Genomic DNA, 115,343 nt, shown 5'->3' on the forward strand with positions numbered 1-115,343 from the left:
GGGTTCATGGGGCGGATACGTTTGAGTTGTAACTTACTGCTTTATTGAAATTCTTCAGGGGAAAACTTTTCGTCGAAGCATCATGATTTGTGTACCCGAAAGCCAATCTATTTCGGTCATTTATTGTCATTGTTATAGGCTATTGAAATGTAGACCAAAAGACGAAGCTGCCGTATAAGCAGCATACGCAAAACAAACGAATGAACCTAAGACAACAACTATTGTAACTGCGTTAATAGCATGACCAATTTTGTCCTTATGATGTCCATAACACAACTGAGATAGATATGTTGTTGCAGTAGCAAAAGCAGCTGTAAGCAGACCTGCACAAAAGATCAATATAGATAAACTTAAAGCCGAAGTGACATTAACGGAAGAACCTTCAGTCCATATCTTTCCTGTGAATGCTAAAAGCGCAGCAGCGGCACCGCCATTTATAACCATACTGGCTTTTAATGCAGCCTGCCCCGCGGTAATAACGGATTTAAATAACTCAACAGAGTGAGCAGAGACATTTTGAGAATGAGCTATATTTCTTGAATTTTCAGCTTGAAACTCGGCTAAATTTTGATCATGTTTGAGCTTATCAATTTCGTATGATGTTTCTGTACGTTTAGACAACTGGGCCATGTAATTGTCCATAGCATCAATTGATATATTTTCTTGTTCTTTATTTCGGAGTTGCTGAAGTGCATTACGAACTTCATCTATGACTTCAATTGCTTTCATTCTTATTAATCACTCATAATTTAAGTAAAGTCTATAACGAATGACATGGATTCCCCCTACAGAGGATCTGCCACACTTATGTGGTGCTTAAATACATCGGAGGCACCATGTCTGATTATTCTTATTTCTGCGTTATCGACCTAGCTAAAAACCACTTCAGTGTTCATGCCGTAGACCAAAATGGTAAGGTCATACTTCATAAGTCAGTAACTCGCTCTAAGTTACTGACTACAATAGCAAATATACCACTCATGCGTATAGGCGTTGAAGCGTGTGGTGGTGCACATTCTCGGGCAAGAACACTTGCGGAGAGCCTGTTAATGCGGCGGACACACTAGATGGCATCTCACGAATAAGGCACCGCTGTCGCGGAAAGTCATCAGAGCCACGGCGTATGCGAACCGTCGATAAGTAGGCCGAATGTAGAACGGCAGTCCAAAACTCATCAACATAAGTTTAGCGGGTGTTTGACAACCGGGGGAGTCCAAGCCCATGTGGCCCTGTTAAGGTTTAAATGTAAATCAAAAAATAGCATCTAAATCAATAACATATTAAATATTATTTGATTTTTTATTATCTATGTAGCAAATGTGTAGCTAGATAATTGTTACTAATTTTAGGCCGTTCAGTTGAGATTCTCTATGATGTTAAAGATAGCGACAGGCCAATCTCTAGACCAAAAGAGACATTAACAGGAGTGAGGATTAATCAAATTTTAAGGTGAAACTTCAAAGCATCTACTAGGAATCGATAAGATTATCGTTGATAGGTTAGTTTAAAATAAGACTATATAAGTATGATCCTTTCCTCCTTTAGCATATAGAGAAGAACGAAGCTAAGCCCATCACGAGTGGGTTCGGCTTCATATCTCTTTCACATTTCAAGTTACCGCTTATCAGAATTGAACCAAAACAAAGCTTTAATCCACTAATTGTTTCCAGTATTCACGTAACAAAGTGAAATCTTGTATACCTTCACAGCCAGCGTATTCGTTGGCAAGAGTTATTATATCAGAGTCATCAAGAGCAATAATGAAACCTCTCTGGTCTTTCGCAGTATCAACACAGCGTTTATAGAGAAGCTCTTTATTCTCAATAGAGCGACATATCAAAATCCCAACTTTGCCCCTACTAGGTGAGAACCTACCTGATAGCTGATCGACCTCAGGGTTTGCAACTTCTTTCCCGTAGTTTTTACACTCTATAAAGATGTGTGGTGCTGGGTAATGCATCGACAACCAATAAAAAAAGCCCCCTTTAGCTTCATTTACGTATGTAATATCTATCCTTTTTCGACCATCGTGTATTCTGTGTTGCTTAGTTGGATTACATAAAGATGGGTATAATATGACTGACAAAATCCTTTCAACAATGTCTTCATACTGTTCTGCAGTCTCACGACCTACAGGCAGAGCCTTTAATTGTTCCAGTAATTGACTAACATCTGGTTTTTCAACTTGTTCAAGCTCGGAAAACTGCTCATGAGATATAGGGCTAGATGGATTATCAATTTTTGCTTCTCGATAATCATCCAATACATGTGGCCTCAAAATCGTTTGCTCAACTACAGCCAGTTTGTCCTTTCCATATTTTTCCATTAAGTCCTTTTTAGTGACTATCTGGGAGCCATTTTTTAGGTTTTGAACTAGGGGACTTTGAATTTTAATATGTTCATGCTGCATTTGAGGCAACAAATAGTGTCTATAATACTCTTCATAATGAAAACTTAGTCGACTACGGACCAATACTTTAGGGACCAATATTACTTTACCGTAACTAGTAGTTGGTAAATCAACAAACGTATTTTCCCAAACCTCTTTTATTGGATTCCAAAGAGGTCCAGAAACAACATTTTGAGTGAGTGGAATCCCATAATAGCGGCACATATCTTGAGTGTACTTTATCAGCGGACTGCGAAGGATATTGCATACCGCGTCAGAAATCATATCAGTCCCTATTCCATTGATAAGTAGAGCTGTATCCTCTAAGTCTTGCAATAAACCGGACTTTGCAGCCTTACTTTTAGTTAGAGCATCCCAAACTGAATCTGCTGACTCATCTCCAAAGCCGTGCCCTCTTGACTTCCCAACAGAGTACCCCAAATGAAACTCATTACCTTCACTTAAAGACGCAAGCAATGTTTTTGCTCGACCATCATCTCCATTTTTTATCATTTTTAAAACGGACTCAAAAAAAGACTGCAGGAATGAAGACAACTCATTTCCCCATGATGAATCAAGTGACTTTATAGCATTTGGGTCTAAAAATACTGCTAAATCAGTATCTAAAGGGATATCTACAAAATCTAAATATGCTTGTGTGCGTTTTAAACCAAAATACTCTGATACTCTCATAGCGGCTCCCAAAATGTCATCTACAAACAAGATGTTGGGGCTAAGTCCACAATATTAAAGTGGTTGATGTGAGTTTATTTTTATATCTTATGTGTAACCAGCAACATTGATGCGCTTGGTCTGATGTTATGCAAAGATAGAAACGTACGTGTGAGGTCTCGGACTAGGTAGTTAACTCAAAGTCGAATTACCCCGTGATAAAGGGGTAAATTGAATTCATAAGATGTCTTCACCGACAGGTAAAACCCAAAAAGTAGATAAAAACCAGATATGCGAAACCTAGCTATAGACTATTCATTCATCGGGAGGTAACTTCCCTTTATATTAATAAACATACTTTTAAATGAACTACTTAACTGGGCTTTCGACAATGCCAAAAACTTGGACAATTATACTAAAAAACGATGATATAACTGAAAGGAACCTTAAAATCGCCCTTGAGAACTTCACTTGGGGAACAAGGACTAGTGGTTTACATTCAGAAATAAAAGCTGGAGATAATGTAATGTTTTTAGTGGGGGTTAGGACCCAAAACAAACAATACATGAAAAAGCATCTACCTTTTATCGAACATAGGTACCCGATGTATCCAGATGAAACGTTAACTGAAGATTTTGTCAGTGATTTTGTATTCGAAATAGACCGAGTAATTCTTGGTAAAATCACTAGTGATTTCTATATAGATGATTATAAATTATGGCCATCACCAAATGAAGACGACCCAACTAAACAATCTGTTAGCTTCAAACATAGATTTAAGTGGGTTCAAACTCATGAAGCTGGCAAGATGAACTGGTCTATAAACGACAGCAATTATAACTTTCACTTAAGTATAATAGCGGCAGGTAAAAAGCGCGCTCCGTTCCCGAGTGTTCTTTTGTTGCATGATATGGAAAACATAGAATCTAAATTAACAGTAAGTGAACTTCCTTCAACAGATGAAGAAACTTACCAAAACACCGTAGAAACTGCACAGTCAATAATTTTAGAGGCAGGGCCAATAAAGCCGCCCCAAAAACGTGGTGACAATGGTAATGCCAAAGGTAAATGGCCAAGAAGCTTCCGTATTGCTAAAAGCGCGTTAGAAAATGCTAATTTTCAGTGTGAAAACAACCCTCAACACATTACATTTAGGTCTCGTGTAACTAAGAAAAACTTCGTCGAAGCACATCATTTAATACCAATGGAAAAACAAGGCGAGTTTAACGTTAGTCTAGATGTTCCAGAAAACATTCTTTCGCTCTGCCCTAATTGCCACAGCATGTTCCATCATTCTGATATAGATATTACCTCACCTCTAGTGGAAACATTCTTAAATCGTAGAAAGAAGTCTCTTAAGGAGAGAGGTGTCAAAATTACCCTTCGAAAACTTATGGATTATTATGTCAAAAAGTAACAGTTGTGTGGAACACAATGAACTGTATACCAAGCTACGTTCTTTTGCATCGGAAAGAGACTGGAGTAAGTTCCATAGTCCAAAAAACTTAACCATGGCGTTATCTGTTGAGGTGAGTGAACTAATGGAAATATTTCAGTGGTTAACAGAAGAGCAAAGCAACAAATTAACCGATGAACAAACAACAAAAGTTCAAGAAGAGTTAGCAGACGTATTTTTATATCTCTTACAGTTAGCCGATGCAACAAACATTGATTTGATACAGGCAGCTCATATAAAAATCCAAAAAAATGCTCAAAAGTATCCTATCTCGTCATCTTATGGTAACGCAACGAAGTACTCAGACAAATAACATTGTATAAGCCTTACCTCACAAGTAAGGCTTACGGTTGACGTTCTATAATTATTCTTTACGTATCAAAAAGATCGTACTTAAGAATGTAGTAACTGAAATGACAATTAAGGTAAGATCAATTAACTCAACTAGTGATGCAAAAGCAAACAGCAACATTCCCATAGGGATTGCTGTATTCATCCAAAGTTGTTCCTTAGCAGCAAAAATCGATAGTTGATTAGGGGATAGCTCATTTTGAACTTTAGTATCCCATTTCACACCACTCATAGTTGTAAATAGAGCTCCAGTAAGGCCAAACATCGCGATTATGTAAATGTTCATTTGGCTATTGAAAGCCAACAATTGAATAGTAAGGAACAATAAACATAGGAAGTGGACACCTTTCCATTTTACGTTGGTAAGCTTTCCTGTCATAACGGAGGCCGACCCTAACAGAGAACCCACTGAAACTATAGTCGCAACAAGTGCCCATGAATATTCTGAATGATTTTGTATAATTAAGAATGGCCCCGCACTACCCATAAACCCAATACAAACTGAGGCAAAGAACCAACTTCTTATACCATTCTCAGACCAAACTGGAATTATAGACATCTTATTTGAGTTTGTATCAGGTTTGGGTGTTTCTGATTCGCCAACTGAATTGACTTGCTTTTCAAGATCCATTAAGGAAAACATAAGTAAGGCGAAGCCAAAAGTAATAACATCAACCAATAGAACTAGTTCGAAGCCAAGAAATATAACTATCGTAGCGCCAACCAATGGCCCAAGGATCCCAAAAACATCACCCATAGCAGATAGAATTGAGTTACATCTCTCCCTTTCCTTTTCTAAAGTAATTACTGGTATCAACCTGTATGAGGAAGGGGCGAAAAAAGATGAAGCTATACCGTATATAAAGGAAGATGCTGCCATTGCTACAATATCATTACTATAAACGTAGATATAAAGAAGTAAGCCAAGCTGCGTCGATAGCTTAAAAAAATCCGAGACAAGGATTACTCTCTTAAGGTTAACAAAACTTGTTCTTCGATATTGTAAAGTCCCTAAGTATCTCCCTAACCATAAGGATATAAGAACTATGCTAAGACCTACGCCTGACGGAGAGATCTTTACAGATTCGATGGCAAAGGCGATTGGTATTATAGAATTTCCTATAGAAGAAACAAACGAGGCGATACAAAAAAGGAAAAAGTTTCTACTAATATTGCCCAATAGTTTTAATCTAATAGCTTTCATCTCTACATCCTTTGATTATTAAGCCTTCTTTCAACCCGAATAATAGGAAGTCCATAACTTGACTCTCAGGAAGCCCTAATTCATTAGATATATCCCTTGCGTTAAGGAAAAACTCAGTTTGAATTAATTTAAGTATCGAAGAATAAATAGGCTTCAATTTTATTCGCTTTTTCGGTGTAATTAACACATCATAAGAGCCCATCGATTTTAACGGAGGAAAGTGATTATAATAAGCCCTTAGATTGGTTGTTTTTTTCAATAATTCAGGTGCAATAGAATACGGCAAACTACTACCTACTCTAGGTTTCAAAACCTTCAACTTCTCTTCCAAGTTCAACTGATCATATGTCGTATCATTATACCCCTCAAATGCCACTGTTAGATGCATTGTGAGTTCACCTAAACCGTGAACATTATGTTTCTTACCTCTAGGGTAAAACGCCATATCGCCTACGCTATAAGTGATATTTGGCGTATTGTTATCGTGATTCCATTGTTTCTTTCCCATAATTTGGAAAATAATAAAAGGGTGGTCATCAGCATGCATAAAAAACGCTGTTCCTTTTGAGCATGTTACATAACACTGTACCCAGCACTTAACACCATACTTTGATTCAATATACTCCTGTACTAACCTTGCTTGGGGTATATAGTCATTCATATGATCGAAGACAAACGTCCCTCCTTTTTTCAAAAATTGCACCACATTATCGCCATCAACTACTGAATGTTCGATAAGACCATCACCTATTCTCGACTCAATGAACATAGCTGGGTGGAGATCCTTCCCTTCCAATATCAATCTCAAGTTGAACCTAGAACTTCCAACATTTAGTATTGAGTCATATATTGAAGCAGCCAAACTCCTAAATTTTTCAGGTGTTACATGCGATGTCGAAAATGAATCTGAAGGTTTAATTCCTATATTTAACTCATCTATAGAGTTAAATATTTCTTGATAAAATTTAAAACACATACACAGCGCCTATCTTGATCATTTTCTCGACTAAATTGGAATCGATTTTTGACGAAATTAGTTCTCTTAAGACTTCAGGTTTGGAGAATTTGAATTTCTTACTCAATAATCTTTTTTTTTCTTCATCTGTTAATTTTATTCTCCCATATCGAGTCTCGATGTAATCACCTTCAAGCTTAAAACTACTAAGCGCTACTTTCGCGCGACATAGAATTTTGATATTAGCTTTAAGGTTAGGATCGTAAATCGGAGGAATAAACACATTGCCGTCGCGCGACTCCACACAACTCAATCCTATAAACAGACCTGGGCCATTACTTTTGAAAATGTGTAAAACTTTAGACTTAACGTTATGATACTCTCCATTTTTTAGACGAACACATTGAGCGAAAGGCAATTTATCTACATAATCAAAAGTAATACCCATGAAGCTTCTTGCGTCTATTATAGGAAAGTCGAACTCTACATCATTTTCATTAGGCCATTCATAAATACACCGTCCTAAACCATCAATATCTAAAATGATCGAATCTTCGAAATCTCGATGAACTCCAAACGGCGTCCAATTTTCTGAAGTAGATATAAAAACATACACGTCTTTTAAGTCTGGATTTTTGTATCTCGCTAATATTTTACTTTCCAATAGTAGTGCATTAATTTCTCTAGTCAGCAATAAGCTCCATTTAGAAAGCTCATTGATTGCCAAGCAGTAGCCCTCGCCGACAATTCCTCTTAAATGTTCGTGAGGAGGTTGAGCACAATTACCCCATAATTTTGGTATTGAAGCACATGCTCTATAATCTAAGTTTTGTCCTTTAAAAACCCTGTAAGTAGGTTCAATCATTGTTGAGTTAAAAGCACTATTAAGAGAGCTATTTATTACTGAAATAGATATCATTTGTATTTAAAAAGCCCTCATTCTAGAGGGCTTCTCCATAACGTCTTATAAACTAGTGCCCAACATCTTGACGTGGACTATCATTATCGCAGCAAATGCTTTCACTAGCCTCAACCTCAAATTCTTTTGAGAATTCATCGTTATTTTGTTCAATATCCTGATGTAACTTGTTCTTATCTTCCATAAGTTAGCTCCTTGGTAAGTTGTCGTTAACTAGTGCGTAATGAATGCCTAAATGACTCACGATCGCACCCAACCAACCTTGATGCATCTCACTGTAAAACCAAAATTAATTATTTGTAATTTATAGAACATATAAGCTATAAATATAAGCTCACGTTGAAATGTTACGCTATCGATATACCCTGTCCTTACCAACTAGTTTCCCTGAGTAAAATATGGGGAGTTCTCTTTCCGAAGTTTTTTAAGTGAGAAACTTACTTCCCTACAAATAATGAGCGTTATGCTCATACTTGTCGCTTCACTACCCATCAGAAAAACTAACAATTTAGTCATGGCTTTATTCCAAGGTGCCTTCATCCTCGATATTATTTTTGGTTACTTTTTAAAAAAGCACACGAACCTTATAAGGAAGATAGTCTCTTGTTTACTCGCTACCCTTGGTATTTTAACTTTGGTTTCATAACGTACACTTATTCACAGAACTCCAAGTTAAAAAGCATAACGGGGAGTTGATTCCAATCGCCACTGAAATGTTCGCGTGATGATTTCACGCCCCGCAATCATGACTCCTTTCAACACTCTCACCATTTCATTTTCGTCATATAAACTACTTTTGATAACTCCAGTAGTTAAATCAAAAGAAAGAGCGTAGTAAGGCTTACAGACCTGCTCCTTGCGTAGACTGAACACACCACCCATCATCTCAGTAAACCGTTTCCAATCACCTTTGTCCGCGGCTTTTAAAATCCCTTGAGCAAGTAACGGTAAACCTTGTCTTTCTTTTAGGCGTCTCAACTCACGCCACACTGTCACAGAACAGCCTCCCAGTTGTTGAAATTGACGTATGCCCCAACAGGCCGCCCACGCATCAACTCTGGCAGCCGCATCTTGAGGGTCTTCTTCGTAAACACCTTTATCAAGATCAGTTCCATCAATGTTCTTTGAAATGTACTTAGCGATATAACCCGTAGCAGAGCCCTTTGATGGATCTATCTTGATTTCAGTAAATCGGTGCTCAGTCGCGCCTTTTTCTTTACTATCTTCTCGTAACGCATAGTCCTGTATAACCTCTATCATTTGACGATAAGATTCCGGCTCCACAAACAACAATAAATGCCAATGTGGTGTGCCGTCATGTTGTGGCTCTGCTACACGGAAACCGTAAAAACGGACCCCTAAACGATTCAGTTTTGAACGTATTAATTGCCAGACCTTATTTAAGTAAGAGTGACCGTCTAGCGGGGTAAAGCCTCCCCATTTTGGATTGGCATGACCCGAAGCTGAGTAGCTTCTGTGATACTTCGAAGGACAAGTAAGAGTGAGAAAAGTTGCTACATGGTTAAGTTCTTGAGCAAGGTCTTCAAATCCCCTTGCTCTAACCATTAATTCAGCTTTGCGTATCTTCGGATCAGAGACACCCTTTTGTGCTAATTCAAGCAATGAAAAGCGTTGCCCTAGCTCATTAACAGCAAAGGTATTTTCTAAATAAGCGTTCTGATAGGCTCTTTGGTTCCTTCTAGCGATTAATGTCGGATAGGAGCAATACAGGCTTGTTTTCTTATTGATTTGGTTAAGATGGTGCAGAACAATTTCTATATTACGTCTTAACGCCTTTCTGAGCTTTCTAAGCCACCATTTAGGGTCACTATAACGGGCTAGCTCACCGGAATATGAGTACAAACCTGCGTTAGCAGGAAGTCCTTGTTGTTTGACTAGCTGACGAATATAAACAAGGGAAACGGATTCACTCAAATGTTGGCGTCGTAATGCAAGCGTCGAAGCCGCTAAGCGTTTCGCTTTGTCCCTTAAGTCCTCTTCAGTAAGGTTGAGTCCCACTTTATCCAACGGGACAGATAAATGATTCGAGAGTGTGTCCGACGTTACTCGCAAATAAGTATTTCGTTCAAACTTGGTTGGCTGACGACAATACTCATTAAGTAAGATCCGCTGAATTTCAAATGAAAACAAAGCTAACCTCTTGGTCACAAAACCTCTGTCATCAGGGTCAACACTCGATAAATCTAACACATTCATACTCGTTCACTCCCTGTCTGAGTCAAGGAGAAAACATCCCAACGAAGGCCGTAAGATTTGTTACTCACATACGTTATTAAACCGGCTTGAAAAAGCTTATCTATAGTCTCTTTAAAGAGGCGAATAGGTAGTCGCTCTTTTGGGAGCACCTCTCCATTCCTCGGGCAATAGTCTGAGCACACTTCAAACGTATGCCCTCTTTTCATCCAAGCCAAAAGGGTCAATTGTTCTTTACTCAAATTAATCATGATAGCCCCCTCTGTGAGAGAGTTGTTCGCATTTACTGTGGCTCTCTAGCCACTGGTCTAAATCTTCTTTTAGATAGCGTATCGCTCGCCCTATTTTAATAAAAGGTGGGGCGTCTGTTCGATTCTTTCGATGTCCTTCCATTCTTGATTGGCGTAAAAACGAACGACTCATACCAATGTAAGTCGCAGTCTCTTGTTCGGTGTAGGCACGTTTTTGGGTTAATTCTGAATTCATCTCTTTATTCCTCTTAGTCGATTCGAGTTCATCTAAGCAGAAATAAATTCGCAGTGTTAGAGGGTTGTACCTATTAGGTTTAGAGTTATACCTATTAGGTTAAACGATGAAAAAACGCCCTCTCAAGGGGAGTAATTTCTCGGTTAAGTACGATATAAATAAAATCAATGGGTTAATACAATCTTAACCGAAAGTAACCGTTACCAAATAACGCGGTACAAAAACCGTCAAAGCCCCGTGTTTATTGGTTTCATTCGGTTACCTAACCGAAAATAACAACATGTGAAAATATCCAGATAGAAACAAGACGAATATACGGCTGTTAGCCAATCAAATTGACCGCATTGGCTTGGTGCTCAGGAGCTAAATGCGCATACCTAAGGGTCATCTTTAAATCAGCATGGCCAAGTAGCTCACGAACGATGTTTAAATCCACTGCCGCCATAACAAGTTTACTGGCAAAATGGTGGCGCAAATCATGAAAGCGAAAATGTTGTATACCTGCTTCTTTTAATAATTGCTCCCACTGATATTGATAGGTTTCCAAAGGCCTATTATTGACAACAAAAACAAATTCCGTAGTTGGATTCTGCTCTCGCCAAACGTTGAGCATGTCAAAAACTGTATTATTCAGAGGGATCGTTCGTTTGTTTTTGGACTTCGCATTTTCAGAACGTACCGTTAGATAACGATCCTCCATATTGACGTGCTCCCAACATAAAGAAAGTAATTCACCTTTCCTCATACCAGTATTCATCGCCATTAAAACCAGTGGCTCTAGGTAATCGATATAACGTACAGAAAACTGTGTCGACGCCCTTTCTCCGAAGCGCTTTTTGATATCATTTTTCAGACGCTCACTACGATGATGTAGAGTGTCCAATAGTGACTTTTCTTCTTGATAGGAAAGGTAACGAACTCTCTTATTATCTTCCCTAGTAATTTTTACATTATTCAGATTATGTGAATCAATAAAATTCCATTCAACTGCACGGTTGAAAACCGCTCTCAGGCGATTATAGGCATACGAAACCGTTGCTGGAGCACGACCTAAGTTCCTGCGTTCAGTAACCCATTGTTGAATATCCCATGCAGTGATCTCTGCTAAGGGTTTATTCGCCAGATGTTTAAAATTGTTTGTTATACACATGAACGACTGCTTAGCCGTCTTAGGGTTCATAGCTATTAGGTAGGACTCATAATGTTCATCGAGAAATTTTTTTAGTGTTAGGCTACTTCTTTGCTCTTGCCTTTTAGCTTCATATCGGGCCTCTTGCACATCTTCACCACTTGCAACTAAACCCGCTTTCTCTTTAGCTAAGTCTCTTGCTTGCGCAGGAGTTAAAGCATTAGCAGAACCAAGGAGATAATTTCGCTGCTTCCCGTTGAGACGGAAGTACAGATAATACTTAATCGTACCTAAAGGAGAGATCCGAGCATGAAAGCCACTGATTTCAGTATCATTCAATCGCTTCTGTTCAACCTTGAGGTTCTTAATTGAATTAGCTGTGATTTTCTGCTTAATCGCCATAACACTCTTCCTTTGTGTAGCGGATATGTAGCAGAATAATTGTATATCGATAGACTAAAGCGAACGAGTATGAACAAACATAATTAATCTAAATTATTGTTATATATGGCATTACCATTCATTGTTGTATACCGCTGTCTACAGAGGAATATTAGTCAATTCCACTGTTAAGGTGTGAGCAAAGCAATACCGATGCCACCGCAACCACCAAACGCAAGGCATAGTAAAAACGCCACGCGTTGAGAATCACTCTAAACAGATTGTTATACCTAAAATTTGGGTGCAAATTTCAGTGCGTAATTTACCATTTGAACATATTCTTCAATGCCTTCCATTAATGGAAGTTTATCGCGACTTCTACTAGCTAGCTCTTCAAGGAGCAACGCATTGAGTTTTACAGAATCTCGCTCCAGATCGACATATTCAATTTCGGGAACGACGCTAGCATAGCCATAAATAACTTGATCGAAAAACGTACCAACCCATTTATCATAAAATGGATCATTCTTCTTTTCGTTAGCAACATATACAGATACTGCCGAAACGACATCGGCGACCTGAACTCCATGATAAACCTTTGAATCAACAAGATTTACCGGTTCACTCAAATTGAATGTAATTGGTACTGTTTTACCACCAATTGATTGAAAATGTTTGTCAGTTCTATTGATCATTGCGTCGAAAACAGACATATCTTCTTTCAACGGTTTTGCGTCATCACAAACTGCTGTTAATTGTTGATGATTCTGTCCCCAATATGCGAGCAAATTGAAAAGTGATGTATCAGTAAGGTCAAGTATCCATTTGTCGAGTCCTGTACCTTCTAATGCGTCAAGTTCATCAGCGACTGACTGTCGGTTAGCTTGCGTAAAAGCAAGGATACTTTGAAAGGGCATGGTTGCTTCTTGCGGAGTACTTATTGTAAAAAAGTCATCCGAAGTGGTCTTGTTGCGCATGAAGTTTTCAAAATCCAGAAACAACTCTTCTGCGACTTTTTCTTTTACAATAAACTCTATATACAAGTAATTAGCTACAAACTTATGGAAATTAAGGTTATAGAACAGCCCATTTTTTTGAGCTAAAGCAGGCTCAAAAATATACTCAAAAAACTTTCCTGCTAATGCCAACTTTTTATTCTGAACAACTGATTTCATCCTACCATCGTAGATTTCAAGCAATTCAGATATTGCTTTCTTACCACGGTTATTTCCCAGTAGCGTCCCGCCTTTCAGTTCACCATTTTGAATTTTGTACTTTTTAATTATGTACTCAACTACTTCTTTTGCTTCTTCATCACTCGATGCTACAGAGCCATACGAGAAGACTTCCTGACGAGCAGACAACAAGTTATTGCCTGTAAATCCAGACTCATCAAAATATATTTTTTGTGCCATAAAGCCTCTTTTAGTTATAACACCTTGTTATGCAACTATTCCACCGCGATCTCTTTACCAAACAGTACTTTTAGGAATTCAACTCCATCTTCATTCAAATAATAATCAGGCACAGAAGAACCATAGGCTGTTGGTATGACAATATTAACGAAACCATATGAAGCTAGTATATGACCAACTTCTTTGGATGTAAGAGCATTTTCTTGCTGTTTAAGTAACTTAAACTGATTTGCATTTAAGCCATTTATTGAGGTCGAAAATTGCATAAACTGCTCATAGTCCAAACATCCGATGACATATTTAGAAAAAACCTTCCCTAACATTTCTGGTTTATCAATATCATCAGAAGCATTGATAAGCAGAACCAAATTGTCATTTACTTTAGATTTGTACGTATAGTCACTTTCTAATTTAATGAAAAACATGTCTCTTTCATCTTCAGGAACTTGATTCAAAGCGAATACAAACTTTTGCAGTTTTTTAACCAACATGTAGTCACTAATACTTAGTCCAAAATCTTTCAGCTTAATCAAAGTTCCTAAAATGGGAATATCCTTTAGTAGCCCATCATCGAATTGAGAATCTAGAAGTGTTTCTCCTAGATCTACAAGCGCATCTGAAGCATCCTGCCGATTCAGCGTATTTACTAAGCCATTTTTCATAATTTACTCCAGTTGCGTAACGCTTATTAGACTGAATTTTTCCGTGTTTACATTCCATTTATGATGCTGGCATACATTATTAAACTCAATTAGCATCAAACTGTTATGTGAATCGAAAGAGGGTTTCGGGATAGAACTACGGAAAGTTTCCGCATTAGCGCCCAAAGTACGGATTAGATTAATTAGGTCTACTGCAATGCTCGCCAGACGGTAAGTTTATTAGGGCTAACAAAGTTTGGGGCAGAAGCGTTTTAGAGTAGTCGCACTAAGGCGCTCTTGTTCCATTTAGATTTGCTTATGCTCTTATTTCCCAACAGGTCAGTAGTATTGCAATAACAAATTACTACAAGATATTTCAGGCTTAACTCAAACAAATCTTATTATGTTAGGCTTTCAACTAAGCCTCTTAGAAGAATCATTGCCAGAAGTACATTATTGTTAAAAAACTCTTTTTAATCAGTGCACTAACCTTATTCTCAGCCTCATCTCAAACAGAGAAAATCCCTTACCTAGAGTGCGGAATAGAAAAGTCAACTTACATGACGCATGATGATAAAGTTATTGAAGTCCCGCCATTAGTATTCAGAGTTAAGCACGGTAATGATGAACCAACCGTTATGCTGCAAACTTAGTGGTTAGCTAAACTCCAGCATGCATGGGTTCATACTGTAGCCATAGATGGTAAAAGGCTAGAAAATGAGCACATGGGATTGACGTCGACGGTTACTCTTCCATGGAGGTACGAAATGAAGCCAGACCGTATTGTCCTGTATAGTGAATACGGTTACGAGTACACGGGAAACTACTTTACTAAAGCTATCAGACAAATGGTGATCGAACGTACGAGCGGTAATATTGTAATTTTTGACGATAAGGGTGGTGTAAATACTGAAGGCAGATGTGAAACAGTAAAAGTGAAGTTCTAAATCTGTGCCCACGTTTTGTAAGTGACCTTCCACATTTGAAGCAGGAAAGCTGTTAGCTATGGACATCTCGCTTCTGTCCCAAACAGTGGCATAAGTCTAGACTGTGGGGCGATACAAATAACCTCACCCTATAAGTACTAAAGAGTTGTCGTCGACTTTCCCGTATACCCATTAAAAAACCAGCTCAACATCCTACCGTCATCCTGACTCTCTGGGGTTTTACCATTGGGTTTTCCAAACGTTGACTCTAGCACTCCACTCGCAGCAGTGTTAATTCGGCAACGAATGACATCTAGACTGTGATGTATGAATACCGAGTCTCCTCGAATGGATGTAGAATAACGGACGTACATTTTCCTTTCCGATGAAATGTACCCGGATTTTTCCAATCTACTTGCTAGCAAATCTGCCTGTAATTTTGTTAAAGATAAAGAATTCATGATTATTGATTCGGTTAAAAACTCATGGGACAGTGTATCCATATGGAGACATTTAGCCTAATAGCTTATGTGATTATAAATGACGGTCTATAGAGGAAACTAATAAATGTTTGAGAGAATTGAAGATCTGACGTTTGTTAACTGGAAAGATTTTGGTGTGATTGTCGAAGAAAGTGCCAATGACACTGCTTTCACAACGATCAAAGATTACGCACAAACGATAGGTTTTATACTAGGCACCCGCGCTACTCGAGCCTCACAAGAATTGATGTCTTTAACGAAAATGTTCCCGTTTTCGGTTGTTAAAGGCAATCCCAATCAATATCCATATAGAGTCCTCGAAGCGATTTTTTTCACTGTTATCGTTACAGCAGAAGAACGAGATATCATCCTAGCGGCAACAGCTGAAAACGCGACCCAAAAAGCCAAAGAGAGAGCCTATAACGTTTTAGAACCTCTCTTAATTGAGCCACCTAAGTTTCTTTTAAACTAAGACGCTTTTGTCCCAGATCGATTCGTGTAACCAGATGAAAATAATTACAAAAATGATCACTATTGCCCCGTAGAAGTTACTAGCTTTTTTCAAATGTCCTCTTGCAAATGATTGCGAGAAAGATGGAGATATTTGAATGAGCGATGCACCAGAAGATAGTGATAATTTAAGTCTGCGGAAAGTGAGATAGAATGATTAGCGCGTGCCAATCCATTCAATTCTACATATGAGATTATTATGAAAAACTCTAAAATCAAAGCTATTATTGCTCTTTTGTTCTGCGTTGGTGCCACAAAGATCTATGCTAGTGAAGAATGGGGATATATAGCAAATGACCATTATGAATGTGAAAATGATCACATGGCGATTAATACATCAAAGGGTTGGTTATTAGCTGAGGCCTACCCTCCATACTCTGGCTTGAATTCAGGCTCTTACATCAAAGGCAATCTGCGTCAATATGGATTTCAAGACGTTTTAGTGTTTAAAAATGAACATGACTCGTCTCCTTCAAGCGCAAGGATCTATATTGATAATTACTGGATGAGTGATGAAGATGCTGGGCGATATTGCTACTCCGGTGAGGACCTGTAGGTTACTTCAAAACTATCTTGACTACTTCTATCCGGCTTGAATCGTATGCTTGGAAAGCCTTCACTCTGCTGTTCTCAAACTTGCTTTTGTCCCGAAGCGAATCATCACGGGCGCACCACCTTGAGGCTTGCCTTGAAATTAACGATACAGAGACTTGGTCGACTCTCTGACGATTAAATCAATGGGTGGCAATCGAGCTTCATGCCGTTCGCCAGATAACAAGTTCAAGATCGACTGAGCACACACTTCGCCAATCTCTTCAATCGGCTGCCTTAAGGTGGTTAACGCTGGCGTAAAATACTTCGACGTTGGCAAGTCATCAAACCCAATCACAGACACATCTTCTGGCACTTTATAACCGTGGTCAGACAGCGCCTTAATCGCACCGTAAGCCGTTTGGTCATTAGCAGCAAACAAGGCGGAGAAGTGAACCTTAGATTCAATCAACTCTACCGTTTTCTCGTAGCCTGACTCACTACTGAAATCACCCTGTTTAACGAGTTTTGGCATCACTTTAATACCCGCCTCTTGAAGTGCTTTCTTATAGCCTTCAAAGCGATTTCCCGAATCAGGTTGAGTTGAAAGCCCCTTAATATGAGCAATATTCACATGCCCTTGTTGCAGTAAATGTAAGGTTGCCATGTAGCCGCCCAACACGTTATCAATGTTGATGGAGCGGACATTATTCTCAACAAAATCGTAGCCAACCATCACGATAGGAATGTCTTGTGCATACTTGGCAATCTCTTCCTGAGTAATGCTTCCTGTCACGATGATCATGCCATCCACGTTACTTTTTGCGAGATACTCCAACGCGTGCATTTCTAACTTTTTCTGCCAATGCCCTGTCGCGATCACTAACGAATAGCCTTGAGCGATCAGTGTTTTCTCCATGTCATTGAGAATACGACTGGTATAAGGGCTGTCAGGGTGTTGCACCAAGACACCAATGGTGAGTGAACGTCGGTTGGTGTTTTCTTGCATTTGAAAATTAGGTTTGTAGCCAGTGTCTTTAATCGCTTGCTCAATATTTTGGCTTTTATCGTCAGACACATAAGTGGTTCGATTAAGGAAGCGAGACACAGTGCTGGGAGAAACACCAGCCAGTCTTGCTACATCGTATACTGTTGTTTTTTTTGTTTTAGTGCGCATCTCGAATCCCTAATCAAGTGACATTCGGGGAGCTTTAAGCTCCCCATCAGTTTCTACCTGCATACCACTGCTTTCGTTAAAACTCGTGTCATTAAGTTAATACATGTAAGCGAAGATCATCCCCGGTCTGAAGTAACGACCAGCCGTATATTTCAAGCCAGTACTCAGTAACCATTTGTGTAAGCCTGCCAGCTTTTCTAACGGAATTTCACCGCTCACCATTTTAACAAAATTATCAGTATCTTTCGTCAAGGTTGGATTAATCCGACCGTCAGACAGCACACAGTTTTGACATTTAAGTACACTTAGCCAGTTTTTCGCATCATTTTGCGTCAATTTAAATGCTTCTATAAGATCTGCCTCATTGACAGACACAGAGCAATTGAACCCTTCTGGCGCTGCAAATGGAATTTTTGAATAGTCATAGAGTGCGGTATACACGGTATCCATCAATGTTTCTGCTTGCTGGTTTTTACCTGCCAGACTCAACGCCGTTGCGACACTAAACTGCACACCAATCCACACATCTTGAGCCTGAAATGCCTCATGCGGCGAACCATCGGCCAACGTCATATTCGCAACCCCAAGCTTAGGGCTGTTAATTTCGAAGTTATGCTTATAAACATAGTCTAGTGCGCGTTGGATGTTCTCTTGCGGGAAAATACCTTCTAAACCGATGAGCTTTAGGTAGCTGTCAGCCAACAAGGCATCGCCAAAGCTGTTGTCGGAATCTGGCACTAAATCTAAGTATTCTTGAGTAAAGGCTTGTGGCGCCGTCTCACTCAGCAAGCGTTTCTTAGAGACTCTTTGAGATACCTTACTGATGCTGATGGAAGTATCCGTTTCATTGAGATAGGTATTGAGCGTGTTCTTGTCAGCAATCGCATCACCAGTCAATGAAAGTCCTAAGGTTTCCAGAGCTTGATAGCCTTCACCTGTTAAATGCTTGGCTTGAACTGGCGTCACGAAGAAGTGGTAGTAACCCTCTTTGTCATCCCACAAGCTTTGCTCAACGGTTGCCAACGCCTTTTTAGAACGCGTTAAGTAACCGCTAGCTCGCTCGCTTTCACCCATCAATTGAGCAAGTTCGCTCGCGGCTTGCAAGCCAGCAACCCACAGGCTCGCACAATAAATAGAGATGCCGTGAGAAGCTAGGTTATCAAAGGTATCGTCTGTTCCACGGGTTAGCGGCAAATCATCGCCTTCAGCGATCAAGTTCGATAAGAAATCGATGCTCTCTGTTACGGCCTGCCAGCACTCTTTAACCACAGAAATATCTTGTGTGTTTTGATAGTGGCGGTACACCATCAGAATGTATTTCGGTGCTAAGTCCTTCCACTCTTTCACGTTGTGCCAGCTGTACGCGTCAGGCTGGATGTCGAATGGGCTGCCCAAGTCGTGGATTACCGCGCCTCGAATGGCACGTACGCCTTGGTACTTGTCATCAATCAATTCTGCATTAGGCGTCGCTTCGTATTCCCAGTATCGGCGCTCGGTAAAGTCTTCCGCCAAAATGGCTTTCGAGAACGCTTTCATCACGCAGCCATCAAGCTCAGGCAGCAAATAAAGCAGCGAAAATGAGCCGTAGAAGTACACATCCAGAGAGTTAAAGAATGGGTAGTCGACACACTCTTTTACTAAGAACTTATCTTCTTTGTCCCATACCGTTGATTCCGCTAAGAACGACAATGAGTTCATCGCCATCGTCGCATAGCGAAGTGCCGATTCAGGCTGCGAGATCTTGTTTTGAGCTTGCTCTAAGAAAGTTGTTTGTTGTGCGACGATCTGCTGCTCAATGGCTTCGAGCTTTGGCAACATGTCTTCTAACATAGGTAATGCAGGCTTTACTTGCGGGTAAAATTGCGTGTAAGCCTTATCTGAGTGCCAACCATTAAGCATGACTTTGCTGTGAGCCATCACCTGTGCAAAACGCAGGTCAACAGACTCACCCGCTTCTAATTCAACCTGAACAACAACCAATGCGCTCAATGCTTCACGCCCCGTATAAATTCCTGTTTGGAATTCAGCGTTGGTACGGCCTGTTTTCAGTGCGAACTCTGTTTGCTGAGCAGTCTTAGAGGTATAAAGCGTTGGTTTGACAGAAATCGAAACCTTACCAGATTCAGTCAAATGGTTATCCGCTTGAACACCAAACACCACTTCGCCTTCAATATCGCTTTGATAAGGCGATTGGCTAGACAATTGAACACCCGTAAAACTGTGACTTTCGCCTTTTAAGTTAACCACTTCATGCTGCTGAGCAATCGGATTTTGAGACAAGGTACATGCCGAATCCTGAATGCCATCACGGCCTTTTTGGTAGGTAGAGCCAATCAAGTTTTGTAGCGGCTGAGCAAGCGTAATCACGCGTGGTTGCGATGAATTATTGGTTAATTCGAAGTGATTCCAATGCATCGGTAAAGAGCAAAGGCGTTTGTTCTCTTTAACGATCGGAGAGACTACCTTACGCTTTATATTAATATCTTCGAAGCTACTGTATTTATATTCAGCCAGTGGATATAAAGCTTGGCATTCTATATCCCTGCCATTAACACTATCTATATCACTGCCATTGATACTATCCATATCATTATTATTACCCGCAGTGAGTGATAATAATCTCGTTGTATCATTTATTAATAAACCATTAAAGAAATCTAAGGCTACATATAATTGACAAATAGTTGAAGATGAATCTTCTTCAATCAACAATTGAGTCTTATTTGAAAATTCAACGTTCCATTTTGTAAAGTTAGTTTTATTTTCTTGGTAGAAGCGACCATTTTTTAATGCTGTTTGAATGAGACTAATCGCATTCGACATTTCTCTACTTTCAATCTTTTTTCCATCGAACAAAGCAGGATAGAAGTTCAGGTGAACGCTTAGCTCTTGTTCATTAAAAACTTGCAGCGTGTCGATGGTTGGCACATTCATCACTGACGCATAAAAATCATTAAAATTAATAACTTGCTCTGAACAATCGACAAATATTCCCGGAATAAAGCTGAAATTTGGTGTTTTTCCGTTTGGCGTCAGTGTAAATGTGTTACCAATTCCGCCCACCGCCATACCGGTATTTTCTGGTGTGGTAGAAATTGGCGTGTACCAAGGTTGAATAAATTCAACTGCATCACCTTTTTTACATAAGTGTTCCGAATTTCCTGAGTAGCTCGTATATGGAATTTTATTATTCATTTTAAAACCGCCATTGAATATTTTTTTCTTCTTGTTAATATCTTTTTAAAATGGAGACATCAACATGTTTAAAATTATAAATGAAAAATTTGGAAATATTGACTCTGTCACATTAATAAACCACCAACATGGTATAGAACTTCAAATAATCAATGGATTTGGTGCTGTTATTAATAAGTATATCGTAAATAACAGTCCATTCTCTTTTATTTGTGGTTATCAGAATTATGATGAACTGATCAACCAACATCCGTTCTTTTCCCGCAGTGCTAAATTATTCCCTTTTCCAAACCGTTTAAACTTAGGTCGTTACAGTTTCGATAACCAAAACCATCAACTCCCAGCTAACTTTCCATGGTCTGATCACGCCGTACACGGCCTGCTCTACAACCAACCTTTTTCAATCACAAACAGCGTAACCACTGAAGAATCCGCCAGTGTGACGTTGCAGTATCAAACGTCATCTTTGCATCCTGCTTTCCCGTTTGCGTTCAACCTTGAAGTCACCTTCACTATCGATACCACGGGTAAACTCACTTCCTCAACGACCGTCTCTAATTTGGGTGATTCCGCCTTCCCATTCGGAGATGCTTGGCACCCTTATTTTTCACTCGGTACTGAGCTAGCACAATGTGGACTCGCTATGTCGCCTTGCTCTGAGGTCATACACGAAAACGACCTACCCAATGGTGAAAAACACGCTTTTGACCGTTTGTCTTTGGACGATTCACTCACCAATCAAAGCTTAAATCACTGCTTTGAATTTGATTCCAAGACAACCAACCAACTTGCGTTTACGCGCTCAGATTCGTCTGCCGCAATTCGCTACCAACAAGATGAAAGCTACCCATTCGTTCAGCTTTACACGCCAACGAGCGAGCAAAGTATTGCAATAGAACCAATGACTTGCCCAGCCGACGCATTCAATAACCAGATTGGCTTATTGACGCTTAGCCCGAACCAATCTCAAACCTTTACTTGGCAATGCCAAGCCACCTATCAGCCAACATAAAGAAAGCAAAGTAAAGCAACTGCTGTATGCGAAATCAGCCCCCAGAGAACGCATTGCTAACGAAACAACTGCAACGAAAGAAGCAATAAAGGGCGCATAAAGCGCCCTTCTCTTTGTTAACCTAAAATCACCTCGATGGTGTGCTCACCAGAGGTAAACACTGGCGCTTTATTACCTGAAATCAGGTCACCATTTACCTTCATTTCAACCACCCCCTTACACACGTTATTCGGGTTAGTGACATGAATATGATATGTCGCACCACGGAACTGACGGCGGACTTTGAATTCTGGCCATTCTGCCGGAATACAAGGGTCCACCAGCAAGCCATCCACTTCAGGGCGAACACCCAGAATCCACTGCGTACCCGCCACGTAAGTCCAAGATGAAGTACCAGAAAGCCACGCATTACGTCCTAAACCGAACTGTTTGTGCTCGTCACCCAGAATGTTTTGTGGGTAGCAGTAAGGTTCAGATTCAAAGGTATCGATGTCATCATTTTTGGAAGCTGGGTTGATTTGACGGTAGTACTCGTAAGCACGCTCACCGTTGCCCATTTTCGCTTCTGCGATCATCACCCATGGGTTTGAATGCAAGAAGATACCGCCGTTCTCTTTCGCACCTGGTGGGTAAGTCGATACACCACCTAGCTGAGGATCAAAGCCGTTGTAACCCGGTGTTGAAAGCTTGATGCCATTGGTAGTGTTTAGTTTGTTGTAAACCGAATCTAGCGCTTGCGTTGCACGTTCTTGAGTCGCGAAGCCAGAAATTACGGGCCAGCTTTGACCATTGGTGTAGATCTGCCCTTGCTCATTTTTATGAGAACCGATCGGCAAGCCTTGCTCATCAAAATAACGAACAAACCATTCGCCATCCCAGCCGCATTCATTGACGGTGCTCTGCATCTGTTGATACTGATCTTTAAACTTAGCCGTCAGTTGCGCTTCACCACGCAACTCACACAAGTCCAACATGTCGAGCAGTGCTTTGCCGTACATGTTAGCCACCATCATCGACTCAGCACCCGTTGGTAGGTTCACCGTGTCATTCCAGTCAGCAAAACCTAATAGCGGTAGACCGTGCTCACCGGTATTGGTGTAAGTAAACTCAATCGCGCGGCACAGGTGGTTCCAAACCGTTCCCGTTTCGACTGGGTTGCCCGCTTTGTCTTTTTGATAGAACGGAATATCTTTATTCAAGAAGTCTGCATTGCCCGTTTCTTTCACATATTGCGTCACCGCGTAGATGATCCACAGGTGATCATCACCGTAGTAATCAGGGCGATCTTCTTCTTCTCGCGAGTCACCCGCGTTCGCTTCCATGGTTGATGGGAAGAACTGGTGCATCGCAGAACCGTTGGTGTTTTGCACAGATAACAGACGCTCAATGAACTCACGCGCTTCTTCTGGCATGTGAGTAATTACGCCTAACGTATCTTGCGAAGAATCACGGAAACCGATGCCACGAGCCCCATAACCAAGCTGGTACAGAGACAAGTAACGAGACCAGTTTTTGGTTGTGTGGCACTGACGTGGGTTATGTACGTTCAACATTGAGTTCATTGCAGGATCTGGCGTTTCAACCTGAACCGCTTGTAGGTAACCATCCCAATGTTCAGCCAGTTCAGCGAAAGCAGAATCGACCACTTGATGGTCACGATATTTAGCCAGCAGAGGAAGTGCGGCTTCTAGGCTCTGTTCTTGCGCGATTTGTACAATCGTACGTTCTGTCTGCTCTGGAGATAGCCAACCCAGACGCAGGTTCAGTGCGCCAATGTTGTCGCCACGCAAACACTCGGTGTTGCCTAATTCATCATTGTTTAGTGCTTGTGGTGCTGCCCATGTACCGTAGCCCAAATTCCCTAGGAACGATTGGCGATCACCATCAAAAGACGTCGCAGGGCGATCCGCTGTCATCAGGTTCACCGCGTAGTCACGCTTCATAAAAGCATACTGCTCAAGCACGGTGTGACCCGATTCTTGTTGGTGTGCTTTTAGCGTCATGGTTTGTGGAACCCAATCGGCATTCAGTAGTTGCTTAAGTGCATCGAAGTGCGTGAATTCGTAAACAGGCACCACATCAACGTGCAGTGCTTTGTCTGAAATGTTGGTGACCTTGATGTCTTGCAACAAGACTTGGTCAGCTTTTGGTACAAAGAAAGTCGCTTCACAACGTACACCAAAGGCTTCTGCAATGATGGTGGTGTATGACAAACCGGTGTGGTTTTCAAACTTATCTAATGGCTTTAAAGTTGGGGTGTAGAAAGGTGAGAATATTTCTACGTTGCCCGCTTCATCACGTACCTTGAGGTACATGGTCGAGCCTTTGAAATCTGAGTTTGGCAGTTGAGCAATGTACTTAGTAATGCGGTTGAGTGCCGGATCGCCCTTACACAGCAATACGCCGCCGTTGCTATCTACAATGCCACCGAAATCTAATGTGCCCACGTAGTTACACCATTTGATCGGCGTACACGGTGTGGTTGCTACGTATTCTTTGCTTTTATCGTCAAAATATCCGAATTTCATCATCACTATCCCTAGCCCCTCCCAAATCAGGAGGAGCCAAAACAATTTGTCGTAAGTTGGTTGGTGTCAGCTCAATGACTGATTTAAATTGATTGGCTAGCTCGCTAGCGAGTTCTCACTCAGAGCATCGAACAAGTGGAAAGCATCCAAATCCAAATAAAGCGTCAGATCTTTTACATCGACTTCAGCCGCTTGGGTTTCAACCATCAACGGTTGACCGCCAATTTCTGTTTTCAGAAGAATGCTTGCGCCCAGTAATTCCTTGTCTTTGATTTTCACAGGGAATGGCAGCACGCGGTCGTGGTCAACTTGCTCGGCACGTAGGTGAATGTCTGTTGGACGAACACCAAAATGCAGCGCTAGGTTCTTAGACGCCAGAGACTTAAAGCGCTCAGGCAGTGGGATCTGAACATCGCCGATTTCAACGAAGTACTCGCCTTCTTTTTCAATCAGTTTTGCTTCCAACATGTTCATTGACGGGTTACCAATGAATTGCGCGACAAACTTGTTAGCAGGACGCTGGAACACCTCGGTTGGTGTACCAACTTGAGCAACATAACCGTCTTTCAAAATCACGATGCGATCCGCCAATGTCATCGCCTCGATCTGATCGTGGGTTACGTAGATCGTTGTGGTTTTTAGTTCACGGTGTAGGTGTTTGATCTCTTCACGCATCACGCCACGCAGTTTGGCATCTAGGTTAGATAACGGCTCATCAAACAAGAAAACTTTCGGTGTGCGAACCATCGCGCGGCCCATTGCTACACGCTGACGCTGACCACCAGAAAGCTCTTTTGGCTTACGGTTCAGTAGCGGGTCAAGCTCTAGCATTTTCGCCGCTTTTAGAACTTCTACGTCGATTTCTGCTTTCGGCATACCTTTCAGTTTTAGTGCAAAGGCGATGTTCTCGTACACCGTCATATGTGGGTACAGAGCGTAGCTTTGGAATACCATCGCTAAGTCACGGTCTTTCGCGTCGACTTTATTCATCAACTTGCCGCCAACCACGATGTCACCAGAACTGATACTTTCAAGGCCAGCAAGCATGCGTAGCGTTGTCGATTTACCACAGCCAGATGGGCCAAGGAAAACCACGAACTCACCGTCTTCAACCGTAAAATCAAACTCTTTGACGACTTCAACATCACCGAATGATTTTTTGATATTCTTAAATTCTACTTTAGCCATTATCTATTCTCCTCAGCGCGCTCTTGAAGCATGTTTCGGTACGCAATTGCGCTCTGTTTCAATGTTCTTTCTTGGGTGGTGTAGTCAACATGGACAATGCCAAAACGCTGGCAGTAGCCGAATGCCCACTCAAAGTTATCCATCAGACTCCAAGCGAAGTAACCGTCGACTTTCACACCCGCTTCAACGGCGTTGTGAACCGCTTCGATATGACCTTGGAAATAACGAACACGTTGCTCATCCATCACTTGTCCATTTACTCGTTCATCGTTGCCCGCTGCACCATTTTCTGTGATGTAGATAGGTGGCATATTTTCGTAACGAGCATCCAGTCTTACCAATAAGTCGGTTAGACCTTGTGGGTTGATCTCCCAGCCGATGTAAGTGTGTTCAGCATCTGTTTGCTTCACCGATTCAATATCGCCGTTCTCATTGAAGCGAGCGACATTGCGTGTGTAGTAGTTGATGCCAATGTAATCGACAGGTGCGCTGATGATGTCTAAATCACCTTCAAGGATCATAGGCATGTTCATCGCTTGGCGTTCAACCACCAACTGTGGGTATTCGCCCTTCAATACTGGGTCGATAAACCAGTGGTAGTTTTCCGCTTCACAGTAGTCGGCTGCACCTTGGTCTTGTGGCGTCAGCGGGTAAGCTGGCGTCGCGTTGAATACCACACCATGCTTAGCATGAGGTGCATTCTTGCGAAGGATCGGCATTGCCAAACCGTGTGCCAACATTAGGTGGTGAGATGCTAGGTAGCCTTCTTTCTCACCTTTGATACCTGGCGCGTGTTCGCCCCAACGGTAACCTAGGAATGCAGAAACAAACGGTTCATTGAGCGTGGTGTACACATCGATGTTGTCACCAAAGTATTTGCTCACCACTTCTGCGTATTCTGCGAATTTATAAGACGTTTCGCGGTTTAGCCAGCCGCCTTTATCTTCAAGGTATTGCGGAAGATCCCAGTGATACAGCGTCACATATACCTTCATGCCACGAGCATGACACTCATCGATGATCTGACCGTAAAACTCTAGACCTTGCTGGTTGACGACACCGTCTTGCGGAAGGATGCGCGGCCATGCAATAGAGAGACGGTAAGCATCAACGCCTAAACCTTGAATCATCTCAATATCTTGTTGCCATAAGTGGTAGTGGTCACACGCCACATCACCATTGTCGCCGTTATCGACCTTGCCCGGCTTCTTGCAAAAAGTGTCCCAGATAGACGGTGTACGACCGCCCTCTTCAACGCCGCCTTCAATTTGGTATGAAGATGTCGCGACACCGAATACAAATTCCTTACTGCGTAACTTTGAATCACTTGGAAGTTGATATTTATTCATTGTTATAACCCTTAAACCTAACCTTTGACTGCGCCGGACGTTAAACCACTGATCATCTGTTTCGATGCGAACAAGTAAGTAATCACGAGCGGTAAAATAGAAATTGTGGTACCTAGCATTACCGCGCCCCATGGCGTATTCGGAATACCTTGAACACTTCGAAGTGCTTGCGTAATGACATAGTTATCTGGGTTGTTTAGCACCACGAGAGGCTGCATAAACATGTTCCAGAAGAAAACGAACTGAACGATAGCCAATGTTGCGAGTGCAGGCTTCATTAGTGGCAGTACCACGCTCCAGTACGTTCTGAACTCACCAGCGCCATCCAGTTTCGCCGCTTCAAGTAGCTCTTTTGGAATCGATGCAATCACGTGCTGACGCATCAAAAAGATGCCAAATGGTGTCGTAGTGAACGGTAGCCATACCGCCATGTGGTTATCCAACAAGCCTAAGAATTTCACGATCATGAAGTAAGGGATCAAGCTAAGCACAGGCGGAATCGCCATTGAGCCAACCAGCATGCCGAACAACACGTTCTTACCGCGGAACTTAAACACAGCAAACGCGTAGCCACCCATGCTACAAAACAGCAGCGAGATGGTGGTACCTAAGAAAGCCACGTAAATCGAGTTAAACATCGCTTTCCAAAACGGCATGATTTCAAGCAATTTGGCGTAGTTAATCGCCAGGCTATCGCCAATCGCAAAGCTAATGCCCGTGCCGAAAATTTCAGAACGGTCACGCGTTGATAGCAGTGCCGACCATACAAATGGAAAGACTGTAATTAGCGCTGAAACAACCAGTAAGATACCTAGCATGACCATCAAGATCTTAGTCAGAATGAACATGCTGCGCTCGCTTGGTATCAGTCCACTTAGTGGTGAGGTATTTGTCTTAATTGATGTCGACATCTTAATGTTCCCCTAAGCCTTTCTTACCGAAGAGTAAAAATTGAACCAATGTACAAGTCGCGATGAGTGCAAACAGTAACCACGAGATAGCAGATGCTGTACCCATTTCTAGCCATTCCCAACCCACTTTGTAGAGGTACATCGAGATAGTTAAACCAGATTGGCCAGTACCACCTGTACCACGCGTTAGGACGAACGGTTCTTCAAACATTTGCAGGTTACCGATGATGGTCATCGTGATAGCAAAGAAGATGAATGGACGAATCATTGGTAGTGAAATGTTCCAGAAGCGGCGGAAGGCATTGGCACCATCCATACGCGCAGCTTCTAAGATGTCTTTAGGAATCGTCATTAAACCCGTGGTGTAAAGGACGATGTTAAAACCGGTGTATTTCCAGAAAACCATGATTGCGATAGACGGCTTCACCATAGTGGCATCGTCTAACCAACGGATTGGTTGGAAATCGTTAACCCAAGCGAATGCCCAACCAAACAGCGTGCTATCGGCCAGAGCCATTAGCGTTTGGTTAATAATTCCTGAGTTAGGAGAGTACATATTGAAGAAAATCAGTGACGCTGCGACCGTTGATGTAATGAACGGTAGAAAGTACGCCGATGTTAGCCAGTGACGCATACGGTCACCCATTGAAACCAACATGTAAGCCACTGGAATAGCGACTAAGTGCTGAGCCACGCCTGAAGTGATCGCTAGCCAAAGCGTGTTCTTCAATGAACGCCATAGCCATGGGTCCGTTAAAGCAATGTGATAGTTCTCAAAACCAACGAACTCCATCGCATCCATGCCTCTTACCGGGTTCCACTCGTGGAACGACAGGTAAACAGAGAACAACAGCGGGAAGATCCCAAATACAGAAAAAATGATCAGAAACGGCAGAAGAAATCCATACGGTGTAAGCGCTTTCAAATTTAGACGAGAAAAAAAGCTTTGCTCCGAAGGTTCTATCGTTGTGCTCGCTGTATGATTCATAGTAACGACCTCTTAAAAAAGGAAGCGCGCTATCCGCGCCTCCTCACTTACTCAAAGTAATAACAAATTAAAGATTACGCGTGCGACGCTTGATTAGACGCTCAGCCTCTTTAAGCGCTGTCTCGATGTCTTTACCTTCATCAAGTACTTCCATCAATGCGTTCTCTAAGATGATAGAACGTGCAACGTGGTCGCCTTGTGCTGGAGATACTGGTTTGATGTTTTGTGCCACTTCAGCAAACAGTAGACGGGCTTTTTGTCCGCCTAGGAATTCCATCTCTTCTTGGAAAAGCTCATCGTCATACGTGGTGATGTTCGCTGGGAAAGCAGCAATCGTTTCGAAGTGTTTAAGCTGTACTTCACGATCCGTCGTCATGTATTCAATAAGCGCCCAAGCTTCATCTGGGTTTTCTGATTGAGTTGGAATAGAAAGGAATGAACCACCCCAGCTTCCGTAGATGCCATCAGGTAGGTTTTCTACTGCCCATTTACCTTTAGTTTCAGGAGCAATCCAGTTGTTTAGGTGACCAAGAAGCCAAGCGCCAGAAAGTTGAGTTGCAAATGTGCCGTTGCGGAAGCCTTCGTACCATTCGTTAGACCAAGCCAGAATACGGCCGTCTAAGCCTTTGTCGCGAATCTCTTTTGCTACTTCAAAAGCGTGAACAAAACGCTCTGATGTCACGACTGGGTTGCCATCTTTATCGAAGTACAGACCTTCACCTTCAGGAACCGTCGTAAAGATAATCGCTTGTGCCACGTCGGCTGCCGAAGCGATAAGTTGTACGTTTTGCTCTTTCAGTTTTTCACCAGCAGCGATGTATGAGTCCCAATCTTTGATTGCGTCTTCTACATTAATACCTGCTTTTTCGAACACGTCAGTGCGGTAGTACATAACGCCAGGGCCAAGGTCGACAGGGATGCCGTACATATCGCCATCAGCGCCTTTGCCCTGTGCCCATGCGTATGGTGCGAATCGTTCTTCGTACTTATCTGCACCGTAGTTTTCAGACAAGTTAACTAGGCCGCCAGAACCCACGAATGGACCAATTTTCTCAACGTCCACAACAATCACATCACCCGCACCAGAACCCGTTGCAAGGTTCGTTGTCAGTTTCGTGTGGTGGTCACCGTGGTTGTTCATAAGGTAATCAACTTTGATACCCGTTTCCTTTTCGAAATCAGGCAGTAATACCTTCAGGCTGCTATCGAAATCAGGGAAACCGTCGAAACGAATTTCTTTGTCTGCTGCATTTGCAGCTGTTGTACCTAATCCTAAAGCAACCGCGCATGAAAGCGCTAAGGTCTTAAATTTCATGTTCTATCCTTAATATTTTTATAGGGTAACTGGTAAATCCGATACCGAGTTTCTAGTGACCAACGTCGGCAGCAATTTAAAGTTCACGTCATGTTTTATTTTCTTTAGCTTTTGCAGAGTGAGCTGCACAGCTTCAATGCTCATCTCTTCAATTGGGAAATTAATGGTGGTCAAACTAGGGGTCAGATAGCGCGCGAAGATGGTGTTATCGAAGCCCACCAGTGATACATCTTTCGGAACTGACAGCCCCTCTTGATGCAGCACCTCAAAGGCGCCAAATGCCATGTGATCATTCGAAGCAAATACTGCGGTGAAATGACACTTACGATTCATCAGCTTTTTCATAGCGCTGATGCCCGTCTCTTCAGTAAAGCCCGCTTCCGAGACTAAGGCTTCATCGTATGGCACACCCGCTTCTTCCAAGGCCTTTCGATACCCCTGCAAACGCCCCCTAGCGTCTGCTTTATCTAAAGGCCCGGTAATACACGCGATATCTGTATGTCCCTTTTGCAAAAGATATTGAGTAGCGAGTAGCCCCCCGACTTCGTTATCAATATCAATGCAACTCATCGCCATTTCTGGGATGAAGCGGTTAATTAAAACCACAGGGGTCCCCTGTTCTTCCAATTCAATTAAATAATCATCACTGAGCAATTGAGTATGAAGAATCAAAGCATCAACACGACGCCCCAGCAGAAACTCCACAGACTCGCGCTGCCCTTGTTCGGTGTTCGAACCCGCTGTAACCACAGCGTGGTAACCAAAGCGGCGTAGGTTTTCTTCTATGCAATGCAAAATGCCTGAATAGAAAGAACCGCCAAGTTCTGGAACAACAACGCCAACACTACCGGTACGACTTGACGCCAAAGCTTGAGCGATAGAGTTCGGGCGATAACCCAATTCTTTGATCGCTTTTTCAACCTTTAGCTTTTTGTCATGACTGACTCTGCTAGTGCCATTAATAACTCTAGACACTGTCGCCTGAGACACACCTGCATGTTCTGATACGTGTTTAATTGTCGCCACTCGAACCTCGATACTTCATTAGCTTGTAACCGCTTACAAAACGATTATTAAAGAAAGGCGTCTTGGTTGAAGTGAGTGTCATCACACTAAAGTTGGAGGTGAAAAGGCCAGTTGTGGAAATCATGAAAGCGCTTACAGATTCACTTCACACCATGAAACTGTTTCATGAAATCATGAATCCATCGTGAGTCAGTTTTGTTAAAAGCCTTAGTTCCGTGAAGGGGTTTCAACACACCTATTGGCGTATCAAATACGATGGGTATCGAGTATTTTCCACCATCTAGGCTATTGATATGCAAAGGCTACGACGTGAGTTAGCCATTACAATTACTAGGGATAAAGCAGGGTACGCGAGATAGATTAAAATAATATGAAACGAGGTATTGAAGATGTCATGGAGAGCAGAGGGAGAGGCAATCCAAAATGATACAACAGATATTCAAGACGAAAAAAAGGGCACAAAGAATGTGCCCAAGAATGGAGTTAATTGAAACGTGCCCTAATTAATCTGCCTTTAGGGCTAAAATGGACAGTATTTACTACTTTTAAACACAGGCTCTTTGAAAATATGCCTAATTCAAAGAGCTGCTGTCGCTAGCTTGTGATTACCACCAAGCTTCAAACATCGCACCGAATGACAATGTATCTACATTACCATTGTCTTTTGGAGCGCCTTTTGTCTCTACATCACCCACAGTTGTGTAAAAGCGAAGCATTGGACGACTCCAAGGTAAGCCACCTAGAGAAACGTTTTGAGATAGAGTTACCTTCCACGCGTTCTCTTCGCCGTCGTCATCGTAATCAACCATGCCGTAACCCGCTTCTAACCATGTAGAATGAACGTCATCCCATTGGTACTGTGGACGAACGATACCTGCATACTCAGTGTTATCGCGAGCTAAGTCTGCACCAGAGTTATCTTTATACGACACTAGGTAATCAATGATGAATTTATCCGATGCTGCGTAGTTACCTTCAATGCTTGCGTAAAAAGTTTTATAGTCGCCTTTCAACTCAAATACCGATGAATCTGCACCATCACCGTATTTCACTATTAATCGGTTAGAATCGCCTAAGCCTAACGTCGCACCTACCAAGTAAGCCGTTTCATCACTGACTTTAGTACCTGCAGTCACCACTTTTTCCGTTAAACCTGTATCTTGATCGATTACGTACTCAGTAGAGCTTGCTGTATCCGCTTCATCTGAAGCAAAACCGTAGTTCGCATACAAGTCTAGTTGACCGATACCCGCGTTAATTGAATGAAGTTTAGAAGTAATTGCGTATCGACCATTGTCATTTACGAGGCCGCCTTTCACTTGGCCAACAAAGCCCATATCTAGCTTAGCGCCACCGAAATCTAGGTTGTTAAAGCCAGCGCCTTGACCATCGTGTGTCATCCAGAAGTAATCATTCAAACCTTGTTGGGGACGTTGGTGGAAGTCGCGACCAGCCCACATGTAAAGTTCTGGTTGGCTTTCAAATACATTAGTTACACCAGCGTACATTTTTTTCATACTTAGGCCGCCATCGTCAGCCCAAGCGTCTGCTTCCCAGTGGTCTGCCATGAATACGACGTCCCAAATCGCACCATTGTCAGCTTCGAAAAGCTTAGCTAGCTGAACCTCACCACCATTAGCTTCGTTACCTAAACGACCGACAGAACGACCTGTTGTACCGATGTCTACGTAACGCTCATCACCGCTCTTGTAGTGAGCGCCGTAACGAGCATAACCAGAGAAGACGATGCCATCTGGCACCTTAGTTTCTGCAGTTAAAACCGCGGGTTGTTGATCGTTAACATAATCAATATCAACAACCTTAGATTCTAACTCTTGAATTCGTTTTTCTAGTGCTTCGATATTAGTATCAGCAGCAAAAGAAGAGAGTGAAGCAAGCGAAGCCGCCACTGCGACCGTTATTGGCAAAAGCTTAAATTTTTGCATTGTATTTCCCTATTATTTTTTTGAGTTTTCATCGAACAGGGAAATATTAAGCAATGAAAGCGTTGAAAAGTTGGTCGCTGTTCACACTGATAAATCAGCTTAAATGCCATGAAACTTTTAGAAAATCCATGACTAAAACTACTGACTTTAGATCAACAGGTTATAGTGAAAAATGCGTAAAATATCAGCTTGAAATCGCTTTCATTTCATCAGTAATGGTGGCGGCTATCACGGAAAAGGGTGTCGAAAAGCAAAGAAAACGAGGTGTGAATTTGATTGGTTTTCATATATATGAAAAGCCTCAAAATCTAAGGCAGATTTTGAGGCTTTTTGGTCTGAGTTAAATACCCAGTTATCTAAAATCAAGTATTCGCTAAAGTGAATCTAGGGACTCAATTCCCATATTGAACAGGGTAAATGCGTAGATATCAGCAGTGAGGTCGATAGCTTTACTCAGCGGCATACCTGCCCCATGCCCTGCATTGACGTCAATACGGATCATCACGGGCGCTCCGCCTTCATGCTTATCTTGCAGCTCTGAGATGAATTTATAAGAGTGAGCCGGTACCACACGATCATCGTGATCAGCTGTAGTAACCAATGTTGCTGGGTAATCGACGCCTCGTACAACGTTATGAACCGGGGAGTAACCCAGCAGGTATTCAAACATCTCTCTATTCTGCGCTGACGTGCCGTAGTCGTACGCCCAGCCTTCGCCAGACGTGAAGGTGTGGTAACGCAACATGTCCAACACCCCAACCGCAGGCAAAGCCACTTGGAACAGCTCAGGCCTTTGTGTCATGCAAGCGCCAACCAACAAGCCTCCGTTAGAACCGCCGCGGATCGCTAACTTATCATTGCAGGTATAGTTTTCTTCAATTAAGAACTCGGCAGCAGCAATGAAGTCATCAAATACATTCTGTTTTTGTTGTTGTGTACCCGCTTTGTGCCACGCCTTACCGTATTCGCCACCACCACGTAAGTTCGGCACTGCATACACACCACCCAGTTCCAGCCAACTGCCCACCGTTCCCGAGAAGGAAGGGGTTAGGCTAACGTTAAAGCCACCATAGGCGTACAACATGGTTGGAGTATTACCATCTAACACTAATCCCTTCTTATAAGAGATAAGCATCGGAACCTGAGTGCCATCTTTTGAGGTATAGAAAATCTGTTTAGATTCGAACTTGTCCGACTCAAACGGAGACTCAGAGCGTTGGTAGATTTCAGAGCTTCCAGATTCAACATCAAAAGAGAAAATCGTTGGCGGCGTTACATAGTTGGTAAAGGTGTAATAAAGCTGAGTTTGCTCGTTTTTTCCACCTAAGCCACTGGCCGTTCCCAGCCCAGGCAAATGAATGTCACGAACTCGATTACCTTGGTAATCCAACTGCTCAATCTTAGACACCACATCGACCATGTAGTGGGCAAACAAGTAGCCACCGCCCGTGCTGATATCCAATGGCTGTGGCTTTTCAGGGATGATTTCGAGCCATTTCCCATCGCGAGTATCAAAGCTCACCACCTTGCCGTTTGGCGCATCGAGGTTGGTGTATAAGATGAAGACTTCGTCTTGGTTATCAATGAGGTAAGTATCGCTATCCACATGATCAATCAACGTATTCAGCTGTTGTACTGGTGAATTTAAATCGATATAGAACAGTCTGTTACCCGATGTCGACTCTCGCCCTAGAATAATCAAGTAACGGTCGTCTTCGGTGGTGTAACCCGACACATAGCGGTGCTGCTCGGTGTTGTTCTCACCAAAAATCACTTTGTCGCTAGCTTGCTCGGTACCCAACTCATGGAAGTAAAGTTTGTGCTGTTCGGTACGTGCAGAAAGCTGGCTACCGTCTGGCTTATCGTAACTAGAGTAATAAAAGCCACGATTATCCAACCAAGAAATGCCGGTAAATTTAGCGTCGGTGATTTCGGCTTCAAGCTGCTGTTTAGTCTCAGTATCAATCACAAAGATCTTACGCCAGTCGCTTCCGCCCTCGGAAATACTGTACGCTACTAAACTGTAGTCTTTAGAAAACGACACCGAACCCAGTGATGTGGTGCCATCTTCCGAGAAGGTATTCGGATCTAGGAACACTTCAACCTGCAGACCTTCTTTTTGACGATAAAGAATGCTGTGATTCTGCAGTCCATCATTCTTATAGAAATAGGTGTAATCACCTCGCACAAACGGCTGTGAGCTCTTTTTGTAGTCTTGCGCTTTCGCTAATCGCTCTCGCAGTTCTGCGCGATACGGGATTTGAGCAAGGTAATCGAATGTGACTTCATTTTGGCTCGCCACCCACTGCGCGGTTTCGTCACTTCTGTCGTCTTCTAACCAGCGATATGGGTCTTCGATTATTTGACCAAAATAGTCATCGCTGACGATCTGTTTATTGGTGATTGGATATTGATACTCTTTTAAATAGCTCATCGTGATCCTTATTAAAAATAATGTGAAATCGTCAGGTAACGCGTTCTGATGTGTTCAATCAATAACTTAATCTTGTTCGGTGGCTGGCGAGTAAACGGGTACACCGCATAAATACCCAGCTTTTTACCGACTAAGTCAGGGAAGATGTCCACCAGCTGGCCGTTTCGAATATCGTGATACACCAGACAACGTGGCACGTACGCCACACCATGACCGCCCAAAGCGGCTTTTCTTAATGCCGTCGCATTATCGGTAGAGAAAGAGCCAGAGACGCGCACTATGTATTTATCGTTATCGGTAAAGCCATCTTTGCTATGCAGAAATTGCCATTCACTGGCACCCGTTGTTTGATAAGCGTATTGCAGACAATTGTGCTCAACCAAATCCTTGGGCTGCATCGGCTTACCATTCTTGGCGATATAAGACGGAGAAGCACATACCACCCATTGAGAGTCCAAGATATGACGGGCAATTAAGCTGGAGTCTTCCAAGTAACCGGTTCGAATGACCAAGTCGAGACCATCCTCAACCAAATCAACAAATCGATTGTTAAGAGACATATCGACCGTTAAACCTGGGTGCATATTACAAAACTCGGCAACAGCGTCTGCGAGAATCAAATCTCCGGAGATAGTAGGCACTGACATTTTGATATGACCACTGACATTTTCACCAAAGCCTGAAACTGCGTCCATAGCCTCTTGAGCCGCCTGCTTCACATTTTTGGCTCCGTGTAACATTGCCTTACCCGCCTCGGTCAGCGTCAATTTACGCGTGGTTCGATATAATAGCTGCACGCCAATCTCTTCTTCCAAACGCGCAATCCTCTTACTAACTACCGAATTTGTAAGGTTATTTTGTTCTGCCACCTTACTAAAACTACCCAACTCTACTACCTGTGAAAACAGGATCAAATCGTCTGCTCGCATTTGATTATGCCAATTTTGGAATTAATTATTTTCATTATTTCCCTATATCAATAAAAAATAAAGGGGTAAATTCACGCCAAATTAACAAAACAATTACAAAAACAGCTTTTGCAATCACATCGGTTACAAATAAAGCGACTCTAATTACAACAATTGAATCCTCGAGATTCAGATTAAACCTACAAAACTAATGACGTGTTATTCACTTCAAACATGAACGTTTGAAAACAAGTACGAGGAAGTACCCATGAGTGAAACTCTACTAGCATTATTGGCCTTTTCGCCAATAGTTGTTGCAGCGATTCTGCTGGTTGGCCTTAACTGGCCTGCAAAAAAAGCGATGCCAGTGGCATTTGCATTAACCGTTGCTATCGCCCTATTCGCATGGGATATGTCTAGCACTCGCGTGCTGGCTTCAGTATTCCAAGGCTTCGGCATTACCGTGTCGGTTCTCTGGATTGTGTTTGGCGCCATCTTCTTATTAAACACTTTGAAACACACCGGAGCTATCACCACCATCCGCAACGGATTTACTGACATATCAGCAGACCGTCGTGTACAAGCGATCATCATTGCTTGGTGTTTTGGTTCATTCATTGAAGGGGCATCAGGCTTCGGCACACCCGCCGCAATCGCCGCTCCATTGTTGGTGGCAATTGGCTTCCCAGCGTTAGCTGCGGTACTGATGGGCATGATGATTCAATCTACGCCGGTATCGTTCGGCGCAGTTGGTACACCTATCATTGTTGGCGTAAACAAAGGTTTGGATACGCACAACATCGGTGAAAGCCTGATTGCCAATGGTTCAACATGGGATGCTTACCTACAACAGATCACATCAAGTGTTGCAATCATCCACGCCTGCGTTGGTGTGATGATTCCTGTATTGATGGCGATGATGCTGACTCGCTTCTTCGGTAAGAACAAAAGCTGGACTGAAGGTCTTGATATCCTGCCGTTCGCACTGTTCGCCGGTGCTGCTTTCACCATTCCTTACGCACTAACGGGTGTTTTCCTCGGTGCTGAGTTCCCATCACTGATTGGTGGTTTGGTTGGCCTTGCGATTGTTGTAACAGCAGCAAAACGCGGCTTCCTAGTACCTAAATCAAAATGGGACTTTGAAAGCGAGGACAAGTGGCCAGCAGAATGGCTAGGTTCTTTGAAAATCGACCTTGATGACAACAACCAAAGCCATAAAAAAATGAGCATGGCGATGGCATGGGCACCTTACGTGCTGCTCGCTGTCACTCTAGTTGCTAGCCGTGTGAGCCCTGAGTTCAAAGGCCTGCTTAAGAGCGTTAGCCTTTCTTTCAGCAACATCCTTGGCGAGACCGGCGTAAGCACAGCGATTCAACCTCTGTATCTACCTGGCGGTATCTTGGTCTTCGTCGCACTGGTTGCTGTTCTAATGCAATCACGCAGCGCAACACCACTGGCTAAAGCTTTTGGTGAGTCGAGCAAGACTCTGATTGGTGCAGGCTTTGTGTTGGTGTTCACCATCCCAATGGTTCGTATCTTCATTAACTCTGGCGTGAACGGTGCTGATTTAGCAAGTATGCCAGTAACCACTGCCAACTTTGCAGCTGACCTAGTCGGCGGCGCATTCCCAGCGTTAAGTGCCACGGTTGGTGCGTTAGGTGCCTTCATTGCAGGTTCGAACACCGTTTCAAACATGATGTTCAGCCAGTTCCAATTCGAAGTAGCACAAACTCTGTCGATCTCTAGTGCTGTGGTTGTTGCTCTGCAAGCCGTTGGTGCTGCAGCAGGTAACATGATTGCAATTCACAACGTGGTAGCCGCATCGGCGACCGTAGGCTTGCTAGGACGCGAAGGCGCAACACTACGTAAGACTATCATCCCAACGTTCTACTACTTGGTGATGACAGGAATCATCGGCCTAGTGGTTATCTACGGCTTCAAAATGACAGACGCACTTATGTAAACCATAAGTCGTTACAAAAGCACTTGGCGTTAATACTCAATTCCCCGACTGCAACACCGTCTAATAAGACAGTTGATGAGTTTCGGAATGGATACTAAAACACATCAACACCCTCGGGTATTAACGCCATTTTATTGCTTCTCTGTTTCACCGTTAGAGAACAAACGAACACTGACTTTCAAGAATTAAAGCAGCCCAAGCCAAGCTCTCATAGAAGGGCAACATCCCAAGAATTTAGGACTGAAATTATGATCATATCCGCATCGACTGATTACCGCGCCGCAGCAAAAGCGAAATTACCACCGTTTCTTTTCCACTATATTGACGGCGGTTCTTACGGTGAACATACCCTACGCCGCAACACGGCCGATCTTGCAGAGATCGCGCTCAAACAGCGTGTCCTCAATGACATGTCGGACCTAAATTTAGAAACCGAGTTGTTTGGTGAAAAGCTCGCGATGCCGATTGCCTTAGCACCCGTTGGTCTAACAGGCATGTACGCACGACGTGGCGAAGTACAAGCTGCAAAAGCCGCAGACAATAAAGGCATCCCTTTTACGATGTCGACCGTATCTGTATGCCCGATTGAAGAAGTCGCACCTAAGATTGAGCGCCCAATGTGGTTCCAACTTTACGTGCTAAAAGATCGCGGCTTCATGAAGAACGTATTGGAACGTGCCAAAGCGGCAGGCGTGACAACACTGGTCTTCACGGTGGATATGCCTGTACCTGGCGCTCGCTACCGTGACATGCACTCAGGAATGAGCGGCCCAAATGCAGCAATTCGTCGTGTATTCCAATCGATGCGTCATCCTAGTTGGGCGGTTGATGTTGGTCTGTTGGGTAAACCACACGATCTTGGCAATATCTCTACTTACCGAGGTTCTCCAACCAAACTGGAAGACTACATCGGTTGGTTGGGTGACAACTTCGACCCGTCCATTTCATGGAAAGACCTAGAGTGGATCCGTGATTTCTGGGACGGCCCGATGGTCATCAAAGGCATTCTTGATGAAGAAGATGCAAAAGACGCCGTAAGATTTGGTGCAGACGGTATCGTAGTTTCAAACCACGGCGGTCGTCAGCTTGATGGCGTTCTATCAAGTGCTAAAGCACTGCCTGCAATTGCAGACGCAGTAAAAGGCGACACTAAGATTCTGGTCGACTCTGGTATTCGTACTGGCTTAGATGTAGTTCGCATGATGGCGATGGGCGCAGACTGTACCTTGCTTGGTCGCTCTTTCGTCTACGCGTTAGCAGCGCAAGGACAAGCAGGTGTTGAGAACCTACTCGACCTTTACGACAAAGAGATGCGCGTTGCGATGACTCTAACTGGCGCTAAGACAATCAAAGACTTAACTCGTGATTCTCTGGTGGGGCTAGATTAAACCTCAACGACTTAGGTTCGGATTCGGACTAATGCTTTGGTCTACTTAGACTGAAGTTCAATCGGTGTCACAGCAATTACACTGCCGTTGTGACACCGTTTAAGCACTGGAAAATAAAATAAAAAGCTAGGGCGTGTTGATCTTTCGAGCTGATTTTTGCAGCGAGTTGCTGGGTATTTATACAAGGCAGAGGCGTCGATGTGTAGCTAGCCTACATGAGAAGCCGATAACGTAGTAGAAATGGCCAGCAAACGCTGCCCGAAGGGTTCAGCTAAAAGCGTTTTACTCTTTGTTGAGGGGGATTTGCTTAGAGTGACTAGGCTACTTCCCCCTCGCCGCGATTAAAACGCTTTTATCTCGAACAAAATTTAACCACGAAAGGTCAACACGCCCTGAACAGTGCCAAATAAGAAGCACAAGGAAGCAAAGATGGAGACAACCACATCCCATGAGCGAGTACTAGACGCACAAGCTTATCAGCAGCTTGAAGCGATACTGGCTCAAAAAATAGAAACAGAACGCATTGTCACTCAAGAGGCAAAGCGCTTGGCTTACGGCACCGATGCGAGTTTTTATCGCTTGGTGCCGAAAATGGTTCTAAGGCTCAAGAACTTAGACGAAGTGATATTCACCATTCAAAGCTGTCGTGAACTCGGTATTCATTTTACCTTTCGCGCCGCGGGCACCAGCCTTTCAGGACAAGCCGTTTCAGACTCGGTCCTCATCACACTGACCGATGACTGGCGTGGCCATGAAATCGTAGATAACGGCAATCAGATCATCCTTCAACCGGGTGTGATTGGCGCTGATGCAAACAAATACCTTGCTCCTTTCCAACGTAAAATCGGCCCAGATCCAGCTTCAATCAATACCTGTAAAATCGGTGGTATTGCAGCAAATAACGCCAGTGGTATGTGTTGTGGTACTGCGCAAAACTCGTATCGCACCGTCGAGAGCATGAAAATCGTATTGAGTGATGGCTCCCTGCTTGATACGGCAGATAACGCAAGTGTTGAAGCATTCAAGCTATCACATAAAGAGCTGTTTAAAGGCATTGTCGAATTACATCAACAGACAGCTTCAAACCAAGAACTCGCAGACAGAATTCGCCACAAGTACCGCCTCAAAAACACCACTGGCTACGCTCTGAATGCCTTGGTCGATTACCACGACCCAATTGAGATCATCAAACACTTGATGATTGGCTCAGAAGGTACACTAGGTTTCATTGCTGAGATTACCTACAACACGGTTATCGAACATCCAAACAAAGCTTCGGCTCTGTTGGTGTTTGCCGACATCGAACAAGCCAGTAAAGCGGTTACTACGCTATCAAAAACACCCGTTGCTGCGGTTGAATTGATGGATGGTAGAGCGCTGCGTTCAGTGGCTGATAAACCGGGTATGCCTGCATTTATGCCAAGCTTGGACTTAGAAGCCGCGGCTATTTTGGTTGAATCACACGCCAGCTCCCAGCCGGACTTAGATTTACAATGTAAATCAATTTTGGACGCATTGACTGAATACACGATTGTTGAATCGGTGCCTTTCACTTCCGATCCAAAGACAGTCACAACTCTGTGGGGCATTCGAAAAGGCATGTTCCCTGCGGTTGGAGCCGTTCGTGAAGTCGGTACAACCGTTATCATCGAAGACGTGGCTTTCCCTGTCGAAAACCTCGCTAACGGCATTCGAGAGCTGCAAGAGCTGTTCGATAAATACGACTACAGCGAAGCGATCATTTTCGGCCATGCCCTCGAAGGCAACCTGCATTTTGTGTTTACTCAAGGCTTCGACAGCCAAACAGAAATCGATCGCTACGGCGGTTTCATGGATGACGTTGCCGAACTGGTCGCGGTGAAATACCAAGGTTCTCTGAAAGCAGAACATGGCACTGGCCGTAATATGGCACCTTATGTCGAATTGGAATGGGGTAAAGATGGCTACGCCTTGATGCAACAGATCAAAGCCTTGTTTGATCCAGAAAGACTGCTCAACCCCGGCGTTATTATTAACGACAATCCAAATTCACACATCACGAATTTGAAGCCAATGCCTGCTGCCGACGACCTTGTCGACCGCTGTATCGAGTGTGGCTTCTGTGAGCCTGTTTGTCCGTCTCGTACCTTAACTCTATCGCCACGCCAACGTATCGTGCTGTACCGCGAGTTACAACGCCGACGTGCCGCAGGTGAAGAGATGGAAGCAAGCGAACTAGAGAAAACCTTCGAATACCAAGGCATTGATACCTGCGCCGCAACAGGCCTGTGTGCCGAGCGTTGCCCAGTGGGAATCAACACCGGCGATTTGATCAAGAAGCTTCGTATTGCCAAGTACGAGAAATTTACGCCAATCGCTAAGTGGACAGCGGATCATTTCTCGACCACCACCAAGCTGACCAAAGCCGGCCTCAAAACCAACCAAGTGGCGAGTAAAGTATTAGGCGCAAACACAGTCGGCAAGCTAACCAACGGCCTGCGCTCAATAACTAAAGGCGCGACACCTGTTTGGATGCCTGAGATGCCGCAATCCAATAGTCACTCGCTAGTCTCATCACCCGTGACGGCAGAATCCTCAAGCAATCATAAGAAGGTGGTTTACCTCCCTTCGTGTGCCAGTCGAACCATGGGACAGCAAAGCGATGCGGGCGATCAACGCCCTCTAACTGAAGTGACCATGTCTTTGCTTAACAAAGCCGGATTTGAGGTTATTCTTCCGAAGAAGCTAGACGACCAATGTTGTGGCATGCCTTACGACAGCAAAGGGATGACCGATTTAGCCCAATCTAAAGCGCAACAGCTCGAAGAAGTGTTGTGGCAAGCCAGTCGTCAGGGTGAATACCCAGTATTAATGGACACCAGCCCATGTGCTAAACGCAGTATTGAACAGTTCACCAAGCCACTAGAAGTGCTAGAGCCGACAGGGTTTGTGAATCAATACTTGCTTGAGCACCTGACACTTGAGCCGCTGCAAGAAACCGTGATGCTGCATGTGACGTGTAGTTCTCGTCGAATGGGTTTGGAAGGCGCGATGTTGAGCCTTGCTAAAGCCTGTACCGAAGAGGTCATCGTTCCTGAGCATATTCAATGCTGTGGTTGGGCGGGTGATAAAGGTTTTACCACGCCAGAGCTGAATGAGGCGGCAGTGCATCCACTCAAAGAACAAGTGCCGAGCAACTGTACTCGTGGATTCAGCAACAGCCGAACCTGTGAGATCGGTTTGTCACATCACAGTGGCATTCCGTATCAATCCATCTTGTACTTAGTGGACGAAGTGGCGCAGTAGCTTCACTCTTAGTACAGAGCAATTTGCTCTAACTTAAAACAAAAATGGCAGCCCAATCAGGCTGCCATTTCTTTATTCGTTTATTCGAAAGATGCTACTTAACTGGGTGATGATGAGTTAACCGTTATTAAACTAGATATTACAAAGCTAAGCGCATCAGCTCTTCTGGCGAGTAGTGTTCTGCTTCTGCGCCTTTGGCGATTAAGTCGATCACTTGGAACTCGCTCATGTCACCAAACTCTTTGGTTAAGTAATCACGAAACGCTTTCTCATTCGGCCACTTACCTCGCACGATATAGCCCTCTTCTTTGTCAAAATCTTCTGTTTCAAAGAATGAAAAATCGGTCATACCAATATTGTGGCAATACAAAACGAGATACATAATTATTCCTCAAAAATGGGGTTACTAATAAAAACTCACAGGGAGATAGAAATCAAGCTCAAACACTTCATCACTGTTGAGAAAATGATTCTGATGATAATGCACATACGCAGGAGTAGAGCGCTGTTTAAAGCCAGACGTAGGTAGCCACTTTTCTAACACCATACTGATCTGTGGTAGCAGCTCACCATAACGGCCATTCAGTCGGAATACCGCGTGTAAACCACCCGGAATCACCATCTGGTTCACGACACTGCGATACTTAATCGGCTCATCAATCGCGATACACGCCACATAGCGACACTGATCCATTTCAACCCAAGCAGGGTTTGAGTGATGCAAACCAAATTGGCTCGAAAAGTCGCGCTGTTCTGAGTTCGCCCACGCTTTCAATATCAGCCACGCGTTGCGAATGGAACGGTTATAACCCGTATGTCGAACATAAGCCGCCATGCGCTCTGGTGTTTCAACGATCTTAGGTTCGGGTAACACTCTCTGCGCCACGTTCAAATAACCCGCCGCTACTTCGGGATCTTTCAAATAGGGTTTTTCTGCTATCTGTAAGTCGTGTTTACGCCATTCTCCGGGCGACATGTTAAAGGTCGCTTTGAATGCTCGGCTGAAAGATGACACCGAACTAAAGCCACATTTGCTAGCAATCTCTACCACTGACGACGTGGTATCGAACATCAATTGATTGGCCGCATACTCCATTCGAGTGCGTCGAATGTACTGATGTAGCGACTCCCCAACCACGCTTTTAAAGGTGCGGTGGAAGTGTTGTTCTGAATAAGCCGCAATCTCGGAGAGCGCTTTTGCCGACAAAGGCTGACTGATGTCTTGATGAATATGGAACAGAACATCATTGATTCGGGATAAGTGTTGTCGTGACATCGTTTAAATAGCATAAATGGACATGTTTAAGAGCATAAACGGACACGCTAGTTTTTACAATTGCCGTGTAATATCAAGCGATAGAATAAAAACGAAAAACGACGAGACACAACACATGGAAATCGCACAGTCATTACAACAGATTCAATCTTCATACATTCGAGAGATCCTCGCAGCCGCAAGCGATCCAAATGTCATCTCATTGGCCGGTGGTTTACCGGACGAGAAAACATTCCCTATCGATTTAATGAAGCCAACGCTAGAAAACTTAGCGAACATGCCTGAAGTTTTCCAATACGGTTCTACTGCGGGTTACGGCCCGTTGCTTGATCACCTTACGCAAAGCTACCAATTGCCAGAGACTCACACAGCAATGATCTGTACCGGTTCTCAGCAAGGTTTGGATTTGATTGCACGAGCGTATGTTGATCCGAATGATGTGGTTGTGATGGAAGCGCCAAGCTACTTGGGTGCGATGCAAGTGTTTGGCTTAGTTCAAGCAAACATTGCGACCGTGTCTCAAACTGAATTTGGCCCGAACCTAGACGAACTGGAAACGTGCTTTGCAGAGCAATCACCGAAAATGTTCTACGCCGTGCCAGATTTTCACAACCCAACAGGTGTATGTTGGGCAACAGAAACTCGTCAAAAAGTGGCTGAACTGTGTATTAAATACAACGTGGCATTCATTGAAGATGCGCCTTACCGCGAGCTACGCTTTACAGGCACTGAGCTGCCAATGGTTTCTTCGTTCTGCCCTGATAACTCTATCGTTCTTCGTTCATTCTCTAAGATTGCATCGCCAGGTCTACGTATTGGCGCGGTAACAGGTAAACGCAGCTACCTTGAGCCACTAATCAAAGTGAAGCAAGGCGCGGACTTACACTCAAGTGTACCAATGCAAGCGCTGCTTGTTGGTCTTCTAAAACATGAAGATTTCAACCTGCACATGGAAAATATTCGTACCCTTTACAAGTCTCGTTATGAAGTGCTGTTTTCAGAGCTAGAAAAACAGCTGCCTACTGACTGTGTATTAAAATCCGTTGATGGCGGAATGTTCATTTGGGTTGAAATCCCAGAGTGCGATACCTTCGAATTAGCTAAGACTCTGCTATCGAATGGCGTAGCGGTAGTACCAAGCCCAGTATTCTATCCAAAGGCTGATGAAGCTAAAGCTGCACTGCGCTTAAACTTCACCAACGCCAACCCAGAAGAATTAACAGAAGCGGTAAAACGCTTAGCGGAAGTACTTAACCAAGCGTAATCGCTGATTAAGTCAGACAGATTCAATACCAAGGCCCTGCTGTTTTTACAGCAGGGCCTTTTGGTTTGGGAATACGTTGTTGTAATTCGAACCTGATAAAACAGTTTCATTGAACTTCCTAGCCCATAAACCACACAAATAGAAATGATAAATAGCCCTATTTTTGGTTGGTTTTTGTCCATCCTTGGCTTGGTTATACTGCGGCGGATTTTAATAAGCCAATATGGGCAAACCTGAGTGAATTAAACTCAGTCTGTATCATAAAAGGCAACGCTCTGGATTTACGTTCCAGCTCGCAGAAAGGAAAAACCATGTCTCAATATGTTGTATGTGCTCTGTATAAATTCGTAGCACTTGATGATTACCAAGAAATTCGCCAGCCACTCACTGACGTGTTAGAAGCCAACCAAATCCGCGGTACTTTGCTACTTGCGAGTGAAGGTATCAACGGCACCGTTGCAGGTAAGCGCGAATCTATCGACGCTCTTCTTAAATGGTTCAAACAAGATTCTCGTTTGGCTGATGTTGTTTACAAGGAGTCGTTCAACGAAGAACAACCATTCAACCGCACCAAGGTTAAGCTCAAGAAAGAGATCGTAACCATGGGCGTTGAGGGTATCGACCCACGCCACGTTGTCGGCACTTACGTGAAACCAAACGAATGGAACGCATTGATCTCTGATCCTGATGTGATTCTGGTTGATACTCGTAACGATTACGAAGTCGATATCGGTACATTCAAAAATGCTGTAAACCCAAACACAGAAACCTTCCGTGAATTCCCTCAATACGTTGAAGAAAATCTCGATCCTAAGAAACACAAAAAAGTCGCGATGTTCTGTACTGGCGGTATTCGTTGCGAAAAATCAACAGCCTACATGAAAGAACAAGGCTTTGATGAGGTTTACCACCTTGAAGGCGGCATTCTTAAGTACCTAGAAGAAGTACCAGAAGAAGAGAGCATGTGGGAAGGCGACTGCTACGTATTTGACGGTCGTGTTGCAGTAAACCACCAGCTAGAAAAGAGCGGTTACGATGTGTGTAACGCGTGTCGTTTGCCAATCACTGACGAAGACAAAGCCTCTGAACACTTCGAGAAAGGCGTAAGCTGCCCTAAGTGTATTGATAAGCACAGCGACGAGCAGAAAGCCCGTTTCCGCGAACGTGAAAAGCAAGTTCAACTGTCGAATGCCCGTGGCGAAACCCACGTAGGCGGCGATGCTGCTCACCTTATCGAGCAACGCAAAAAAGAGAAGCTTGCACACAAAGAGCAGCAACGCTCTGGTAAGAAAGCGAAGTAATCCTTCTGCTTTCAACACGCATAGTTCCAAACATATAACTATAAATAGTTAGCTATATACATACAAAAGGGCGCAAGTTCGAAGATGATTCCTCGAGTTTGTGCCCTTTTTTGATCGCTTTACGGCTTTGTGTTTTGAACCACATTTCTTTCGATAAATTGCTTCTATACTGTCAGGGCGTGTTGACCTTCCGCGGTTGGATTTTGTTCGAGATAAAAGCGTTTTAATCGCGGCGAGGGAGAAGTAGCCTAGTCATTCTAAGCAAATCTCCCTTAACAAAGAGTAAAACGCTTTTAGCCGAACCCTTCGGGCAGCGTTTGCTGGTTATTTCTACTACGTTATCGGCCTCTCATGTAGGCTAGCTACACATCAAAGCCTCTGCCTTGTAGAAATACCCAGCAATTCGCCGCAAAAACAAGCTCGAAAGATCAACACGCCCTAAAAATCCGACTAGAGAGGAAGTGCCAATGCTCAATGAAAACCATGCCTTTATCTTAGATTTCCCAGATCTTAAATTAGACATTGTTCAGCTCAACCACGACGACGAAAAATTCAAAGCAGACATGCAGAAATACCACCAACTCGACTACGACATCCGTCAGCTAGAAATCTCTGGCAGCCCTATCGATGACGACAGCATGCACAACCTCAAAGTAGAACGCATGGCGCTAAAAGACTCGCTACACAAACAGCTCACGCGCCACCACGCACTTAAGATCGTTTAACAGAATACACTTGTCCTCAAAAACGTTTTTATAAACAGCCCGTTGACGGGCTGTTTACCACAAATTTACGCAGCTAATTTAGTGAAAATCTGAATGATAGCGGTCGGTAATTCAAAATCTTCAGATACTAAGAAGTGGATAATTGCTAATACTCTCTCAGCTACGTCTAACAAAATACTAATTTTGTTCATCATGAACTGTACTCTCTATTTTATATAAATGGAGCACATTGTTTTTTGCGTGGACTTTGATATGATTCGCCTTGAAACAAGTCATCATAATTGTTGTCCAGAAGTTTTAAGACTTTGTAGGAGAAGACTCTAAACTTTGCTTATTACAACGTGCATGATACAGATAAAAAAGCCTACCTTGTGTAGGCTTTTTTACATCTCAAACATTGTCATTTTCACCTCCTACTTAAATATCAAAAAAAACACTATATGTTGTGCGTTCACCTTAGCGATAGCACAATATGATGCACTGCATAACCTCTTCATTTTCCCGTATTTAACGAGAACCACCAACTTTGAGTATTGATTTGGATCAATGAAACTCTCACGCTGATAAAGATCAATCCAATATTCTTACGTTAGTTCTCCATTTAGAAAAAAACCAAGAAAACTAATAACATACCCATTAATTGGTTGAATTTATTGGAAGCGTTGTAGGGTAAGGGCTAGGTCAATACCTAAGCATAAATAAAGAAGAAACTAAAAAAACACACCTCACCTACATTCTTCAAGCACAAAAAAACCTCAACCTAACGGGTTGAGGTTTTTTTGTCGTTTAAAACACGAAACTACAGTGCCTTCGTATCAACAAATCAAAAGTGAACTACCCGAATACAGCTACTTCGCTAATTAAACGCCCTAGCCACTCGGCCGTTGCTGCTCAATTCGTAGTGACCAATATAGGCTGGGATAAATACCGATTGCCCTTTGGTGAGGGTTAAGTGCTCGCCTTTCTGACTCATTAGCACTAGGTCATCATCTATTGCCATTAAAATTTCAGCGCCACTTGTGATAACTTCTTCTTGATGAGGACGATGAAAGATATTGAAATTGAAGTCACTGACCGGGATATCATAACAATCACATTTACCCAGTTTTGATGGCTCTAACAACAAGCCTTCGAACGGAATTGGCGTGAATTTTGTGCAGGCGACTAACTCAGCGACATCAATGTGTTTTGGCGTTAAACCTGCTCGTAGCACGTTGTCTGAATTTGCCATAATCTCAAGCCCGGTACCTTTAATGTAAGCGTGCGGAGTGTTCGCATTCAAATACATCGCTTCACCTGGCTTTAGTGTGATCAAGTTAAGCAGCAGAACACAAAACAGACCGATATCGTTCGGGTACTGATGGCTAAGTTCAATGATCAATGCAAATTCTGTTTGATCTTGGTGAGCCTCTGCGTAAGTCAGAAGTTGCTCTAGCGCTTGATGTTTACATTGGTCATTAAGCGTTAATAGATCACGGAAAAACGCTTCTAAACCTAGAGAGTCAAGGTGGGTCCCAAACTCTTCAATCAAGCCAGCGAGCACGCTAGAGTCTAATCTTCTGAACAAACCTAATATTTCATTAAATTCTCGAAAGCCATTCATCGCTTGGTACTCAGTGATCGCGTAAACCAATTCAGGTTTATGGTTAGAGTCTTTATAATTACGATGCCCTGCAGTCAGAGGGATTCCTGCTTGCTCCTCTCTCGCAAAGCCTAACTCGGCTTGGTGCTTGTTTGGGTGGACCTGGACCGATAGCGCTTTTTCTGCTGCCAAGATCTTAAACAAGAACGGCAGTTCACCGAACTCCTGCGCAATATCAGTAGATAAATAAGCGGGTTTATTCTTGTTAATCAGCTCAGAGAGAGGCACCAAATGTTGGTCAAGCTTAACCATTGAGCAACCTTTTGGATGCGCTCCCATCCAAACTTCCGCTTGCGGCTCTTGTGACTCATTCTTAAAGCCAAACAGTTCACGTATCGAAGAAATACTCCCCCATGCATAATTTTGGATGGTGTTTTCCATTGGGAAAAATGAGTGTTCTGAGAAGTGGCTGAGTGACATGGCGTTTTCCGTAGTGAGCCCTTTGAACACAATTCAGAGAGCTGATTTCTAATAACGTAAATAATTAGAAAGACTACAGAGAGCAGCTAGAACCCACATGAGATGAGGTCTTAGACGCAATAGGAAAAATTCTTAGAAACAGGTGAGAACCATGAAAAGCGTGAAAAGAGTCACATTTGAATGCTACGTAAAAAAAAGCTGAAGATAGGGTAGCTGCATAATAACCAGAGGACCATTAGCAGCTATCTTATTTACGAAGAAATCCCTTAAAAGCCAGAGCGAACCTCTGCACTTTTCTGAGGCGATTGAGCTTGTAAGAAAGGCAGTAGCAGCAAGCCAATAACGGCCGCACAAGTCGAGATGGTAATGAAGAACCCACTCCAGCCATAAGTTTCTAGAACGAGCGCTAATGGGTAGCCAGAAAGTGCAGCACCCATATAGGCAAATAAGCCAACAAAGCCTGTCGCAGCTCCTGCGGAGTCTTTATGTGAGCATTCCGCGGCAGCCATACCTATTAGCATTTGAGGGCCAAACACAAAAAAGCCTACACAAAACAGCCCAGCCGCTTGAAACACAAAGTTGGTTAGAGGCATAAGCCATAAAGCGGATACTGAGAGGAAGATACCAATCGCGAACAGGATATTCATGGGACCACGGTTACCACCAAACAGCCTATCCGATCCCCATCCAGCAACAAGTGAACCAACGAAACCGCCAATCTCAAACAGAGACAACGCAGCGTTGGCGTTTATCAAACTATAATCGTGCTCTTCGGTGAGATATAAATTGCCCCAGTCGTTAACTGCCGTTCTTACGATGTAAACCAACACATAGCTAAAGGCGAGCAGCCAAATGTACTTATTGCTGAACACATAGGTTTTCAGGATCTCTCGATAGCTTAACCCTTGCCCATGGCTCTCTTGCGCCAATTCTAGATGGTCATTGCGCCACTTCCCTACCGTCGGAAGCCCCATGGTCGTGGGCTTATCACGTAAGCGCCAACAGACGATAAGACCAATAAAAACACCAATCACACCCGGCCATATAAACCCAGATCGCCAACTGTATTGGAGAGTTAGATAGCCGACGAGAATAGGAATCAATGCCCCACCAACGTTGTGTGCTGTATTCCATATAGCCCAGCGAAAGCCTCTTTCGGAGCGAGAATACCAGGTCGTCAATAACTTGGAACACGATGGCCAGCCCCAACCTTGGAACCATGCATTAAGCACCCAAAGCGATATAAAAGCAGCCAACGAACTAGAAAAACCAAACGCGATATTGATCAAGCCTGTCGCGATTAGGCCGAGCCCCATGAAGTAACGCGGGTTCGACCGATCCGATATGGTGCCTGAAATAAACTTAGATAAGCCGTAAGAAAGATAAAAGAGCGTGCCAATCAAGCCGATATCGCCTTTGTCTAAGCCAAGATCGGTGATCATGGCTGGCGCGGCATAATTAAAGGTTTTACGAGTGAAGTAAAAACCTGCATAGCCGACATACATTCCTATCATGATGTGAAGACGCCAATAACGATAACGCTGATTGACCTCATCATCGCTTAGAGTATGACTTTTTGACGTTGTTGAGCGCAGAAATCCAAACATATTCGTTCTCACACTTTAGGTAATGTAACGCTGATATTAGTACCCGAAGAAGAGTCATTAGCGTTGATTGCCATCTTGCCACCGAGCGCCTGAACACGCTCTTGCATACCACGAACACCCATTCCTTTGAGAAGATCCTGCGCTGTAAAACCAACACCATTGTCTGTAATTCGAAGATAAGCTTGATCATCTAGAATCAGTTCTATTCTAATTTCACTTGCTTCAGCATATTTGTGGGCATTGTTTAAAGACTCTTGGCACAGTCGGAAGAGAGTAACCTTGAGCGTGTCACTCAAACATGAGTAGTCACCGTGCCAATTTAGCTGGATATCAACGCCGTGATCTGAAAACTCCATTTCCCGTATGAGCTGTTCAACGGAGTCCTTCAGGTCAAGGTCGTCCAACATTTTTGGTCTTAGCTTTGTTAGCAAACGCTTGGTGGTGTCATAAACATTCAACGACAATGATTCAATCGTACCAGCACAGCGAACGCTCATTTCAGCCGCATCGACACGTTTGATAATGCTCGCTTGAGTCCGAATTGCCGTGATGTTCTGGCCTATCTCATCATGTAACTCACGGGCAATATCACGACGAACCGATTCTTCAGCCGTGATTAGCTGACGGGAAAGGTTTTGATTCCTAGAGAGCTCACTGCGTAATTTCGAGTTGAGATCTTTTTGTTTTTGAACAGCTAAACCAAGCAAAATACCTGTGATGGTCTGAGCGGAAAGAGACAAGAGTAAATCAGTAATTTCGAGTTTGGACGTGCCACTGTGGGCTGCAATCAACGCGACGCTATTTAGCAGGGTAGCGAGCAAGGCGCCTTGCCATCCATAACGAACGGCGAGCAAGATAATAGGGATAGCCATACAGAACGGGGCGAAGCGCCTTAGCTCATCTGGCAAACTGGTTTGTATCAAAATACTGACGACCAACAAGAGGCTGTATAAAGCGATGTGACGGATTTTGAACTCAATGACATTGTTGATTAAGTAAGAGCTCAGTGGCGCCCACTTGTTTTGGAATAGGTAATTCCATACCAGATAACACATCGGCACTAACATCAAACCACCTGTGGTGCTCACCAACCACACCATGTAAACAGCCGGAACATGAGAACTGACCGCGGCAACATTGATGAGTGCTGTGACCATGATTAAGCTCGCCATCACCAACAAGTGACGATTCAGGTCACCAGAATAATAACGTTTGGCAATTAGAGTGGCTGGAATACTTAGTCCACTGGCGATTAGTATCGTCAGCCATTGAGGTTCATCAAGTAGGAGAGCTAGGGCAATCGCGAGCCCCCACTCTGCAATATAGATAGCAGGCCAATAGTGAGTGCGAGTGTGCAGCGTCATTCCTAACCGGAGTGAGAATGGGAAAAGCAGAATGGCTAACTCAGGGTCATTAATGAAATAGAAGGCAATAACCCATAAACAGAACCATGCACAGCCAGCCATAAAAACCCCGCATAAGGAGGTGGCTAGATAAGAACGCATTAGTACTGGTCTTGAGCGAACAATTTAGCTAACTCAACGTTGTTCTTAACATTGAGTTTGTCCATGGCATTGGCACGGTGCACATGTACCGTTTTATGGCTAACCCCTAACTCGACAGCAATAGATTTCACGTCGAGCCCTGTCGCCAATAACTGGCACACTTCGCTTTCCCTGCGGGTGAGCTGATTTAACGAGGCTTTATTCTTCATTGGTGTCGCAAGTTTTATGGCGATATCTGGCGTAAGGTAGCAGCCGCCATTTGCGCTCGTGTGTACGGCCTGAATTAACTCATCAGGGCTACAGCGTTTACTGAGATAACCTTTAGCTCCTAACTCTAATGACTTTTCAACCATCGCCGGAGAGTCATGTACGCTCAACATAATACTAGCAATGCCAGATGGAATCTCTTCCAATAAGCTCAGGCCACTTTCATCTTGCATTGAAATATCCAAGATAACGACATCAGGGTGACAACTTGGCAGTCCGAGGCGCGCTTCTGCCGCAGAGTTAAACTCCCCCACGACCGTTATATCAGTTTCAAGACTGAGTAATTGAGCGAAGCCAGATCGAACAATGACGTGGTCATCAACAAGCGCAACATTAATCATGATATTAACCAAAATTAAGAGTGAGAAAGAAAAATAGCCCCAACAGGAGCTATCTAAAATTAAGTTTATTGGTAGAGATGATACTGAATCGAACTAACGATTGGTATGATCTCACGTGCTTTAAACCAATAAAGCACGTGAAACTATCTACCCGAAACTCTCTTTGCGAGAACAAGTACTCAGACAAGCTACGCGTTTTGAGCCGCTAGGTGCATCTTCTTCGCGTGACGAATCTTCTTCTCTTCCGCAATAGCAACGAACAACAGTAAAACAATACAAATGGCAGCAGAAGTATCGAGTGCTGCAAATGTCCCTTTCCAACCTGTTAAGCCGAAAATAGGCGTTCCGTCTGCAATCATGCCTAGGCCAAGTTTGGCAAAACTGTCACCAATTAGGTAAGCAAATGTGCCTTTCACGCCATCAGCCACACTGATTGCTTTCTTAGGAACAAAACCTACCGCAGCAACACCAATCAACAGTTGAGGACCGAATACTAGGAAGCCAAGTACGAATAGTGATGCTAGGTACATGAACTCGCTCGTTGCATGCTGATAAAACTCTAGAGATACAATAATCAGTCCAAGCGATACACAAGCAACTAAAGCACGACGTCCGTTAGCAAGGTCTGATAAATAACCCCACATTAATGTACCGACCAGAGCGCCAACTTCAAACAGAGTAAAGCCTGAAATAGCCGTTTCTTTTGATAGACCTAACTCTTGATACGCATAAACGGTAGACCATTGATCGATACCGATACGAACAATGTACAAAAAGATATTCGCGAAGCAGAGTAACCAGATCACTTTGTTTTTAAGGATATATTCAACAAAGATCTCTTTCTTAGTCATTTGATTTTCTTCAGCAATAGTATCTTCTTCGCTGATTTCTTCGTCAAACAACTCTTCAACTGTACCTAAACCGTATGCTTCTGGAGAGTCGTTACCAAAACGCATCCCAATAAAACCAACCACAATCGCGATGATCGATGGGAACACGAACATACCAATTACGTTGCCATCAAAAAAGTAGTTAGCGCCAAACAGCGCTACACCAGCAGCACCTGCACCACCTACGTTGTGTGACATGTTCCAAAGACCTAAATACGACCCACGCTTATTACGAGGCGTCCATTTAGTAATAGTCGAATAACTTGAAGGACCACCGGTACTTTGAAAGAAACCACTCAATGCGTAGAAGGCAACCATCATGAATAAGCTAGCGCTGCCTCCACCCAAGCTGAAGCTAAAGCCCAACATGGCAAGGCCAGATAGGATAAGCATGAATGGCAGGAACTGCTTGGTGTTTTTGCCATCCGCGTAGTAGGAAACAACCGTTTTACCAATACCATAAGTAATTGAAAAGCCAAGACCAATAAGACCTAGATCGGTCATTGATAATCCATAAGTAGAAATCATGTCGTTTTGCGCGACATTGAAGTTCTTACGGATTAAATACATGGTCAAATAGCCAATGAATACGACTAGGTACGATTGTAGGAATGGTTTAAACCACATTTTTCTTCTAGTTTCGACCGGAAGATCCAGCGTCGGTTTTCTAACCTGATCTAGGAACTTTAACATTGTGAACTCTCTTATTATTGATGAGGTCTGCACGGAACATTACTGACCATGCACTCTTTGCAATTCGATGATGAAATAATAAGGAGTCTAAAAAGCGACCGCATGAGAGAGGGTCTTAGAATAACTAGGAAAAATTCTTAGTTCAGAATTGGGAGTCAAGAAAGCGTGAACAGCATCACTTTATTTAAAATGTGTTATGCCGTGAAGAGGTATTGGAAAGGTGTCGTTAGTTAAGATATTTGGTAGGTGCCCCAAGCAAACTAAACATCGATTGTATTGAGCAGTTTATTGAAATCTAAAGTGGCTAATAAAAGCCACATTAGATTCGCTTTACGGTATCGTAACCTAAACGATAGATAATAGAGTTTAATTATTCTTAGACACATCCAACTTATTCAGCAACGACGGAAAACCCCAACCGTTCTCGCCTTCGACCACAGGTTCTCCGGTCAAATACTCAAACAGCGTTGGCGCTAAAGATCCGTTGGCTTCAATTTTTAATGGTAATGAGTTCTCACCAATTGGCGCTCCCCAGAATCCGATAAAGGCATCTTTTTCTAAGTAATCCTCACCAGCATGACGGCCCGGTACCTTGGTGTTGTAGCCAATTCCCGCTTTAGGGAACAAGTTAACCGTGCCAGCCCTATCTTCAAGGTAGATATTAGCCAGTTGATTCACTGAATCTGGTCGAGGTGTTGGTTGCGTCAATGAAGTCCACTCAGCACTGCTACACCACGTTGTCACATCCGCCTTAACCGCTCGGTTAATACACTTTTCTACTAATTGAGAGTACTGTGAAAAATCAGCTTCGCTTGGTGATGCTAGGTATGGATTTAACCTTTGCGTATTGAGTAAAATCGGCGCTCGGTTGTCTTCCAATGACTCATAGAAAAGCTTGTCACCTTCACGTGTGATCAATTCATCGACCCGTTTTAAATCACGGTTGCCAATCACACGAACAGTGCAACGTTGTTGATCACATGTACTTTCTCTTACGACCATATAATCAAGACTTTCAGGCAAGCGTTGCGCTATCTGATTGATGATGTCGATATTCTGACCAACTGTCGCAGCAATCGGAGACCACTGCGTGAGTTCTTGGTAAACCGGCTGAACCTGCCACCCTTGAGCCGAATTAAAGAAATCCATCATGAAGTTACCACCAGCCGTCGAGGCGACCACCACATCCAATTCCTTCGAACTTGGGTAGCTTAGCGCATTGGTGATTTTAGGCCCTTCCCCCTCGTCTGAAGATATCTTCTTAACCACAATTGGATACGCTAGCTCTGCTTGTAAGCCTTCAAATACCTGCTTTTCTGGATTGAGCGCGTAGAACACCGGCGTTAAACCATGATCCCCTGCCATCCCCCATAGCGTTTTATCGTAAACGCCTGCACTACGGTAAGTCGCTTCAATCTGGCGAATCCAATAGTCCAGTCGATTGAGCTCTCCGGTCGGCATCAGAATTTCGTCACTAAAAGGACCGGTAAAGTGCGCGAAGTGATCCGGCCATGGGTTATACACCAAGGTGTAGTCTGGCATCCCTTTTCCATCTAACTCGGCAAACTGAGTGATAGACTGTTTAACCAGAGCTCTCTTTGAAAACTTAGTGAAAAAATCAAAGCCAGATATAGTCTGATACGCTTCAATATCTTCAATCAAGGCTTGACGCTTTTCTTGCAAAACCACTTCGACTTCTGAACGTTCTTGAAGCTCTTTAACGCAGCGTTTCTCACCATAATCACGTAGTGACTCACCCAAACCTAGGTTTACTAACCCATCGTAAGTAGTGTGAGCATTCCAATCATATTGAGCGTTGCAGTTCAGCGTTTTTAGGTAATCAAGGCGATCAAACATGGTTTGTACCTTATTGTCTGCCATCAACACATCTAACTGCAGGGCATCATTACCAAAGAAGTAATACGCTCGGTCGATCTCTCGGTCGACAAAGTGGAAATTAGGGATACCCGTTCCACCGTTACCAGACACTTTTGCACCCGTTTTGATGATAGGTAGGTTACGTACGCTGATTGTGGGAGTTGAAGAGATACCCACTCGGCTAATATTGTCTCGATGCTCTTGATAGAGCTTTTTGAAGAACGGAAGATAATTCGGATCACGATAGGTTTGTTCAGACAGAACTTCCATGAAACTCACTTGTTGTTGATGCTCAGGCTCAATCACCGTTTCTAACTGAGGTTTGTATTGCGCTCGGTTTTTATGGTTCTGATAAGCCACCGAAATGAAAGGTGAATCTTCATCGACCAACCCCTCAATCAACCCTTGCTGTAAACCATCGACCGTCACTTGGACCGCAAAACGTTTTTGCTGTTGGGATTCTAAGAATTGAATGAGCGCATCAGGCTGGTCACTGAACGCTTGTTGCATCCAATCATCGAGCGCTTCTGCACGTTCTTCTTTAAACACAAATTGTCGATAAGCTTTAAGCAAGTTTAAGCGCACAAAATCAATGAGAGTGATGGTAAGAGCTTGTGCTTTGTTATTCGGCTTATCAGCGTTTTCTGGTTTGCCATCTTCTGCAATCGCCAGCATTGCAGACTTCATATCGCCGTCATCCATTCCCAATGCCGCTTTACCGATCAAATCAACGATGATCGGTTGAATCTGAGCGATGATCGCTAGATCTTCAGGGCTATTGGTTAAGTATGTGTAATTCGCAGGGAGCGTGTCCATATCCTGCCAGACACCAATTTCGAATAACGCATCGTAGATAACCACCATGTTGGCAATGAACTGTTCATCGATACGAATACCTTCATGATGTCCCGTTGCTTCAGTCGAGGTATCTGGCTCGTGATGCTCTGAGGTTGGCTTATCTCCAACATGATAGAGGCTATGTTCAAAGCCCTTTAGCGCCTGCTTATCATAAACCGTCGACAAGTAAGATTTGAACACATCTTCACTGCCCAAGCCTGAATAGCGGTCGTAATAACTATAGAGAAAATAACCCAAAGGAATTGAGTACGTCGGGTTAGATAACTGAGCAACGACTCTGGCTTTTGTTTTGACATCTAAAGGGAGAGCGAGAATATACGCATCTAATGTAACGCCACCAATGGTGAAAAGAGCTGCATCACGAGTGAGTTTGGCAGAATAACTTAGGCTTGAAAGCACCTGATTTTTCAACACTTCACTGGAGCTAAACACGCCACCAATGACGGGCGTTGTTGATATATCAGCGGCACTCGGAGCTGATGCAAGCGCCAACGATAAGGCACTGAATAAACTGGCGTAACTGCGAACGTGAGAATAAGAGCTCATCAAATTTCCTTTAGATCAACACACTTCTATAAATGCAGCGTATTGTTTCAGTTTGCATTTATTAGTCAACCTATGAAAACGTTTGTTTTCTGATTCGAAGAGCTCGAATACTCTTACAATCGCTTACCGCTACCGTCTTCCCACATCACTTCGCATTCGTCTTTAATGGCCGCTTTCAATAGTTCAACTAACGGGAAAGCTCGGCTACCGATATTAACAGGCGCTTCAACAACCTCTTCATTATCGTCATCGGTATTTTCTTGTTCTACCTGCTTGCTCTGCTCAGCGGCGATCGCAGCACGCAAATTACTTAACGCTTGAGAAACCTCTGAAGCATCAATTGCTCCTGGAATAGTGCCACTATGCCCAAGCATCTTAATGAACTGAAGACCGACTTCACCAAACATCGTGACGCTAGCATGAGCTTTGCAACTAAAGGTAATTAACATTATGAGCCTCTATCAAATTTAGGTATCTATAAACATTAGCTATCTACAAACTATGTTGAGTAACGTATTGGAAAGCAAGTAGATAATAGCCAAGTAACTTCCTGCAACTAGAACCGTGATTGTTTCACTAACGGATACATCTGCACCGTTAGTGACGCGCATCACTATTTATTATGAGTCACTCATCATTTAAATATGAAACCTTGATAGTAGTCACACTAAAAAGGTCACTAACACTCTGCTATGACTTTTATTTCATCTACTATTAACATCAATCATCAAAATCTTTGGCACAAATCACATGAAAAGGCTCGTCGGCAGACACCTAGAAGAAATGGCGGACATACGATCCACTCGCAAGCAAAAAATTGTCCACTCCTTTTCACTGGCTGCCGCTGCGTTATTCACATTCTACACTTGGGCTTACTTCCAAGGTCAGCATTACACTCTGTCAATTTTCGAACTGTGTTTTGCACTTATCGCTATCTCCAATGCATTTTACGTGAAAAAAGTCACTGCCGCTGAGTATTCAGAATTGATTCTAAGTGGTGTTCTGCTCGTTCAAGGAGTCATCCTATTCTTGTACAGTCACGCCATTCCCGAGCGGACACTCTGGCTCTACCCGATTTTGGCTGCCGTCATTTTCATAAACGATTTCAGAATTGGCATTATATTCAGTACCTCATTTTGTGTATTTATCAGCACCTTGATTACAGCTATGCCTAGCAGCTTTTCTTTACCTTTTAGCAGCTCACACCGGTTTATTCTTAGCTTATTTACAATGAGCTTGGTATGTCACACATCAGCTTATTACTACACAAAAGCCGTCAGTTATATTCAACGCCTATATAAAGAGGGGATTGAAGATCTGGCCTATAGAGACCAACTAACAGGCTTGGCAAACCGTTGGAGCTTTGAACGCTGGGCGACAGAAAAACTTGCGACAGTGGATAGTGAACGCTCACTGACTGCATTAGTTTTTTTGGACATAGATGACTTCAAAGGCATTAATGATAGCTACGGGCACGACGTCGGAGACAGTGTTTTGCAGCATTTTGCGAATCGTTTAAGCAACAACATCCGAACCAGAGACAGGGTAAGTCATGAATACGATTATTCGATTGCGCGCTTTGCTGGAGATGAGTTTGTTTTGATGCTCTACGATGTACCAACTCGCAAAGATCTAGACGGTATTTTAGATCGGATTTGTGGGCTATTCGAAAGTGGTTGCCAGACAAACGAGAGAATCAAGGAATTGACACTCAGTGTTGGGGTTTCGTTGTACCCGCAAGATGCTCAAGAATTACATGAGCTGACGAGATGTGCTGATAAAGCGATGTATGTTGCCAAACATTCAGGAAAAAATCGATACGCTTATTATCACGATAATCCCGTATCGACCTTGATAGAAGAGCTACCAACGAACCTCCCCTTCTCAGAATCGGAATCATCTGAGCTTGAAGGTTGTCTTGAAGCGAAGGTCGAAGGGAGCAATGTTACGTTATTAAAAACGCGTCCACGCTAGCCTGCCATATACATGGCCCATAAACTCACTAAGCCAATAACAATAATCCAAACGACTTGTCGTACTAAATTTCGATTTTCGTTCTTAGATTTAGCAACGGTTTTAAAAGCGGCTTGCTTAGCCGAGTGTATAAAAGGCCCATCTGCCTGGTGCTTTCTAACACGGCGCTTAACCGCTTTATTCGCAACCTCTGTAAAACGCTGACCTTGCTCCGTTGTAAAATCGTTATCAAAGCCCATCCGACCTTGCCTTTCGCCATGTTTTTGCTGTACTGCCATAGCGGCCTCCTTGGCGGTCTGCTCTCTATTCAAGTATAGACATAATTTCATATTCTTACCTGTTCAAAATTTTCGAATAAGTCACTCAACACTGTGCCATCTTCTTTTTAAATCAAATTACATAAACTACAGCTATTCAAGTTTATGAGGATTTCAAAATGACGAGTGTAAGAGCAGTAGATCATGTGATTGCAGCACACGCTACCTCCGATGGTGACGGCGTAAAAATACAAAGACTCGCTGGTTTCAATAACACGCGTTTCTCTCCATTTTTAATGATTGATGAACTTAAGTCGGATGAAAGCAAAGATTATGTTGGCGGCTTTCCTCCACATCCTCACCGTGGGATAGAAACGCTCACTTACATGCTGCAAGGTCACTTCCAGCACAAAGACCACATGGGGAATGTTGGAGAGCTTCGCAGCGGTGGTGCACAGTGGATGGCCGCGGGTCGTGGTGTGATTCACAGCGAAATGCCAATGATGGAAGAAGGTGCACTGCATGGATTTCAGATTTGGATAAACCAACCTGCAACACACAAGATGCTGCTAGCTCAGTATCACGATTTCCAAAATGAAAGCGTTACAGAGCACCAAAGTGAGCAAAGTGGTTTATTGAGAGTTATTGCGGGTGGATTCGAACTGCATAACCTAGCTGACCATGATGTAGAGGCTTTACGAACGCAAGGCCCACTGCAACAAACTGGTGTGCCGTTAAGCGTAGCGGATTGGCGATCTCATTCTGGGCAAAAAATAACATTAGGGACAAATGTTAATCACAATGCCATGACTTACGTGTACCGAGGCAGTATTAAGATCGGTGATAAAGTCATCAACCAAGGTCAACTTGCGTTACTCACTAAAGCTGACTTGCTGTCTTTGAGTAGTTTAGAAGATTCAGGTGTACTGATTTTTTCTGGTGAGCCGATTAATGAACCTGTTGTGCACTATGGTCCGTTTGTCATGAACTCGATGGAAGAAATTGAACAGACGATTCAGGACTTCAACAATGGCGTTTTTGAGACTTACTAATTGACGACGTCTTTGCGCTTTTAGCTTTGAATTGAAGTTAAAGATTGAAGAGATTTTGCAACGAACAACAATTTGGTCATCCATTTGATGACTGTAAAAACAAGTGACACTATCCACTGCCGGTTATTATCACTTATTTAACCACGCTCCTAGAGCGTGGTTTTTTTCTATTAAGCCATAGATAAACGATACTCTGGTTGAACGAACTCAGGCCTTCCTACAAGTATTCACACAGGTAAGCTGTCGCTTCTTTAACCTGTAAATCGAATGAAGAGTCACCCGCAACGTCAAAAGACTCACCAGATTGGAATGTAGTCCAATCGTCATCGCCAACACGCTTTACAATTAAAGCACCTTTAACAACAGTCATCTTTTCCGGAGCTGCAGTACCGAATGTGTATTCACCAGCGGCCATCACACCAACACTCACATCAGCACCAGACTGGTTAAACGCTAACGACTTAACACCGCCTTCAAAGTATGTATTTTCTTTAATCATTGTACTTCCTTGTTATCTCAAAATTGCATTACTAGGCTCAACGAATAAGCCTATGCGTAAATTTAGGTGCTAATTGTTTTAACCAATTCGAGACTGTCCTACAAGAAATAAATGAATATAGCTTAGGATCTGTTGACCTTTCGAAGTTAAATTTCGTTCGAGATGAAATCATTTTAGGCGTGGCATTGGGTATACAACCTAATCATTCTAAGTAAATATTCCTTAACAAAGCATGAAGACTGAATGTGTGGGTAAAAAATCACTGAGGCAGTTTGATTCAAAAGAACATTCGATCCTGCTTCTAACTCTTATAAGAACCTTTGCAACCTATCGTTTTATTTTATAGAATCATCACCAGTATGAGTAACTAAAATGAAGAGATAATGGCTAAAAATACCACGAAAAGCAGCGATATATTGGCCAATTCGTTACTCTACGCCTTCTTAATGGCTGGCTTTATGATTGCCCTCTCCGTCGGCTATTTTGGCTACCAAGCCTACCAAAAATCTGTAAGCCCAAGTAACGTCCATGGCACATGGATCGAGATTGGTGCTCCACCTTACAAAACAGATATTCTTACACTTTCCGATGATGGTGTGATGATGAACTATCGTTTCATCAGTACCTCGTTTGATTTTGATGGTAACGATGTCACGATCAATACAGGTTCAGGCCCAACGATTTATACCATTAGCGGTACCTACAATTCACCTCGTTTAAAGCGGCTAGTGCCGAACACACCATCCAAACAATTCATAAAAGAAGGGTATGAAGATACTGTAGCGGGTGAGACTCAAGGACTCATGCAGCAACGACGCTCAGTATTAGCTGAACAATTCAAAAAATAATACTTTCAACAGCGCTTTGTTTAGTAACCCCTCTTACATCAATACTACCTGCCCCTTACAAGCACCGGTATGACGAGCTTAAGATTGTGATGCCGCTTCAGTTTGCGATATTTAATAATAGCTTACCGCACTTTTTCATAACTTCATGTCGTGTAATTTCACTTATGAGACTTTCCTTCTGAGTGCGGTTTATTTTATAAAACATGGACTCAGCCTCTCATTCATTAAGCAACAGAATTGTAACAAGATACAATTTTTTAGTTGTCCATCGAAAACGGATTTATTTTCAGTCATGAAATTAAAACTCTCTCGAATACTGACGGGGAAGCTCCTTCAAAACTGACGGGAGCCGATTCTAGGACCACTTGGTTCTAAACCTTCAAGGAATGAGAGAAATAGTATGATTCGTATAAACACCTGTGCTGCGAGTATTGCTCTAGCGCTATCTGGTACAGCATTGGCCGCGCCAACAGCACCTAGCATTGATATGTACGGTTCCAACAACCTACAGTTTTCTAAAATTGAACTCGCGATGGAAACCACCTCTGGCTACAACCAGATGGTTAAATATCACGATAAAGCAAAAGTCGACGTTAAGTTCAACCAATGGAGCGGAACGTCAGGAAACACGTACAACATCTACTTTGATGGCGTTAAAGTAGCCACAGGCCCAATCACTGGCAGCCAAACCACAGCTTCATTCGAATACGGCCAAGGCGGCTTATTCGATATGGAAATCGAAGCGTGTGACGAAACAGGTTGTAGCAAAAGCGCACCCGCTAAAATCACGATTGCCGATACCGATGGATCACACCTAGCACCACTTGCGATGAATGTGGATCCAAACAACAAGTCATACAACACAGACCCAAACACGGTAGTCGGTACTTACTTTGTTGAGTGGGGCATCTATGGCCGTGATTACACAGTCGATAACCTACCTGCTGACAATTTGACCCATATCCTTTATGGCTTCATCCCAATTTGTGGTCCTAACGAATCAGTAAAATCAGTGGGCGGCAACAGTTACAACGCACTCATGACAGCATGTCAGGGCGTTAACGATTACGAAGTGGTGATTCACGACCCTTGGGCGGCTTTCCAAAAGAGCTTCCCGCAAGCGGGTCATGAATACAGCTCCCCTATCAAGGGCAACTACGCAATGTTGATGGCGCTAAAACAGCGTAACCCTGATTTGAAGATCATCCCATCGATTGGTGGTTGGACGCTGTCTGACCCATTCTTCGACTTCACAACTAAAGCTAACCGAGACACCTTCATTGCATCGGTTAAGAAATTCCTTAACACGTGGAAATTCTACGATGGTGTAGATATTGACTGGGAGTTCCCTGGTGGAGGCGGTGCGGCGCCAGACCTTGGTGACCCTGTGAATGATGGCCCAGCTTACATTGCACTGATGGCAGAACTGCGCACTATGCTTGATCAACTAGAAGCGGAAAACGGTCGTACTTACGAGCTAACATCAGCGATCGGTGTTGGTCACGATAAGATTGAAGACGTGAACTACGGCGAGGCTATCCAGTACATGGATTACATCTTTGCAATGACTTACGACTTCTACGGCGGTTGGAACAACGTTTTAGGTCACCAAACAGCACTCAACTGCGGTAACTTCATGCGCCCTGGTCAATGTGATGGCACAGGCCTTGATGAAAATGGCGAACAGTACACTGGCCCTGCTTACACCACAGACAACGGCATCCAATTGCTTCTTGCGCAAGGTGTTCCAGCGAACAAACTTGTGGTTGGTACAGCGATGTACGGTCGTGGTTGGGAGGGTGTATTACCGTCATCACTTTCAGATCCTAGCGATCCAATGACAGGCGTGGGTAATGGCAAACTAACCGGCAGCTCTGCGCAAGGCGTATGGGAAGATGGCGTTATTGACTACAAAGGCATAAAAGCGAACATGCTTGGTGCAAACAACCAAGGCATCAACGGCTTTGAATATGGCTACGACGAAATGGCAGAAGCGCCTTACGTTTGGAACCGTACTTCAGGCAAGTTGATCACATTTGATGATGACCGCTCAGTGAAAGCAAAAGGCGCATACGTTCGTAGCCTTGGCCTTGCGGGTCTATTCTCTTGGGAAATTGATGCGGATAACGGCGATATCCTAAATGCGATGCATGAAGGTCTAGCAGGTGGAACTACTGACCCTGTAAACCGTAAACCAACCGCAGCAGCGGGTGCAGATCAATCGGTTGAAGGCCCTGCTTCTGTTTCTCTAGACGGTAGCACTTCAAAAGACAGTGACGGTACGATTGCGAGCTACGCTTGGTCACAAGTAAGCGGTACGGCGGTAACGCTAGCCAGCGCGAATGCGGCTGTTGCGAGTTTCGATGTTGTGGAAGTCGCACAACAAGAGACTCTGACATTCAGCCTAACCGTAACAGACAACGAAGGCGCAACGTCAACAGACACAGTTGTTGTCACGGTAAACCCTAAGGACACAGGCCCAAGCAACACCGCTCCGGTAGCAGTGGTTGCAGCTCCGGCTGAAGTCAATGCGGGTGACGTTGTTGTGGTTGATGCTTCGGCTTCGAGCGATGCGGATCAAGACACATTAACCTTCACGTGGGATTTACCAGCAGGTATTAACGCAACAGTACAAGGCGCTTCAGTAAGCTTTGTCGCAGCGGAATACACGCAAGACACGGTACTGAACTTCTCTGTGACAGTGAGTGATGGTACAGATACATCAGTCGCGGCTACTTCAGTGAAAGTTCTTAAGAAAACCACAGGCGGCGGTACTTGTACTAACGCTTGGGATTCAAATGCGGTCTACACTGGCGGCGACCAAGTAACTCAAGGCGGTAAGGTTTGGGAAGCGAAATGGTGGACAACTGGTGAAGATCCAACAACGACAGGCCAATGGGGCGTGTGGAAAGAGATCGGCCCAGCAAGCTGTGCTAACTAAAAGTAGGGTTTAGCTAAACATTAACTAAACACCTAAAAGTAAAGGCCAACCAGATAACCTCTGGTTGGCCTTTTTATTATGTTTTCTTAATTGGCGTTCTACTTGCTTGATTCGTTAAACTTAGCCAATCAAGTTATCAAAACTCTCAAACACTTGCGGGCACTTCATCACTCGTCCGTGGCCTTGGCCTTGAGTCGCGATTAAGGTGACAAGATCCATTTCATAGGCTGCACGCTTCGACACATCAAACTTAGTAAACTTATCTTGTTCATCATGAACAATGATAGTTTGAGACTCACGAAGCGCTAGCTTTCCATAAGGATCAACAGATTGAATCGGGTAGTTAAATTGCTCTTCTACTTCTCCGACTACCGCCTCAAACAGTTTCATTGAGTAACCAGAACGAGCAACACTGCCAAATAGGTTTTCTAGATAATCCAGTACAGGTGCAATCAGCAATAACGGCTTGTTTTCCAATTTAACGTGCTTACATTCCAATGCAGACGCGGTACCCATGCTGTGACCGACCAAACCTGCTACCTCTCCCACTGAATCGAGAATGGCTTCAAGACCGTTCACAAACGCTGGGATATGACCATGTACGCCATCACTGCCACCGTGCGCCGGGTGATCATAAGCCAGAGCCGTAAAACCTTTGGCTGCAATATGTTCCATCAGAGGGAAGAACTGACTCGCGGTGCCAGACCAACCATGAGTCAGAACCCAAACTGGACCCGTGCCCAAAGAATACGTTTTTAAGACGCCATCACGACCTTTGATTTCACTCTTGATAAGCCCTTGCGGATCGGCATTTTTCTGCTCAGTACGCATTGGAGTGAGCAGCAGCTTACGTGCCGTTTTCTTTGCGTGGCTCGGTGCTAGGATGTAGTGCAGATTGGTTGTAGCGCCAATCAAGCTACGCTTGAAGCTGAACTTGTTCGATGTATTGAAATAGATTTTGTCACTCATGACCGTTCCTTGTATCGCCATCATTATTGGCGGATCGAGCTCGGCCCTAAAAATCGAACGACCGTGCTATTTGTTAGTATAAAAAATGGCGATAGCGCTGTTTATGACGGCTTGCCGCCACTTCTCTAAAATTTTGTTGTAAACCTTACTTCAGCAAGACTCACATGATTTGCGAGTTAACCTTCTGTATGTATTAAACCGCTTTCCAACTGGCTACCAAGCGCTCGACACCACTCCAAAAATGAGTGTGGCTCGCTTGTTGCCCTCGTAATGAGTAGAACAAGTTCGCACTTAAATAGAGACCGTACAACTCGAAGGTTGCCTGTTTCGGGTCTAAATCAGTTCTGAATTGTTTGCTTTCAACCGCTTTTGCTACCTGAATCGTCAAGTAATCAATCCACACTGAAATGGTTTTTTGCAGTGCCTTCTGAATCACAGAGGTTTCGCTGCCTGCATCTTTCCAAGCATCAATAAACATGCAGCTGCCTTGGAATGAATGATTCCAACCCAACCAATTGTCGAGCAACTGTTTCAATTTCGCTTCGATATCACCATCCCCCAGCTCTCTTGCGGGAATAATGACTCTCTCAGTGAATATGGCGTTGGAGTACTCGAGTACAGAGAGTTGCAGGTTTTCTTTAGAGTTGAAGTGCGCAAACAATCCACTCTTAGACATGCCACACTGCTTGGCTAACTCGCCAATCGTCAAACTCTCAAGCCCATTCTCACTCGCAAGCGCGAATGCATGGCTCAAAATATACTCTTTGGTTATCTTTCCCTTGCTCATTATTCACCAATAATAAATCTCATGTTTCATTTTTAGCACGTTCGTTCTTTTTTTCAAGGTTTTTTACTTAACCCTTGGTATTCATTTTGTCTTATCAAAGAACTGTGGAAAAATGCGACAGTATTCAAAGGAAATTGAAATCGACTAACAAAGGAAAAACAATGAACACACTTTGGGAACAGTTTGCGTTTTCGGCGTCAGTAACAGGCCCTATCTGTTTAATGCTGTTTCTTGGTGTGATGCTCAAGCGAATCGGTTTGATCAATGATAATTTCATTGATGTCGCGTCCAAAGTGGTGTTTCAAGTCACCCTACCCGCGATGCTATTTCTGAGTATTGTTCAATCGAATCACAACTTTTCAGCCAGTAGCGCGTTAGTTGCGTTTGGCGTCATCGCTAACTTTGTCTTTTTCTTGTTCACGATTTTCTCAACCAAGTTGGTATTCAAAAGCTCTAAAGATCAAGGTGTGATCATCCAAGGTGGATTCCGCGCTAATACCGCGATCATCGGCCTCGCCTACGTGGCTAATATTTATGGCAACCAAGGCGTGGCATTGGCTGCTATCTATGTCGCATCTCTGACCGTACTGTATAACATTCAAGCCGTGATAGCACTGACACCCAAAGGCAAAGACACCGGCGCTAAAGCCATTAAAGTGATCGCCAAGTCCATCACCAAAAACCCGTTAATCATCGCTATTTTCTTAGCAGTCGTCTTCTATGCACTTTCAATTCCGATTCCAAAAATGGTGACTGATGCTGGGCAATACTTTGCCAACATGACTTTGCCTTTGGCTCTACTTTGTACTGGTGGTTCTCTAGATATTAGTTCGCTTAAACAAGAAAAGTTGTCTACGTGGTTCGCCTCTAGTTACAAGTTAATCGCGTCACCTTTACTGACTACACTGGCTGGCTGGTACTTAGGGTTTGAAGGGCTCGATCTCGGACTTATCTTCTTGATGAGCGCAGCACCAACGGCAGCGGCAAGCTATGTTATGGCGCGTGCGATGGGAGGAAACTCAACACTCGCGGCTAACATCATCGCTCTTACTACTGTTGTTTCTCTTATCACTTGTACACTAGGTATATTTGCACTCACTGCAATGGATTTAATATAGCTGCGACAGGCTTCAAAAAACCGACACAAGCCTTGAAACAAAGGTCATAAGCCTTGATTTAGGACTAACTGGTTGGGCATAAAGGCTGCTAGATTTCGTAAAAATTTTACTGAGAGATCTGATATGTCTTCCGTTCAACATACGCCTTCACAACACATCGCCAGTATCGAGTTAGGCAGAGTGATTGCTATCTTGGCGATCATTGGTTTGCACGGCCAAATGGCACTCACTTATTGGCAAATAGATGAGGTGCCTTGGATCGGTTATGTGCTCAACCAAACCGCTCGTTTTGCCGTGCCTCTGTTCTTCCTTATTTCAGGCTATCTGATTCAACCTAAGCTCACAGCATCACCTTGGACAGCCTTCATCAACTACTCCAAACCACTACTCAAAGTTTGGTTGGCATGGAGCATCATTTGCTTAGTGATGCCATTCAATCTCGCGAAAGTAGAAGAGTTTGGCTATCTAGGCGAACGTGAAGGCTATTGGGGTTTCTTAATGAATACCCCACTCAACTCTTTCTTAGAGGGTGGGTTGGTACATTTATGGTTCATTCCCGCCCTTGTGTGCGCGGTTTTGATCATCGCCTTAATGGTAGAGATGAAACTCGATAAGCTTTTACTACCGGTGGCCATTCTGCTTTACGTCTATGGTGTATTTGCGGGCAGCTACACAAGCTTAACCGACCTTAGTGCCCCTTTCTTCACGCGTAACGGTCCGTTCTTCAGCACGTTAATGGTGACCTTAGGTTTCCTCATTCGTCAGCATCAATGGAAAGTGTCCTCAGCCAAAGCATTAGGGTTATTGGCGTTAGGCATGGTCATCCACTTTGCCGAAGCGGCATGGCTAACCCAATTTGATATCGCCTTTAATATTCACGATTTCTTGTTTGGTACAGCTTTGTGGGGGATTGGTGTGTTCATGTGGCTTTTAGCTAATCCAAACATCGGCGATTACGCATGGCTTCACGCTATCTCGAATCGTATGCTGGGTATCTACGTTTGCCATCTGTTGATCATTATTTTGCTATTCAATGTCTGCGGAGTATTGGGCATCACTGAACTCGCTAAAGACATTACCGTGTTCTTCGGCACCTTTACCCTGAGCTTTATATTGATCGCTGGTATAGAAAAAACGCCACTGCGCCACTGGTTACTTCGTTAGTGCTCATCTAGCCAACGACGTATTACAGGCCTAGTGACAATCCTCAGTCTGTAATTTGCCTTGATGCAACATTCTTTTCTGCAACGAGGTTCGCCTTGCCAGTGAAAGCACTAACTCGCTTTCACTGGCAACTTTAAACTTCAACATCCCTTTCCCTCTTATGCGTTACTCTCTTTTAACCACTGACGTGGCGACACACCCGATACATGCTGAAATGCGCGTGAGAAACCTGAATAACTGTTGTAACCGACTTCATCGGCAACCCAGTTGATGGGCTTATTTTGCAGTAGCAGAGATTGAGCAACGGAAACACGCCACTTTTGCACGTAATCTCCCGGTGTTTCACCCACCTCACGCTTGAACGCCTCAATAAACTGAGTACGAGACATCAAAGCCAGTGACGCCATTTCTGCAACCGAAAAATGACGAGCAGGCAACCGGTGAATAGCGGTCACCACAGCAGCAAGCCTTGGGTGTGCAAGAGCAGAGAAAACGCCGCTATCGATTTTTTGTTGTTCAATGAGATGACGAAAAATCAACGCCATCAACGCATCACTCAACTTGTCCATTAGGTATTGCTGCCCTGACGATTGTTGTCCTGAAGATGCTTGCCCCGACTCTCGAAACAGCACCTCAATCACAGGCATTAAGTTCGGTGCATCTTCAAACGGAATAACTATCATGTCGGGCAGAGCCGATAATAAAGGATTCATCTGCCCTGAACGATACTCCACGTTCGCACACACAAGCTCTGCACCTTCTCCCACACCTTCAATTACATGTGGTGTGCTATTCGGCAGATAAATAATACAGGGCTGAGAAAGCTGCCTGCATTCCGTATGAGCACCAGATAAGGTCAACTCCCCCGAACTTAATACATGAAGGTGCCCTTCTTTGCCTTGTTGCGCGTTAAATGACGACACCCCACACAGGTTTCCAGAATAGAAAACGCCAGTGCGTATCGAGAAGTGTTCCATTAATTGTGACAGCAGATCCATGCACCCTCCGAACGATTCGCTTAGTTTTTAGTTCTTTTGTCCCTCTATAGACCGGACGAGTGGGCTAAATTATTTCAAACAAGATAACCAACACTGACAAGGAACTTGATATGTCACACATGAAATCGACCAGTCAAAAAATCACTCTATTGGCCGCGTTACTAGGAACCAGCTTTTCGTTAATGGCAGCAGACCTTGATATGAGTGTCGACAACAATGATCTCGCCATTAAAGGTTATGACCCTGTTGCTTACTTTGCCAATGAGGGGCCAGTTAAAGGCACATCTGAATTCACAGCGACTTATAAGAATGCGATTTATAACTTTGTGAGCAGTGAAAACCGAGATGAATTCCGATCTAACCCATCGGCTTATGCACCTCAATATGGTGGCTATTGTGCCTTTGGTGTGGCAATGGGTAAGAAATTTGAAACGGACCCACTAGCTTGGAAAGTAGAAGGTGGGAAGCTGTACTTAAACTTAGATAAGTCAGTTCAAAAGCGTTGGCTGGAGAATACGCAAGAATTCATCCAAGACGCCAACAGCAATTGGACCACGATCAAAACCGTCGAAGCCTATAAGCTCTAGGTTTTAAGTTCTAAGTTCTAAGTTCTAAGTTCTAGCCTTCAACGTTTATCCATTGCCCACGAACAAAACGGAAGAAACCGAACGCTTCCGTTTTTATTTTCACGGCTCAAATACAAATAAGCAGCCAATTATTGATAACACCAAGATAAACAGCGATGTAACGCTCAAACCAGAGAGAAATCAGTGCGATTTCAGCACGAATCAAAACCATTTTTATTCTATACTCCTAAAGATAAGCTTTTCTTTTCATGGAAGAATAATGATATTACCTAGGATTTTAGCAATCGGACTCTATGCTTTATCAACACTGACTTACGCTGCTCCATGGCAGTTCGTAAAAAGTGAAGATGGCATCATCATTGATAAGAGACCTCACACTGAAGGCTTGGTAGAAATACGAGCACAAATGCAAACGCCCACCACTTATTCTGGTTTTTTGCTGTTATTGGAAGACAGCGCGAACGTGCCAAACTGGATAGATAACGTATCGGAAAGTCGTGTTTTGATGCAGATATCTGAGGATGAAAATATCGTCTATACCCAGTTCAAAGCGCCTTGGCCTGCCAGAGATCGCGATATGGTGACCTACTCAAAATATAGCATCGAGGATGGGCAGTTTGTCTTGTCGATCAAGGATGCGTCTGATTATTTGGCGAAAGAGTCGGGGTACATTCGAATTTATGATGTAGATGCCTTATGGACTCTGCAACCGCTCACCAATGGTAATACCTATATCACCTATACCGCTTACGCGAACGCAGGTGGCATCCTGCCAAATTGGTTAATGAACAAATTATCGATTGATAGTGCACTGAGCACGTTTAAAGGGCTAAAAGAACAATTACAGAAGTACCAAGGCCAGCAGCACCCTAACCTGCCAAGTGAGTCTCGCTAGCGATACCAGTCGATGGGTAGATAACTAGGTAGCTAAGTAAGTGGTAGATAAATAGATACTAAGGCCTTCTAGCGAGGTCGCGAGCTAAGATAAGTGCTAAACCAAACACCTGAAGAAACAGGGCAATATTCTTGTAGAAAGCCATTTTTTCATCGAGCCTTTGGATTAATTCAACCAAGGTCAGATTATCCAAATAGTAGTCATCAATTCGTGCTCGTTGGGCTTCTTGAGCACTGTTTATCAGCATCATAAGCTTGGGTAAATTAGCCAACGAGATGGCTGGCACCTCCTCACTCACCCAACTCCGGAGTTGGCCGCGCAGCGCTTCATCGAGGATGGTGGCAGGTTGAGCGGTTTCTGTTGAGGGTTTATCTAGGTGGATCAGAATGGCTTCACGCTTGCGCTCTAAGGTTTCGATCGTATTCCAGGCCAGTTGTATTGAGTACACATTACCGTATTTACGATCGTTGTATTCCGATTTTTCCGCTTCAATTTTGTCGAGCACCAAGCTCGACATGACAATAGCCATGACGTTCAGTATGAGACCTGCAAGGACAATCGCCCAAGCAGGGGGAAGGCGCAATGCCATAATGCTCCCTAGAACATTTTATCAAAAGGTAGGTAAGCTAAGTTTAGGACAATCAAAGAGATCATGCAGATAAGCGTCAACACCATGCCCACTTTTCTACCCTTTAAGTTTTTTGCCAGAATACCTTTTGCATGAATCACACGCCCCAGAATAAATGCAACACCAATGGCATGAATAAGCCACACACTGGCACCATTCATCTCCAAAAAGCCCATCAAAATAACCGTAATTGGGATGTAATCCATTGCATTACTTTGTGCGGAACGTGCTATCTGTAGCGACTCAACACCGCCATCTGCATGAGCAACCAGATTGATTCGTCTTTGCTTAATGACTTCTATCGCCAACCAAATCATTACGACCGTCAGCAAGGCTGCGTAAAGTGCTGTAACCATTATATTTTCCTATTACTTTGAGTTTGTTGAGCGTATTTCGCTCACCTATCGACGGATGAGTTCGACAACGAATGATATTCGCGCCCGAAAATTTGTAAGAGATCTCTCACACCGAACGTAAGAGATCACAGTCAAGCTTCGCAGAAAAAAGTAAAATTACAAACCCAACCCCTTGTTTTATATGAATCCACGCATATTTATTTTAGTTAACGAGGATATTTATTTCCTAAGGCTAATTGCGAATAAAGCCTCCAAAGTGTTTAATACTCATGTCGACAGGGAGTTGGCAAGAACAGGAAAAGCCTAACGGATTAGGTATCTTCAGGATGAAGATTTGATGGCTTAGGATGAGTGATCAGCAAGGAAGTTTTACTCTAGGATAGAGTCACTTGTCAGGATGATGAGTTAGCATGGACACCGCTAGGAAGGCGATGGATTGGATAGGTTAAAGGATTTAGCCAAATCAAGGAACGATGCAAGGAGCATACGTGACCTTATTAAAAAATAAGTAACAACGTCAGTAGCAGGATGGCTACGAAAAAGAATAAACCCCGTTTGGTGAAAGCCAAACGGGGTTTCTTTTTTCAACATCGAAAAGCTATTAGTAACTGATCGTTCAAATAGTAGCTAATCGTTCAAAGCCACGTTACAAAATAATGTTCATCAAAAACATAGCACCAAACGCATTCAATACTGAAATCGCGATCATCACAGGGATATAACGACCTTCAGTACCAATTGGTCCCATGATGCGTCCCATATATTGCACCTGAGAACCCATCAAGTAGATAGCTGGCGCCAAAATAGCAATATGGTTGCCGTTCAAAATGCCTTGGTCAAATAGCGTGATAACCACACCGACTGCACCACCCATCGACATCCACGCGCCAATCAATACTGCTGCCGCTTCGCCCGGTAAACCAAATACCGCCATGATAGGTGCAAACACACTACCCATCAGATCCAGTGCACCAGTAATCTGCAACGCCTTAATAATCACAAACGCCATCAGAACATTAGGTACTGTAGAGGTTGTCGCAATAACCCAGCCTTTCTTAGCACCTTCAACGAAAATATCAGTAACCATTGGTTTCTTTGCTTTAACTTCGCTCATTATGCTACTTCCTCTTCCAGTTTTTGTTCTTTGTCTGATTTTGTTTTGTCTTCTTTACCTTCAGTAATATTGAGGTAAAGGCGGAATAAGTTCGCACCAACAAACTTGAAGATAAACATCACCGCAACAGCAAGACCAATTGACGATGTCACTGCCAAAGAACCATCCATCGCCGTTAGAGTGAACAACACCGCACCTGAAGAGAAAAAGTTAACGATCGCCGCACCCGCAGTAAACTGGAACATGGTGAACACATCGGTTTCACGCTTAGTCAAATGCCCTTCATCTTTGAGCTGACGTGTCATCGCAGCACCCGCATCGGTACTTTGCAGAGAAGCAATCAGTGCCAAGCCTGAGTTGCCCGGAATACCCATTAAAGGACGAAGTAGTGGAGTTAGTAGTTTACGAGCCGCGTCCAGTGCACCGTAGTGCTCAAGTACGTTAATCATGCCCAATGCAAACATCACGGTCGGAATAAGTGTCAATGCAAAAATGAAACCGTCGCGCGCACCACTACCGCCTTTACCACGCAGTGACGTCGTTGCCGCTTGGATACCATCAGCCGACTCACTCACATCGTAAGCGACCTTACCAAATGAACCGTTGAGCGTCGTAAAATCGAGCACTCCATACCATTCATTGGACTGCATTAAGCCTGAAAAGAACACAATCGCGAACGCGAGTGCGATATAGCTGCCGATCGTGACTTTACGATCGGTTTTGGTTGGATTAGTCATAAGGACCTCTATACATCTCGTTTATGTGGAACATAACACGTATAGATAGTGCAAACTAATGAGCAAAAGGTTAATGACCAAAATCAAATAGTGCATCGGTTTAAATAAAAGAACCAAAGCAACATATAAAACTGTGATTCAAATTTTAAAGTAGAGGTATACGCTAAAAAAATTAGAATATTTCTCATACAAAACTAAACAAACCTAGCTTCAACACCGCAATCAAAAACGCACATAATCGCCACAATAATCAGGCTTCGAATAGAAAGTTCAAAAAAATCTTTCATCGTGATCTCACGTTTTCACCCAATCTACTGTTTTCTATATAATCTATTGAATTATTAAGATATCTATCACACTGAACAGGGTTATTTAGGTCTACGCTTTTACCCGTGTTAATAACTTATTAACTTCGGAGCGTAATCCATGTTAGGTATCCAGCTTTCTGCTGTTCTCTCTTTATTATTTTTTTCTACGGTAGCAGGCGCTGCCACTTCTCAGTTGGGAGAGCCGCTCAAACTAACCAGTTCATTTGCTGGCTACCTATCGCTGACCATTTTCGTTGTCGCCTACATCGTGGTGATGATGGAAGAATACCTAAAACTCCGAAAATCCAAGCCAGTTCTACTTGCAGCGGGCCTAATCTGGATAATCATTGGTTTTACCTACCAAGAACACAACCTTGTTGAAGTCGCCAAACAAGCGCTCGAACACAACCTGCTGGAATATGCCGAGCTATTACTCTTTCTACTCGTCGCCATGACATACATTAGCGCCATGGAAGAGAGGAGACTGTTTGATGCGCTGCAAGCGTGGATGGTAGGCAAAGGCTTTAACTTTCGCTCTTTGTTCTGGATAACCGGTATTCTGGCCTTCTTTATCTCACCGATCGCAGACAACCTCACGACAGCTCTATTGATGTGCGCTGTGGTTCTTAAAGTGGCAGGTTCTAATCCTAAATTCGTCAACCTAGCCTGCGTGAATATCGTGATAGCCGCCAATGCTGGCGGTGCATTCAGTCCATTCGGAGACATCACAACACTCATGGTGTGGCAGGCTGGTTATGTGAGCTTTAGTGAGTTCATTCCTTTGTTTATTCCTTCGGTGATGAATTACCTCGTCCCTGCGTTGATCATGTCTTACTTTGTACCCACCACTCAGCCCGACACAGTCCATCAACACGTTGAATTAAAACGTGGTGCGAGGCGCATCGTATTCTTGTTTATTATGACAATAGCGACCGCTGTTGCTTTCCATGCCGTACTCCACTTCCCTCCAGTAATGGGTATGATGATGGGGCTCGCCTATCTGCAGTTCTTTGGCTATTACTTACGCAAGACTTTGCCCAACTCACTCGCCAAGAAAAAGGCAGTGGCGATCGCCAATAACGATGAAGGCGCCCTGAAGCGACTCGGTTCTGTTGTGCCGTTCGATGTATTTCGAAGAGTTTCTCATGCCGAATGGGACACGCTTTTGTTCTTCTACGGCGTGGTAATGTGTGTCGGTGGCTTGAGTCTACTTGGTTACTTGGAATTAGCTTCGGGCGTGATGTATAGCCAGTGGGATCCAATTTGGGCCAACGTCATGGTGGGGATCTTATCGGCTATTGTCGATAACATTCCGGTGATGTTTGCCGTGTTATCCATGGAACCCCAAATGTCGATGGGCAACTGGCTACTGATCACCCTAACCGCAGGCGTTGGCGGCAGCTTATTGTCTATTGGTAGTGCCGCTGGTGTTGCATTGATGGGGGCGGCGCATGGAAAATACACCTTCTTTGGCCACTTAAAATGGATGCCAGTAATCATGATTGGTTATGGGGTCAGTATCGCCGCTCACCTATGGCTGAACGGTGATATGTTCTAGCCTAATGCATATCAACTAAAGGCTTATCAACACGTGTCCAGACGTTGCTTAACTGCACTGCTGGACACTGGTTGCAGGTTAACACCGCTCCTTCTTGTTGAATGCGCATCATCAACCCAGAATCCACTCGGCTATTTCCTGAATTCAACTCGATGTTAATCAAATCATTTTCAATACGATAAGTTCTAGTGACCGTGTTACCGATTGTTTGATAGGTCATTTGTCCTGACTCAAAAAGTAGATAGCTGTTATCGTCCGCGTTCTCATACATCCCTTTGAACAAAACAAGCTGCGGTACTTCAAAGGGGCGACTAGTATCAGTTAAACAACCGGTCAGCAATAACACACTAGTGAAAGCTATTATCAGAAAATGATGGTTATTCATTTGGGCATCCTTGCCTAAAAATCATGGCTAAATAATATGCAACCAAATCATTATTTTCCAGAAAGTAGCGAATTTATTGCAAAGTCACGTTTTTATTGCAGAGTCACGCTGGGATCTCTTAATGTTCCTCCTGAGTCGTACAAACCTTCAACCTTAACCGATAGAACAGCGTTTCAAGTTGCTAGCTCAGTAGCTTTCTAAGCTTACTTACTTTCTTCCCTCAATCACTAACAAACGCTGTTTACGCTCTACCCCCCCCGCATAACCCGTCAGCTTTCCATTTTTACCTATCACACGATGACACGGCACAATCACAGACACCGGATTTTTGCCATTCGCCAAACCCACTGCACGCACCGCTTTTGGGTTACCAATCGCATCAGCTAATTGAGCATAGCTCCATGTTTCTCCATAAGGAATGGTCATCAGCGCTTGCCAAACCGACTGCTGAAACGGAGTGCCCTTGGCTGCGATCGGCACAGAAAACTGGATAGCTTCACCAGCAAAATAGCGATTGAGCTGTTTGATAGCCAACGCAAAGATCGGAAAGCTATCATCTTGAACACCTAACTGTTCGGGCTTGGTAGTGTGAGTTTCAAACCAAAGGCCGAGCAGCCCTTCATCGTTCGCCTGTAACGTCACGGTTCCTAGTGGACTTTGATAATAAGTAAAACGGTTAGTCATAATCTCTCCTAGCTTGGTAATTCCGATGTTTATTCATTGCTTCTATATCAGATAGGTATCTCTATTCCACTTGAAACATCGTTTAAGACTGATTCCAACAATGGAACGTGGCGTAACTTCCCCAAGGCGAAACACTCTCTGTATTAATGGTAGGGCGATGCTCGATGAATTTCTTCACCACCAAATCGCCTACTAGCAAGTGGTTAGGTTCACTGAGCCCGCGCAGCAGCGCATATTGAATCGTCCAAGGACCAATACCTTTGAGATCAATCCACTTAGAAGGATGCTCAGCTTCGTTATCGACCATGTATTGGGCAAAACGCTTTAAGGTTTCCTTACGACTTCCCGGCATCCTTAGAAAGCTCACATCAGCATCAGCTATTTGTTTAGGTGTAGGGAAATACGCTTTCTCTGATGAATCAGCAATTTGTTGTAAGTCAGAGCACTCTTGTGAATTAGCTTGCTCTTGTGAATCAAACACCTGATATGAACCTGAGAGCTTTCGCACCAACAAGTTGAGCTGACCAATGGCCGCTGTTACCGAGACTTGCTGCCCGAGAATCGCTCTTACTCCGGCTTCCCAAGCACTCCACACACCAGGGATACGAATACCACTCTTAGCCACCAAGTTGGGATCAATGGTGCTAAAGAAATCTTCAACTTTGCTGATATCAACATCAAGGTCGAACATACGTCGAATATTGGCGATCAAACTTCTTAATTGGCTCATATCATCCAACTCAAACTCAATATCCAAACTGCTCTCTTTGGCTAAAGTGGCCTTGAACCAGCCCTTCGAGCCGTTCACGTTCACTGTGCGTTGGTAATAACCGTCGCCCACCTCTTCTAAGCCTTCGATCATTCGTCGTCGATAAAAGCCCAGCAAATGATCCCAGTCCAACGGGCCATGGAAACTGAGTTGGATATGATTACTTAGATTGTTACTTGGCTTAGCTCTTCGTATTTGACTTGGCGAAAGCTGAAGCTCTTTTTGAAAGGCATCATTGAAGCGGCGCGTGCTGTTAAAACCACTCGCAAAACCGACATCGGTAATGCTCATGCTGCTGGTATGCAGTAACTGCTTGGCAAACATCAATTGGCTATAAAGGCTATATTGCTTCGGTGACACCCCGATGTAATTGTCGAACAAGGTTCGTAAATAACGATCTGAGATGCCTAGTCGAGTGGCAAGGTCGACAATCGACCCCGAATTCAGCGCACCGTTGTCGATTAATTGCATAGCTCGCAGAAAGGTAGTTTCAACACCTTTCCAAGCCGGAGAAAAAGGCGCGCTGTCTGGTCGGCAACGTAAGCATGGGCGATAACCCGCTTTCAAAGCCTGAGCTTGATGAGAAAAGTATTCGACATTTTCTTCTTTGGGTGGACTTGCAGGGCAAATAGGGCGACAAAAAATCCCGGTGGTTTTCACCGCTGTGAAAAACATCCCATCAAAGCGAACATCTCGCGCATATCGAGCCAAATGGCACTGCTCACTCGTTAACGCGCTGTTGTGATGAATATTCTTAGACATACTCTGTCCTTCTCATTAGCCATACTGTGCTCCAATAACTAAAAGTTTACCGTGAACTGTTATTGTCGCTAGCCATTTTCGGAACTGAAGGTTAGATAAATCACAAAAAAGGGTTTTCTTTTCGCTCAATTCGACTAAATTTAACCTTGAGAAAGGATTATTCTCACAACGTCAACGAACGGTACTCAGCACATTAAGATGCAGAGACCTATCGAATAATAAGGAAAAGGCTATGGTTCTTCACACATGTCGTATTGTTTTATCAAACCAACAGGTTCTCACCAGTCAATCAGTCGAACAGTCTCTAAGCTTTCTTGAAGACGAAGCGGATAAGGGGATTTCTAAGATTGAGATTGACGCAACGGATGGCAATCAAATCCATTCTTACATGTCACACTCTCTTGAAGAGTCTATCGAGAATCTAATGAATCTCTAGAATTTTCGAAGAATAGTGCTTTGAAGTGATAGGGCTTTTAAAAAAGGTTACGCATACCAGGCTTAAACGGTTTTATCCGAGTTAGGGTTATCTCTGATTTGGAAAAGAAAATCATCTCTGGTTTAAAAACAAAAATGGCTCCCAACTATATAACTAGTTAGGAGCCATTTTTATTTAGTCAACAAAGCATATTGGTTACAGAAACAGCTGTTACTCTGGTGTTTGTTCAGCGGCTTGTTGCAACGTGTAGGCAGTCGATGGGTCAATTTCATTAACCAACTTCTCAACCTGAATGATCGCATCAACCGAAGTACTGCTTTTACGGTAGCTCAGGTAAATTGGGCGATACCAGTCTTCAACCCCTTTGACCTTGTGCAATTGACCCGACTCGATAAAAGGTTCAACCATAGAAACAGGTAAATACGCACTGCCACCTTTCTCTAAGATAAAATCTAAAGCGATACGAGCTGTTGAGGTACGTAGATACGGCGCAGGCACTTTGGGGTGACGCTCGGCGTGTTCAGAACCAAAACGCGTTCCCCAGTCGACATAAACGTATTTATGTTGGAATACAGATTCCAGATCATCTTGCTCCGTTGATACCAACACCAAAACCAAGTCAGCGACTTTTTTACAGTTCAGCTCTTCCGCTTTGATCTGATCGAAAGCAAAAGCCATGTCTAAGGTTCGTTCTAGCAAATTACGGTTCAGCTGTTCGCGACCCATCACCTCGGCCATAAAGCCGTAGCCACCGAAAGAGTCGGTCACCACACTTAAGCAGTTTTGTAGATACGCATCCCAGATATTCGGTGTGCCACCCAGTGTTAACTGCAACGCTTTTCCACTCTCTAACGACAGCTCAAATTTGGCTTGTTGTAAGGTGGATACCATCACTTCAGCATAACCAATCAAACGCTCACCAGAAGAGGTCAGCTTGATGTTATTGCGGTCACGAATGAAGAGCTGAGTATCAAAATAGCCTTCAAGCTGTTTAATCCGCGCACTCACCGCTGCTTGTGTTAAATACAAGTTTTCAGCTGCACGCCCAAAGTGGCGCACCCTTGCAACCTCAAGAAAGGTTCTAAATACTTTCACATCCATCAAAAATACATCTCTGTAATAAATCTGCTAACTAGCCGATCTAGGATTGTTTATCGTAAAGGCAAAAACGTTTTGTTTCCTATTTTAGCCTTTTAACAATATTTTCGCGTGAGCAATAAACACTAATTTCTATCTAACCACATTACTGAGGCTGATATGTCTGAGACCGAATTCCGACACGGAAAAAAACGTTTTTATGACACCATTAAATTCCCACGAGGGTTTGCTAAGTCGGGTGATTTTACTCTTTCAGAAGAGGAAATCCTAACCTTGTTTGGTGACACTATGCTTGCACTTGAGACTGGCGAACTTTCGCCAAGCAACTCAGAAGAAAAACATTTCATCAAAGTGTTGTCTCACCCTCATAAGGCGAAGTCCAAGTTAGAGCGTGTTTGGTTGAAGTACATTCAACTGGCTCGTGGACGCCGTCGCTTTCATACCCTAAACGGCTGCAAACGCAGCGAAGTTTCTCGGGAAGAATACGAAAGAGAGTTAGTGTTAGAAGATTAGTAAAACAGCTCAAAGTGATACCTCATCACTTTGAGCTTTTTTTGGGTTCATCTCGGATTAGCGGGAACTTAAAATAAACTCGCATCTTCTTCGTAATTAATAAGTTTAGCCAACCTGTCCAGTTTTACCAATATTTATATAAAATTCATAGTGATACCTTTGAATAATCACTATTCTTAAATATACCCAATGATAATTCACGCCTGTCGGCGAAACTTCCTTATTTTTTGTACGGCAGTGCCACATAGCCACCATACTTTGATCGCATTTTCATTGCCCCCTTACTCTTCATCCAATAAAGTTTGTTGATCCTTCAGCCCCTGAATCAAATCCATCCGACGATATATGACAAACGTATTAATCTTGTTTAACGCCACCAAATATCCATACAATAATTGTGAAATTTTGAGAATTCCAATCACAGATATGATCAAAAAGGCAAAAACTTGACCTAAAACAATAGCGGAATCTGATAACTTATTTTATAATGCGAATTAATGTTTCAGAACACTATAATATTTAATTTCTAGGGGCAAAATCAATGAGACTTATTCCATTAAGCAACAAAGCAAAAGTAGGTAAATGGGCTGCTCGTCATATCGCAGATTCGATCAACAAATTCGCTCCAACTGCTGAGCGTCCATTTGTACTAGGTCTTCCTACTGGTAGCACACCTCTAACTACTTACGCTGAGCTAATTGAACTTTACAAAGCTGGCGAAGTAAGCTTCAAGCACGTTGTAACATTCAACATGGATGAGTACGTTGGTATCGAACCAAACCACCCAGAGTCTTACCGCACATTTATGCACGAAAACTTCTTCAACCACGTTGATATTCAAGCAGAAAACATCAACCTGCTAGACGGCAAAGCTGAAGACATCGATGCTCACTGTGCAGCATACGAAGAAAAAATCCGTTCATACGGAAAAATCAACCTGTTCATGGGCGGCGTAGGCATCGACGGTCACATCGCGTTCAATGAGCCAGGTTCTTCTCTATCTTCACGCACTCGTATCAAAACGTTGACTGAAGACACTCGTATCGCGAACTCTCGTTTCTTCGATGGCGACATCAACCAAGTTCCTAAATACGCACTAACTATCGGTGTTGCTACTCTTCTAGATTCTGAAGAAGTAATGATCCTTTCTCTAGGCCACAACAAAGCGCAAGCGCTTCAAATGGCTATCGAAGGTTCTGTAAACCACATGTGGACTGTTACCGCTCTACAGATGCACCGTAAAGCTATCATCGTTGCTGATGAGCCAGCTCAACAAGAGCTAAAAGTTAAGACTCTTCGCTACTTCCAAGAGCTAGAAGCTGAGAACATTCAAGACCTATAATTTGATGTAGATCTTGATTGTAGAATTAAAACCACTTCTTCTATCGGAAGTGGTTTTTTTTTTATGTCACAATCGCTATCAACTAAAAAATATGGAAATAGACATGTTGTTGAATGAAATTGTCGAGGTCATCGAACTGACTGACAGTGATCACCTCTCAGAGGCATTAGAAGAGTTTAATCTACATAACGTAGTTCACTCTAACCACCTTCCTTTTTTAAATATTGTCTACGATAACGCCAAGCCACACTTGCTAAAAAAACTGTGCAGCATTGGCTTTAAAGGACAAATTCAATGTGAAAAATTGATAAGCGGTGACTATATTATTTTCAATGCAGACACCTATACGCCCGAACAAGCTAGCTCAAAATTCAGGTAAAACAGACTTCAATTTATTAGGAACTGACTTAAATGACAGACACAACTAACCTAAGCAATGAACAACTATCTCTACTTGGAAAAGCTCTGCTTTCAGTACAAAGGTTGGAAAACTCACTCTACCAGTCGATTAGAGCACTTTGTAAACAAAACAGTTCTAGTGATACCCAAGCCATTGAAAACCTGACTTCAGAGCAGTTTCTGAAAGGCACTATCACAGAGCTAAAGCCAGTTATACAACAGTTATATGATGTGTTTGGGGAGACCCTTGCGCTTTCATCAGCAGAGTTAAATGAGTTCCTATACAAAAGAAACCTAGTCTCACTGAGTTTTTGGCAGGTAACGACAACAAGTGTAAAAGGAAATGAGAAACTTGCGAACCCAACACAATTTTTGCAAGAGCTCATCGATCAGTGTGATCTGTGGTTGACAAAAGTAGATCATAAATAGCACCGAGCTTACTTTCACTACCTAGAGATAGCTTAAGAGGTCAGCACATTCTCTTTCGCTAACTGCTGATGTATATCATTAACCGCTAGCACTATCGTAGAGCGCACTTTTTGAAAATGGCGCTCTAAAAACATCCGCTTCATATCATCAGACATGCCTTCGACCAACTCTGGGGCGTAGTCGATTGGCATCATTTTTTGAATAGCATTGATACGATTAAGTTCAAAAACGACATCTTGGTCCCAGAAATTCACCTGACCTTCTTGAATATTTACCCACTCTTTTAGAGTAACGAAAACTTCAATATCGTCATACACCTCTTTACTGATCACGCCTAACCCTAACAATAATTTTGTTCGAACCAGAATTTCCCCTAAAGGGCCATCGGTGGTGAGGAGAGGGTCAACAACAAATTTTACTGCGTAGTCATCTTTATAGAAGATACTTTTCAACAAAGCGTCCAGCATGTCTTCTAAGACATCGTAGGCGCACAACAGGCACTCCGCAGCATTAGCTGATTCGGCTAGTTCTTCAAGTAAATCTGATTCGTGTGTTGTATGTATGGGCATGGTTGCTCTAAAAGAATAAAGTGCCACTGGTGTGGCACTTTGATGGTTTATCATTTCAATGCTAGATAAGCTTCTTCCGCTAGTTTAACAACTTCTGAGTCACTATTCAGCTCAGAATAATGCGCTAATGTCTCAGCAAAGCCTTTTTCTGCGAACATTGCTTGAAGTTCAACCGCTTGAGGGTCGTCTTCGTTCTTGTAATGGAACGCAGCAGCGATTGCTTTTACTAGGTGAGCATTCGGTAGGCCGTACTCTAATGTACCGTTTAGAGGCTTAACTAGGCGGTCTTGCGGGCTCAGTTTACGAATTGGCTGACGACCAACGCGGTCTACTTCATCACGTAGGAACGGGTTAGCAAAACGACCTAGAATCTTTTGGATGTAGGCAGCGTGTGCTTCTGGATCAAAGCCGTAACGCTTAATCAGAACCGCACCACTCTCTTCCATCGTCGCTGTTACTTCAGCGCGGATTACGTCGTCTTCGATAGAATCTTTAATAGTCTCATGACCGGCAAGCACACCAAGGTATGCCGTTACTAAGTGACCTGTGTTTAGCGTGAACAGTTTACGCTCAACGAAAGCCATTAGGTTGTCAGTGCATTCCATACCTGGGATATTTGGAATCTCACCTTTGAATTGTGTTTGGTCTACGATCCACTCGCTGAACGTTTCAACCGTTACCGCTAGAGGGTCTGTTTCGCCCGCTTCTGCCGGTGGAACAATACGGTCAACCGCTGAATCAACAAAGCCAATGTGCTCTTCAGTGAACGCTTTCATTTCATCAGAAAGGTGCTCTAACACGGCTGCTTTTAATTGGCTAGTACCACGAACCATGTTCTCTGCCGCGATGATGTTCATTGGTACAGTGTTGTTTGCAGCTGCACGCTTTTCAATGCCTTGAGCGATAGACTTAGAGATGATTTTAAGAACCGTAGGGCCCACTGCAGTCGTCACAAGATCAGACTCAGCAATGCAATCTACTACTGCGCTTGTCGCTGAGTTTACTGCTGACACGTTCTTAACAACTTCGACAACACACTCTTCGCCAACAATCTTAACTGGGTATTCTTGGCGTTCAATTAACGCATTTACAACCGTTTCATTTACGTCAGCAAACGTAACCTTCATACCAGCATCAGAAAGAAGCTTACCAATGAAACCACGACCGATATTACCTGCACCAAAATGTAACGCTTTCATAATTTTGACCTTATAAATATTTGAATCTAAATAGCTAACCACTCAAACACATGCCGCTTTCAATCACGTCCTAGGCATTAAGCAGTGACCTATTCAGACCGAACCTTTATCTACAGATAAAGATTGAGACCGGAAATGAGGCCAGTAGGGGGATACTGGCCTCCTTCACTCAGGAGCTTGACTAGAGCTTGTTAGTTTCCGTTGAGAATACGTAGAACATCAGCAGGGTTTGTTGTGTTCTGTAGGCATTCCACAGCGTCTTCATCATCGAGTGAATTGGTAATAGCCATCAGCACCATGTTGTGCTCATCGCCTTGTGCGGCAATACCGATAACCATCTTCGCGATATCATCTTCATCTTCGCCCCATTGAATACCTTGAGGGTACTGACAGAAAACAATGCCGGTTTTTTGTACGTACTGTTTCGCTTCGATTGTGCCGTGTGGTACTGCGATAGACTCACCTAGATAAGTAGACACAAGCTCTTCACGAGCAAACATGCCGTCTACATATTCTGGTGATACGTTGCCAAGTTTTACTAATTGTTCGCCAGCAAACTTGATTGCGTCTTCTTTCTGAGTCGCTTTAAGGCCAAGGAAGATGCTGTCATTAGTCAGTGCAAGCTTGTTGCCTTCTTGAGCTGGTGCTACTGAAGGAGCTACTTTCGCTTCACCACTTTGAGCATTCGTAGCCTGAGCTTCTGTTAACTCAGCAACTAGCTGGTCGTAGACACCGCCGTCTAGGAAGTTGCTTAGAGACATGTGCATTGCACCTGGTACGGTGTTACGAGCACGGTCTGTTAAGTCTTTATGCGTGATAACAATTTGCGAATCAGCCGGTAGGTTGTTGATTGCGTAGTTTGTTACCTCAATATCTAGGCCTGCTGCTGCTACCTTTTTGCGAAGTAGACCAGCACCCATTGCACTCGAACCCATACCTGCATCACAAGCCACATAGACAGCCTTAACATCCGCTAGGTTTACACCAGCTTCTGATGCAGCACCTTTAGAAGACGCTTTCATGTCTTTCATTTGTGCAGATGCTTTTTCTAGTGAATCTTCGTCATCACCACCTTGAGCTGAAGTCTTAAGTAGGATTGAAGCTACGATGAAAGACACAGCGGTTGAAGCGATAACTGAAAGTACGACACCTAGGTAAGAGCCTTTTGGCGTCATCAGTAGAACTGCGAAGATAGAACCTGGAGATGCTGGAGATATAAGACCAGAGTCAAACATTACGTTAGTGAATACACCCGTCATACCACCTGCGATAACAGCAAGAATTAGACGTGGGTTCATTAGTACGTACGGGAAGTAAATCTCGTGGATGCCACCTAGGAAGTGAATGATAGATGCACCGGCAGCAGACTGTTTCGCGCTACCTTTACCAAATACCATGTAAGCAAGTAGAAGACCAAAACCAGGACCAGGGTTAGCTTCAATTAGGAAGAAGATTGAACGACCAATCTCTTCAGATTGCTGGATACCTAGTGGAGAGAAGATACCGTGGTTAATTGCGTTGTTTAGGAAAAGAATTTTCGCAGGTTCAACAAAGATAGAAGCCAGAGGAAGAGCACCTGCTTCAACCATTGCGTTAACACCAGCAGCAAGTCCGCCAGATAGAATCTTAACCGCAGGACCAATCACGACAAACGCGATGATCGCGCAGATCATGCCGATGATACCAGCAGAGAAATTGTTCACTAGCATTTCGAAACCGCTCTTCACTTTACCGTGAACAGCTTCATCGAATTTCTTAATTGCGATACCACCTAGAGGGCCAACAATCATTGCACCCATAAACATAGGGATATCTGTACCAACGATGACACCCATCGTTGTAATTGCACCAACAACCGCTCCACGGTCGCCGCCAACCATTTTACCACCGGTGTAACCGATCAATAGCGGTAGTAGGTATGTGATCATAGGACCAACCATTGATGCTAACGTTTCGTTAGGCCACCAACCTGTTGGGATAAATAGTGCAGTAATGAAACCCCACGCAATAAATGCGCCGATGTTTGGCATTACCATATTGGATAAGAAACGACCAAAGTTTTGAACCTTAATCTTAGCTTCTGGTGATAACATAGGTAGAACCCCGTAATGTATTGGTTGGTCAAATGACCGAAAGTGTGTACTCAAAAGTCATTTAAAATGTATCACAACATTTCTAAAATGCACCCCGACCCAATTTTAGTGACGAGTATCACACTCAAAAAACACTTTAGGGTTAACAAGAGTAATTCGGATCACAAAAACACCATGAATTAAAATTACAAAGACAAATTAGCGAGAATAACACTCATTCAATAGCGATGTAGATCACACTTTATTTTGTAATACTTAAAAATAAATAGTGATGTAAATCACACTTAATAAAAGATAGCATCTAGAAACCATATAAACCGTATAAAAGAGCATCGCATCATGGATAGAAAACATGCATCCAGGTGAATCAATCTGCCAATTATGTAATTTAATTACACCTTGACCTACATTTTCCTAAAAATAAAAAAGAGAGCAAACACTCATTAAAAACATAGACCAGTGAACTGCAGTTAGCATCAACAGTTGTGTTATTGTATTTCCCTATTCTATACAACAGCCCCTCAACATTAATCAGCAGTTCTACTGCTAATTGAGAAACAGACTATGCCAGACAAGATTTCCACATCAGCACTAGCCAAACAAAAAGGGATAGAAGCGAAGGCTCTATTCAGTGATTTGAAAACAGCTGGCTATATCGTGCGTTCACAGGAGCGTTGGGTACTCACAGAACGAGGCGAAAGCTTTGGTGGGGAGTATGTCGAACACAAGAAGTTTGGTGTCTTTATTGTCTGGCCAGAAAAACTACTCATCGACCTAGATTCTTTCTCTGGAAAAACGCTAACGGCAACTCAACTAGGCAGTGCCTTTCAACTTAGCGCAAAAAAAATTAACCTGTTGCTCAGCGAGCTTGGTTGGATAACACGTGAAGAAGATGGTTGGCATGTCACCTCAACAGGCTTAAAAGCAGGCGGTGAGCAAAGGGAAGATAAAGCGACTCAAAACCTATTTGTGGTATGGCACGATTCGTTGGTTCGCAATAAACGTTTGAAGCAGTCTGTTGTCGAATTTCTAGGGCATGATGCTGAAAGCCACTCTACCGATGTCTCGTTTTCTAGCTTTCGTCAGAAATTTGAGGCGAAACACCGAACCTTAGACGGACATTATGTACGTTCAAAGGGAGAGCTGATCATCGATAACTGGCTTTATATGGCGGGAGTGGTTCATGCCTATGAACGTCCGCTCCCAATATCAAAAGAAGTAATGAGCGATTTCTACCTGCCAAGCGGCAAGGTATACATTCAATTCTGGGGAACAGATTCAGGCCCTATAGAAGAAGACAAACGAAATGCGACCAAGAAAGTTTACCAAGAGCACGGTTTTAGCTTGATTGAACTTAACCCTGAAGATATCCCAAACCTCGACAGTGTACTTCCCTCTTTATTACGCCAATATGGAATCAAAGCGTACTAACTGGCTGATTTTCGAAAACCAACACACATCCAGATCACACTAATCAGATCATTATGGACATTATTAACCATAGTGATTTGATGTGTTCGCTATTTTTCCCAAGCCAATCTTCTATTATCTTACACCCATCGACTTGAGCTACCGCAGATACTCGATTTATTGGGGCATGCTCGATAGCCATTTAAGCGTTCAGCCTTTTAGAGGCTGACTGTTCTAGAAACGACTTCTATAGAGATATAGCCTAAATGCGTTATCCGTTTATTGTTGACGTTACCGAACATAAAACCCTACAACATTTATATTGATAGATATTAGGATTCAACATGACTCATCCAATCATTTCAGATCTAAACACTCGCTACACAGCTAAAAAATACGATGCAGAAAAGCGCATCTCTGCGGAAGACATGGAAGTAATCAAAGAAGCACTTCGTTTGTCAGCTTCTTCTATCAACTCTCAGCCTTGGAAATTCATCATCATTGAGAGTGACGCAGCAAAACAACGCTTCCACAATACTTTCGAGAACATGTTCCAGTTTAACCAACCGCATGCGAAAGAAGCGTCACATACGATCCTGTTTGCTCACGATCCTAAGTACACTAAAGAGAAATTCGCAAAGCGTGCTGACACAGAAGTAAGCTCTGGTCACCTACCCGCTGAAATGTACGAGCAGTTCTTAGGGGCTTACGCATTCGCAGAAATGAACACAGATGAGACTGGTTTCAACGGTAACTGGACTAAGTCTCAAGTGTACATCGCGCTAGGTAACACAATGCACACACTGGCTCGTCTTGGTATTGCATCAACACCGATGGAAGGCGTAGATGCCGCTATGATCGGCGAAGAGTTTGCTGACGAACTAGACGGTCACGTTGTTGATGTAGCGCTAGCAATCGGCTACCACAAAGACGGCGAAGACTATAACCACGGTAAACCAAAAGCACGCCTAGCTCTTGATGAAATCGTGACGACGCTTTAACGCGCGAATTAAGATGACAAATGAATCAACAGCGATAACACGTTAAACAGTTACAACGCTTAACTGCTATAACGCTTTAATTTTTAAAACGCTTTTTCGTTTTACAAAATATAGTTTCAACAGCACTTCAGACTGTTAAATTACACTGCCTTGTTTTGGCCAGACACTCGTCTGGCCTTTTTCATGTCTGTATTTCGCATCCATCTTTTCTATCTCAGCTTTAGCCATTCCAGCCGCTTTTTAGACCACCAAGACTTAATCAATCCACGTGTTCTAATTCGCGAAGCGCAGGAGTTACGCTATAATCCCCTTTGTTGAAACATGTTCCTCACCCTGCTCTTTCTGAGCAAACATCATTAATTTTCTTGCCAAACCGCTATAAATCCACAAAGTCATAAAGACACCTAAGATTCATTTCAACCACAAAACACAGAACGTCAAAACGACTCACCAAACAACACAAAGACCAAACAAACACATTTAAAACAGACACTTAAAAACATGGCACAACTAGTGCATTGATGACCTTAGATATTTAAATAAGGTATTATCATTATGACTATTCACGTTAAATCAAATGTTCACTGGGTTGGCGTCCACGATTGGGAAACAGAACACTTCCATGGTAAGGAATACCACATGAACAAAGGTACCAGCTATAACTCGTACCTGATTCGTGAAGAGAAAACGGTGCTTGTTGATACCGTTGATCATCGCTTTACTGAACAATTCCTTGCAAACCTAGAGATGGAAATCGATATCAATGAGATCGACTACATCATTTGTCAGCACGCCGAAGAAGACCACTCAGGCGCTCTCTCTGCGCTGCTTGCTAAAATTCCGAACACGCCGGTTTATTGCACTGAAGCAGGTGTAAACTCCATTGTTGGTCACCACCACCAACCAAACTGGAATTTCAGAACCGTCAAAACCGGTGACACTCTTGATGTCGGTAACGGTAAGCAACTCATCTTTGTTGAGATGAAAATGCTGCACTGGCCAGACTCAATGGCAACATACCTCACAGGTGACGAGATCCTGTTCAGTAACGATGCGTTCGGTCAGCACTACTGTGATGAAAACCTATTCAACGATCAGCTAGACCAAGTCGAGCTTCATGATCAATGTCTGCGTTACTTCTCGAACATCCTCACACCTTTCGCGCCTTTGGTGAAAGCGAAGATAGAAGAAGTATTGAGCTTAGGTGTGCCTATCGATGTTATCGCAACCTCTCATGGCTGTATTTGGCGTGACAACGCGACGCAAATTGTTGAGCAATACTACGAGTGGTCTAAAGCCTACAAAGAAGATCGTATCACCATTGTCTACGACACCATGTCGAACAACACTCGCATGATGGCTGACGCAATCGCAAAAGGTATCCGTAAAGGCAGCCCAGAAACAGCAATCAAAGTCTTTAATATCTCTAAGCACGATAAGAATGACATCCTTGCCAATATCTTCCGTTCAAAGGGTGTGCTTGTTGGTTCATCGACCATGAACAATGTGATGATGCCGCAAATCGCTGCACTACTAGAAGAGATCCACGGCTTACGTTTTTCAGGTAAAAGAGCCGCTGCATTTGGCTCTTCAGGTTGGACAGGCGGCGCGGTAAAACGTATCGACGCTCGCTTACATGAAGCCAACTTCGAAGTCAGTGCTCCGCAACACATCCATTGGAAACCAGACACAGACGCTCTTCGCCAATGTATCGATTACGGCATGACACTGGCCGAGGTTTGGCGTGTAGAAGCAGATGAAGTGAGCACACCGAAACAAGTATCACGAAATGTAACACCGCTTGAAGCCACACCAGCACCGGCAAACACCACTGCCGAGCTCAAAGACACAACAGAGCAGAAGCAAGAAGAAGCGCAAGACAAGCCAGTACACAGTGCAGATTGCACTTGCTGGCGTTGCACAGTATGCGAATGGGTGTACGACCCACAGTTGGGCGAACCCTACCAAGGCGTCGAGCCTGGAACTCCTTGGGCGCAAGTACCTGATGATTTCCTTTGCCCTGAATGCCATTTAGGTAAAGAAGTGTTTGTGGAGAAGTAGCATGTCGAACATTGTTATTGTGGGTGGCGGTTTCGCTGCCCTACAAACCATCAAGATGGTACGTAAGCTTGACCAAGATATCGCGATTACTATGATCACCGCCGATGCCGGGGTTGAGTACAGTAAGCCGAATCTTTCGCACGCGTTCAGTCAGGAACAAACGCCGGAAACACTGGCAGTACATAACGCTCAACAATTGGCAGAGCACTACAACGTAGTCATCAAAACCAAAGCACTTGTGAGCGAGATAGATATTGAGCAGCAGTGTGTTCATGTTGATGGCCAATCTATCCACTATTCAAAGTTGGTATTAGCGACGGGCGCGACGCCTTTTATACCACCAGCGGAAGGGCTTAAACGCAGCGCAACCATTACGTTAAATAGTTTGGAAGAGTTCGATAAACACAAAGCTCAGATCGATGGCGCTCAACGCATCACCGTGATGGGTGGAGGCTTGATTGGGGTCGAGCTCGCATTCGACCTTCAAACTGCGGGTAAAGATGTCACGATTATCGAACCCGCAAGTTATCTATTGAATAACCTAGTGCCACCTTTCGTTTCGCTTGAATTGGAAAGGGAACTGACAAAAGCAGGGGTTACCGTCGAAACCGATTCTGCAGTGTGTCGCGCAACGTATCTTTCTGATGGAGTGAGGTTGCAAACCAATTCTTCTCGATTGATACGAACCGATATCGTGATTGCCGCAGCAGGGCTAAGACCAAACACGCAGTTAGCCACACAAGCGGGAATAGAAGTAAACAAAGGGGTTGTGGTCGATACCATCATGAGAACCAGTGTCGAAAATGTGTATGCGATTGGTGATTGCGCTGAAATTGAAGGGCGCGTGATGGCCTATTTGCAGCCAGCAATCTTATCGGCAAACGTGTTGGCCAAGCAGTTAACTAAGGATAAAGGCGAGATCAAAGTGGGCGATGCAAAGCTCAGCTTGCCTCATATGATCACCAAGGTGAAAACACCGAGTTACCCGATTCAGCTGGCAGGGCGCGATATTCACACAGCTCAGAGCTGGGAAACTCGATTCGATCCTAAAGGCATTGTCGCCAAAGGCTTCAATGAAGATAACCAGTTGGTTGGATTCATTGTCACGGGAGAGCACATCAAGGCTGCATTTCCTTTACTAAAGGAGTTGCAAATCAGTTCACCATCATAAGTACAAAGGTGTAAAAGCAGTCGACTCATTACATATGTTCGGCTGTATTCAACGCAAAAATACACATCAAATTCGGGAAAATTTGATGCTTATACTAGAGCAACTCGAGTATAAGCAAGCAATAAAAAAGCCAGTCAACAGACTGGCTTTCTTGTGTTCATCTTAGTGCGATGAGCTCATCGCGTTTAAGCAAAGGCGAACATTAACCGATAAACGAGATGTAACCTTGAAGGATAATCAGGTTAACGATATCGATAAAGAAGGCACCAACAATTGGCACCACCATGAAGGCTTGTGGCGATGGACCAAAACGGTTCACCAAAGAGCCCATGTTCATTACCGCTGTTGGTGTTGCACCTAGGCCGAAACCACAGTGACCACCTGCCATAACCGCTGCGTCGTAGTTAGAACCCATTACTTTAAACGTCACAAAGTAAGAGAAGATACCTAACACCACCGCCTGAACCGCAAGGATAACCAAGAACGGAATCGCAAGGTCAAAGATGTTCCAAAGCTTAAGGCTCATTAGCGCCATTGCTAGGAACAGTGACAATGACACCGTACCAAGAATATCGACCGTTTCGCTGTCAGTCTTATGCAGCTTGGTCACTTCAAACACGTTAGTGATGAACACACCGATAAACAACGCGTAAACGAAGTCAGGAATCATCAACCAAGAAATTTCAAAAGTCGCCACCCACTGCTCTAGGTACTTCGCACCTGTGATACAGATAAGAAGGATGAACAACACCTCAATCACCTTCTTCGCCGTCACTTTGTCTTCTTCATACTCGTTATAAGTAACAAGTTCAGGGAAGCGTTCGTGCGTTTGCGTGCCAGTACCGTACTCAGATTCAAGCTGGTTTTTATCAATCAGCTTTTGCGCCACTGGGCTACCGATAATACCACCGATGATCAAACCAAAGGTCGCTGAAGCCATTGCGATTTCTAACGTATTTGCAATGCCAAACGTGTCTGCAAAAGTTTGAGACCAAGCCGCGCCTGTACCGTGACCACCCGAAAGGGTGATAGAGCCAGCAATCAAACCCATCAAGGGCTCAAGGCCTAGTGTCGTTGCTAAGGTTACGCCTACACCGTTTTGGATAATGATGTAAACCGAAGCCACCCCTAAGAATAGGAATACCTTGGCACCACCTTTCATCAGCTGTGTGTAGTTAGCTGCAAGGCCGACCGTTGCAAAGAACATCAACATAAATGTGTTCTGCAAGGGCAAAGAAAACTCAAGATCAAGGCCGTTAAAGTGCAGGGCTGTAATAGCAAAAGCGACAATCAAGCCGCCGACAATGGGCTCTGGGATATTGTACTTTTTGAGAACAGGAAGCTTTGCATTGACGAAATGACCTAGAAACAAAACACTAATCGCGATTAGGAAGGATTCTAGTGGTCCAATTGAAATTAATTGATTCATATAACCTCTATTTTTTTACGTTCTCATCTTCCTTAACGAGTCTAGTTTTATCTGTAATTATCTGTGCTGCTCTACCTATATTTATACAAACTGGAGAGAAATTGTAGATTCGAAAAGCGAACACATTACTGCGTTCACTTGGTGCCATGTTAGTAGCACGTTAACTTTTATAGGAGATAAAAGGATTTGTGACAACAATCACCTCTAAAAAGTTGAAAACGGCGTGAGTATTATTACCGCTGACTCTGCTTTTTTAATACCTAAAAAAGCAAAAAGGAGCTATTGCTAGCTCCTTTTTCATCACCATCACTGGCAATTAGAATTTTTTCGGTGCGTAACCAGTCATAACCTCAATGCGAAGCTCTTTACCGATCTTGGTCATTGGGTGAACAATTACTAATCCTTTAACAGACTTCTTAAGTTTACCCATATCCGCTTGCTCAGCTTTTGTGATTTCACGGCTAAATGGCATATCAATCAGAGACTTACGCTCTTGATTCACATCAAAGCTTTCTTTGTGTTTAAGCTGTGCAATTTTCTTAGTTAGCTTCTTAATCTCATCTTCAAATTGACGAACAACAGGACGATCATTACGAGTTTTAGCAGCCGCTAACTTGTTGCGACACTTGTCTAGACGGTTGTTAATTTGTTGAAGTTCGTTTTTAACACTCATAATAATTTCCTAAGATTTAACAAGCCAATTCGGATTGGGGCGCGGAGTATAGCACAAGGGTTCACTTGAACCGAAATTTATCTTAAACATCGCTACCTAAACGAATCATTTAAGACCAACACAATAGCTCCAAACACAGAAACGCCCTTATTCTTTCGTGTAAACAATAAGGGCGAATGAGCATTTCCTACGGAGCTGATTGACCCCATATTTTTTCGCGAAATTGAGGAATAAGTTGGCCAGCACCAAATTCATTCAGGTGATCGTCATCAACGTATGTTGGGTGATTGTTGATATCCCCTAGGCACTGCTGATCATCACAAAATATCGGTTCAGGGTCTATAAGAGTAACTCGACAGTTTTGGCTGATTTTTTCATAAGATTTCGTAATCAATGCGGTTCTTTGTCGGTACTCTTCAAGAGGAATAGAAACCGAAATATCAGATTGATTTAAAATCGAATACTTATACATAGTTTTAGGTACATCTTTCTTAAGCTCAGGGATTGGCTTGACCAAATAAACAGGGTTAGATTGACTAAGCTCGCACATGGTCTTTTCAAAACTGGATAAGATTGAGTTCAGGTACTCTTCCGATCTGGTCTGAAACCTTTTATCTCCTGCGATTAAACTGATCTTTTCGTTCTCACTTTGCCACCCATCTTCATTCGAACCATAAAGATAGCCACCCATTCTGTTAATGACAACAACAGGAACATTAGGGTAGTTGGTTTTCGCTTTTATTAGCGATGCTGAGACAAAATCCCCACACTCTTCTGATAACTCACCACTTGAAAGCACTCTTTTGATACCTGAAATCGTCGGACATGCGCTTCTCGTCCAGTCGATGACCGATGTATCGTTAGGTGCTGACGCTTCAACACTTCTCACTATCGATGCGCCATGACTATCGCCTAAAACAATAGCGGATACGGGTCCTGAGCCATAGTGACATTCAGGAGATGGTCCAAATTCGACGTGGCACTCTCCGCTTCGTGGATTCCGTTCATAGACACTTTGTGCAATGACTAGCTGTGTTTTATCCAGGCGCCAAAGTAACCCTTCACTTTCATAAACAACCTGTCCGATCAGGGCAACAGGGATAGCAAAAACTACGGGATAATAAGCCACAAAAAAACTAGCGCCTTTACGTGCTTTTTTAGGTCGGTAACTTTCAATGAACTTAAAAGAAAGGATCCCCATCAATACCGATATCATTACTCCAACTATATTGTGAGTAATAGTGTTGCTCGTAAGGTTCTTAATGAAAACATTAATAGGCCAATGCCAGAGATAAATTGAGTAGGAACACAACCCAACCCATTGTATCAGTCGTGATTTATGAAAGGTAAAATTGAGGTCCAAATTCAAAAGCAGAATTATCGCGGTAGCAATGACCGGAATAAGCGTCACATGACTCGGCCACAGTGTGCTGCTGTCTATCAAGACAGGTGAAATAAACAGTGAGGCAATAGCAACTAACAGCAATAACTGAACATTGGACTTTTTTAATTCAATGGGCGCTCTTTTCAAAGCAACCACCGAACCTGCGAGCAGTTCCCATGCGCGGGACGGTAATGTGTAATAAGAAGCCGAGCTCCCTAAATACGCATAGTTATAAGCTAGACTTCCGATTAGAGTCGTTCCAATAGCAACGGCTGCACCTTTAGCTCCGAATAACTTGTAGGTCGCCATTAAAACAAGAGGATATAATACATAGAATTGCCATTCTACGGATAAAGACCAAGTGTGAAGTAACCACTTGCTTTGCGCGGCCACATCAAAGTATCCCGACTCTTTTAAATAGGTATGGTTAGAAACAAACCCGACACTGGTGAGAATATGCTTACCTAATTTTCTTAACGCCCAAGGGTCTAGGTAAATAATGCCAACGAGTAACACAACAAGGCACATAACCGCTAAGGCAGGAATAATGCGTTTTGCTCTCGCTAAATAAAAGTCCTTTAATGAGAAGGTATTAGTTTCCAAACTCGACATGATAATTTTTGTCATCAGGAAACCTGAAATGACAAAAAACACATCCACACCTAAAAAGCCGCCAGTGATAAAACCCGGAAAAAAATGGAAAATGACGACGATTGAGACAGCTAATGCACGTAATGCATTGATGTCATACCTGAAATTTTTATTCATTATTTGTTCGTTATAACCTTAAATCAATAAACGCACTAAAACTACCCACAATGAAATTAGCGTAATACGCTAGTTTCATTACGCTTCTTTTCTCACTTGCAGTTTTAGTAGTACTCCAATAAACACAAAGTACATGACAGCTAAATCACCATTCCTGAAAGGTGAATCGAATAGACACATCAAAGAAAAATAAACGACCGGTAACAATACAATGGGCGATAGCTTGTAGCTTGAATTAAACAAAGGGTACATCAAGCTAAGCATAAGAAGGGCAATGCCTACCAAACCGGATGAAGCCGCTTTATCAATATAGTTGTTATGAAGATGCGCATTAACGATAAATCTCTTACCCGAATTTGTTGGCGTGAATGAGAGTTTATCTAATTGCGCTTCTTTATCACCTCCAATGCCTAGCAAGGGGCTATCCACAAAGAAATCGAACCCTGCTTGATACATTTGTAATCTTAAGCCTATGGAAGTATCCATGTTGCCTTGCGATATCTCATGGTACTCATGCAAGCTATAGTCAATACGTTTACTTACCACTTCATATTTCGACATCAAAAACACAGAGAAAATGACAATGACACTAACAGCAAACAGCGTCTTGTGCTGACGATGTTGTATCATCATTTTGAATAGAACAACTAAAGCAATACTAATTACGGCTAATAGAGGCCCTCTTGACCCCACCAAAAACATGGATAGAAAACCTATAAATGCCAAGATAGCCATTGTCTTGAGCCTTTTCCCTTCATACGAAACACACCCAAGTGCGAGCAATAAAATGACAGAGAAGCCTTGAATTGAAGCTATAACAAGAGCATTAGACGGCAAGCTCCCCCGATCCCCAGAGAGAAAAAAGATATAGTAAGCAACAAGGACGGTTGTACTGACAACAGAAGTGAAACATAAGTTCTGTATACCTGATAACTTAACAAAGCCATTTCGATAAAAAAGGAAAAATACCAGAGCAATCAACGTTGCCCTCAATTCTTGACTACTGAAACCATGCAACTCGTAAGATATAGTGGAAAAAATAGAGAGCAAGAGCAGTATCCACACCCAGCCATCTTCAAACCAGTCATGCTTCTCCTTGTTTTTTCGGTACAAAAGAGCACAACAGGCCGCAATCAATAAAGTGATACCCGCAAGAGGCTTACTCCCCTGACCTAACCACACCTGAACGGTAACAATCCAAAACAAAGGCAGTGTAATGAGTATCTTTTGAATTAAATTCGTGTTGATTCTAACCATAACTAATCTAAAAATGCTGAGAAGAGTTGCACTCTAAAACAAACTTGCCACTGTCGCAAACGAACTGTAGTGACATACAGCGGAAAACAAAGAAACTAGTCGCTTTAGGGCATTGTCTATGAATCATTTACCTAAAATTCATATGTCCAAACTCAGCCCATCTAACGGCTTTGGCATCAAACTCCAAAACCACGACTAGATAGGTTAGCTTAAGCCTTCTGTCTTACGTATTAGGAGTTAGGAGTTAGGAGTTAGGAGCTTAAACCCTAGACCTTTACTTTATATTTAAGATCTTGGGCTTCATCGCCAGTCATGCCTCGAAAGCCCCAGCAATGCGATGGCTGTTCCTTAATGGTAATCTCGATATCAATGGGAGAGATGGCCAGCTGCTTTTCTATTTCAGAAAATATCTTCTTAATCAGGCGCTTTTTGGTGTTCACCGCTCGCCCTTCCATCATATTAATTTCTATGACGGTATAAGCTTCTGTTCGCCCTTCGGGATAAAAGAAATCATCTCTTTCTAATGGTACAAACCGATGCGCTCGTTTGTCATCAGGTAACCCCATCTCACTGTTCAAACATTGTTGTAAGACATTAGAAAGCTGTAACTTAATCGGATTTAAGCACTCTTTGATACCATAAATAACGATCATGACCATTCCTTTGATGTGATGTCAGGTAAAGAAGAACTAAGAAATAAACAACGTAAGATAAGCGTGTCACTTGTTATCTACCCATTGACTAATTCTTAACCCATATTACCTAATGCCGTAAGTTAAAAAAGGTTAAACCGATTGAATTGCGAATAAACGCGACAAAAAACCATGTCTCCCTCTCTCTAACTTCCTGTTCAATACATCACCCCACATTGATCGAACTTCAACGAGCACGCGTATACATCTCTGAATTACGTACGAATCAAATCCGTACAGACTCAATCATGTATGAACTAAGGAGTGCTATGTGCCGAATTCAGCTGAGAAGATCACACGGATAGAAACCGAATCAGAAACACCCGTAGAGACTTCTCAAGAGCTTGCGGTGTTTCCTCTCCCGTTATTCATTTTGCCAAGGGGCAGACAAAGACTGCGTATTTTCGAACCCAAGTATTTGAAAATGGTCGCTCATGCTGCGCAAGGAGACGGCTTCATCATTGCGACTCAGGACGACACCAACTCCGAACGTCTGAGTTCTTGGGGGACAAAAGTGTCTATTGTCGATTTCAATATGTCCGATGATCAAATCTTGGAAATCGATGTTGAAGGCGAACAGTTGGTGCAGCTTCACTCCTCCTTCCGCGACACTGATGACCTAATCAAAAGTGATTTCCGCCCTTTGCCTCATTGGCCACAACACAGCTATAAGGTGCCGAACGTGGTGACTGCGTTTCTTGTCGAGTTGTTTCGAGAACACGATTCAATCAGAGCACTTTACCCCACTCCTGACTTTGAAAGTCCTCAATGGATCTGTGCTCGACTCCTCGAAATGATGCCTATCCCATTGGAAAAGAAAACCAAATTCACAGAACCCGCTAGTTTTCCGTCTTTAGTTCCCTTTTTGAATCAAATCATTACAGGGCAATAAGCACTTTTATTCACTATAATTTTGTATAGTAGAAATTAATTTAAAATAAAGTGATCCCTACTCTCACTCTCCACGTAGTGTCTATCAAATTCGCATGATGGTTGATTACTATGCAAGTGGAAAGCAGAAGAACAGGGAACGGCAAGGAGCATGTCATTATCCCCGACAACAAACTACCTACCGAAAGTAAGGTACCTACAGAGCTCTCAAGCTGGCTGATTTTGGTTGGTTCAGACAGAGATAAGCAGGCATTTACTTGCTTGTTTAAATTCTTTGCTCCCAAAATCAAGCGTTTTGGCATCAGTAAGTTGGGCGGTGAAGCCGCTGCCAACGAGCTAGTCCAAGACACGATGACCAACGTTTGGAAGAAAGCGCATCTCTACAACGAAGAGAAAGGCGCAGCAACCACTTGGGTTTATACCGTTATGCGGAACGCCGCCTTTGATATGTTAAGAAAGGTAAAAGCGAAAGCAGAGCAAACCATCGCTGACGACATTTGGCCAATTGACGCCATGGTAGCCGAATCACAAAGTGATCAGCTTCAGTTTGGCGATCATCTAATGAGCCGTCATGTAATGACTCAAATCGAAAAGTTGCCTCTCGCTCAAAAAACCATTGTGAAAGGTGTCTACTTCCAAGAGTTATCGCAAGAGCAGCTCGCCCAACAACTCGATGTCCCGCTTGGAACTGTTAAATCACGTCTAAGACTCGCACTCGCCAAACTAAAAGTTCACATGGGGGAACAAGACCATGATTAAACATCACCCAAATGCGGCAATCTTGAAAGATTTTGTCGATGGCAATCTAGCGGATTCGGTTTCTCTGATTGTTTCTAGCCATGTAGAGCTTTGTGCACACTGCCAAAAACAAGTGAGCATGCTGACGGCGCAAGCTGCTGACACTGTCTTTGAAAGCGATACATCTGCCTTTGAAAGCGATACCTCAGGGCTTCAACTTTCTGACAGCGAAATGGACGCGTTCCTATCCGATGATGGAGAGTTTGATTTTGATACGATTGCTCAAATCACTGCTGATTCATCTCAAGCTATCGAAGTGACACCCGAAGTTCAGCAAGTTACGGTTGCAGACACCACGTTCACTATTCCTCGCGCGTTGAACTCAGTGGCGAGAAAAGACTGGATGAACTTAGGCAAAATTTCGCGAGCGCGACTCGATTTTGACGACGAAGCACACCACACCAGCTTGCTGCACATCGACAAAGATGGACAAGTTCCTTGCCACACCCACAAAGGCTTCGAGATCACGCTTCTTTTAGAAGGCAGTTTCGAAGACGAAATGGGCGTCTACAACAAAGGCGATTTCATCTGGTTAGATGGAGAACACACCCACCAACCTGCGACTAAAGAAGGCTGTGTGTGTTTAACTGTTTCAAGTGATGCGCTTTACTTCACAAAAGGTGTGAGCCAGTTATTCAATCCACTCGGTAAATATATCTATTAACCCTGTTGCACGCTATAAATATACAGGATGGCATGAAGTTATCCTGTATATCGTCAAATACATCTGGCTTAAAACATCAACGCTGTTGAGACTTAAAACACACCCGGCTCTGTAAGTACGATTAGCAATGTTGAAATATAATAAATAGCTCAAAGCAAGAGCAAAGGAGTTGGCCAATGGAAAAGAAAATTAAAATAGGCATTAGTGCTTGTGTTGCAGGACATAAGGTACGTTTCGATACAGGTCACAAACGCTCTCGTTTTTGTACAGATGACCTTGCAGATTATGTTGAACTAGAACCAGTATGCCCAGAAATGGCAGTGGGTCTTCCAACACCTCGCCCAACCATTCGCCAAGTTCGTCAGCTAGACAATATCATTCACGTTTCTAGACCTGACGGTTCTGGTGATGTGACCAATGATCTGATCGAGTTTGGACAAAACTATTCAAAGAGCAACCAGCACATCGCAGGATTCATTGTGTGTCAAAAAAGCCCAACCTGCGGTATGGAAAGAGTAAAAGTGTACCACCACCACGGTCGCGGCTCTGAATCGACAGGCGTAGGCATGTTCACCAAACAAGTGATGGAAGGCAACCCATTACTTCCAGTTGAAGAGAATGGTCGCCTCAATGACCCTATTTTGCGCGAAAACTTCATGACACGTGTCTTCACTTATCAGAAGTGGCTCAACCTTGTTGACGAAGGCGTAACTAAACACAAGCTGATTCAATTCCACAGCGCTCACAAGTACCTGGTAATGTGTCACCACATTGAAGGCTATAAGAGCCTAGGCAAACTTTTAGCGAGTAACGATTTAGAGATTGATGAGCTGGCTGAAAAGTACATCGAAGGTCTGATGACGGCGCTAATGCACCATGCAAACCGCGGCAGTCATGCTAATACTCTGCATCACTTACAAGGTTACTTTAAGAAACAACTGAGCAGCGCTCACAAACAAGAGCTCACGAATCAGATTTCATCATTCAGAGAAGGGCTAGTTCCTCTGTTAGTTCCACTAACACTGATCAACCACTACTTGATGGAATACCCAAACGAGTACCTTGAATCACAGGTTTACCTAAACCCGCACCCACAAGAACTTAAACTGAGATACGGATATTGAGCGACATTCTATGGATAAGACGAGACCTGCGGATTCACGATAACCCAGCGCTCCTCTCGGCAGTTGAAAACGGCGTAACGACCGCCGTTTTCATTTCGACACCTCAAACGTGGCAGCAACACCATCTTGCGCCAATCAAAGCTGATTTTATCTATCGTCATCTAAAACAACTCGATTCCCAGCTCGCTGAATTCGGGATAACGTTGCTTCACCTGAAAGCTAGCGACTTTGACGACCAATCCAAACAGCTCATCGATTTGTGCCAGCAGCTTGATGCCAAGTGCGTCTACGCTAACTCTGAACCAGAGGTCGATGAACAAGCTCGCGATAAAGAGCTGATTTCAAGCGGCCTAAACCTCAAGATCAGCGATTGTGACGTTATGCTGCCACTCGGTAGCGTTCTCAACAAACAAGGCGAGATGTTCAAAGTCTTTACGCCCTTTAAGAACGCTTGGTTAAAAGAAGTTCAGGTGAAAGGCATCATCTGCAGTCCAGCTCCTGTCGTGCCGACTGAACGTTCACAAACACAGCTTCCTGACGACTTACAAGCCTTAACCCTCTCCGCTGGCTATGATTTCGACTTTCCTCGTGTTGATTCAAGTCGCTGGCCATTAAGCCAAGATGTATTGGGCAATGTGATCCCCAATTTCTTAGGCAATAAAGTCAACGACTACGCACGTCTGAGAGATATTCCCTCAGTTAAAGGAACATCGGGCCTATCACCTTATTTAGCAATTGGCGCAGTGAGCCCACGTTGGTTAGCGATTCAATTGATTCAGCAACAACCCGATCTGTTATTTGATACGCAATTACCGGCCTTTTGTTGGCTCAACGAATTGATTTGGCGAGATTTTTATAAGCATTTGATGTTCCACCATCCTAAACTGGTTAAAGGCGCTAACTTTCAGCAGAAATACAACGGCTTAGATTGGTATCACGACAACCCGAGCTTTAAAGCGTGGTGCGAAGGAAAAACAGGCTACCCATTAGTTGATGCAGCAATGCGTCAATTGGTTGAGACAGGCTGGATGCACAACAGGCTAAGAATGGTGGTGGCAAGCTTCCTAACCAAGCACCTGCTGATCGATTGGCGTTGGGGTGAGCGTTTCTTTATGTCGCACCTTATCGATGGTGATTTCAGCGCGAATAATGGTGGCTGGCAGTGGGCCTCAAGTACTGGCTGTGATGCTCAACCCTACTTTCGAATTTTCAATCCAATCACTCAGAGTGAAAAGTTTGATCCAAAAGGAATTTTTATTCGTAAGTACATACCAGAGCTGCAAAATATCCCAGATAAGCATGTGCATTTCCCACATGACTTTATCGCTAAAAACGGAATAGACAGCGAATACTGGCAACCCATCGTTGAGCACAAAGAAGCACGATTGAGAGCCTTAGCCTTCTTCAAATAATTAGAGTGAATATTATGGATAACTCTCTATGGCTTGATAACTTTCTCAACATGTATCGAGAACTCGGAACCGACAATTTCGACGTGCTTAAGACAGTTTATCACCCTGATATTGAATTCCAAGACCCGCTGCATCATGTCAGCGGTATTTCGGCGCTTACGCACTACTTCGAGAACCTCTACACCCAGGTAACGAGCTGTTACTTTCATATCGAACACACTTTCGAAGTGAACGACGAAGCTTCGGTGTATTGGACGATGCAGTTTGCTCACAAGCAATTAAATGGGCAAAAGCCAATCGAAGTGCAAGGACACAGTCACCTTAAGATGCTCGACGGTCAAGTGGTCTATCACAGAGACTATCTTGATGTCGGCTCTATGTTGTATGAACACATTCCAGTTCTGGGCTGCGCCATCAAATCCATCAAAAAGAGAGCGAGCCAATAATGCGTATTATGATCACAGGCGCGACCTCAGGCATCGGCCAATCACTCGCTATCGATTATGCTCAACAAGGGCATCAGGTGATTGCTTGTGGCCGTAACCCAGACAAGCTGCAAGCCTTGGTTGATTCTCACGAGACAGACTTATCGCACTCGTCAATTGACCCACTCTGTTTTGATTTGACCGATTACCACAATTTCCCTGCACTCGAACAAGATAAGCAGCTCGACCTACTGATCTTGAACGCGGGTGATTGTGAGTACATCAACGACCCCGTGAATTTTGATGCCGAGCTTTTCGAGCGCGTCATCAACATCAATCTAATTTCAATTGGCTACGCCCTTAAAGCCTGGTTAAAAAACATTAAGCCGGGCGGCCGTTTGGTTTTAGTAAGCTCCAGCGCCAGCTTTTTACCTTTGCCAAGAGCCGAGGCTTATGGCGCTTCAAAGGCAGCCCTCACCTACTTAGGCAGAACACTGTCGGTTGATCTGGCCGAGCACAATATTCATGTCTCAATTGTGCACCCAGGCTTTGTTGAAACGCCATTAACCGAGCGAAATACCTTCTCTATGCCTATGATTATTAGTAGTGAGGCCGCAACTCAGCGAATCGTAAATGGTATTGCTCAAGGAAAGAGTGAAATCGATTTCCCAAGACGATTCATCATGTTGATGAAGCTACTAAGAATGCTTCCAACTCCAGTTTGGCAAAAACTCGCTTCAAGGATGGTATAACAATGAAGAAAATCGCCATTATAGGTTCAGGCATCTCTGGACTGACTTGCGCACACATATTAGATAAGCACCACGACGTGACCGTATTCGAAAAGAACGATTATGTTGGGGGCCACACCGCTACCGTTGATATTGAACATCAAGGCTCGGCGTTTTCGATAGATACAGGTTTCATAGTATTCAACGATCGAACCTACCCGAATTTCAATCAGCTACTCGCACAACTCGGTGTTGAAAGGCAACCGACCGAAATGAGCTTCAGCGTACACAACACCACAACTAAATTCGAATACAACGGCCATAGCATCAATTCGTTATTCGCGCAGAGGAGTAACATCTTCAAACCTCAGTTCTGGTCTTTAGTGTCTGACATCCTCAAGTTCAACAAACTGTGTAAGGCTCAATTCGAAAGTAACGAGTTCACACCGGATGTTACCTTGGGCAACTTCCTACGTGAAAACCAGTTTTCCGACTTTTTCAGCCAGCATTACATCCTACCGATGGGCGCAGCAATTTGGTCGACAAGCTTAGAGGAAATGGAAGAATTTGAGCTTAAATTCTTCATTCAATTCTTCTACAACCACGGGCTACTCGACATCGCGAACCGTCCACAATGGTATGTAATTCCTAAAGGGTCGCGCTCTTACGTTGAAATCATCCTTTCACGCTTGAACAAATCCGTCGCTTTGAACACATCGATCAAACAAGTCACTCGCAATGAAGCGGGCGTCACGATTGAATTTGAAGATGGCGCTACACAAGACTTCGACGAAGTGATATTTGCTTGTCACTCAGACCAAGCGTTACGTTTACTCGGCGATGCGACAGAGCAAGAGCAACAGGTTCTAGGCGAGATCCCATACAGCCGTAATGAAGTGGTTCTACACACCGATACCCGATTGTTACCAGACAGAAAGCTTGCATGGGCAAGTTGGAACTACATGTTGGATGGCGATAGTAAACGACCTGCCTGTGTGACATACAACATGAACATTCTGCAAGGCATCGAAAGCCAGGACACCTTCTGCGTCACCTTGAATCAGAGCGAAGCCATCGACCCAGAAAAAATCATTCGCAGCTTTGTTTATCATCATCCGGTGCTTAACTCGAACACGGTCGAAGCTCAGCACAAGCGTGAGCAGATTTGTGGCAAAAACCAGACGCACTTCGCCGGCGCATACTGGTACAACGGCTTCCATGAAGACGGTGTCCACAGTGCACTCGATGTGACTAAGCGCTTTGGCCTAGATTTGAGCACGAGTTCAGTACGATGAACACTCACACCATCATATCCGACATGGGGATAGCATCCGAAAAGAGTGAAGAGCTCAGCGGCATTTACTGGGGCAACGTACGCCACCGCCGCTTTGGCGATATTACTCATGAATTTAGCTACCAGTTGTACATGATGGGATTAGATCTCGATGAAATCCCTCAAACAACCACTCGCAGTCGCTTATTCGGTACTCAGTGGTACAACCCGATTCGCTTTGTCGAATCGGATTATCTCGCTGAAAAAAAAGAAAATGTCACGACTGATGAACCTAAACCACTCAAGCAACGTATAGCATCCAAAGTACAACATCTTGGTGGGGTTTGGTCTGAATCAAACCGTGTGACGATGCTGGCTCAGTGCCGTTGTTTAGGGATTTATTTCAGCCCAATCAACTGTTTTTTCTGTTACGACGAGACTGGTGATTGTCGCTACATGTTGGCCGAAGTGAGCAACACGCCTTGGCGAGAAAGACACTATTATCTCATCGACATGCACAAAGAGTTGAAAGTAAAAAAAGAGTTTCACGTTTCACCGTTCATGGATTTAGACATGAACTACTTGTGGAAAATAAAGCCACCAACGAAACGGACGTTAGTACACATCGAGAGTCATCGTAGCGACAAGATTTTTGATGCCACACTAGCACTCTCAAAGCAGTCGGTAACAAAAGCAAACATTAGGAAAACGGTACTGCGGATCCCAGCAATGACAATCAAGGTTGTAATGGGTATCTATTTTCAGGCTCTCAAATTATTTCTGAAAAAAGTACCGTTTGTGGCGCATCCAGACTCAGCGTCTAAAACGCCTTAAAGACGTCTAAATTGAAGGCTTGGGTTGGCCTAACGAGACCAGCAGTTCTAACCATCAGCCAGTAAAACTAAATTTAAAACAATTTCTCAGCGAGGTTTCCATGGAACAGCTTGCAAAACAAAACAACAACGTAGAACAACAAGCTAAAGCCGTTGCTGTTTCAAGCAACTGCAAATATCGAGCTCTAATTTTCAAGGTTCTAGAACGTCTGCAATTCGCAAAACTCGAAGTAATAGAACGAGACAAGCATTCGGTGTTCGGAAACAGAGAAGCGACTTTAAGCGCTCAAATCGTTATCCATGATGCGAGCTTTTATCGAGATGTAGTAATGAGCGGCAGTATTGGTGCATCTGAGGCCTACATTGATGGAAAATGGACCAGCCCAGATCTCACCAAAGTCATTCAAATCATGGCTCGAAATCAAGCACAGTTAGACGAGCTTGATGACAAGACGCAATGGATTTCACGAATCAAAAATCTACTGCTACGCCGTAGGAACGCCAACACAGAGCAAGGCTCTAAACGTAACATTCTCGCCCACTACGACATCGGTAACGAGCTATATGAGCGCTTCCTAGACAGCTCAATGCAATACTCTTCTGCTATCTACAGCGAAGATGCGTTAACTCTGTCGAAAGCACAACAGAACAAAATGAAAACCATCTGTGAGCGTTTAGAGCTGTCTGAATCAGATAACGTGGTTGAGATAGGCACTGGCTGGGGCGGATTAGCGATATTTATGGCTCAGCACTACGGCTGTCACGTTACGACCACTACCATTTCAGATGCTCAGCACGAGCTGGCAGAACAGCGAGTCAAAGCACTCGGCTTAACCGACAAAATCACCCTACTGAAAGAGGATTATCGCAACCTCTCTGGTGAGTATGACAAGTTGGTGTCTATCGAGATGATAGAAGCGGTCGGACATGAATATCTGCAAACCTTCTTTGAAAAGTGCTCTTCTCTGTTGAAGCCTTCAGGAAAAATGCTGATTCAAGCGATTACCATTGCCGACAGTCGTTATGATAAATACCGTAAAGGCGTCGACTTTATTCAGAAGTACATCTTCCCCGGAGGTTGTTTACCTTCGGTTGCCGTGATGACTCAACATCTTGCCACCAGCACCGACCTTGTCGTCCAAGAAATTGATGACATTGGCCTTCACTACGCTCGAACACTCAACGACTGGAACGTCGCCTTTGAAAACAGCTGGGAAGAGCTCGAGTCATTAGGCTATTCAGAAGAGTTTAAACGCCTTTGGGTTTTCTACTTCTGTTACTGCGAAGGGGCATTCCTAGAGCGCGTGATCAGTACTCATCACCTTGTCGCAAGAAAACCTCGTTACTTTGGAGCAAAAGATGAAACGGTTTTGGATTATTAATCTCGTTCTGTTTCAAGCGACCTGGGTTTGCAGCGCCTTCTTTACCGCGCAAGCCCCGTTCGTCACGCCATTGATCGTGGTGGTTCACTTCCTTCTCTCTCCAACTCGCAGTAGCGACTTGAAAATACTCGTCTTATTACCATTGGGGCTATTGCTTGATAGCCTCATGCTCCACTTCGGTATTTTTGCCGTCGACTCTGAAATTGCTAATCAATCTTGGTTTCCAGTTTGGCTCATTTGCCTGTGGATCATGTTCTTAATCAGTTTCAATCACAGCCTGAATTGGCTTTTAAAATGCTCAAAAGTGATCTTGTTTGTCATAGGGTTCGTAGCAGGTACTAGTAGTTATTGGGGAGGCATCAAAGCAGGCGCCCTTCTTACTACTTGGCCAGATGCATCGGTGCTAGCTGCCCTTGCATTAAGTTGGGGGATTTTGTTGCCCTTACTGGTGGCCGCTTACTCCAACTTAGTACAACCCAAAATGGCAACAACGAGGTGACTTATGGCTTTTCCACGCAACCCTACGCAAGCGCTCAATTCTAAGAGCGATAATAGTCGCGTTCGCACACAAGCAAGCGAGCAATCAAGAAATCGACTATTTAGCTTAGTCACCTTAACCCTCATTTGCGCGGCACTGCTATTCGCAGGAAGCGCTAAAGCTTCCGCTGTAGATAATCTAAGCAAACGCGGCCAAGGTGAGATGAGCTACCTGTTTTGGACACTCTACTCAGCTGAATTCTACGCGACCCCAACCAATTCTGAACGCGCGTTAAAGCTTGAATATTACCGTGCGATTGACAGCAAAGACCTCGTTGATGCTACCCAAGATCAATGGAGCAAACTTGGTTACTCCAACAACAATATCCAACGTTGGTTGAAGCCTCTATACGAGATGTGGCCCAACGTAGAAGCAGGAAGCACACTCACTATCCGCGTAACCGAAGACAACGTGAGTCGTTTTTACTTCGATGAGCAGCCTATCGGTATCATTCAAGACAAGCAGTTTGGTGACGCTTTCCTAGCCATTTGGTTATCTGAAAACACCTCTGAGCCCGGTCTACGCAAACAACTATTAGGTTTGAACAAATGAATCCAAAAACAACAATAAAATTTGCTTTGGCACTGTTTTCACTCACTTGGCTAACAGGTTGTGGCTCTGCAAGTTTAGAGAATCACGCAGACACCACGCCAGAGCTCAAGCTGGAAACCTTCTTTGACGGTGAATTGATGGCCTACGGCATCGTGCTTGACCGTTCTGGTAACCTACTACGCCGTTTTGACGCTAAGCTCGTCGCGACCTGGGACGGTGACAAAGGAGAAATCAAAGAGTGGTTTTCTTTTGCTGATGGCGAACGCTCAACACGCGTTTGGAACCTGTTAAAAACCGGCGAAAACACCTATTCGGGTACCGCTAATGATGTAGTCGGTACCGCTTATGGCGAGACTCTAGGTTCTGCTCTGTATTGGAAATACGACTTAGAAATCGAAGTCGACGGCAGCACCTATGAAGTGGTGCTAGACGACTGGATGTTCTTGATGGACGACAAACGCTTGTTCAACAAAACTGAGATGTCTAAATTTGGCTTTAAAGTCGGAGAGGTCATCTTATACATCGAGAAGATTTGATGTAACTGCCGTTTCTAATTGTCAGTTTCCAATCGTTAACTTCATCGATAACTACAGTACGTAACAAAACAGCCCACAACGAAAATTGTGGGCTGTTTTGTTTAATCCCTCGAATAGCATACCTGCATGCTCAAGCCACTGTGCTAAGATGCGCCACCAGCATACAAATGGACTAGACTGACACTAAGCAGTCCCCATTTGTTTCGCTAAGCGTAGATTCCCTACCATGAATAATTGAAAAGGCTTTAAAGCATGAGCAAGTTGACCTCAGCGGAGCGTAAAGCTCGCGACAATGAACGTTTCTCACAACGCGTAAACGACCGCAGAGAAAAAGGCGAAGACGTAGTTGCTTACGCACTGACCAACAAGAAAGCTGTAAAATTCCTGACTAAGTCGGAAAAGAAACGCTTCAATGAAGCGAAAGTCATTCGCCAAGAAGAACAGCGAGTGAAAGATCAAGAAGAGCTCAACAGAATCGAAGACTCATTCACGACCAAACAGTTCGACGACGAGTAATCTGATTTTCAAAAGCGCTGGCGCTATGCCGGCGTTTTTACTTTTTAGTACTCCTTCTTTTTTCCGTCCTGGCTTACATCACTTTCTCAAACCTCAATTCTATCGAGCAATCTTAGTCATGAGCCTCAGCATCTTGGTCTTAGATCTCAGAAAACAAGCTTTCAAAGCCTTACTATCTCGATTCAATTCAACAATCCCGAGTCCCCATGATTTTAATCACCGGATCAAGCAGCGGTTTAGGCGCAGCTTTAGCTAAGCAATATGCGAACGCATCAAACAGCCGTCAGCGCTTAATGATCACTGGCCGCAGCTCACAGCGTTTAGCTGAATTAGCGAAAAGCCTGCCAGCAGATACCGTTAGCCAAACCTGTGATCTATGTGACCCGAACTCCGTGAGCGAACTGCTTGATGCATTGCCAGAAACACCAAAACTGGTGGTTCACAGCGCTGGCAGTGGATACTTCGGTAAGATAGAACAGCAAGATCCAGCGGCGATCAGTGACATGCTCAAAAACAATATCGAGTCCTCGATATTTCTGATTCGCGAGCTGGTTCAGCGTTACAAAGATCAACCCGTCACCATTGCAGTCGTGATGTCGACCGCGGCTCAAGGCGCTAAAGCAGAAGAGTCCACCTACTGCGCAGCAAAATGGGCAGTAAAAGGCTTTATCGAATCGGTAAGGTTAGAGCTCAAAGGTCACCCGATGAAAATCGTTGCGGTTTATCCCGGCGGAATGGCGACAGAGTTTTGGGGAACCAGCGGCAAAGCAATGGATACTTCAAGCTTTATGACAGCTCAAGAAGCCGCTCAAATGCTGCAACAGGCGTTAACCAGCACTGAGCATGGATTTGTATCAGATATCACGATAAACCGCGGTTAACGGTCAAAGAGAGCGTCGAACAGGTAAACAGAGCTATTCGAGCTAATTATTTGTGAGGGTGAGCATGAAAGTGTGCGACAATGCTCGGCGTAAATTCATATTCAAGGTTTATTATGAAACTTCTAGTTCGTAACCTATCGCGCTCTACTGCTGAGCAAGACATCCGTGTTCTATTTTCTGAGTTCGGCTCAGTAAAAGAGTGCAGCCTAGTTTTAGACCAAGAAACTGGCGAATCTAAAGGCTTTGCATTTGTTGAAATGCCAGAGCACGAAGAAGCGAAAGCGGCACTAAACAAGCTAAACTTGTCAAAGCTTGGCAAAAACACGATTCGTGTAAAAGTAGCGAACTCTTAATCGAGTAAACGCTTTATAAGCCACATGGCTTAGCTTAAGCAGCATAAGCGCAGATAATAAAGCCCGTAACGATATTGCGCTGAATAAGCATAATATCGTTACGGGCTTTTTGCTGCTCACGATTCGAATACGCCTACAACCCTTCATGTTCATCAATAGCACGCCTTGCTTCTGCCATTGAACATCCTGATTCCATCACTAACTGCGCGACCGTCATCGAGGGCGTAGCGGCTAACAACGATGCCAAACACACCACAGGCTTAGGCAGCACTTTGTCGATTGCAGTTGCTATCCAATCGTCTTTTTCATGGGTTAACTTGGTTTTAAATTCAATGAGTTGATGATCTTGAGCCACCAACAGCCAGTTGCGTGAACGTCGAACTCGCTTCAACTGGCATCCACACTCAGTCGCATTCGCCATCACTTGGCTTTTATCACTCACACGATGTACAAAACTATTCAGTGGGACACTAAACATAACTCTCTGCCAACCAATCTCTACTAATCATCCAAGCGCTCTCTAACTACCACTCAGCAACTCAAAATTCTCTATCAATAAAATCATGCTTAGAATTACACAGACACAAAAAAACCGCCAGTGATGCGCTAAGCAGCCTCGCGGTTTTTCGTACTTTACAGCCTATTGATCAGAATCAGCACCAGCATCAGCATCAGCATCAGCGGCTAAGCATTTTCAATTCAACATGGATAATCAACAGCAGCTTTTTGAATTGCCACTATCGCAGCAGTTTGAACTCTCCTGACTTCCTCGCTCAAAACCCTCAATCGCATCAGCCAACGCAGTAAATGATTGCTCAATATTGTCACGCGAAGTCGCGATGTTCATTCGCATAAAATGATAACTCTCAGCGCCAAACCAGCCGCCCGGTGTTAATCCCATTTTAGCTTGTTCAAACACCACGCTCTTTAAATCTTCTTCCGAGAAACCTAACTCAGAAAAATCAAACCACACTTGGTAAGTGCCTTGCGGTTGGAAGACTTTTAACTGAGGAATTCGCTGCTCTGAAAATTCGGTAATCCACTTAACTGTGCCTTGCAGATACGCCAACATACCATCTAACCACTCTTCACCCTTTTCGAAGGCAGCAATCGTCGCAAACGTCGTCAAGGCATTACCATGGTCAAGATACATCGCCGCGACATTGGTTTTGAACGCTTCAAATAGCTCATTTTTGTTGGTGTACACATAGCCGTTTGAGATGCTGTGCATGCCAAAGGTTTTCGCCGGAGAGCCAATCAAGGTGATGACCTTGTCGTAATCAAAGCTGGTCAAGCTAGTGAAAGCGTGACCTTCAAAGATAATGTCTGAGTGGACTTCATCGCTGATGATCAGCACATCGTGGCGCTTGGCGATCTCGATGACTTGTTCAATTTCTTGCTGTGTCCACACACGACCTGTTGGGTTGTGAGGATTACAGAAAATCATCGTTTTTACTTTGTGTTCGATTATCTGCTGTTCCATACCATCGAAATCAATGCGGTAACCTTGCTCATCATTAATCAGTGGGCTGTTCACCACCTGACGATTAGCCTTGTTCACCAAGTTAGAAAACTGGTGATACGCTGGCGTATGGATTAACACACCATCACCTTCATTGGTGAATTGACGCAGTAACAACGCGATACCAGAAAGCACACCCGGCACCTGAACGAACTTATCAGCAGATAGGTTCAAGCCATGACGCATTGAATACCATTGAGAAAGCGCTTCAAACACCGCCTGCTCATGAAACTCGTAAGAGTACACACCGCGCCCAACCAAACGATTCAGCTCTTGAGTGATCGGTTCTGCTACCTGAAAATCCATATCGGCAACCCAATATGGGAATACATCGGTGGTGTTGTAAATGCTCTCTAGCATCTCTGGTTTGCTTTTGATAAACGCATGTTCACCGTAATTCGATGCACTGTTAAACGCTGTCATGGAGGGTTCCTCAAATAGTGTGTTTGGTTCTTTTGCAATCAACTGGATTGCCTGAATACCCTTAAGACGATGACAAGGCTCAAAAGACGAAGCTTCCAGAGAAATCTTGTGACTAATTTAAATTAATCTCGCATCTCGACCACAATTTCAGTCTTGACCGAGTTCGCGATAAAGCAGTTTTTGTGCGCTAAATGATGCAGTTTGTCGAGCTGTTTGGCAGTTGGCTTCTTAGTGCCTAAGAACACAATATCAGGTCGCAGAGTCACCTTAGTGATAGACGAGCGGCCAGATTCATCTTCTTCCAGCACACCAATCGCATCATCCACATAAGAGTCGATCACGTACTTCTGCTTTGCAGCAATGCCCAAAAACGTCAGCATATGGCAGCTAGAAAGTGCCGCGATAAACGCTTCTTCTGGGTCGACATTCGCTTCCACCGAAAACGGCAGTGGCACAACATGAGGAGAAGATGAAGCTGGCACAGTGATACCACCATCGAACTCCCACGTATGACCGCGACTGTATTGGTTGTCACTAAAGGCTTCATCGTCACCACGAGCCCAACGAATCACCGCACTATATTCAGACATAATCCCTTCCTCTATCCATTAGTTATCAAATAATTGGTTCTCAAACGACGAGTTATTTAGCGATCAGCAGGGTGATTGACACCATCATTAGTCACCAC

Annotated in this window: 104 protein-coding genes and 1 pseudogene (1 of these 105 running past the window's edge); 48 read left to right on the top strand and 57 right to left on the bottom strand. The window is 43.6% G+C overall.

The genetic code is table 11. The features are described 5' to 3' along the window. Window positions 1-132: 132 nt before the first annotated feature. A complete protein-coding gene (locus AB4513_RS19680) occupies window positions 133-729 on the bottom strand; it encodes a hypothetical protein (RefSeq protein ID WP_017084735.1) in 597 nt (198 codons plus the stop codon). Between the two features lie 107 nt (window positions 730-836). Here AB4513_RS19680 and AB4513_RS19685 point away from each other — a divergent pair. Beyond that, window positions 837-1,034: pseudogene (locus AB4513_RS19685) on the top strand (IS110 family transposase); the annotation flags it as partial. Between the two features lie 614 nt (window positions 1,035-1,648). Here the strand turns inward: AB4513_RS19685 and AB4513_RS19690 are convergent. Then, a complete protein-coding gene (locus tag AB4513_RS19690) occupies window positions 1,649-3,082 on the bottom strand; it encodes a hypothetical protein (protein WP_102257640.1) in 1,434 nt (477 codons plus the stop codon). Window positions 3,083-3,452: 370 nt separating this feature from the next. Here AB4513_RS19690 and AB4513_RS19695 point away from each other — a divergent pair, with 370 nt between their 5' ends. Together AB4513_RS19695 and AB4513_RS19700 are read left to right on the top strand one after the other, a co-directional pair. Beyond that, window positions 3,453-4,478, top strand: coding sequence for an HNH endonuclease (locus AB4513_RS19695; RefSeq protein WP_198592092.1), 1,026 nt, complete (start codon window positions 3,453-3,455; stop codon window positions 4,476-4,478). After that, the gene (locus AB4513_RS19700) at window positions 4,465-4,830 is read left to right on the top strand and encodes a nucleotide pyrophosphohydrolase (RefSeq protein ID WP_102257642.1); all 366 of its coding nucleotides are present in this window, start codon (window positions 4,465-4,467) and stop codon (window positions 4,828-4,830) included. Before AB4513_RS19695 ends, AB4513_RS19700 begins: the two co-directional genes overlap by 14 nt. Window positions 4,831-4,881: 51 nt before the next feature. Here the strand turns inward: AB4513_RS19700 and AB4513_RS19705 are convergent, their stop codons facing one another. The 9 genes from AB4513_RS19705 to AB4513_RS19745 form a co-directional block, all read right to left on the bottom strand. Beyond that, the gene (locus AB4513_RS19705) at window positions 4,882-6,072 is read right to left on the bottom strand and encodes an MFS transporter (protein WP_102257643.1); all 1,191 of its coding nucleotides are present in this window, start codon (window positions 6,070-6,072) and stop codon (window positions 4,882-4,884) included. Then, complete coding sequence (locus AB4513_RS19710) at window positions 6,059-7,048, bottom strand: hypothetical protein (RefSeq protein WP_102257644.1); 990 nt, start codon at window positions 7,046-7,048, stop codon at window positions 6,059-6,061. The genes AB4513_RS19705 and AB4513_RS19710 overlap by 14 nt, the downstream gene beginning before the upstream one ends. Further along, a complete protein-coding gene (locus AB4513_RS19715; RefSeq protein WP_133151963.1) occupies window positions 7,038-7,892 on the bottom strand; it encodes a hypothetical protein in 855 nt (284 codons plus the stop codon). The genes AB4513_RS19710 and AB4513_RS19715 overlap by 11 nt, the downstream gene beginning before the upstream one ends. A gap of 106 nt (window positions 7,893-7,998) precedes the next feature. Next, a complete protein-coding gene (locus AB4513_RS19720; protein ID WP_276605431.1) occupies window positions 7,999-8,130 on the bottom strand; it encodes a hypothetical protein in 132 nt (43 codons plus the stop codon). Window positions 8,131-8,618: 488 nt separating this feature from the next. After that, on the bottom strand, window positions 8,619-10,163 hold the full coding sequence (locus tag AB4513_RS19725; RefSeq protein WP_102257647.1) for a replication endonuclease: 1,545 nt from the start codon (window positions 10,161-10,163) through the stop codon (window positions 8,619-8,621). 240 nt (window positions 10,164-10,403) lie between these two features. Then, window positions 10,404-10,646, bottom strand: coding sequence for a helix-turn-helix domain-containing protein (locus tag AB4513_RS19730; RefSeq protein WP_102257649.1), 243 nt, complete (start codon window positions 10,644-10,646; stop codon window positions 10,404-10,406). 322 nt (window positions 10,647-10,968) lie between these two features. After that, on the bottom strand, window positions 10,969-12,177 hold the full coding sequence (locus tag AB4513_RS19735; RefSeq protein WP_102257650.1) for a site-specific integrase: 1,209 nt from the start codon (window positions 12,175-12,177) through the stop codon (window positions 10,969-10,971). A gap of 269 nt (window positions 12,178-12,446) precedes the next feature. Further along, window positions 12,447-13,571, bottom strand: coding sequence for a DUF3800 domain-containing protein (locus AB4513_RS19740; protein WP_017084737.1), 1,125 nt, complete (start codon window positions 13,569-13,571; stop codon window positions 12,447-12,449). 35 nt (window positions 13,572-13,606) lie between these two features. After that, window positions 13,607-14,233, bottom strand: a complete 627-nt coding sequence (locus AB4513_RS19745; RefSeq protein ID WP_017084738.1) for a hypothetical protein — start codon at window positions 14,231-14,233, stop codon at window positions 13,607-13,609. Window positions 14,234-14,979: 746 nt separating this feature from the next. On the opposite strand from AB4513_RS19745, the gene AB4513_RS19750 reads away from it, so the two are divergent. From AB4513_RS19750 to AB4513_RS19760, 3 genes are all read left to right on the top strand, one after another. Further along, a complete protein-coding gene (locus AB4513_RS19750) occupies window positions 14,980-15,159 on the top strand; it encodes a hypothetical protein (protein WP_102257651.1) in 180 nt (59 codons plus the stop codon). Window positions 15,160-15,705: 546 nt separating this feature from the next. After that, window positions 15,706-16,092 (top strand): hypothetical protein, encoded by a 387-nt coding sequence (locus AB4513_RS19755; protein WP_102257652.1) that lies wholly within the window; start codon window positions 15,706-15,708, stop codon window positions 16,090-16,092. A 237-nt stretch (window positions 16,093-16,329) separates the two neighbouring features. Then, a complete protein-coding gene (locus tag AB4513_RS19760) occupies window positions 16,330-16,686 on the top strand; it encodes a hypothetical protein (RefSeq protein WP_102257653.1) in 357 nt (118 codons plus the stop codon). A gap of 138 nt (window positions 16,687-16,824) precedes the next feature. Here the strand turns inward: AB4513_RS19760 and AB4513_RS19765 are convergent, their stop codons facing one another. Both AB4513_RS19765 and AB4513_RS19770 read right to left on the bottom strand, forming a co-directional pair. Continuing rightward, window positions 16,825-17,838 (bottom strand): LacI family DNA-binding transcriptional regulator, encoded by a 1,014-nt coding sequence (locus AB4513_RS19765; RefSeq protein WP_102257654.1) that lies wholly within the window; start codon window positions 17,836-17,838, stop codon window positions 16,825-16,827. 96 nt (window positions 17,839-17,934) lie between these two features. Then, window positions 17,935-21,033 carry a GH116 family glycosyl hydrolase gene (locus tag AB4513_RS19770; RefSeq protein WP_102257655.1) on the bottom strand — a complete coding sequence of 1,033 codons (3,099 nt, stop codon included), beginning with the start codon at window positions 21,031-21,033 and terminating at the stop codon, window positions 17,935-17,937. A 64-nt stretch (window positions 21,034-21,097) separates the two neighbouring features. On the opposite strand from AB4513_RS19770, the gene AB4513_RS19775 reads away from it, so the two are divergent. Further along, window positions 21,098-22,045: an aldose 1-epimerase gene (locus AB4513_RS19775; RefSeq protein ID WP_102257656.1), complete on the top strand. Its 948-nt coding sequence runs from the start codon at window positions 21,098-21,100 to the stop codon at window positions 22,043-22,045. Window positions 22,046-22,161: 116 nt separating this feature from the next. Here AB4513_RS19775 and AB4513_RS19780 read toward each other — a convergent pair whose 3' ends face one another. From AB4513_RS19780 to AB4513_RS19815, 8 genes are all read right to left on the bottom strand, one after another. Further along, window positions 22,162-24,576 (bottom strand): GH36-type glycosyl hydrolase domain-containing protein, encoded by a 2,415-nt coding sequence (locus AB4513_RS19780; RefSeq protein ID WP_102257657.1) that lies wholly within the window; start codon window positions 24,574-24,576, stop codon window positions 22,162-22,164. 93 nt (window positions 24,577-24,669) lie between these two features. Beyond that, window positions 24,670-25,761 carry an ABC transporter ATP-binding protein gene (locus AB4513_RS19785; protein WP_004732790.1) on the bottom strand — a complete coding sequence of 364 codons (1,092 nt, stop codon included), beginning with the start codon at window positions 25,759-25,761 and terminating at the stop codon, window positions 24,670-24,672. Then, the gene (locus AB4513_RS19790) at window positions 25,761-27,110 is read right to left on the bottom strand and encodes a GH1 family beta-glucosidase (protein WP_102257658.1); all 1,350 of its coding nucleotides are present in this window, start codon (window positions 27,108-27,110) and stop codon (window positions 25,761-25,763) included. Before AB4513_RS19790 ends, AB4513_RS19785 begins: the two co-directional genes overlap by 1 nt. Window positions 27,111-27,127: 17 nt before the next feature. Next, a complete protein-coding gene (locus tag AB4513_RS19795) occupies window positions 27,128-28,021 on the bottom strand; it encodes a carbohydrate ABC transporter permease (RefSeq protein ID WP_009846153.1) in 894 nt (297 codons plus the stop codon). Window position 28,022: 1 nt separating this feature from the next. After that, entirely contained in the window at window positions 28,023-29,009 is a 987-nt protein-coding gene (locus tag AB4513_RS19800; RefSeq protein ID WP_102257659.1) for a carbohydrate ABC transporter permease, read from the bottom strand. Window positions 29,010-29,076: 67 nt separating this feature from the next. Then, window positions 29,077-30,324 carry an ABC transporter substrate-binding protein gene (locus AB4513_RS19805; RefSeq protein WP_102257660.1) on the bottom strand — a complete coding sequence of 416 codons (1,248 nt, stop codon included), beginning with the start codon at window positions 30,322-30,324 and terminating at the stop codon, window positions 29,077-29,079. A gap of 18 nt (window positions 30,325-30,342) precedes the next feature. Further along, window positions 30,343-31,350 carry a LacI family DNA-binding transcriptional regulator gene (locus tag AB4513_RS19810; protein ID WP_012601182.1) on the bottom strand — a complete coding sequence of 336 codons (1,008 nt, stop codon included), beginning with the start codon at window positions 31,348-31,350 and terminating at the stop codon, window positions 30,343-30,345. A gap of 605 nt (window positions 31,351-31,955) precedes the next feature. Further along, a complete protein-coding gene (locus AB4513_RS19815) occupies window positions 31,956-33,296 on the bottom strand; it encodes a carbohydrate porin (RefSeq protein WP_102257661.1) in 1,341 nt (446 codons plus the stop codon). Between the two features lie 53 nt (window positions 33,297-33,349). Between AB4513_RS19815 and AB4513_RS19820 the strand changes: the two genes are divergently transcribed. Then, entirely contained in the window at window positions 33,350-33,640 is a 291-nt protein-coding gene (locus AB4513_RS19820) for a hypothetical protein (protein WP_102257662.1), read from the top strand. Between the two features lie 29 nt (window positions 33,641-33,669). On the opposite strand, the gene AB4513_RS19825 is transcribed toward AB4513_RS19820, so the two are convergent. Continuing rightward, window positions 33,670-35,730, bottom strand: a complete 2,061-nt coding sequence (locus AB4513_RS19825) for a prolyl oligopeptidase family protein (protein ID WP_102257663.1) — start codon at window positions 35,728-35,730, stop codon at window positions 33,670-33,672. A gap of 11 nt (window positions 35,731-35,741) precedes the next feature. Further along, window positions 35,742-36,659 (bottom strand): LysR family transcriptional regulator, encoded by a 918-nt coding sequence (locus AB4513_RS19830; RefSeq protein ID WP_017061562.1) that lies wholly within the window; start codon window positions 36,657-36,659, stop codon window positions 35,742-35,744. A gap of 247 nt (window positions 36,660-36,906) precedes the next feature. Between AB4513_RS19830 and AB4513_RS19835 the strand changes: the two genes are divergently transcribed. From AB4513_RS19835 to AB4513_RS19845, 3 genes are all read left to right on the top strand, one after another. Continuing rightward, window positions 36,907-38,601, top strand: a complete 1,695-nt coding sequence (locus AB4513_RS19835) for an L-lactate permease (RefSeq protein ID WP_102257664.1) — start codon at window positions 36,907-36,909, stop codon at window positions 38,599-38,601. 248 nt (window positions 38,602-38,849) lie between these two features. Further along, window positions 38,850-39,989: an FMN-dependent L-lactate dehydrogenase LldD gene (lldD, locus tag AB4513_RS19840; protein ID WP_017083007.1), complete on the top strand. Its 1,140-nt coding sequence runs from the start codon at window positions 38,850-38,852 to the stop codon at window positions 39,987-39,989. A 429-nt stretch (window positions 39,990-40,418) separates the two neighbouring features. After that, window positions 40,419-43,274: an FAD-binding and (Fe-S)-binding domain-containing protein gene (locus AB4513_RS19845; protein ID WP_102257665.1), complete on the top strand. Its 2,856-nt coding sequence runs from the start codon at window positions 40,419-40,421 to the stop codon at window positions 43,272-43,274. Window positions 43,275-43,413: 139 nt separating this feature from the next. Here the strand turns inward: AB4513_RS19845 and AB4513_RS19850 are convergent, their stop codons facing one another. Continuing rightward, on the bottom strand, window positions 43,414-43,656 hold the full coding sequence (locus tag AB4513_RS19850) for a hypothetical protein (RefSeq protein ID WP_012601190.1): 243 nt from the start codon (window positions 43,654-43,656) through the stop codon (window positions 43,414-43,416). 24 nt (window positions 43,657-43,680) lie between these two features. After that, the gene (locus AB4513_RS19855) at window positions 43,681-44,550 is read right to left on the bottom strand and encodes a GyrI-like domain-containing protein (RefSeq protein ID WP_009846140.1); all 870 of its coding nucleotides are present in this window, start codon (window positions 44,548-44,550) and stop codon (window positions 43,681-43,683) included. A gap of 115 nt (window positions 44,551-44,665) precedes the next feature. Here AB4513_RS19855 and AB4513_RS19860 point away from each other — a divergent pair, with 115 nt between their 5' ends. From AB4513_RS19860 to AB4513_RS19870, 3 genes are all read left to right on the top strand, one after another. Continuing rightward, window positions 44,666-45,814 carry a PLP-dependent aminotransferase family protein gene (locus tag AB4513_RS19860; RefSeq protein WP_102257666.1) on the top strand — a complete coding sequence of 383 codons (1,149 nt, stop codon included), beginning with the start codon at window positions 44,666-44,668 and terminating at the stop codon, window positions 45,812-45,814. A 311-nt stretch (window positions 45,815-46,125) separates the two neighbouring features. Further along, window positions 46,126-47,115, top strand: coding sequence for a rhodanese-related sulfurtransferase (locus AB4513_RS19865; RefSeq protein ID WP_102257667.1), 990 nt, complete (start codon window positions 46,126-46,128; stop codon window positions 47,113-47,115). A gap of 467 nt (window positions 47,116-47,582) precedes the next feature. Further along, window positions 47,583-47,840 (top strand): YdcH family protein, encoded by a 258-nt coding sequence (locus AB4513_RS19870; protein WP_010432560.1) that lies wholly within the window; start codon window positions 47,583-47,585, stop codon window positions 47,838-47,840. 856 nt (window positions 47,841-48,696) lie between these two features. On the opposite strand, the gene manA is transcribed toward AB4513_RS19870, so the two are convergent. The 7 genes from manA to AB4513_RS19905 form a co-directional block, all read right to left on the bottom strand. Beyond that, window positions 48,697-49,902 carry a mannose-6-phosphate isomerase, class I gene (gene manA, locus AB4513_RS19875; RefSeq protein WP_102257668.1) on the bottom strand — a complete coding sequence of 402 codons (1,206 nt, stop codon included), beginning with the start codon at window positions 49,900-49,902 and terminating at the stop codon, window positions 48,697-48,699. 266 nt (window positions 49,903-50,168) lie between these two features. Beyond that, window positions 50,169-51,509 (bottom strand): MFS transporter, encoded by a 1,341-nt coding sequence (locus AB4513_RS19880; RefSeq protein ID WP_009846134.1) that lies wholly within the window; start codon window positions 51,507-51,509, stop codon window positions 50,169-50,171. An 8-nt stretch (window positions 51,510-51,517) separates the two neighbouring features. Further along, window positions 51,518-53,014 (bottom strand): signal transduction histidine-protein kinase/phosphatase UhpB, encoded by a 1,497-nt coding sequence (uhpB, locus tag AB4513_RS19885; protein WP_032499231.1) that lies wholly within the window; start codon window positions 53,012-53,014, stop codon window positions 51,518-51,520. Continuing rightward, window positions 53,014-53,622: a transcriptional regulator UhpA gene (uhpA, locus tag AB4513_RS19890; RefSeq protein ID WP_009846132.1), complete on the bottom strand. Its 609-nt coding sequence runs from the start codon at window positions 53,620-53,622 to the stop codon at window positions 53,014-53,016. The genes uhpB and uhpA overlap by 1 nt, the downstream gene beginning before the upstream one ends. Before the next feature lie 188 nt (window positions 53,623-53,810). Next, on the bottom strand, window positions 53,811-55,205 hold the full coding sequence (uhpT, locus tag AB4513_RS19895; RefSeq protein ID WP_009846131.1) for a hexose-6-phosphate:phosphate antiporter: 1,395 nt from the start codon (window positions 55,203-55,205) through the stop codon (window positions 53,811-53,813). Window positions 55,206-55,571: 366 nt separating this feature from the next. Continuing rightward, window positions 55,572-58,487: an alkaline phosphatase family protein gene (locus tag AB4513_RS19900; protein ID WP_102257669.1), complete on the bottom strand. Its 2,916-nt coding sequence runs from the start codon at window positions 58,485-58,487 to the stop codon at window positions 55,572-55,574. 113 nt (window positions 58,488-58,600) lie between these two features. Then, window positions 58,601-58,936, bottom strand: coding sequence for a DUF1840 domain-containing protein (locus AB4513_RS19905; protein WP_017100906.1), 336 nt, complete (start codon window positions 58,934-58,936; stop codon window positions 58,601-58,603). Between the two features lie 334 nt (window positions 58,937-59,270). Between AB4513_RS19905 and AB4513_RS19910 the strand changes: the two genes are divergently transcribed. Next, on the top strand, window positions 59,271-60,461 hold the full coding sequence (locus tag AB4513_RS19910; RefSeq protein WP_102257705.1) for a GGDEF domain-containing protein: 1,191 nt from the start codon (window positions 59,271-59,273) through the stop codon (window positions 60,459-60,461). On the opposite strand, the gene AB4513_RS19915 is transcribed toward AB4513_RS19910, so the two are convergent. Next, on the bottom strand, window positions 60,458-60,739 hold the full coding sequence (locus AB4513_RS19915; RefSeq protein ID WP_009846127.1) for a hypothetical protein: 282 nt from the start codon (window positions 60,737-60,739) through the stop codon (window positions 60,458-60,460). The two genes, AB4513_RS19910 and AB4513_RS19915, sit on opposite strands and share 4 nt — an antisense overlap. A gap of 158 nt (window positions 60,740-60,897) precedes the next feature. Here AB4513_RS19915 and AB4513_RS19920 point away from each other — a divergent pair, with 158 nt between their 5' ends. Then, window positions 60,898-61,770, top strand: a complete 873-nt coding sequence (locus tag AB4513_RS19920) for a pirin family protein (RefSeq protein ID WP_102257670.1) — start codon at window positions 60,898-60,900, stop codon at window positions 61,768-61,770. Between the two features lie 217 nt (window positions 61,771-61,987). Here the strand turns inward: AB4513_RS19920 and AB4513_RS19925 are convergent, their stop codons facing one another. After that, on the bottom strand, window positions 61,988-62,269 hold the full coding sequence (locus AB4513_RS19925; protein ID WP_009846125.1) for a pyrimidine/purine nucleoside phosphorylase: 282 nt from the start codon (window positions 62,267-62,269) through the stop codon (window positions 61,988-61,990). Window positions 62,270-62,652: 383 nt separating this feature from the next. Between AB4513_RS19925 and AB4513_RS19930 the strand changes: the two genes are divergently transcribed. After that, a complete protein-coding gene (locus tag AB4513_RS19930) occupies window positions 62,653-63,117 on the top strand; it encodes a DUF2850 domain-containing protein (RefSeq protein ID WP_065679371.1) in 465 nt (154 codons plus the stop codon). A 400-nt stretch (window positions 63,118-63,517) separates the two neighbouring features. Then, window positions 63,518-66,058, top strand: a complete 2,541-nt coding sequence (locus tag AB4513_RS19935; protein ID WP_102257671.1) for a glycosyl hydrolase family 18 protein — start codon at window positions 63,518-63,520, stop codon at window positions 66,056-66,058. Between the two features lie 120 nt (window positions 66,059-66,178). On the opposite strand, the gene AB4513_RS19940 is transcribed toward AB4513_RS19935, so the two are convergent. Continuing rightward, window positions 66,179-67,027: an alpha/beta hydrolase gene (locus AB4513_RS19940; RefSeq protein ID WP_009846122.1), complete on the bottom strand. Its 849-nt coding sequence runs from the start codon at window positions 67,025-67,027 to the stop codon at window positions 66,179-66,181. Between the two features lie 193 nt (window positions 67,028-67,220). Beyond that, the gene (locus AB4513_RS19945) at window positions 67,221-67,814 is read right to left on the bottom strand and encodes a TetR/AcrR family transcriptional regulator (RefSeq protein ID WP_009846121.1); all 594 of its coding nucleotides are present in this window, start codon (window positions 67,812-67,814) and stop codon (window positions 67,221-67,223) included. A gap of 161 nt (window positions 67,815-67,975) precedes the next feature. Here AB4513_RS19945 and AB4513_RS19950 point away from each other — a divergent pair, with 161 nt between their 5' ends. Further along, entirely contained in the window at window positions 67,976-68,932 is a 957-nt protein-coding gene (locus AB4513_RS19950) for an AEC family transporter (RefSeq protein ID WP_009846120.1), read from the top strand. A gap of 123 nt (window positions 68,933-69,055) precedes the next feature. After that, complete coding sequence (locus AB4513_RS19955) at window positions 69,056-70,096, top strand: acyltransferase (protein ID WP_102257672.1); 1,041 nt, start codon at window positions 69,056-69,058, stop codon at window positions 70,094-70,096. A 158-nt stretch (window positions 70,097-70,254) separates the two neighbouring features. Here the strand turns inward: AB4513_RS19955 and AB4513_RS19960 are convergent, their stop codons facing one another. Next, window positions 70,255-71,094, bottom strand: coding sequence for an AraC family transcriptional regulator (locus AB4513_RS19960; RefSeq protein WP_102257673.1), 840 nt, complete (start codon window positions 71,092-71,094; stop codon window positions 70,255-70,257). A gap of 110 nt (window positions 71,095-71,204) precedes the next feature. Here AB4513_RS19960 and AB4513_RS19965 point away from each other — a divergent pair, with 110 nt between their 5' ends. Beyond that, window positions 71,205-71,681, top strand: coding sequence for a YHS domain-containing (seleno)protein (locus AB4513_RS19965; RefSeq protein ID WP_009846117.1), 477 nt, complete (start codon window positions 71,205-71,207; stop codon window positions 71,679-71,681). Window positions 71,682-71,940: 259 nt separating this feature from the next. Continuing rightward, window positions 71,941-72,576: an START domain-containing protein gene (locus tag AB4513_RS19970; protein ID WP_012601207.1), complete on the top strand. Its 636-nt coding sequence runs from the start codon at window positions 71,941-71,943 to the stop codon at window positions 72,574-72,576. A gap of 58 nt (window positions 72,577-72,634) precedes the next feature. On the opposite strand, the gene AB4513_RS19975 is transcribed toward AB4513_RS19970, so the two are convergent. From AB4513_RS19975 to AB4513_RS19990, 4 genes are all read right to left on the bottom strand, one after another. Continuing rightward, window positions 72,635-73,165, bottom strand: a complete 531-nt coding sequence (locus AB4513_RS19975) for a hypothetical protein (protein WP_009846115.1) — start codon at window positions 73,163-73,165, stop codon at window positions 72,635-72,637. Between the two features lie 8 nt (window positions 73,166-73,173). After that, on the bottom strand, window positions 73,174-73,560 hold the full coding sequence (locus AB4513_RS19980) for an MAPEG family protein (protein WP_009846114.1): 387 nt from the start codon (window positions 73,558-73,560) through the stop codon (window positions 73,174-73,176). Window positions 73,561-74,206: 646 nt separating this feature from the next. Next, window positions 74,207-74,674, bottom strand: a complete 468-nt coding sequence (locus AB4513_RS19985; protein ID WP_004737023.1) for a YjiG family protein — start codon at window positions 74,672-74,674, stop codon at window positions 74,207-74,209. Beyond that, complete coding sequence (locus AB4513_RS19990; protein WP_009846112.1) at window positions 74,674-75,411, bottom strand: nucleoside recognition domain-containing protein; 738 nt, start codon at window positions 75,409-75,411, stop codon at window positions 74,674-74,676. The genes AB4513_RS19985 and AB4513_RS19990 overlap by 1 nt, the downstream gene beginning before the upstream one ends. A gap of 426 nt (window positions 75,412-75,837) precedes the next feature. Here AB4513_RS19990 and nhaD point away from each other — a divergent pair, with 426 nt between their 5' ends. Next, the gene (gene nhaD, locus AB4513_RS19995) at window positions 75,838-77,277 is read left to right on the top strand and encodes a sodium:proton antiporter NhaD (protein ID WP_012601208.1); all 1,440 of its coding nucleotides are present in this window, start codon (window positions 75,838-75,840) and stop codon (window positions 77,275-77,277) included. Between the two features lies 1 nt (window position 77,278). Here nhaD and AB4513_RS20000 read toward each other — a convergent pair whose 3' ends face one another. From AB4513_RS20000 to AB4513_RS20010, 3 genes are all read right to left on the bottom strand, one after another. Further along, window positions 77,279-77,662 (bottom strand): hypothetical protein, encoded by a 384-nt coding sequence (locus tag AB4513_RS20000; protein ID WP_102257674.1) that lies wholly within the window; start codon window positions 77,660-77,662, stop codon window positions 77,279-77,281. A gap of 207 nt (window positions 77,663-77,869) precedes the next feature. Further along, complete coding sequence (locus AB4513_RS20005; RefSeq protein WP_102257675.1) at window positions 77,870-78,346, bottom strand: methylated-DNA--[protein]-cysteine S-methyltransferase; 477 nt, start codon at window positions 78,344-78,346, stop codon at window positions 77,870-77,872. Between the two features lie 82 nt (window positions 78,347-78,428). Continuing rightward, window positions 78,429-79,877: an AlkA N-terminal domain-containing protein gene (locus AB4513_RS20010; RefSeq protein WP_017097793.1), complete on the bottom strand. Its 1,449-nt coding sequence runs from the start codon at window positions 79,875-79,877 to the stop codon at window positions 78,429-78,431. 232 nt (window positions 79,878-80,109) lie between these two features. Here AB4513_RS20010 and AB4513_RS20015 point away from each other — a divergent pair, with 232 nt between their 5' ends. Then, window positions 80,110-80,313 carry a hypothetical protein gene (locus AB4513_RS20015; RefSeq protein WP_012601212.1) on the top strand — a complete coding sequence of 68 codons (204 nt, stop codon included), beginning with the start codon at window positions 80,110-80,112 and terminating at the stop codon, window positions 80,311-80,313. A 210-nt stretch (window positions 80,314-80,523) separates the two neighbouring features. On the opposite strand, the gene AB4513_RS20020 is transcribed toward AB4513_RS20015, so the two are convergent. Further along, window positions 80,524-81,414, bottom strand: a complete 891-nt coding sequence (locus tag AB4513_RS20020; RefSeq protein WP_029222811.1) for a LysR family transcriptional regulator — start codon at window positions 81,412-81,414, stop codon at window positions 80,524-80,526. Between the two features lie 156 nt (window positions 81,415-81,570). Here AB4513_RS20020 and AB4513_RS20025 point away from each other — a divergent pair, with 156 nt between their 5' ends. From AB4513_RS20025 to AB4513_RS20040, 4 genes are all read left to right on the top strand, one after another. Then, window positions 81,571-81,924 (top strand): DUF413 domain-containing protein, encoded by a 354-nt coding sequence (locus tag AB4513_RS20025; protein ID WP_017097795.1) that lies wholly within the window; start codon window positions 81,571-81,573, stop codon window positions 81,922-81,924. A gap of 541 nt (window positions 81,925-82,465) precedes the next feature. Beyond that, complete coding sequence (gene nagB, locus AB4513_RS20030) at window positions 82,466-83,266, top strand: glucosamine-6-phosphate deaminase (RefSeq protein WP_102257676.1); 801 nt, start codon at window positions 82,466-82,468, stop codon at window positions 83,264-83,266. 103 nt (window positions 83,267-83,369) lie between these two features. Continuing rightward, window positions 83,370-83,645: a hypothetical protein gene (locus tag AB4513_RS20035; RefSeq protein WP_009846105.1), complete on the top strand. Its 276-nt coding sequence runs from the start codon at window positions 83,370-83,372 to the stop codon at window positions 83,643-83,645. 32 nt (window positions 83,646-83,677) lie between these two features. Further along, window positions 83,678-84,094, top strand: coding sequence for a hypothetical protein (locus tag AB4513_RS20040; RefSeq protein WP_009846104.1), 417 nt, complete (start codon window positions 83,678-83,680; stop codon window positions 84,092-84,094). A 32-nt stretch (window positions 84,095-84,126) separates the two neighbouring features. Here AB4513_RS20040 and AB4513_RS20045 read toward each other — a convergent pair whose 3' ends face one another. The 3 genes from AB4513_RS20045 to AB4513_RS20055 form a co-directional block, all read right to left on the bottom strand. After that, on the bottom strand, window positions 84,127-84,663 hold the full coding sequence (locus tag AB4513_RS20045; RefSeq protein ID WP_102257677.1) for an MltR family transcriptional regulator: 537 nt from the start codon (window positions 84,661-84,663) through the stop codon (window positions 84,127-84,129). Between the two features lie 50 nt (window positions 84,664-84,713). Further along, window positions 84,714-85,862, bottom strand: a complete 1,149-nt coding sequence (locus AB4513_RS20050; protein ID WP_102257678.1) for a mannitol-1-phosphate 5-dehydrogenase — start codon at window positions 85,860-85,862, stop codon at window positions 84,714-84,716. A 191-nt stretch (window positions 85,863-86,053) separates the two neighbouring features. Next, window positions 86,054-87,955: a PTS mannitol transporter subunit IICBA gene (locus AB4513_RS20055; protein ID WP_102257679.1), complete on the bottom strand. Its 1,902-nt coding sequence runs from the start codon at window positions 87,953-87,955 to the stop codon at window positions 86,054-86,056. Between the two features lie 564 nt (window positions 87,956-88,519). Between AB4513_RS20055 and AB4513_RS20060 the strand changes: the two genes are divergently transcribed. The 4 genes from AB4513_RS20060 to norW all read left to right on the top strand — a co-directional run bounded on the left by AB4513_RS20060 (window position 88,520) and on the right by norW (window position 93,598). After that, window positions 88,520-89,386, top strand: a complete 867-nt coding sequence (locus tag AB4513_RS20060) for a hypothetical protein (protein WP_009846100.1) — start codon at window positions 88,520-88,522, stop codon at window positions 89,384-89,386. 323 nt (window positions 89,387-89,709) lie between these two features. Beyond that, window positions 89,710-90,366 (top strand): NAD(P)H-dependent oxidoreductase, encoded by a 657-nt coding sequence (locus AB4513_RS20065; RefSeq protein WP_009846099.1) that lies wholly within the window; start codon window positions 89,710-89,712, stop codon window positions 90,364-90,366. 555 nt (window positions 90,367-90,921) lie between these two features. After that, complete coding sequence (gene norV / locus AB4513_RS20070; protein WP_102257680.1) at window positions 90,922-92,427, top strand: anaerobic nitric oxide reductase flavorubredoxin; 1,506 nt, start codon at window positions 90,922-90,924, stop codon at window positions 92,425-92,427. A 1-nt stretch (window position 92,428) separates the two neighbouring features. Next, window positions 92,429-93,598, top strand: a complete 1,170-nt coding sequence (gene norW, locus AB4513_RS20075; protein ID WP_102257681.1) for an NADH:flavorubredoxin reductase NorW — start codon at window positions 92,429-92,431, stop codon at window positions 93,596-93,598. 202 nt (window positions 93,599-93,800) lie between these two features. Here norW and gltS read toward each other — a convergent pair whose 3' ends face one another. The 5 genes from gltS to AB4513_RS20100 all read right to left on the bottom strand — a co-directional run bounded on the left by gltS (window position 93,801) and on the right by AB4513_RS20100 (window position 99,762). Continuing rightward, window positions 93,801-95,027 (bottom strand): sodium/glutamate symporter, encoded by a 1,227-nt coding sequence (gene gltS / locus AB4513_RS20080; RefSeq protein WP_012601220.1) that lies wholly within the window; start codon window positions 95,025-95,027, stop codon window positions 93,801-93,803. A gap of 316 nt (window positions 95,028-95,343) precedes the next feature. Further along, window positions 95,344-95,700, bottom strand: a complete 357-nt coding sequence (locus AB4513_RS20085) for a YibL family ribosome-associated protein (protein WP_010432454.1) — start codon at window positions 95,698-95,700, stop codon at window positions 95,344-95,346. A 187-nt stretch (window positions 95,701-95,887) separates the two neighbouring features. Next, window positions 95,888-97,852: an acyltransferase family protein gene (locus AB4513_RS20090; protein ID WP_102257682.1), complete on the bottom strand. Its 1,965-nt coding sequence runs from the start codon at window positions 97,850-97,852 to the stop codon at window positions 95,888-95,890. A 78-nt stretch (window positions 97,853-97,930) separates the two neighbouring features. Further along, window positions 97,931-99,109 carry an O-antigen ligase gene (locus tag AB4513_RS20095; protein WP_102257683.1) on the bottom strand — a complete coding sequence of 393 codons (1,179 nt, stop codon included), beginning with the start codon at window positions 99,107-99,109 and terminating at the stop codon, window positions 97,931-97,933. 266 nt (window positions 99,110-99,375) lie between these two features. Next, window positions 99,376-99,762 (bottom strand): tautomerase family protein, encoded by a 387-nt coding sequence (locus AB4513_RS20100; RefSeq protein ID WP_017070218.1) that lies wholly within the window; start codon window positions 99,760-99,762, stop codon window positions 99,376-99,378. A 310-nt stretch (window positions 99,763-100,072) separates the two neighbouring features. Here AB4513_RS20100 and AB4513_RS20105 point away from each other — a divergent pair, with 310 nt between their 5' ends. The 16 genes from AB4513_RS20105 (at window position 100,073) to AB4513_RS20180 (ending at window position 112,710) form a co-directional block, all read left to right on the top strand. Beyond that, entirely contained in the window at window positions 100,073-100,693 is a 621-nt protein-coding gene (locus AB4513_RS20105; protein ID WP_102248805.1) for an LON peptidase substrate-binding domain-containing protein, read from the top strand. Window positions 100,694-100,803: 110 nt separating this feature from the next. Continuing rightward, the gene (locus AB4513_RS20110) at window positions 100,804-101,451 is read left to right on the top strand and encodes a sigma-70 family RNA polymerase sigma factor (protein WP_009846090.1); all 648 of its coding nucleotides are present in this window, start codon (window positions 100,804-100,806) and stop codon (window positions 101,449-101,451) included. Then, entirely contained in the window at window positions 101,444-102,154 is a 711-nt protein-coding gene (locus tag AB4513_RS20115; protein WP_102248804.1) for a ChrR family anti-sigma-E factor, read from the top strand. Before AB4513_RS20110 ends, AB4513_RS20115 begins: the two co-directional genes overlap by 8 nt. 176 nt (window positions 102,155-102,330) lie before the next feature. Continuing rightward, on the top strand, window positions 102,331-103,278 hold the full coding sequence (locus tag AB4513_RS20120) for a DUF523 and DUF1722 domain-containing protein (RefSeq protein WP_017097810.1): 948 nt from the start codon (window positions 102,331-102,333) through the stop codon (window positions 103,276-103,278). Beyond that, entirely contained in the window at window positions 103,275-104,690 is a 1,416-nt protein-coding gene (gene phrB, locus AB4513_RS20125; RefSeq protein WP_102257684.1) for a deoxyribodipyrimidine photo-lyase, read from the top strand. Before AB4513_RS20120 ends, phrB begins: the two co-directional genes overlap by 4 nt. Window positions 104,691-104,704: 14 nt before the next feature. After that, entirely contained in the window at window positions 104,705-105,136 is a 432-nt protein-coding gene (locus AB4513_RS20130; RefSeq protein ID WP_017090021.1) for a nuclear transport factor 2 family protein, read from the top strand. Continuing rightward, the gene (locus AB4513_RS20135; RefSeq protein WP_102257685.1) at window positions 105,136-105,867 is read left to right on the top strand and encodes an SDR family NAD(P)-dependent oxidoreductase; all 732 of its coding nucleotides are present in this window, start codon (window positions 105,136-105,138) and stop codon (window positions 105,865-105,867) included. The genes AB4513_RS20130 and AB4513_RS20135 overlap by 1 nt, the downstream gene beginning before the upstream one ends. Window positions 105,868-105,869: 2 nt before the next feature. Beyond that, window positions 105,870-107,141: an NAD(P)/FAD-dependent oxidoreductase gene (locus tag AB4513_RS20140; protein WP_102257686.1), complete on the top strand. Its 1,272-nt coding sequence runs from the start codon at window positions 105,870-105,872 to the stop codon at window positions 107,139-107,141. After that, window positions 107,138-107,953: a DUF1365 domain-containing protein gene (locus AB4513_RS20145; RefSeq protein ID WP_102257687.1), complete on the top strand. Its 816-nt coding sequence runs from the start codon at window positions 107,138-107,140 to the stop codon at window positions 107,951-107,953. The genes AB4513_RS20140 and AB4513_RS20145 overlap by 4 nt, the downstream gene beginning before the upstream one ends. Window positions 107,954-108,053: 100 nt before the next feature. Continuing rightward, window positions 108,054-109,334 carry a cyclopropane-fatty-acyl-phospholipid synthase family protein gene (locus tag AB4513_RS20150; protein ID WP_102257688.1) on the top strand — a complete coding sequence of 427 codons (1,281 nt, stop codon included), beginning with the start codon at window positions 108,054-108,056 and terminating at the stop codon, window positions 109,332-109,334. Beyond that, on the top strand, window positions 109,312-109,833 hold the full coding sequence (locus AB4513_RS20155; protein WP_102257689.1) for a DUF2878 domain-containing protein: 522 nt from the start codon (window positions 109,312-109,314) through the stop codon (window positions 109,831-109,833). The genes AB4513_RS20150 and AB4513_RS20155 overlap by 23 nt, the downstream gene beginning before the upstream one ends. 3 nt (window positions 109,834-109,836) lie before the next feature. Beyond that, window positions 109,837-110,424, top strand: coding sequence for a chalcone isomerase family protein (locus tag AB4513_RS20160; protein ID WP_102257690.1), 588 nt, complete (start codon window positions 109,837-109,839; stop codon window positions 110,422-110,424). Next, the gene (locus AB4513_RS20165) at window positions 110,421-110,960 is read left to right on the top strand and encodes a DUF3833 domain-containing protein (RefSeq protein WP_102257691.1); all 540 of its coding nucleotides are present in this window, start codon (window positions 110,421-110,423) and stop codon (window positions 110,958-110,960) included. The genes AB4513_RS20160 and AB4513_RS20165 overlap by 4 nt, the downstream gene beginning before the upstream one ends. A 252-nt stretch (window positions 110,961-111,212) precedes the next feature. Further along, window positions 111,213-111,476 carry a hypothetical protein gene (locus AB4513_RS20170; RefSeq protein ID WP_017098840.1) on the top strand — a complete coding sequence of 88 codons (264 nt, stop codon included), beginning with the start codon at window positions 111,213-111,215 and terminating at the stop codon, window positions 111,474-111,476. A 206-nt stretch (window positions 111,477-111,682) separates the two neighbouring features. Further along, a complete protein-coding gene (locus tag AB4513_RS20175) occupies window positions 111,683-112,357 on the top strand; it encodes an SDR family NAD(P)-dependent oxidoreductase (protein ID WP_102257692.1) in 675 nt (224 codons plus the stop codon). A gap of 113 nt (window positions 112,358-112,470) precedes the next feature. Then, entirely contained in the window at window positions 112,471-112,710 is a 240-nt protein-coding gene (locus tag AB4513_RS20180) for an RNA-binding protein (protein ID WP_004732698.1), read from the top strand. A gap of 133 nt (window positions 112,711-112,843) precedes the next feature. Here the strand turns inward: AB4513_RS20180 and AB4513_RS20185 are convergent, their stop codons facing one another. From AB4513_RS20185 to AB4513_RS20200, 4 genes are all read right to left on the bottom strand, one after another. After that, on the bottom strand, window positions 112,844-113,188 hold the full coding sequence (locus tag AB4513_RS20185; protein WP_012601239.1) for a ribosome recycling factor family protein: 345 nt from the start codon (window positions 113,186-113,188) through the stop codon (window positions 112,844-112,846). Window positions 113,189-113,422: 234 nt separating this feature from the next. Beyond that, window positions 113,423-114,655 (bottom strand): MalY/PatB family protein, encoded by a 1,233-nt coding sequence (locus tag AB4513_RS20190; protein WP_102257693.1) that lies wholly within the window; start codon window positions 114,653-114,655, stop codon window positions 113,423-113,425. Between the two features lie 122 nt (window positions 114,656-114,777). Continuing rightward, window positions 114,778-115,245 carry an OsmC family protein gene (locus tag AB4513_RS20195; protein WP_009846073.1) on the bottom strand — a complete coding sequence of 156 codons (468 nt, stop codon included), beginning with the start codon at window positions 115,243-115,245 and terminating at the stop codon, window positions 114,778-114,780. 56 nt (window positions 115,246-115,301) lie between these two features. Beyond that, a protein-coding gene (locus AB4513_RS20200) for a GFA family protein (RefSeq protein ID WP_009846072.1) crosses the window boundary here: on the bottom strand, window positions 115,302-115,343 show its end. Its footprint extends 351 nt past the window's final position; only the last 42 of its 393 coding nucleotides appear in the window; the start codon falls outside the window, past its right edge; the stop codon is at window positions 115,302-115,304.

This window comes from Vibrio sp. 10N.222.54.E6, from assembly GCF_041473955.1.
GTDB classification, from domain to species: Bacteria; Pseudomonadota; Gammaproteobacteria; order Enterobacterales; family Vibrionaceae; genus Vibrio; species Vibrio tasmaniensis_A.

What these genes read in the sequence shown, in the direction of transcription:
- AB4513_RS19680 (WP_017084735.1), bottom strand. Translation starts at nt 729, where the DNA reads ATGAAAGCAATTGAAGTCATAGATGAAGTTCGTAATGCACTTCAGCAA.
- AB4513_RS19690 (WP_102257640.1), bottom strand. Translation starts at nt 3,082, where the DNA reads ATGAGAGTATCAGAGTATTTTGGTTTAAAACGCACACAAGCATATTTA.
- AB4513_RS19695 (WP_198592092.1), top strand. Translation starts at nt 3,453, where the DNA reads ATGCCAAAAACTTGGACAATTATACTAAAAAACGATGATATAACTGAA.
- AB4513_RS19700 (WP_102257642.1), top strand. Translation starts at nt 4,465, where the DNA reads ATGTCAAAAAGTAACAGTTGTGTGGAACACAATGAACTGTATACCAAG.
- AB4513_RS19705 (WP_102257643.1), bottom strand. Translation starts at nt 6,072, where the DNA reads ATGAAAGCTATTAGATTAAAACTATTGGGCAATATTAGTAGAAACTTT.
- AB4513_RS19710 (WP_102257644.1), bottom strand. Translation starts at nt 7,048, where the DNA reads ATGTGTTTTAAATTTTATCAAGAAATATTTAACTCTATAGATGAGTTA.
- AB4513_RS19715 (WP_133151963.1), bottom strand. Translation starts at nt 7,892, where the DNA reads ATGATTGAACCTACTTACAGGGTTTTTAAAGGACAAAACTTAGATTAT.
- AB4513_RS19720 (WP_276605431.1), bottom strand. Translation starts at nt 8,130, where the DNA reads ATGGAAGATAAGAACAAGTTACATCAGGATATTGAACAAAATAACGAT.
- AB4513_RS19725 (WP_102257647.1), bottom strand. Translation starts at nt 10,163, where the DNA reads ATGAATGTGTTAGATTTATCGAGTGTTGACCCTGATGACAGAGGTTTT.
- AB4513_RS19730 (WP_102257649.1), bottom strand. Translation starts at nt 10,646, where the DNA reads ATGAATTCAGAATTAACCCAAAAACGTGCCTACACCGAACAAGAGACT.
- AB4513_RS19735 (WP_102257650.1), bottom strand. Translation starts at nt 12,177, where the DNA reads ATGGCGATTAAGCAGAAAATCACAGCTAATTCAATTAAGAACCTCAAG.
- AB4513_RS19740 (WP_017084737.1), bottom strand. Translation starts at nt 13,571, where the DNA reads ATGGCACAAAAAATATATTTTGATGAGTCTGGATTTACAGGCAATAAC.
- AB4513_RS19745 (WP_017084738.1), bottom strand. Translation starts at nt 14,233, where the DNA reads ATGAAAAATGGCTTAGTAAATACGCTGAATCGGCAGGATGCTTCAGAT.
- AB4513_RS19750 (WP_102257651.1), top strand. Translation starts at nt 14,980, where the DNA reads ATGAAGCCAGACCGTATTGTCCTGTATAGTGAATACGGTTACGAGTAC.
- AB4513_RS19755 (WP_102257652.1), top strand. Translation starts at nt 15,706, where the DNA reads ATGTTTGAGAGAATTGAAGATCTGACGTTTGTTAACTGGAAAGATTTT.
- AB4513_RS19760 (WP_102257653.1), top strand. Translation starts at nt 16,330, where the DNA reads ATGAAAAACTCTAAAATCAAAGCTATTATTGCTCTTTTGTTCTGCGTT.
- AB4513_RS19765 (WP_102257654.1), bottom strand. Translation starts at nt 17,838, where the DNA reads ATGCGCACTAAAACAAAAAAAACAACAGTATACGATGTAGCAAGACTG.
- AB4513_RS19770 (WP_102257655.1), bottom strand. Translation starts at nt 21,033, where the DNA reads ATGAATAATAAAATTCCATATACGAGCTACTCAGGAAATTCGGAACAC.
- AB4513_RS19775 (WP_102257656.1), top strand. Translation starts at nt 21,098, where the DNA reads ATGTTTAAAATTATAAATGAAAAATTTGGAAATATTGACTCTGTCACA.
- AB4513_RS19780 (WP_102257657.1), bottom strand. Translation starts at nt 24,576, where the DNA reads ATGATGAAATTCGGATATTTTGACGATAAAAGCAAAGAATACGTAGCA.
- AB4513_RS19785 (WP_004732790.1), bottom strand. Translation starts at nt 25,761, where the DNA reads ATGGCTAAAGTAGAATTTAAGAATATCAAAAAATCATTCGGTGATGTT.
- AB4513_RS19790 (WP_102257658.1), bottom strand. Translation starts at nt 27,110, where the DNA reads ATGAATAAATATCAACTTCCAAGTGATTCAAAGTTACGCAGTAAGGAA.
- AB4513_RS19795 (WP_009846153.1), bottom strand. Translation starts at nt 28,021, where the DNA reads ATGTCGACATCAATTAAGACAAATACCTCACCACTAAGTGGACTGATA.
- AB4513_RS19800 (WP_102257659.1), bottom strand. Translation starts at nt 29,009, where the DNA reads ATGAATCATACAGCGAGCACAACGATAGAACCTTCGGAGCAAAGCTTT.
- AB4513_RS19805 (WP_102257660.1), bottom strand. Translation starts at nt 30,324, where the DNA reads ATGAAATTTAAGACCTTAGCGCTTTCATGCGCGGTTGCTTTAGGATTA.
- AB4513_RS19815 (WP_102257661.1), bottom strand. Translation starts at nt 33,296, where the DNA reads ATGCAAAAATTTAAGCTTTTGCCAATAACGGTCGCAGTGGCGGCTTCG.
- AB4513_RS19820 (WP_102257662.1), top strand. Translation starts at nt 33,350, where the DNA reads ATGAAAGCGTTGAAAAGTTGGTCGCTGTTCACACTGATAAATCAGCTT.
- AB4513_RS19825 (WP_102257663.1), bottom strand. Translation starts at nt 35,730, where the DNA reads ATGAGCTATTTAAAAGAGTATCAATATCCAATCACCAATAAACAGATC.
- AB4513_RS19830 (WP_017061562.1), bottom strand. Translation starts at nt 36,659, where the DNA reads ATGCGAGCAGACGATTTGATCCTGTTTTCACAGGTAGTAGAGTTGGGT.
- AB4513_RS19835 (WP_102257664.1), top strand. Translation starts at nt 36,907, where the DNA reads ATGAGTGAAACTCTACTAGCATTATTGGCCTTTTCGCCAATAGTTGTT.
- lldD (WP_017083007.1), top strand. Translation starts at nt 38,850, where the DNA reads ATGATCATATCCGCATCGACTGATTACCGCGCCGCAGCAAAAGCGAAA.
- AB4513_RS19845 (WP_102257665.1), top strand. Translation starts at nt 40,419, where the DNA reads ATGGAGACAACCACATCCCATGAGCGAGTACTAGACGCACAAGCTTAT.
- AB4513_RS19850 (WP_012601190.1), bottom strand. Translation starts at nt 43,656, where the DNA reads ATGTATCTCGTTTTGTATTGCCACAATATTGGTATGACCGATTTTTCA.
- AB4513_RS19855 (WP_009846140.1), bottom strand. Translation starts at nt 44,550, where the DNA reads ATGTCACGACAACACTTATCCCGAATCAATGATGTTCTGTTCCATATT.
- AB4513_RS19860 (WP_102257666.1), top strand. Translation starts at nt 44,666, where the DNA reads ATGGAAATCGCACAGTCATTACAACAGATTCAATCTTCATACATTCGA.
- AB4513_RS19865 (WP_102257667.1), top strand. Translation starts at nt 46,126, where the DNA reads ATGTCTCAATATGTTGTATGTGCTCTGTATAAATTCGTAGCACTTGAT.
- AB4513_RS19870 (WP_010432560.1), top strand. Translation starts at nt 47,583, where the DNA reads ATGCTCAATGAAAACCATGCCTTTATCTTAGATTTCCCAGATCTTAAA.
- manA (WP_102257668.1), bottom strand. Translation starts at nt 49,902, where the DNA reads ATGTCACTCAGCCACTTCTCAGAACACTCATTTTTCCCAATGGAAAAC.
- AB4513_RS19880 (WP_009846134.1), bottom strand. Translation starts at nt 51,509, where the DNA reads ATGTTTGGATTTCTGCGCTCAACAACGTCAAAAAGTCATACTCTAAGC.
- uhpB (WP_032499231.1), bottom strand. Translation starts at nt 53,014, where the DNA reads ATGCGTTCTTATCTAGCCACCTCCTTATGCGGGGTTTTTATGGCTGGC.
- uhpA (WP_009846132.1), bottom strand. Translation starts at nt 53,622, where the DNA reads ATGATTAATGTTGCGCTTGTTGATGACCACGTCATTGTTCGATCTGGC.
- uhpT (WP_009846131.1), bottom strand. Translation starts at nt 55,205, where the DNA reads ATGTTAAAGTTCCTAGATCAGGTTAGAAAACCGACGCTGGATCTTCCG.
- AB4513_RS19900 (WP_102257669.1), bottom strand. Translation starts at nt 58,487, where the DNA reads ATGAGCTCTTATTCTCACGTTCGCAGTTACGCCAGTTTATTCAGTGCC.
- AB4513_RS19905 (WP_017100906.1), bottom strand. Translation starts at nt 58,936, where the DNA reads ATGTTAATTACCTTTAGTTGCAAAGCTCATGCTAGCGTCACGATGTTT.
- AB4513_RS19910 (WP_102257705.1), top strand. Translation starts at nt 59,271, where the DNA reads ATGGCGGACATACGATCCACTCGCAAGCAAAAAATTGTCCACTCCTTT.
- AB4513_RS19915 (WP_009846127.1), bottom strand. Translation starts at nt 60,739, where the DNA reads ATGGCAGTACAGCAAAAACATGGCGAAAGGCAAGGTCGGATGGGCTTT.
- AB4513_RS19920 (WP_102257670.1), top strand. Translation starts at nt 60,898, where the DNA reads ATGACGAGTGTAAGAGCAGTAGATCATGTGATTGCAGCACACGCTACC.
- AB4513_RS19925 (WP_009846125.1), bottom strand. Translation starts at nt 62,269, where the DNA reads ATGATTAAAGAAAATACATACTTTGAAGGCGGTGTTAAGTCGTTAGCG.
- AB4513_RS19930 (WP_065679371.1), top strand. Translation starts at nt 62,653, where the DNA reads ATGGCTAAAAATACCACGAAAAGCAGCGATATATTGGCCAATTCGTTA.
- AB4513_RS19935 (WP_102257671.1), top strand. Translation starts at nt 63,518, where the DNA reads ATGATTCGTATAAACACCTGTGCTGCGAGTATTGCTCTAGCGCTATCT.
- AB4513_RS19940 (WP_009846122.1), bottom strand. Translation starts at nt 67,027, where the DNA reads ATGAGTGACAAAATCTATTTCAATACATCGAACAAGTTCAGCTTCAAG.
- AB4513_RS19945 (WP_009846121.1), bottom strand. Translation starts at nt 67,814, where the DNA reads ATGAGCAAGGGAAAGATAACCAAAGAGTATATTTTGAGCCATGCATTC.
- AB4513_RS19950 (WP_009846120.1), top strand. Translation starts at nt 67,976, where the DNA reads ATGAACACACTTTGGGAACAGTTTGCGTTTTCGGCGTCAGTAACAGGC.
- AB4513_RS19955 (WP_102257672.1), top strand. Translation starts at nt 69,056, where the DNA reads ATGTCTTCCGTTCAACATACGCCTTCACAACACATCGCCAGTATCGAG.
- AB4513_RS19960 (WP_102257673.1), bottom strand. Translation starts at nt 71,094, where the DNA reads ATGGATCTGCTGTCACAATTAATGGAACACTTCTCGATACGCACTGGC.
- AB4513_RS19965 (WP_009846117.1), top strand. Translation starts at nt 71,205, where the DNA reads ATGTCACACATGAAATCGACCAGTCAAAAAATCACTCTATTGGCCGCG.
- AB4513_RS19970 (WP_012601207.1), top strand. Translation starts at nt 71,941, where the DNA reads ATGATATTACCTAGGATTTTAGCAATCGGACTCTATGCTTTATCAACA.
- AB4513_RS19975 (WP_009846115.1), bottom strand. Translation starts at nt 73,165, where the DNA reads ATGGCATTGCGCCTTCCCCCTGCTTGGGCGATTGTCCTTGCAGGTCTC.
- AB4513_RS19980 (WP_009846114.1), bottom strand. Translation starts at nt 73,560, where the DNA reads ATGGTTACAGCACTTTACGCAGCCTTGCTGACGGTCGTAATGATTTGG.
- AB4513_RS19985 (WP_004737023.1), bottom strand. Translation starts at nt 74,674, where the DNA reads ATGAGCGAAGTTAAAGCAAAGAAACCAATGGTTACTGATATTTTCGTT.
- AB4513_RS19990 (WP_009846112.1), bottom strand. Translation starts at nt 75,411, where the DNA reads ATGACTAATCCAACCAAAACCGATCGTAAAGTCACGATCGGCAGCTAT.
- nhaD (WP_012601208.1), top strand. Translation starts at nt 75,838, where the DNA reads ATGTTAGGTATCCAGCTTTCTGCTGTTCTCTCTTTATTATTTTTTTCT.
- AB4513_RS20000 (WP_102257674.1), bottom strand. Translation starts at nt 77,662, where the DNA reads ATGAATAACCATCATTTTCTGATAATAGCTTTCACTAGTGTGTTATTG.
- AB4513_RS20005 (WP_102257675.1), bottom strand. Translation starts at nt 78,346, where the DNA reads ATGACTAACCGTTTTACTTATTATCAAAGTCCACTAGGAACCGTGACG.
- AB4513_RS20010 (WP_017097793.1), bottom strand. Translation starts at nt 79,877, where the DNA reads ATGTCTAAGAATATTCATCACAACAGCGCGTTAACGAGTGAGCAGTGC.
- AB4513_RS20015 (WP_012601212.1), top strand. Translation starts at nt 80,110, where the DNA reads ATGGTTCTTCACACATGTCGTATTGTTTTATCAAACCAACAGGTTCTC.
- AB4513_RS20020 (WP_029222811.1), bottom strand. Translation starts at nt 81,414, where the DNA reads ATGGATGTGAAAGTATTTAGAACCTTTCTTGAGGTTGCAAGGGTGCGC.
- AB4513_RS20025 (WP_017097795.1), top strand. Translation starts at nt 81,571, where the DNA reads ATGTCTGAGACCGAATTCCGACACGGAAAAAAACGTTTTTATGACACC.
- nagB (WP_102257676.1), top strand. Translation starts at nt 82,466, where the DNA reads ATGAGACTTATTCCATTAAGCAACAAAGCAAAAGTAGGTAAATGGGCT.
- AB4513_RS20035 (WP_009846105.1), top strand. Translation starts at nt 83,370, where the DNA reads ATGTTGTTGAATGAAATTGTCGAGGTCATCGAACTGACTGACAGTGAT.
- AB4513_RS20040 (WP_009846104.1), top strand. Translation starts at nt 83,678, where the DNA reads ATGACAGACACAACTAACCTAAGCAATGAACAACTATCTCTACTTGGA.
- AB4513_RS20045 (WP_102257677.1), bottom strand. Translation starts at nt 84,663, where the DNA reads ATGCCCATACATACAACACACGAATCAGATTTACTTGAAGAACTAGCC.
- AB4513_RS20050 (WP_102257678.1), bottom strand. Translation starts at nt 85,862, where the DNA reads ATGAAAGCGTTACATTTTGGTGCAGGTAATATCGGTCGTGGTTTCATT.
- AB4513_RS20055 (WP_102257679.1), bottom strand. Translation starts at nt 87,955, where the DNA reads ATGTTATCACCAGAAGCTAAGATTAAGGTTCAAAACTTTGGTCGTTTC.
- AB4513_RS20060 (WP_009846100.1), top strand. Translation starts at nt 88,520, where the DNA reads ATGCCAGACAAGATTTCCACATCAGCACTAGCCAAACAAAAAGGGATA.
- AB4513_RS20065 (WP_009846099.1), top strand. Translation starts at nt 89,710, where the DNA reads ATGACTCATCCAATCATTTCAGATCTAAACACTCGCTACACAGCTAAA.
- norV (WP_102257680.1), top strand. Translation starts at nt 90,922, where the DNA reads ATGACTATTCACGTTAAATCAAATGTTCACTGGGTTGGCGTCCACGAT.
- norW (WP_102257681.1), top strand. Translation starts at nt 92,429, where the DNA reads ATGTCGAACATTGTTATTGTGGGTGGCGGTTTCGCTGCCCTACAAACC.
- gltS (WP_012601220.1), bottom strand. Translation starts at nt 95,027, where the DNA reads ATGAATCAATTAATTTCAATTGGACCACTAGAATCCTTCCTAATCGCG.
- AB4513_RS20085 (WP_010432454.1), bottom strand. Translation starts at nt 95,700, where the DNA reads ATGAGTGTTAAAAACGAACTTCAACAAATTAACAACCGTCTAGACAAG.
- AB4513_RS20090 (WP_102257682.1), bottom strand. Translation starts at nt 97,852, where the DNA reads ATGAATAAAAATTTCAGGTATGACATCAATGCATTACGTGCATTAGCT.
- AB4513_RS20095 (WP_102257683.1), bottom strand. Translation starts at nt 99,109, where the DNA reads ATGGTTAGAATCAACACGAATTTAATTCAAAAGATACTCATTACACTG.
- AB4513_RS20100 (WP_017070218.1), bottom strand. Translation starts at nt 99,762, where the DNA reads ATGATCGTTATTTATGGTATCAAAGAGTGCTTAAATCCGATTAAGTTA.
- AB4513_RS20110 (WP_009846090.1), top strand. Translation starts at nt 100,804, where the DNA reads ATGCAAGTGGAAAGCAGAAGAACAGGGAACGGCAAGGAGCATGTCATT.
- AB4513_RS20115 (WP_102248804.1), top strand. Translation starts at nt 101,444, where the DNA reads ATGATTAAACATCACCCAAATGCGGCAATCTTGAAAGATTTTGTCGAT.
- AB4513_RS20120 (WP_017097810.1), top strand. Translation starts at nt 102,331, where the DNA reads ATGGAAAAGAAAATTAAAATAGGCATTAGTGCTTGTGTTGCAGGACAT.
- AB4513_RS20130 (WP_017090021.1), top strand. Translation starts at nt 104,705, where the DNA reads ATGGATAACTCTCTATGGCTTGATAACTTTCTCAACATGTATCGAGAA.
- AB4513_RS20135 (WP_102257685.1), top strand. Translation starts at nt 105,136, where the DNA reads ATGCGTATTATGATCACAGGCGCGACCTCAGGCATCGGCCAATCACTC.
- AB4513_RS20140 (WP_102257686.1), top strand. Translation starts at nt 105,870, where the DNA reads ATGAAGAAAATCGCCATTATAGGTTCAGGCATCTCTGGACTGACTTGC.
- AB4513_RS20145 (WP_102257687.1), top strand. Translation starts at nt 107,138, where the DNA reads ATGAACACTCACACCATCATATCCGACATGGGGATAGCATCCGAAAAG.
- AB4513_RS20150 (WP_102257688.1), top strand. Translation starts at nt 108,054, where the DNA reads ATGGAACAGCTTGCAAAACAAAACAACAACGTAGAACAACAAGCTAAA.
- AB4513_RS20155 (WP_102257689.1), top strand. Translation starts at nt 109,312, where the DNA reads ATGAAACGGTTTTGGATTATTAATCTCGTTCTGTTTCAAGCGACCTGG.
- AB4513_RS20160 (WP_102257690.1), top strand. Translation starts at nt 109,837, where the DNA reads ATGGCTTTTCCACGCAACCCTACGCAAGCGCTCAATTCTAAGAGCGAT.
- AB4513_RS20165 (WP_102257691.1), top strand. Translation starts at nt 110,421, where the DNA reads ATGAATCCAAAAACAACAATAAAATTTGCTTTGGCACTGTTTTCACTC.
- AB4513_RS20170 (WP_017098840.1), top strand. Translation starts at nt 111,213, where the DNA reads ATGAGCAAGTTGACCTCAGCGGAGCGTAAAGCTCGCGACAATGAACGT.
- AB4513_RS20175 (WP_102257692.1), top strand. Translation starts at nt 111,683, where the DNA reads ATGATTTTAATCACCGGATCAAGCAGCGGTTTAGGCGCAGCTTTAGCT.
- AB4513_RS20180 (WP_004732698.1), top strand. Translation starts at nt 112,471, where the DNA reads ATGAAACTTCTAGTTCGTAACCTATCGCGCTCTACTGCTGAGCAAGAC.
- AB4513_RS20185 (WP_012601239.1), bottom strand. Translation starts at nt 113,188, where the DNA reads ATGTTTAGTGTCCCACTGAATAGTTTTGTACATCGTGTGAGTGATAAA.
- AB4513_RS20190 (WP_102257693.1), bottom strand. Translation starts at nt 114,655, where the DNA reads ATGACAGCGTTTAACAGTGCATCGAATTACGGTGAACATGCGTTTATC.
- AB4513_RS20195 (WP_009846073.1), bottom strand. Translation starts at nt 115,245, where the DNA reads ATGTCTGAATATAGTGCGGTGATTCGTTGGGCTCGTGGTGACGATGAA.